Raw genomic sequence first — 111,390 nt, 5'->3', positions numbered from 1 at the left:
TAAGCATCCGGCTGACCGACCACAGCGGCGAAGCCGACCGCGGGATGCCTGAACATGATCTCCTCGACCGGCGCAGGATCGATGTTGTGGCCGCCGCGGATCACGAGATCCTTGGCGCGGCCGGTGATCCAGAGATAGCCGTCGGCATCGAGCCGGCCGAGATCGCCGGAATTGACCCAGATCCCGTCGACCAAGGCGCCCTTGTTGTGTTCGTCGTTGAGATAGCCGCCGAACACGCCAGGTCCCGCCATGATGACGACGCCGATCTCGTCCGGCTTGCAGTCCCGGATCAGGCGTCCTTCGGCATCGAGCTGCACGACCCGCACCCGCGCGTAGGGCATCGGCAGACCGACCGAGCCGAGCCGGATCGGCCGGCCCGGATAAGCGAGCGTGTGCACGCTCGAGGTCTCGGTCATGCCATAGACCTCGACCACCGGCAGCTTCAGTTTCTCCTGAATCGCCGAGCCGACCGCAACGGGGATCGCCGAGCCGCCGCCGGCCGCATATTTCAGGCTCGAGATATCCGCATTCCCCGGAGGCACCCCAAGCGTCGCGGCGAGCACGGTCGGCACGCTCGACAGGGCTTCGGGCTTGAAGCGCTCGACGAGCTGCCAGATGTTCTTCACCGCGTTCGGGTTGCGCCAGCCGCTCGGCGACAGCACCACCAGCGAGCCCCCGCCCGACAGCGTGGTCAGCACCTGGGTCAGCGATCCACCGACATGAAACAGCGGCATGCCGAACAGCAAGTTGGTGCCGGGCTTGCCCTTCAGCAGCAGATTGAGCGCCCAGGCCTGATAGACTTGGTTGGCATGGGTGTGCCGCACCAGCTTGGGCGTCCCCGTGGTGCCGCCGGTATGGAAATAGGCGGCGATGTCGCTGCCGCGGATCTGGCGTCCGCTGACGAGCCGGTCGGCCGGCTGCTGCTTGATCAGGTCGCTGAAGGCAAAGATGCCCTTGGCCGGATCCCCGCCCCCGAACACCTGCACGATCGCCTTGAGATGCTTCAATTGCGGTCTGATCTGCTCGACCTTCTGCCAGATGTCGGTGCCCGGCATCGGCCCGAGCGCGACCAGGATCTTGGTGTTCGCGGCCTCCAGGATCTCCGCGATCTGGTGCGGCTCGAGCAGCGGATTGACGGGGTTGGCGATGCCGGCAGCCTCCGCGCCGAACAGCGTGACGAACGCATCCGGCACCAGCGGCAACATGAAGCTGATGACGTCGCCCTTCTCGGCGCCGAGCGCGTGAAACATGTTGGCGGCCTGCGTGACGCGCGCGATGAAATCGCGATGCGTGACGACCAGTGGCGTGTCGGCGGGATCGGCGTTTTGCAGGAACCGGATCGCCGCCCCGTCGGGGTTGCGCTCGGCACCGAGCCTGATCGCGTCATAGGTGCTCTCGGCCGCGACGCGGTCGGCATAGGGGACCTGCTCGAACGCCCGGACCTCCTCGTCTGTCAAAAGCTCCGGATAGTCGTTGCCGATCAACCGATCGAGCGCGTGGATGCCCACCATGAAATTCCGTCCTCCCTCAGATGCATGTCCCCACCAATATCTTTTTGACATTTTGGTTCGGCGAGGCCTCGGCCGCTGACCGGCCGAGCACACATACAATGGTGGATGATTTGGCATTCGTCCATGGCCGGCAAGCACACCGACCGAGAGCGGCAGGCCTAAACTGTCACTCCCGCGCGGTCTTCATCCTTCCGATCAACAGGTCCGCAACCAGTTCGCACGAGGGCGACAAGATGCGGCCGCCGAGCTGCACCAAGGTCACTTGCGTCGCTTCCAGCCGCTTGTCCCGCAACGGAACGGCGACCAACCGGCCGGCTTCGATCGACGGCATGGCGGTATCGCGCGGCAGGAAAGTCGCGAGGTCCGTGCGCGCAGCCAGCGTCTGCGCAAACGCCAGCGAGTTCGTCTCGTTGCAGATCTCCAGCCGCACCTTGGCATTGGTGCAGGCACGATCGATCTCCTGACGGATGCCGAAGGATGGGTCGGGCACGACCACGCGCAGACCTGCGAGTTCCTGGACGGAGCAACTCTCGCGGTAGGCCAATGAGTGTTTCGGCGACACGATCAGGCACAGCGACTGCCGCATGCGCGCAAGCTCGATCAGCTCGCGGCGCGGCGCGCGTCCGAACACCATCCCGAGATCGACTTCGCCGCGGCTGACCATGTCGGCGACCGCGCGCGAGCCAACCACCGTCATCGAGGTCGAAATGCCGGGATAATCCACAGAAAGATCAATGACGAAGTTGGACAGGAAGTTCATCACCATGCCCTCGACGGCGGCGAACTTAACCTGGCCGCGACGCATCGTCTCGAATTCCTGCACCTTGACGCGGATGCTGTCGAGTTGCTGGCGGCTCTCCGCTGCATAGCGATAGAGCAGCCGGCCGGCGTCGGTCAGCACCATGCCCCGCGCTCCCCGTTCGAACAGCTTGACCGACAACTCCTCCTCGAGCGCCTGGACCTGCCGGCTGATCGCGCTCGGCGCGATCCGGAGAGCCATGGCGGCCCGCTTGATCGAGCCGCTCTCGGTGACTTCTCGGAAATATCGAATGGCGGCGGACTCGACCACAGGCGGGGCTCCCCTCTCCAGCCGGTGAAAAGCTTTGCCTAAAGGGACGGCAAGGGCTGACTAGTGTTCTAATTATTCGATTTAAGATCTCTAATTTCAATGCTTTTATTCGAACGGCAGATTTGTCATGCTCGATCCCAGAGAGACCGCCATGGAGAATTGCTGAGATGAATCAGTCGTGGGTTGCTCGCCGCATGCGTCATTACGCCCTTCTGGGCGCCGCCTCGCTTGCACTGGGGGCTCAGCTCTCGCCTGCATCGGCAGAGGACGTCATCCGCTTCGGCGCACCCCTGCCGATCACCGGCGCGTTGGCGCCCGAGGCGGTCAAGCAGCAGCAGGGCTATGATCTCTGGGCCGAGGAGGCCAACAAGGCCGGCGGCATCTCCGTCGGCGGCAAGAAGTACAAGGTGCAGATCGTCTACGCCGACTACCAGTCGAACACCCCCCGCGCGGTGCAGGCCACCGAGCAGATGATCGCCCAGGACAACGTGAACTTCATGTTCGGCCCGTTCGGCTCAGGCGCGGCGAAGGCTGCCTCCACCGTATCCGAGAAATACAAGATGCCGACGCTCGCCGCGACCGCGTCGTCATCGCAGGTCTACGACCAGGGTTACAAGTACCTGTTCGGGACCTTCACGCCGAATGACACCCTCACCACCCCGCTGTCCAAGATCATCAAGGCCAAGGTGCCTGATGTGAAGAAGGTCGCCATCCTCGCCCGCAACGACCTCTTCCCGCTCGCCATCGCGCAGGAGATGGAGAAATCGGCCAAGGCGGAAGGTTACGAGGTCGTCTACTTCGAGAAATACGCCATCGGCACGCTGGATCACTCTGCCACCCTGTCGCAGATCAAGTCGCGGAGCCCGCAATGGATCTTCGTCACCGGCTACATCAACGACCTGCTGCTCGTTCGCAAGCAGATGGTTGACCAGCAGATCAAGGCGCCTGTCGTGTCGATGATTGCCGGTCCCGCCTATCAGGAATTCATCGACGCGCTCGGACCTGCGGCCGAGAACGTCTCCAGCGCCGCCTGGTGGCATCCTGCCGAGCGATATGAAGGCAAGGACATCTTCGGCACGACGTCGAATTTCGTGAAGCTGTTCAAGGCCAAGTACAATAGCGAGCCGGATTACGGCCAGGCCTCCGCCGCGCTCTGCGGCGCGCTGTTCCAGATGGCGATCGAAAAGGCCGGCTCGCTCGATCGCGACAAGGTCCGCGACGAGCTCGCCAAGCTCGATGTCGTCACCTTCTTCGGCCCGGTGAAATTCGGCACCAACGGCCAGATCAACTCGCTCGAGCCGCCTGTCTTCCAGCTTCAGGGCGGCAAGCCGGTGGTGCTGTTTCCGCAGGCCATCCAGCAGGGCGACCTGAAGATCGGCGTGAACTGAGCCACGCCGCCACTCATGCAAGCAGCCCAGATCCTCATCAACGCGCTCGTACTGGGCTGCCTCTATGCCTGCATCGCGATCGGCTTCTCGCTGGTCTGGGGCGTCCTCAACGTCATTAACCTGATCCACGGCTCGTTCATCGTGCTCGGGGCCTATCTCGCGCTCGGGCTCTACAACAGCCTGCACGTCTCGCCCTGGTACGCCGTGCTCCTCGCAGCGCCGCTCTTCTTCGTGTTCGGCTATCTCCTGCAGCGGCTGATCCTCAACCGCGTGATCACGGCCCCCGTGCTGGTCACGCTGACGCTGACCTTTGGCCTCGACCTGATCCTCAACAACGCGATGATCTATTTCTTCAAGGCCGATTATCGCAAGCTGACGCTGACGCCGTCCCTGGGTTCAGTTTCGATTCTAGACGTCGTCGTGCCGGTCGACCGCCTGATCGCGACGGCGGCGGCGCTGGCACTCACCGGCCTGCTCTACATCCTGTTGCGTCGGTCGCGGATCGGCCGCGCCATCGTCGCAGTGCGTCTCGATCGCGACGCCGCCGTGCTGATGGGTGTGAACGTCCCCTCGATCTACGCCATCGCCTTCGGCCTCGGAGCAGCACTCGCAGGCTGCGCCGGCGTGCTGATGGCGCTGATCTTCCCGATCTCACCGTTGACGTCATCGGCCTATCTCGGCAAGGCCTTCGTGGTCTGCGTGCTCGGAGGCCTCGGCAGCGTCTCCGGCGCGCTCGCCGGCGGACTATTGCTGGCGCTGGTCGAGGGCGTGGGCTCGACCTTTTTCGGCCCGGCGCATGCGACCACGCTGTCGTTCGTCCTGCTCATCGTTTTCCTGATCGTGCGGCCTCAGGGACTGGTCGGCCGGAAGGGCTTTGAATGACGACCCGGACCAACATCGCGCTGCTGATCCTCGTTGCATGCATCGCCGCGCTGCCGCTGTTCGGAGGCGCCTATGCACTGCGGCTCGGCACCATCGCCTGCCTCTATGCGGTGCTGGCACTGTCCTGGAACATCGTCGGCGGGCTCGCCGGTTATCCGTCCTTCGCAACGGCCGCCTTCTTCGGTTACGGCGCCTATGCCGCCGGTGTCCTGCTCGGTCTTGGATGGCCGCTGTGGGCGGCGGTCGCGTTTGCCGCGCTGAGCGTGCTCGTCGCGGCCGGTATTCTCGGCGCCGTGCTGCTGCGTCTGCGCGGACACTATTTTGCGATCGCCAGCCTCTCGCTCGCCGAAGTGCTGCGCGAGCTCGTCAACAACGCCACCGATCTCACCGGCGGCGGCATGGGCCTCAATATCCCGCTCGCGGCCGGTGCCGGCATCCTGGCGGAGGCTACCTACTTCTTCTACGCGATGTGGGGCGTGCTGCTCGCAACCGCGGCGATGGCCATCATCGTCAGCGGCTCGAAACTTGGCTTCGCACTCGCCTGCATCAGGCAGAACGAGACCGCCTCCAGCATGGTCGGGCTCAACACGACGCTCTACAAGGCCGTGGCGTTTGGCCTGTCAGCCTGCTTCGTCAGCGCGGCCGGCGGCATCTATGCCGCCTGGGTCCATTACATCGATCCTTCCGACGTGTTCGACGTGCTCTACTCCGTCAAGCCGATCGTCATGGCGCTGATGGGAGGGCTCGGCTCGCCTCTCGGGGTCGCATGCGGCGCCTTCCTCTATCTCGGCCTCGAGGAGGTGGTGTGGCGCAACTACATCCAGATCCACACCGGTGTCCTCGGCCTGCTCATCGTGGTCCTGCTGCTGTTCCTGCCGCACGGGTTGAGTTCGCTAAGCGCCGCTCATCTGTGGCGGAAGGTGAAGCATGTCTGAGCTGCTCCGCCTCGAAGGCGTGTCGCGCCATTTCTCCGGCCTGCAGGCGCTGCGCGAGGTCACGTTGTCGGTCTCAAGAGGCGAGGTGCTCGGCCTGATCGGCCCAAACGGCGCCGGCAAGACCACGCTGGTGAACACGATATGCGGGGTCACACCCGCCAGTTCCGGCACCGTGACCTTCGACGGCCACGACATCACGCGCATCAAGACCTATCAGGCCGCCCGCTTCGGCCTGTCGCGGACCTTCCAGATCGTGCAACCCTTCTCCGAGTTCACCGCGCTCGACAATGTCGCGGCCGCCGCACTGTTCTCGCAGCCCGGCGCCAGCCTCAAGGGAGCACGCGATGCGGCGCGCGCGCATCTCGCCTTCGTCGGGCTCGAGGCGCAGGCTTCGCAGCCCGCCGCGACCCTGACCCTTGCGATGCGCAAGCGGCTCGAGCTCGCCAAGGCGCTCGCGATGAAGCCGAAGCTGCTGTTCCTCGATGAGGTCAACGCCGGCCTCAACAGCGCCGAGATCGAGCGCGCCACCAAGCTGATTCACGAACTCGCGGCCGGCGGCATCACTATCGTGATGATCGAGCATCTCATGAAGGTTGTGCTCAACGTCTGCACGCGAATCGTGGTGCTGCACAACGGGACGCCGATTGCCGACGGCGCGCCGCGCGAGGTAATCAGCAATCCGGCGGTGGTCGAAGCCTATCTCGGGCAGAAATATGCGCAGCGGAGCGCCGGCCATGGCTAGCTCGCTCATCCTGGAGACCACGGGGCTGTGCGCCGGCTATGGCGAAATCCAGGTGCTCTGGGGCATCGACATTGCCGTGCGTCGCGGCGAGATCACTGCGCTGATCGGCTCCAACGGCGCCGGCAAATCCACCCTGATGCGCGTGCTCTCCGGCCTGATCCCGATGGCCGCAGGCAACTGCTTCTCGGAAGGCCGCGACTTCACCGGCGACAGTGCGGCCGAGATTCTCGCTCATGGCATCGTGCACGTCCCGGAAGGACGGCGACTGTTCGGCGCCATGAGCGTCGAGGAAAACCTGCTGATGGGCGCGTACCTGCGCAAGGACGGCCGGGCTGCAGTCAGTCGCGATCTCGACCAGGTCTACGCCACCTTCCCGCGGCTCCACGAACGCCGCCGCCAGGCCGCCGCGACGCTGTCGGGCGGCGAGCAGCAGATGTGCGCGATCGGCCGCGGCCTGATGAGCGCACCTCTGCTGCTGATGATCGACGAACTGTCACTGGGGCTTTCGCCGCTGCTGGTCGAGCAACTCGTGGCAGCGCTCCGCGCCCTCAACGCCAACGGCACTTCGATCCTGCTGGTGGAGCAGGATGTCACCACCGCGCTCGATCTGTGTCACCATGCGTTCGTCATGGACATGGGGCGTATCGTTCGCGCGGGATCCGGCCCGGAGTTGCTCGCAGATCCCATCGTGCGCGACGCCTATCTCGGCGTGCTCCAGGAATAAGCGAGCGAGTCAGCGCGTCACCAAATCGTTCGATCCAGATCCGTCAAGAAGAGGCAACATGATCAACACCGTCGAAGCCCCCAACAGCGGCTACCGTTTCATGCCGGGCGTCAGTCAATATTCCTGCGGCATCGGTGCCCTGCCCGGCTTTTCGATCGAGCGCATCCGCTTCGCCGAGCCGGTGCCGCTGAAAGCGGGTTTTGCACGCATCGCCGACATTCTGAAGCAGGCGAGCCGGCCCTTGACGGCGTTCGGCGCCTGCGAACTGCGCTCGCCCGAGCCGTTCACCGAGGAAGGGTTCAAGGCGTTCAACGAGATCTACATCAAGACGTTGATCGAATGGGGTATCATGAAGGACGGCCTCAATCCGGTCGCGCGCAGCAACGTCTGTCCGGAGATCGACCCACCAGCTGAACCGAGCTTTCACGCGTTCTGCTTCACCGTACCGGCCAAGGATGCGCCCCCCTCCTTCGTCATCGCCGGTAGCGGCGAATCCGTCGAAGGCAAGGCCAATTATCGCGACCACACGGTTCGGCTCGGCGACACCAGCCCCGAAGGCATGCTCGAGAAGGCCAAGTTCGTGCTCGGCGAGATGGAGCGCCGGATGAGCGCCTTCGGCGGCACCTGGCGCGACACCACCGGCGTCCAGGTCTACACTGTCCACGACATTCACCCGTTCCTCTCCAGCGAACTCGGCCGGCGCGGCGCGGCACGCCACGGCGTGACCTGGCATTTGAATCGGCCGCCGGTCGTCGGCCTCGACTATGAAATGGACTGCCGCTGCGTTCACAACGAGCGGGTGATCTAGGGGACAGGCAGATTCCGGGGCTGCCGCCTCGCGGCAGGCGGATTGAACCTCCTCGTACGATCGCGGGACCAAAGACTGGCGGCAGGCGTGGCCGCCAGCTCCCGGCCGCGAGATGCGAGGATACCATGACCCAGCTCCTGCGGAGCAGGACCATACGACTGATGGCAGCGCTCGCCACGACCTGGGCGATCGCCATGCCCGACGCAACACTTGCCGACAGTCAGCTCGACAAGATGCGCGCCAAGATCGCGGCCCTTGTCGGCGACAAGATGGAAAAGCTCGGCGGCTCACGCATCGTCTACAAGGTGGACAGCGACGGTTTGCGCGAGAGCGTCGTCACGGATTTGCGCGACGACGTTTACAGGACGCTGCGCGAGGGCCGAATCGCGTTCTCCGGACTTGCCATCCGCGACGGCGGCGTCGACGTAAAGATCGCGGACGCCAAGGGCCGCGAACAGCTCACGCGCAAGCTCGCCGCGGCGGCGGAAGGATTGCCCGCCCATGCGCTCACCGTAACCGATGGCGGAGATGGGCTGCTCAGGCTCGCCCCGACCGATGCCGCCGCCGGCGCGCGGCTACGCGATCTCGTCGAGGATTCCATCGCGATGATCGAGCAGCGCCTCAAGGACGCCGGCGTCAAACTGGCCAGCGTTCAGCCCGAGGGGACGGACCGCATTCGCATCTTCCTGCCGGGCGTGATGGAGCCCGAGCCGATCACCGCGATCTTCGCCAGAAAGGTCAAGGTCGGCTTCCGCCTGATCGACCTCTCGATGCCCGCGGAGCAGGCGCAGTCGGGCACGCCGCCGGCGGGCACGGAAGTCCTGCTCGGCTTCAAGGACAAGGTTCCTTATCTCGTCGCCAAGGACAGCGCACTCGAGGGCTCCGACATCAGCTATGCCGGCCCGGGATTCAGCGCTGGCAGCAAGGAACCGATTGCCTCGTTCCGCTTCAACGGCCGTGGCACCCGGCGCTTCGCCCACATTACGGCAGAGAACGTCGGCAAGCCCTTTGCCATCGTGCTCGACGACAAGGTGATCTCCGCTCCCGTGATCCGCGAGCCCATCACCGGCGGATCGGGGCAGATTGCCGGCAACTTCACCCTGGAAGAGGCCAACAGCGTCGCCATGCTGCTGCGCGCCGGTTCGCTGCCGGGACGCCTTGGCCTGGTCGAACAGCAGGCCGTGCCGCCCTCCGCCAAGCCGTGAGCGACGGCCGCTCTCGTCGTCCGCGCCCGTCCGCGGCGCCGAAACCCGCAAGGCCGCCCCGAATCACGGCCGCTTCGGCCCGGCGCGCAACCATCGGGCAATTGCCGAAACGCCTGATCGGGCTAGAATTTGCCTCTTGCGGCACGATGGCCGGAAGCGTCATTCAAGCGGTCGTCATCCGATTTCGGCTATACGGGTGCCGACCAGGACTGAATGCCTTACGTGGGGTTAGTACCATGCCGTCCGGCAGCGCAGACGTTTCGTCGATCCTCGACCGCATCCTCGATGCGGCAACGGACAATCTCAGGATCGCGAAAATCCTGGTCCAGATGGGCCTCGACCCTGAAAACGTCACCTACGACGCGATCTTCAATCGGCTCTTGGAGATCTTCGTCCACAACATCACACTCGCCAATCTGTTCGCTGTGGTCGGGGCAGTCTTCTTCGTTGCCACCCTCTTGATGCGGACCATGGTGCCGCTGCGCGTCGCCAACATGATCGGCTGCGCGTTCTTTGCTCTTTTCGGCGCGCTCTCGGCCAACGTCGCGACGTTCCTGCTATATCTCCTGATGCTTCCGATCAACGCATTGCGCCTGCGGCAGATGCTCAAGCTGGTCAAGAAGGCGCGCCATGCGGCCGAAGGCGACATGTCGATGGAATGGCTCAAGCCGTTCATGACCGAGCGCAAATATCGGCGCGGCGACACCCTATTCAAGCTGCGCGATCCCGCCAAGGAGATGTTCCTTACGGTCACCGGCAAGTTCCTCGTCAAGGAGATCAACGTCGAGATCGGGCCCGGCGCGCTGATGGGCGAGCTCGGCTTCCTCACGCCGGACAACCGGCGCACGGGGACGGTCGAATGCATCGAAGACGGACAGGTGCTGACGATCACCTATGACCGGCTGCTCGAGATCTACTTTCAGGATCCGCAGTTCGGCTATTACTTCCTGGTGCTGACCAGCCAGCGCCTCCTGCAGAACATCGATCGCCTGCAGAAGCAGCTGGCAGCCGAGCGCGCAGCGACCACCAACCGGATCGCGTGAAGGTTGCACGGCCGCGTGACGCGGGCCTCCGTAGCTTCGCGGGGACCGCCGCAAAACCGCCCCAAAAACTGAATGGTAACCATGGCGGGCTAGGGTGACCGTGTGACCAACTCTCCGACGATCCTGGTATTCGATTCCGGCCTTGGCGGGCTCACCGTGCTCCGTGAGGTCGTAGCCGCGCGCCCGGATGCGCATTACGTCTATGTCGCCGACGACGCCTTCTTCCCCTATGGCCACCACAGCGAGGACGAGATCATCGCCCGCGTCGTGCCGCTGATGGGCGAGTTGATCGGAACGCATGATCCCGACCTCGCCGTCATCGCCTGCAACACCGCGTCCACCCTGGTCCTGTCGCACTTGCGTGCGGCCTATTCGCTGCCCTTCGTCGGCACGGTGCCGGCGATCAAGCCGGCCTGCGCGCAGTCGAAGACCCGCCGCGTGTCAGTGCTCGGCACCAAGGGCACGGTGAAACGCGAATACACCAAGGCGCTGATCCGCGATTTCGCGCAAGGATGCGAGGTGACGCTGGTCGGCTCGCCCGACCTCGCCTCGCTGGCCGAGGCCGCACTCCGCGGCGAGCCGATCAGCGACCGCGACATCCTCGCCGAGCTTGCCCCCTGCTTCGTCGGCGACGCCGGGGATGCGAGCACGCGCACCGACACCGTGGTGCTCGCCTGCACGCACTACCCGCTCCTGCTCGACCGGCTGAAGCAGCTCGCGCCCTGGCCGGTCGCCTGGATCGATCCGGCGCCCGCAATCGCTCGCCGCGTGTCCGACCTGCTCGGTGCTGCGACCAGCGGTATCGTGCAGTCCGGCGCCGAGATGATCTTCACCTCGAACCGCATCCATGGCCTTTCGGCCACGCTGACGCCGTTCTTCGGCGGGCGCGCCGTCGCCTGAGCTTGCGCCGCGACGGCGCGCTGCTAGGTTTTGCCGTCATCACCTAGCCGCAGGCCTCCCATGTCGGTCCCGTCCAAGCCGCTCAACCGCCTCCGCCAATTATGGCGTGAGGGCCGCCCCGCCTTCGGCGCCATCGCGACCATCCCGAGCGTGCAGATGGTGCAGATCATGGCGCGCTCGCTCGACTGGATTATCGTCGATCTCGAGCACGGACCGATCGGGCTGACCGAAGCGCATGCGATGATCGCGGCGACCACGGGCACGCCATGCACCCCCCTGGTGCGGATCGCGGCGAACGAGCCGTGGCTCGCAAAAGCTCCGATGGACATCGGCGCCTTCGGCATCAACTTCCCCATGATCACCACGCCCACGGAGGCCGAGAAGGCGGTCCGAAGCGTACGCTACCCGCCGCGCGGCGACCGGCTCTGGGGCCCGTTCCACGCGCCGTTCCGCTGGGGCCAGTCGATGCCTGATTACATGGCCTCTGCGGACGACGAGATGATCTGCATGATCACGATCGAGCATGTCGAGGCGGTCAATCGCATCGACGAGATCATGGCGATTCCGGGCATCGACGTTGCCGTGATCGGGCCCGGCGATCTCGCCACCTCCATCAACAAGCGCGGCCAGATGGACGACCCCGCGCTGCTGGAGCTGATTGCACGCGCCGAAGCCGGCATCCTCAGAAGCGGCGTGCCGATCGGCGGCGTGGCGCGCACCGCCGACCAGGCCAATCGGTTGATCGACCGCGGCTACCGCGCCATCGCCCTGGGCTTCGACTGGTCGCTGTTCCAGCGCGGCATCATGGCGGCGTTCGAGGGGATCAACCGTTGAATCGCGCTAACGCGGGGATCGGCGTTGCGGTCACCGCGGCGGTGCTGGAATGCCGGGTCCGGGAGAAATTTGCGCAGGGCGACTTGCGCATGGCGGCGAGAAGGGCCCAAACAAGCCATTGAAAATACTGATTATTACATCAACTGCAAGTTGTTGGCTTTCCAGGAGCTTGATGCGGCGAACCGACTGTCCCCAGGCGGGTTGGTTCATGCTAGAGCAAGCAGGCGGGGCCCACTTTCTGCACATATTTTAGTCATTGATTGGAACTGGAGACGATGCGCGGGACGCCCAAGACCATTTCACTGCGGCGCCGTCTGATCTGCGACCTCATGCACGCCTCGATGGGCGTGCCCTTCGTTTCGCTGGCCCGCTCGCTCAAGATCCGCCCCTTGCTGGAGGCCCGCGCCGGCGCAACAGCGCCGGTCGGCTGGGCCGCGATGTTCGTCAAGGCTTTCGCCCTCGTTGCGCAGGAGGAGCCGATCCTGCGCACGGTCTACGTGAAATGGCCCTGGCCGGCGCTCTATGAGCTGCCCAAGAGCGTGGCGACGGTTGCGATCGCGCGGGTCGACGACGGGGAGGAATGCGTGCTGCCGCAGCGAATCGCCGGTCCCGAGGCCCTTTCGCTGGCAGCCGTCGATGCGGAGATCCGACGCGGCAAGACGGCCCCGATCGAGGACGTCCCGATGTTCCGCAAGATCATGCGGGCGACACGCCTGCCGTTGCCATTGCGGCGCCTGTCCTGGGCCTTCGGTCTGAATTTCGGCCGCCAGCGCGGCAACTGGTTCGGCAGCTTCGGCGTGAGCTCGGTGGCGGCCTATGGAGGCGGCGAGCTCCACCCCATCACGCCAGGCCCCTATGTCCTGAGCTACGGGCTGGTCGAGCCGGACCAGACCATCCATGTCGTGATTCGCTGGGATCACCGCGTTACCGACGCCGCCCCGATCGCCCGGGTGCTGACCCGGCTGGAACAGGTCCTGAACACTGAAATCGCTGCCGAATTGCGGGCGACCGGGTCGAAGCCGGTCCGGGCGGTAAGGACGTAAAGATACAGTCTTCCGGGCCGGCTCGGAAGAGCCGAACCTCAGGTGCGCAATTGCGCACGGGGAACTTCAAGATTCTCGTGTGCGTCGGGCGCACCAGAGTTCGCTCGACGAGCGCCCGGGAATGACGGCTAAAGAATTGACAGCCAGCCCCAAACTCCCCTAAAAGCCGCCTGCTCGCGGGCCGATTTCGGCCCGCGAAGCGTTTCGCGACCCGTGGTCCTCTCCCTTCAGCTTTGGGGATCGGACCTGTCGGTGCCGGGATCATCCCGTCACACAGGAGGGCGCGTTTCCTCAAACCATGACCTGAAGAGGACGCGATGACTAAGCGCAGTGAGGCGAAGTACAAGATCGATCGCCGTATGGGCCAGAACATCTGGGGCCGCCCGAAGAGCCCCGTGAATCGCCGCGAATATGGCCCTGGCCAGCACGGCCAGCGCCGCAAGGGCAAGCTCTCGGACTTCGGCGTGCAGCTGCGCGCCAAGCAGAAGCTCAAGGGCTATTACGCCAACATCAGCGAGCGTCAGTTCCACGGCATCTACGTCGAGGCGAGCCGCCTCAAGGGCGACACCGGCGAGAACCTGATCGGCCTCTTGGAGCGTCGTCTCGACGCGGTCGTGTACCGCGCCAAGTTCGTCTCCACGATCTTCGCTGCCCGCCAGTTCATCAACCACGGCCACGTCAAGGTGAACGGCCGCAAGGTCAACATCTCGAGCTACCAGCTCAAGGTCGGCGACGTGGTCGAGGTCAAGGAAGCCTCCAAGCAGCTCGCCCACGTGCTCGAAGCCAGCCAGCTTCCCGAGCGTGACGTGCCTGACTATCTCGAAGTCGACCACGGCAAGATGACCGCGAAATACACGCGCGTCCCCAACCTCTCCGACGTGCCGTTCCCGGTGCAGATGGAGCCCCATCTGGTCGTCGAATTCTATTCGCGCTGATCGTTCGGCATATCGACGTTCAAAGGCCCCGGTTCTCCGGGGCCTTTTTTGTGTGAACGGGCCATTCCCATGTCGCAGCCCATCTGTGCTAAGGTCGCCACATCGCGGAGTTGAGCATGACTCGTCTTCTGGAAGAGGCCTTCAGCAAGGTTTCCAGCCTGCCTGATTCAGAGCAGGACGATCTGGCGCGGGCCCTGCTCGAGCTTGCCGGGATCGATCAGCCACCGATCCAGCTGACGGCGGCGGAAGAGGCGGATCTCGCCGAGGCCGAAGCAGAAATCGCGCGCGGTGAGTTAGCCAGCGCCGACGAGGTCCGCGCAATGTGGGCCAAGCACGGGCTGTGAAGGTCCGTTATACGAAGCGGGCGCTCGCCCAAATCGACCAAGTTCTAACTTACATCGAGGTGCGTTCACCCCAAGGCGCAGGCCATGTGCGCGACCGAATTGTCGCTCTCATAGCATTGCTAGAGAACTACCCCTACGCGGGGCGAACAACAACGCGTGCACACGTCCGTCGCTTGCCGGTCAACCCTTATCCCTATCTGTTCGATTATCGTGTGACCGCGACGGAAATCGTTATTATGCGGTTTCGTCACGCCGCCCGGCGTCCACCCAAAGCTCGCTGACCCGCGAGAGAGTGCCATTCCATTTCGAGGAGCAAGTTGATGCTCTACGCCCCTCCCCCGATCGATCCCAAGGCGCCGCCGGTGCGCATCAATCTGCTCTCGGACACGCAGACCAGGCCGACGGCGGGGATGCGCGAGGCGATGGCGCGGGCGGAGGTCGGCGACGAGCAGGTCGGCGACGATCCGACCGTGAACGCGCTGTGCGAGCGCGTCGCGGATCTGCTCGGCAAGGAAGCGGCGGTCTACATGCCCTCCGGCACGATGTGCAACGTCACCGCGACGCTGGTGCATTGCCGGCCCGGCGACGAGATCCTCGCGCATGAGACCGCGCACATCATCGCCCGCGAAGGCGGCGCGCATGCCGCGATCGGCGGCTTCCAGGTGACGCAGTTGAAGGGTCCCGACGGGCAGTTCACGCCGGAAACTCTTCGCAAGGCGCTGCATCCGCGCACGCGCTACCAGCCGCCGCAGACCTTGGTCAGCGTCGAGCAGACCGCCAATATCGGCGGCGGCACGATCTGGAAGAAAAACGATCTAGACGAGATCGTCGAAATCGCCAGAGCCAACGGCCTTGCCACTCATATGGATGGGGCGCGGCTGTTGAACGCTACAGTAGAACACGGCATCCCTGCACCCGAGATGGCTGCCGGCTGGGATTCGGTATGGATTGACTTCTCCAAGGGGCTCGGCGCTCCGGTCGGTGCAGCACTTGCCGGCTCGCGCGCCTTCATCGACGCGGTCTGGCAATGGAAGCAGCGCCTCGGCGGCTCGATGCGGCAGGCCGGCATCTGCGCGGCGGCCTGCATCTACGCGCTCGACCACCACGTCGAGCGCCTCGCCGACGATCACGCCAATGCGCGGGCGCTCGCCCGCGGACTGTCGCAGATCTCAGGCATCGAGGTGCAGGAGCCCGAGACCAATCTCGTGTTTTTCAAGCCCGACGGCGCCGGCATCCCGGGCGACAAGATGGTCTCAGCGCTCCGCCAGCGCGGCGTCACGCTTGCGATGATGGACGGCCGCATCCGCGCCTGCACCCATCTCGACGTCAATGCGAGCCAGATCGAGGAGACGATCGGATACGTCCGCGAGATCGTGCGCGGTGCGTGATTAGAGCGTTTCCGAGCGAAGTAGGTACCGGTTCGCAAAAAGAAAACGTGTCAAAACGCGAATCTACCGCCCCATCGCCTGATAGATCAGCGTCTTCAGCGCGAGCTGAATCCGGCCGCGCTGCGAGGGGGTCTGCACCATGAAGATTCCGAACAGGTCGTCTTCGGGATCGATGAAGAAGAAGGTGCCGCCAACGCCGTCCCAGCGATATTCGCCAAGCGGCCACTTCGTGCCCGGCGGCACCGCAGTGCGTATGGCGAAGCCGAGGCCGTAGCCGCTGGTCTCACCCGGATAGTAGTTCTTGTCGCGCTCGACGCGGGTTTCGGGACCGATACGATCCGACACCATCAAGGCGATGGTCTCCGGCTTCAAATAGCGTCGACCTTCAAGCGTGCCGCCGTTGAGCAGCATTTGCGAGAAGCGCGCATAATCGCCGACCGTGCCGACGAGGCCGCCGCCGCCCGACTCCCATTGCAATGGCTTCCTGATGTCCCGAACCTGCGTCACCGGGCTGATCGCCCGGTCCTGCGGCATCGGCTCGGCGATGCTCGGCCATTTGGCGGGATCGGCGACGTAAAACGCCGTGTCCTTCATCCCGAGCGGGTCGAGCAGCCGCGTCTTCGCGAACTCGAGCAGCGATTCCCCCGAGATCACCTCGATGATGCGCCCGAGCACGTCGGTGGAGTGCCCGTAGTCCCAGATCGTGCCGGGCTGTTCGGCGAGCGGCAGCGCCGTGATCTTCGCGACGAATTCGGCATTGGTCGAATTCCTGTCGAACAATCCGGCGTCGGCATAGAGCTTGTTCACCAGGTCCCCGCCATAATAGCCGTAAGGGATCCCGGCGGTATGCCGCATCAAATCCTCGATCGTCACCGGACGGTTGAGCGGCTCCAGCTCCAGCGAGACCTTGTTGTCCTCGGCCTTCTTCGCGACCCCGACCTTCATGCCGGCAAAGGCCGAAATGTATTTCGAGACGGGATCGCTGATCGCAAGCTTGCCCTCCTCGATCAGCATCATCGCCAGGACCGAGGTGATCGGCTTGGTCATCGAATACAGGCGGAAGATCGTATCCGAGCTCATCGAAAGTTGGGTTGCGACGTCGCGGACGCCGAAATTCTCGTAATAGACCGGCTTGCCGTGTTGCTGGAGCAGCAATATCGCCCCTGGAAATTTGCCGGTCGCGATCTCGTTCCTGATGTAGTCGGAGACTTTTGCGAGGCCTTCGGGCGTGAAGCTGTGTGCGCGGCCCTCCGAGCCCGCCCTCGCACTTACAGCGCCGAACAAAAGAACGAGCGCCGCGAACAGCGCGCGGCGCCCGTTCATGTCACTTCTCCATGGCTTCATAGACCAGCTGCTTCAAGGTCCGCTGCACGCGCTGCCGCTCGCTCGGGGTCTGCTCCAGCAGCAGGAAGAACATGTCCTGCTTGCGATCAACCACCAAATAGCAACCGCTGGCGCCGTCCCATTTCAATTCCCCGAGATCGCCGGGCGGCGGAGGTTTGGCATTACCCGGATCGGTGCGCACTGCAAACCCAAGTCCCATGCCAAAGCCGTCACCGGGAAAATAGAAGTAGTCCCGTTCAACGCCGGAATCCTTGCCGGCATGGTCCGATGCCATCAGCTCAAACGTCTGCGGGCTGAGATAGGTCTTGCCCTCGAACGTTCCTCCATTGACCAGCATCTGCGCAAAGCGGGAAAAGTCCGCCATGGTCGAAACCATGCCGCCGCTGGCGGATTCCCACTTCTGGCGAACCTCAGTCCTGTACTCGCGGCCGACCCGGAAATTGCTGTCGTTCGGCAGCGGCTGGGCGAGCCGTTTCAGCCTCTCCGGTTCGGTGACGAAAAAGCCTGTATCGGTCATACCGAGCGGATCCAGCAGCTTTTCCTTCTCGAGTTCGAACAATGTCTTTCCGGACACGATTTCCATGATCCGCGCCAGAATGTCAGTGGAATGGCCGTACTGCCAGACTGCGCCGGGTTGATTGTGCAGCGGCAGCTTGGCGATCCGCTCGGCGAACTCGGCGAGATCGAATTCGCCCGCGTAGATGTTAGCGTCGCGATAGGCCTTGCGAACCAGACTATCGCCGTAGAAGCCGTAGGTTATCCCGGAGGTATGGCGCATCAGGTCGAGAATGGTAATGGGCCGGGCCAGTGGTACCAGCTCGAGCGTCTTGGTGCCGTCCTCGGCCTTCTTCTCCTCACCGACCTTAACATTTGCAAAGGAGGGAATGTATTTCGAAACGGGATCGTCCAGCTTGATCTTTCCGTCCTGGATCAGTTGCATCGCTACAACGGAGGTGATCACCTTGGTTAGCGACGACAGGCGGAAGATCGTCTTGTCGGTGATCGGGGCCTTGCTGACGACGTCCTGCACGCCGAAGACCTCGTGATAGACCGGCTTGCCATGCTGCTGGATCAGCACGTTCGCACCGGCGATCTTGCCGGTCGCGACCTCGTTCTTGAAGAACTCGGTGATCCTGCCGAGCTTCTCCTGATTGAAACGCGCGCCGGCTGGAATCTCGTAGGTACCCTCCGCGCGCGCCAGCGACATCGCGGCAAGCGAGAACAGCGCGCCGCAGGCGAACACACGCACTCCAAATCGTGAAATCATATCCCCTCCCCGGAACATGGCGCCTCGGAGTGTACTGACCGCGTGATCAGGCACAAGGGCCGCTGTGTCGCTCCAGCGCCTCGGCATGCAGGCTGGCGCTCGGCTCGGAGAAGCAGCAGAACACCACGCGGACGAGGGTTGGCGCCGAAAAGAGCCCTTCGATCGTCGTGCGCATGGCAATGTCGGCGGCCCGGTCGGCGGGGAAGCGGTAGATGCCGGTTGAAATCGCGGGGAATGCCACCGAGCTCAGCTTGTGCTTGCCGCACAGCTCCATCGAGCGACGATAGCAGGAGGCGAGGAGATTGTCCTCGCCGAGGGTGCCGCCGTTCCAGACCGGTCCGACGGTATGGATGACATGCGCGGCCTTGAGCCGATAACCCCTGGTGATCTTGGCGTCGCCCGTCTTGCAGCCGTGCAGCATGCGGCATTCGGCGACGAGCTCGGGCCCCGCAGCCCGATGGATCGCCCCATCGACGCCGCCCCCGCCGAGGAGCGACGAATTGGCGGCGTTGACGATGGCATCAACGCCGAGGGTTGTGATGTTGGCGACGACGACCTCGAGCTCCGCGCCGCCAATCCGGCGCGTCAGCACGGTCACGTGTCAGGCCGCGACGACGACGCCCTTCTCCGAGAGCAGCTGCTGCAGCTCGCCGGCCTGGAACATCTCGCGGACGATGTCGCAGCCGCCGATGAACTCACCCTTCACGTACAGCTGCGGAATGGTCGGCCAGTTCGAAAACTCCTTGATGCCGTTGCGAAGCTCGGCTGATTCGAGCACGTTGAGGCCCTTATAGCCGACGCCGATATGGTCAAGGATCTGGACGACCTGACCGGAGAAACCGCACTGCGGAAATTGCGGCGTACCCTTCATGAACAGAACCACGTCGTTCGACTTCACTTCGTTGTCGATGAATTCCGCGATGCTCATATCCGTGTCCTTCTGGGGCAGAGCCCTCACCAATTGCTTCGGGCCGGCTCGGCCGATTTAACCCGATACCTGCCTATATATGTAGCCCAAACCGTTGTGCATCCAAAGTAAAATGGCGGCGACGAGTCCTCGGCGGCGGGTTTGCCCCCGTCCCGGTCCATAGTCTGATGACATCAATATCATGGCCGGAGAGGACTTTCATACCGTAACGCAGCCCCTATCTAGGACGAACCCTGTTCATGGAACCGGGTAACGCCAACAACGTTCTCTTGTCCTGTCTGGAGAAAAACGTGACGAAACAAGCCTCAGCCACGGCGACCGCCCCGCTTTCGTCACCGTCCGCTCAGGGCGGCCTCGCGCAGAGGCTGGCCGACGCGTTTATTGCCGTCCGGAACGAGACCGAACGCCGGGCCGCGCCGCTCTCTCCGGAGGACCAGCAGATCCAGTCCATGCCGGACGCGAGCCCGACCAAATGGCACCGCGCCCATACCACCTGGTTCTGGGAGCAATTCCTGCTCGGCGAGCATGCGGCCGGCTATCGGCCCTTCCACCCCGATTTCGCGTTCCTGTTCAATTCCTATTACGTCAGCGCCGGCCCGCGCCATGCCCGCAATCATCGCGGCGACATCACCCGGCCAAGCGCCGGCGAGGTCGGGGCCTATCGCAGATATGTCGATGCCGCCGTCGTCGAGTTCTTCCGAGACGCTGGTGCGGACAAGTTGCGCGAGATCGCGCCGCTGGTCGAGGTCGGGCTGAACCACGAGCAGCAGCATCAAGAGTTGATGTTCACCGACATTCTGCACGCCTTCGCGCAGAATCCGGTCTACCCGGCCTACGACCCGAACTGGCGCTTTCCACCCGCGACACGCACCGGCGAGGAGTGGCTGACGCTGAACGAGGGCATCCACACCGTCGGTCATGCCGATGACAGCTTTCATTTCGACAACGAGCGGCCGGCGCATCGCGCCCTGGTCGGCCCCGTCAAGATTGCACGCAATCTGGTCACCAACGGCGAGTGGCTCGCCTTCATGCGCGACGGCGGCTATCGGACCGCGACCCTGTGGCTGATGGACGGCTTTGCCGCGGCCAGCAGGGAAGACTGGCAAGCGCCTGGTTACTGGCGCGAGGTCGATGGCGCCTGGCAGGTGATGACGCTCGCCGGCCTCAAGCCGATCGATCCGAACGCGCCGGTCTGCCACATCAGCTATTACGAGGCCGACGCCTATGCACGCTGGGCCGGCAGGCATCTTCCGACCGAAACGGAATGGGAGGTGGCGGCGCGCGCCGGCCAGCTCAACGACGCCTTCGGCCTCGTCTGGCAATGGACGCGCAGCTCTTACTCACCCTATCCCGGCTACCGCGCCGTCGAAGGCGCGCTCGGCGAGTACAACGGCAAGTTCATGATCAATCAGCTGGTGCTGCGCGGCTCCTCGCTTGCCACTCCGCAAGGCCACAGCCGTATCACCTATCGCAACTTCTTCTATCCGCACCACCGCTGGCAGTTCACGGGGTTGCGGCTCGCCAACTACGAATAATCCGACGAGACATGCGCGCCGGACAGCGCGTTCAGGAGAGTATCATGAATGTGCACGCCAGCGCTTTGGGCGCAGCCCATCTTCCCGACGAGCAGACCACCGCGTTCGCCCGCGAAGCGATCGCGGACCTCTCGCAGCAGCCGAAGAAGCTGTCGCCGAAATATTTCTACGACGCGACGGGATCGGAGCTGTTCGAGGCCATCACGCGACTGCCGGAATATTATCCGACGCGCACCGAGCTATCGATCCTGAAGGAGCGCGGCAGCGAGATCGCGAAGATCATTCCGGAACACGCGGCGCTGGTCGAGTTCGGCGCCGGCGCGACTACAAAAGTCCGCCTGTTGCTGAGCCACTGCAAGTTCGCGGCCTATGTTCCCGTCGACATCTCCGGCGACTTCCTGAAGGCACAGGCGAGCGGGCTGAAGCGGGATTTTCCCTCGCTCGGCATCTACCCGGTCGCGGCGGACTTCACCACGCCGTTCGAGCTGCCCAAGCAGGTCGCCACCATGCCCAAGGTCGGCTTCTTCCCCGGCTCGACCATCGGCAATTTCGAGCCGCAGGAAGCGCGGGCCTTCCTGAAGAGCGCCCGCAAGATCCTCGGCAAGGGCGCGCAGATGATCATCGGCGCCGACCTCGAGAAGGACGAACGCGTGCTCCTTGACGCCTACAACGATGCCGCCGGCGTCACCGCGCGTTTCAACCTCAATGTGCTGGTGCGCATCAACCGCGAGCTCGGCGGCAATTTCGATCTGTCCGCCTTCACCCATCGCGCCATCTACAATCGCGAGCGGCACCGCATCGAAATGCACCTGATCAGCAAGAAGGCCCAGACCGTGCGGCTGCTCGGCACCAGCTTCTCGTTCCGCCCCGGCGAGAGCATCCACACCGAGAACAGCTACAAATACAGCCTCGAACGCTTCGCCGCGCTGGCACAGGGCGCCGGCTGGCGCGTGCGCGAGAGCTGGACGGATGCGGCGAAGATGTTCTCGGTCCACGCACTGGAGGTCGCGGAGTAGGAGCCGCAGCCGTCGTTCGCTGGCGTCAATCAGGCTTGCACCGTTCTACCGACACCAGCCGTTCGTCCCGGATGACGGCGCGGAAGCTGTGGGTGCTCGGCTTCCCGCACGACCATGACAGATACTCACCGTCTCGCTGGAGCGGCTCCCCGAGCCAGAAAACGACCCTTGATACGGGGTCGCCCGGCTTGAGGCGGTCGAGCCATTGCGTTGGGTACGCCCACTGCCCGCAATCGCCCTGCCAATAACAAACCGGTGTTATGCAGCCCCCGATCGCAGGCTTTCCTCCGATGGCCCGACAGGCCGCCGGGACCCGGCCAAGCGCCCAGCCCTTGGTGGCTTCCTCGATGATCAATATCGCGGCTATAGCAACGCCGAAGATAATGACGCGCCGCATGCCGCGCTTACGCCTCTTCTACCTGCGATCCGAGCGACAGCGACTCCCATACCGCCACCACGATCATGATCACGGTCGTCGCGACCGACAACCACAGCGGTGAAAGGCCGGCGGCGAACCACCACAGCACCAGCAGGAGGACGATGCCGACGCCGTGCGAGAGCTGGAGGAAGCCGCGGATCGCCAGCTTGAATAGGATGGTGCCGACCAGAAACACCAGGGGACCACCGATCGTGCTGACGATCGTGCGGATGTCGGAATGGCCGGACGGATGCTTCAGCACCAATTCGTCCGAAACCGCGGTCAGGATGATGCCGGCGATGATCGGCATATGCAGATAGGTGTAGGCGAGTCGCGCCAGGCGGCCGGACTCGCTGGACTTCGAGATCCGCTCGGCGCCGGCCTCTGCGCCCTTATGGAAATAGATCCACCACATCACGACGGCGCAGGACAGCGCCGAGACGAAGGCGAGAATGTTGCTCGCGGTCCACTCCAGTTCGGCGAATGTCGCGCCGTTGACGACGATGGCCTCGCCGAGCGCGATGATGACGAACAGAGAGCAGCGCTCGGCCATATGGCCGCCTTCGACGGCCCACGCCTCGACGGACGAGAACCCCAGCATCGGCACCCAGAATCGCGCCGCCGGCGAGACGTACTCCCAGGCCACCGCCGCGATCCACAGCCATAGCCGCGTATTTCCCTCGGCCAGACCGCCTGCGATCCACAACACCGCTGAGATCGATAGCCAGGTCAGGATGCGAATCGCGTTGTGCCGCACGGCCGTTCGATGCGGCGGCGTTGCGAGCAGCCAGAACGCGGTACGTCCGACCTGCATCGTCGCATAGGCGATCGCGAACCACAGGCCCCGCCCCTCGAAGGCCGTCGGGATCGTGGTCGAAAGCACGAGGCCGCCCAGCATCATCGCAAATAGCAGGAGGCGGACCGGCGTCAGCTCGGGATTGAGCCAGTTGGTGACCCAGGCGGTGAAGACCCAGACCCACCACACCGCGAGAAACAGCACCGCGACGTGCAGCGCGCCGAGTGGCGTGAAGTGGTGCAGCAGCGTGTGCGAAATCTGCGTGACGGCGAAAACGAAGACGAGGTCGAAAAACAGCTCGACGAAGGTGACGCGGCTGTGCTGGTTCGGCACGATGACGCGGAACATCGCGCCGCGCGGGTTATCCGCAGCCATAGTCACCCCCTAAGCATGATCCGGAAAAGTGCGAGGCGGCTTTCCGGAAAGATCATGCGCAACAACGACCTAAAGCACGATGACGCTTCATCCAAATCTCATCGCTCGTTAGGCATGGTCAGGTCAGGCGCAGCTTCGTCACGTGCCGGGGACACCGGTTTGCAGCGCCAGCGCGTGCAGCACGCCCCCCATCTGGCCGCGCAGGGACTGGTAGACGATCTGGTGCTGCTGGACGCGGGACTTGCCGCGGAAGGATTCCGAGATCACGGTCGCGGCATAGTGATCGCCGTCGCCGGCGAGGTCACGGATGGTCACCTCGGCATCGGGGATCGCTGCCTTGATCATCGCCTCGATATCGTGGGCGTCCATGGGCATTCGGGTCTTGCTCCTTCTGGTCGGATCGTTCGAATCGCAGCCGGGGGTCCCCTCTCCGGCAGGGACCAAACTTAGCGTGAACGGGCTTCTAGGTCACGCCTTCCGGTACTATATCCGTGATCCCATCACGATAAAGGCACGACAAAGTGCCGCGCGCGGCAGATCGATCGAAAAGGCGTGACATCATGAAGCTTCCAGGGCCTGACCACCCCATCACCATCACCCCAAATCCCCGGCGCGTCCGGGTGACTGCGGGCGACATCGTGATTGCCGAGACCAGCAAGGCCCTGACCTTGAAAGAGGCGAGATATCCGGCGGTGCAATATGTGCCGCGGGAGGACACCAACATGGCCCTGCTCGAGCGTACCGAGCGCACCACCCATTGCCCGTACAAGGGCGACGCCAACTATTACAGCGTCAAGGCCGACGGCAAGACGCTCGACAACGCGATCTGGACCTACGAGACGCCCTTCCCCGCCATGGCCGAGATTGCGGGCCATCTGGCGTTCTATCCGGACAAGGTGAAGATCGAGGAAGTGGGGTAGTTTTTAAAACTGTCATTCCGGGGCGCGTCGCAGACGCGAACTACGGTGCGCAATTGCGCACTTGAGAATCTCGAGATTCCGGGTTCGGTCCTTCGGACCGCCCCGGAATGACTCGCGGAGCTACGCCCTGAAGATCGTGAGCCCCAGGACCAGCAGCACCAGGAAAATCACGACGAAGACGTAGAACAGGAGGCGGGCGATATCGGCCGAGGCCGCCGAGATGCCTGTGAAGCCGAGCACGCCGGCCACGATCGAGACAAGCAGGAAGATCAGCGCCCATTTCAGGATCGTCATCGAAAAACTCCGAACTGCCGCTTTTTCGCGGCTTCGCTTTCTTGCGAACGCTAACTTCGCTATGCGGAACTGGTTCCCAGAGGTCGTCGGGGCGGACCTTGCGAAACAAACTGCCCTTGCTGAATCGAGTTCCCGGCGGCACAGTCCGGCGGGACCAGGATCGGGGCGGCCCACGATGACGATGTCACATTCAGCGACGATCGACGCACAGGTGCATGCCGCGCCGCAGAGCAAGGTGCGCAATATGGCGATCGATCGCGCCCGCACCTTCCTCACGCTGGTGGTGCTGCTGCATCACGCCGTGATCCCCTATACCTATTTCGGTCATACCGATCCGAGCTATTTCTTCGGCTTCGACATGATCGTGCTCGCCACCGACAGTTTCTTCATGGCGATGTTCTTCTTCCTGTCGGGGCTGTTCGCCTGGTCCGGCATCGCCCGGAAGGGAGTGCGGGGCTATTTGGCAGATCGCCTGCTTCGGCTTGGCTTACCCTTCGCGATCTGCGCCCTAACGGTCATTCCGCTCGCCTACTACGCGATCTCCCTGCGGGAGCATCCCGAGATCGGTTTTGCGGAATTCTGGTGGAATATGGTCACCAAGGGCCCGTGGCCGAGCGGGCCGATCTGGTTCTTGTGGGTCTTGTTCGCCTTTGACCTCGTTGCCTGCGTTTTGTACCGGCTGTCACCCAACCTGCTCGATCCGATCAATCGCCTCTCGCTGTACGGTCGGCGTCGGCCCGCCGTGTTCTTCGCGGTCATGCTGGCCGTCACCGCCGCGTTCTACATTCCCGGGCGGGTTCACTTCGGACCGAGCAACTGGTTCGAGTTCGGACCCTTCTCGGTCCAGCACGGGCGCGTAATGCTCTACGCGACCTACTTCTTTTTCGGTGCCGGCGTGGGTGTTGCGCAAATGGATCGCGGGCTGCTCGCTGTCGACGGCCGCATGGCAAAGGTCAGCTGGGACTGGATGGTGCTGGCGATCGTTCCGTATTGCCTCCTATGGGGGCTGATCTTCATCAAGCGCGAAATACTGGGCAATCCGTCGCCTTTGCCGGACTGGTATGAAGCACTTTATGCCATTTGCTTCACCGTCTTCAGCGTGGCCATCATGTTTCTGATCCTGGCCATTTTCCAGAGGTTCAAACAATCAGGCTCGGCCAGGCTGCTCGATCCCATGCAGAGCGACGCGTTCGGCATGTTCCTGGTGCACTATCCGATCGCGCTGTGGCTGCAGTACTGGCTGTACGACTATGACCTGCCGGCGATCGTCAAGGCCACGATCGGGTTCGTACTGACAGTCGCAGCGAGCTGGGCGCTGACGCGCGCGTTGCGGCAGATCCCGGGCGCGTCAAAGGTGTTGTGAGGCATCACCTCGCGTCACGGCGAGGTCCGTAGCCCGGATGAGCGCAGCGATATCCGGGGTCCTGCCACAAGCGACAGCGGTCCCGGATGTCGCTTCGCTCATCCGGGCTACGGCACCGACGTTGAGGCAGCCGCTTACGCCGCCTTCCCGCCCATGTACTCCGGCAACCAGCGCTCGTGTGACGTCCGCAAGCTGTCGATCGCAACCGGCGCCTCGCCCGCGATCGCGATCGCATCGCCGCCGGTGGTGCCGATGCGTACGCAGGGCACCTCGCAGCCGCGCATCTTGGCGAGCACACGGCCGGCTTCGGTTTCCGGCACGGTGACGAGATAGCGCGCCTGGTCCTCGCCGAACCAGTAGGCGTGCGGCACCAGCGCGGTCGGCGCCGCCAGCAGCTTGGCCCCGATGCCACTCGCGATCGCCATCTCGGCGAGCGCGATCAGCAGGCCGCCATCGGAGAGGTCGTGGACGGCAGTTGCGGTGCCCGCATGGATCATGCCGCGCACGCAATCGCCGTTGCGCTTCTCGGCGGCGAGATCGACCGGCGGCGGCGCGCCCTCCTCGCGACCGCAGATGTCGCGCAGATAGACGGACTGGCCGAGCCAGCCATGGGTCTCGCCGACCAGCAGGATCGCCTCGCCCTCGGCCTTGAAGGCGAGCGACGCCGACTTGGTGAAATCGTCGAGCAGGCCGACGCCGCCGATCGAGGGCGTCGGCAGGATCGCGCGGCCGTTGGTCTCGTTGTAGAGCGAGACATTGCCGGAGACGACCGGAAAATCGAGCGTGCGGCAGGCCTCCGAGATGCCCTTCAGGCAGCCGACGAACTGGCCCATGATGTCCGGGCGCTCAGGATTGCCGAAATTGAGATTGTCGGTGATCGCAAGCGGCCTGCCGCCGACGGCGGTGATGTTGCGCCAGGCTTCGGCGACGGCCTGCATTCCGCCTTGATAAGGATCGGCCTCGCAATAGCGCGGCGTGACGTCGACGGTCAGTGCAAGACCCTTCGGCCCGTCCTCGACGCGCACCACCGCGGCATCGCCGCCGGGGCGCTGCATGGTGTTGCCGAGGATGACGTGGTCGTACTGCTCCCAGACCCAGCGCTTAGAGCACATGTCGGGCGTGCCGATCAGCTTCTCCAGCGCAGCTCCGAGGCCCATCGGCGCCGGCACGTCGCGGGCGTGCACCACCGGCAGCGCGGCCGAGGGGACATGCGGCCGGTCGTAGAGCGGCGCCTCGTCGCCGAGCTCCTTGATCGGCAGGTCGGCCATGACGTCGCCGCCATGCTTGACCACGAAGCGCTTGCTCGGCGTGGTGTAGCCGACCACCGCGAAGTCGAGGCCCCATTTCCTGAAGATCGCCTCGGCTTCCTTTTCCTTTTCCGGCTTGAGCACCATGAGCATGCGCTCCTGGCTTTCCGAGAGCATCATCTCGTAGGCGCTCATGCCGGTCTCGCGGGTCGGCACCGCGTCGAGATCAAGGTCGACGCCGAGATCGCCCTTGGCGCCCATCTCGACCGCCGAGCAGGTCAGGCCCGCCGCGCCCATGTCCTGGATCGCGATGACGCAGCCCTTCTCCATGATCTCGAGGCAGGCTTCCAGCAGCAGCTTCTCGGCGAAGGGATCGCCGACCTGCACGGTCGGGCGCTTCTCCTCGGACTTGTCGTCGAATTCGGCGGAGGCCATCGAGGCGCCGTGGATTCCGTCGCGCCCGGTCTTGGAGCCCAAATAGACGATCGGCATGTTCACGCCGGACGCGGCCGCATAGAAGATCTTGTCGGCATCGGCGAGGCCCACGGCCATCGCGTTGACGAGGATGTTGCCGTCATAGCGGGTGTGGAAGCGCACCTGCCCGCCCACGGTCGGCACGCCGAAGGAATTGCCGTAGCCGCCGACGCCCGCCACGACGCCGGAGACCAGATGCCGCGTCTTCGGATGCTCGGGCGCGCCGAAGCTCAGCGCATTGAGGCAGGCAATGGGACGCGCGCCCATGGTGAAGACGTCGCGCAGGATGCCGCCGACGCCGGTGGTCGCACCCTGATAGGGCTCGATATAGCTCGGATGGTTGTGGCTCTCCATCTTGAAGACCACCGCCTGGCCATCGCCGATGTCGATCACGCCCGCATTCTCGCCCGGGCCCTGGATCACCCAGGGCGCCTTGGTCGGCAGCCCGCGCAGATGGATGCGCGACGACTTGTACGAGCAGTGCTCGTTCCACATCGCCGAGAAGATGCCGAGCTCGGTGAAGCTCGGCTCCCGCCCGATCAGCTTCAGGATGCGCTCATACTCGTCGGGCTTGAGCCCGTGGGCGGCAACCAGTTCGGGGGTGATCTTGGGTTCGTTCTTCATGGCTTCAGAGGCTTTCGGCGGCGGTTTGGCCGTTCTAGGAACATCGGACGGCTTCGAAAAGCCCTTTATGGCGCATTTTCCCGCTGTCCCACGTTTTGCAGGCAGGGCCGGCGGGAACAGGAATTGCACGGCGCGGTCGGATCGGATTTAAGGGCTCGACACCCGCAATTGAAGGCCTATTTCCTTGCACGAATTGACCAAAGCACCCCCGCCCCGCCGCCCCGACCTCCACGTCGCCACCGAGGGCGAATTTGTGGGCTGGCGGACCTGGATTCGCGACAGTTTTGAAGTCCATGTCGGCCCGTTCTGGCACCGGATCGGGGCGGACGGCAACGTCCGCAGCGCCTTCCGGGTCGAGAAGAAGCACCTCAACGGCTCCGGGAACGTGCATGGCGGCTGCTACATGGCCTTCGCCGACTATTCCCTGTTCGCGATCGCTACCCATGTCCTGGACAGCCGGGCGGTGACGACCAACTTCGCCTGCGAATTCCTCGACGCGGCACAGGAGGGTGAGCTGATCGAATGCACCGGCGAGGTGACCCGCGCCGGCGGTTCGCTGATCTTCCTGCGCGGCAAGATGACCTCAGGGTCGCGCGTGCTGCTCACCTTTTCCGGCACGATCAAGCGGATGAAGCGGAAGGCGCTCCCTCAGCCAAACGCATAGCTCGGCGGCTTCCCTTTTCGCGCGCGCTCGCCCAGACTTTCGGGCAAGCGCGTTCGCGCCGGGGAGCAAGAACAAGGTGCCGCAGAGCACATCGCAGGCGGGTCGCAAAACGGCGTCCGCATCGACGCCGTTGCCGTCCATGCCCGCCACCGGCGCGCGCAACTGGCGCGACTATGCGCTGCTGCTCGCGCTCGCCTGCTGCTGGAGCTCGACCTATCCGCTGACCAAGCTGGCGCTTCCCAGCATCCCGCCCATCACCTTCATCTCGGCGCGCTCGCTGATCGCGTTCGTCTTTCTGTTCGCGATCCTGCGGATGCGCGGCGTCAAGCTGCCGACCGACGTGAAGGCCTGGAAGCTGTTCGCGACCCAGCAGCTGATCAACTCGACCTTCCCGTTCCTGGTCATCACCTGGTCGCAGCAATACGTGCCGGCGTCGAACACGGTGGTGCTGGCCTCGACGACGCCGATCTTCGCCTTCCTGATCACCTCGCTGATCACGCGGCACGAGCCGGCAACGCTCCTCAAGCTCGCGGGCGCGATCCTGGGATTGGCCGGCACTGTCGCGATCGTCGGGCTCGATGCTCTGCATGGCCTTGGCAGCGAGATCATCGCGGAGATCGCGATCCTGCTCGCCACCATTTCCTTTGCCTGCGCGACCATCTTCGGCCTCCGTCTCTCCGAGTACGATCCGATGGTGGTGGCAACCGGCTCGCTGCTGTTCGGCGGTCTCGTCCTGCTGCCGCCCGCGCTGATCATCGACCAACCCTGGACGCTGCACCCGACGCCGACGGCGATCGTCGCCACCATCGTCATGGGCATCGTCTCCAGTGCATTGGGCCTGCTGCTGTTCTATGTCTGCCTGGGCCGGCTCGGCACGCTGACGACCAACGCTCAAGGCTATCTGCGCATCCCGATCGGCGTCGGGCTGTCGGTTCTGCTGCTCGGCGAGAGCGTGCCGTCGAATCTGGCACTCGGATTGCTGCTGGTGATGGCGGGCGTCGCGGCGATGACGGTGCCTGCGGAAAAGCTCAAGCTGCGTTAGGGTCTGGACCCAGCCAAGCTATGGCCGTGGAATCGATCTGAACAGGAGAAACAGAACATGGTGAGCGACGCGAACGTTTGGGCCGGCCAGTGCCATTGCGGCGCGGTGCGCTTCGAGGCGACGCTCAGCGACGGCTTCAATTCGATCCGCCGCTGCACTTGCTCTTACTGCCGGATGCGAGGCGCCGTCATTGCCATGGCGGAACTGGGTGGGATCAAGTTCCTGCAGGGCGAGGATGCGCTCACAACCTACCGCTTCCATACCGGATCGGCGCAACACTTCTTCTGTTCTCGCTGCGGAATATACACGCATCATCAACGACGATCCGACCGGACATCATATGCCGTCAACGTGGCCTGCCTGGAGGGGGTAAGCCCATTCGACTTTGCCGAGGTGCCCGTCATGGATGGCGTCAATCACACCAACGATACCGGCAGGCCAACGCGTCGCGCAGGCACACTCCGGTTTATCCCGGCCGACTAGCATGATGGGATTAAGTTTGATTGCGCCACCGGCGGTGCACTCCCTCTCCCGCTTGCGGGAGAGGGCTGGGGAGAGGGTGTTTCCGCAATGGGATAACCCCCTAGATGAGAAAGCCCTCACCCGCGCCGGAGCCTGTCATCGGGCGCGCCTGCGGCGCGACCGGTGGGCGCGACCTCTCCCGCAAGCGGGAGAGGTTACACCGAGCCTGCGGCAATCGAGTCAACCTAAAGCCATCCCGCCTCAGCATCGCTCTGCGGCCGACGGCGGGGCTACTTGTTGGCGTCGTCCGCCAGCATCTTGCGGTACTTCTCGACGTCGCGCGTCACGAGCTTTTGCAGCACGTCCGGCGCGTGCTCGTCGGGGTCAGGCGCGACGGTCGACAGGTCGGCGAAGCGCTTCTTCACCGCGTCCGTCTCCACCGCCGTGCGCGCGGCGGCGTTCAGCTTGGCGATGACGGCCGGCGGCGTGCCCTTGGGCGCGAACAAGCCGTTCCAACCCTGCGCCTCGAATTCTGGCAGGCCTGCTTCCGCCGACGTCGGCAGGTCCGGGAGCGTGGCGAGCCGCACGGTCGAGCCGACCACCAGCCCCTTCACCAGTTTCTCGTTGATCGATTGCGAGACCGAGGCTGCCGCATCGCAGACGCCGTCGATCTGGCCGCCGACCGCGTCGGTGAGCGCGGGCGCGGCGCCGCGATAACCGATCAGGGTCGCGTCGATCCCGGCAGCCGTAACGAAGCTCTTGCAGATCAGATAGTTCGAGGAGCCCACGCCGGCATGGCCGAGATTGATCTTGCCGGGATTGGCCTTGGCGTAGGCGATGAACTCTTTCAGATCCTTCGCCGGAAAATCCTTGCGCAGCGCGATGATGCCGAACGTCTTCGCCACCATCGCGATCGGCACGAAGGACTCCGGCGTGAACGGCAGTTTTGGATAGATCGTGTAGGTCGCGGCATTGGTGCCGGCATTGCCGATCGCGATGGTGTAGCCGTCGGGTTCGGCCCGGGAGGCCCGCGCCAGCGCGGTCGAGCCGCCGGCCCCCGCAACGTTTTCGATCACGATGGTCTGGCCGAGCGCGATACCCATCTGCTCGGCGACCGCGCGCGCGATCACGTCCGAGGTGCCGCCGGCCGCGAACGGCACGATCATGGTGACGGGACGCTTGGGATAGTCCTGCGCGAAGGCAGAAGTTGCGAACACGACGACCGCGACAGCGGCTGACAGCCGCCTCAGCAGGGAGGAAATCACGCGGCCTTTTCCAGATGCTGGACGAGGCCAGCGAACAAGCCGCGGCCGTCGGTGCAGCCCATGATGTCTTCGACGTGGTTTTCCGGATGCGGCATCATGCCGAGCACGTTGCCCCTGTCGTTGACGATGCCTGCGATCGATTGCGCCGCGCCGTTGATGTTGCTGAGGTCACCGACGGTGCCGTCCGCCGCGCAGTAGCGATAGAGCACCCGCCCCTCGCCTTCGAGCCGCTTGATGGTCTCTTCATCCGCAGCGTAATTGCCCTCGCCATGGGCCACGGGCACACGGATCACCTGGCCGGCGTTATAGCCGCGGGTGAACGGCGTGTCGGAGCGCTCGACGCGCAGATGCACGTCGCGGCAGATGAATTTCAGCCGCGCGTTGCGCATCAGGACGCCCGGTAGCAGGCCGGATTCACAGAGGATCTGGAAACCGTTGCAGACACCCAGCACGAGACCGCCCTTGGCCGCATAGTCGCGCACCGCATCCATCACCGGCGCGCGAGCCGCGATGGCGCCGCAGCGCAGATAATCGCCATAGGAGAAGCCGCCGGGCACCACGACGAGATCGGTCCCCGCCGGCAGCGAGGTCTCGGCGTGCCAGACCATCGCGGGCTCGTGGCCCGAGATCAGCCTCAGCGCCCGCGCCATGTCGCGCTCGCGGTTGATTCCGGGGAACACGAGGATGGCGGCTTTCATGGCAAAGAATCCGACAAGGCTGGAATCGAGGCTGGCCAATGGGCCAATTCGTGAACAGACATAACCATTTGACGGGGATTTTACCAGTGCTAGCGTTGCGGAGCGCCCTTGTACACAGGCCATAGCCACCGCATTTGGCCGCTCGCTTTGCCGGGATCCATGCCATGAACGTCCCGTCGCCGCACACGTCCCTCTCCGAACCGGTATCCGCCGAGGGCGTGGTCGCCGCCGGCGCTTATGTCGATGGCCGCCGAGTCGCCAACATTGCCATCAGCGAAGCCTCCAGCTGGCGGGCCAAACCTGGACACGTGGTCTGGATCGGCCTGCACGAGCCGGACATGGCGCTTCTCGGCGCGGTGCAGACGCAGTTCGATTTGCACGACCTCGCGATCGAGGACGCCAACCACGCCCATCAGCGGCCGAAGATCGAGCAATATGGCGAAGCCCTGTTCATCGTCGCCCGCACCGCGCAACTGATCGAGGGACGCATTGCCTTCGGCGAGACCCACATCTTCGTCGGCGAAGGCTATCTGGTCTCGGTGCGCCACGGCGCGTCGACGTCCTACACGCCGGTGCGCGAGCGCTGCGAGAGCTGTCCGCGGGCGCTCGCCCGCGGCGAGGATTACATCCTCTATGCCATCCTCGATTTCATCGTCGACAATTACTCGCCCGTGCTCGAGAGCATCCACGACGAGGTCGAGAGCATCGAGGACGACGTGCTCTCCAAGCAGATCAGCAAGGCGCAGATCGAGCGGCTCTACATGCTGCGCCGCGACCTCTTGCGACTCAGGACTGCGATCGGCCCGCTGGTGGAGGTCTGCCGCCGGCTCGAGCACGACGACCTGTCGATGGTGCGGCGGGCCATGCAACCGCTGTTCCGCGACGTCACCGACCACGTCCGCAATATCCAGGAACGCATCGACTCCATGCGCGAGGTGCTGGCCTTCGCCTTCGAGGCGAGCCTGCTCGTCGGCCAAGCCCATGAGACGGCGGTGTCCAAGAAGCTCGCGTCCTGGCTCGCGATAATCGCGGTGCCCACGGCGCTGGCCGGCATCTACGGCATGAACTTCAAGCACATGCCGGAGCTGGAATGGGAGTACGGCTACTTCATGCTGCTCGGCGTGATGCTGACCGCCTGCGGCGCGCTGTACTGGCGGTTCCGGCGGGTCGGTTGGCTGTGAGCGCTGCGTTAAGGCGCAGCAACTCCGCTCAACTCGAGCCTGCGCTCGATGTGATCAAGCCTCACGTCAGAACGTCCGAGTATCCCATACACGTTCTGGAGATCCTGCTGCATTGAAATCTGAGGTCCTCGGAGCGCATTTAGCTCGGACTTGATCTCGTCGATCTTGTGATCAACCCGGTCGAGCCTCTGTTGCACTTGCTTGAGAACCTCAAAGATCAACTCGTTGCTGACCTCGGCCATCACTATCTCTCAGCCTTTCATCTCGATCGCATAATTCTCGATCACGGTGTTCGCCAAGAGCTTGTCCGCGGCCTCCTTCAGCGCGGCTTCCGCCTTGGCCTTGTCGGCGCCGGCGAGCTCGATATCGAACACCTTGCCCTGGCGGACGCTGGCGACGCCGTCGACGCCGAGCGACTTCAGCGCGCCTTCGATGGCCTTGCCTTGCGGATCGAGGATTCCCGTCTTCAGGGTCACGGTGACACGTGCCTTCACGTCACAATCCTCTCAGCTCTTCACCAGCACGGGGCCCGAGCCCGCCGGGCGCTCGTTCTCCATGAGGATGCCGAGGCGCTTGGCGACCTCGGTATAGGCCTCGAGCAGGCCGCCGAGATCCCTGCGGAAGCGATCCTTGTCGAGCTTCTCGTTCGACTTGATGTCCCACAGGCGGCAGCTGTCCGGCGAGATCTCGTCGGCGACGATGATGCGCATCATCTCGTTCTCGAACAGTCGGCCGCACTCCATCTTGAAGTCGACGAGGCGGATGCCGATGCCGAGGAAGAGGCCGGTGAGGAAATCGTTGACGCGGATGGCGAGCGCCATGATGTCGTCGATCTCCTGGGGCGTCGCCCAGCCGAAGGCGGTGATGTGCTCTTCCGACACCATGGGGTCGTTGAGCTGGTCGTTCTTGTAGTAGAATTCGATGATCGAGCGGGGCAGCTGCGTGCCCTCCTCGATGCCGAGGCGCTGCGACAGCGAGCCGGCGGCGACGTTGCGCACCACCACCTCGAGCGGCACGATCTCGACCTCGCGAATCAGCTGCTCGCGCATGTTGAGGCGGCGGATGAAATGGGTCGGCACCCCGATGTCGTTGAGGTGCTGAAACAGGTACTCCGAGATCCGGTTGTTGAGGACACCCTTGCCCTCGATCACCTGATGCTTCTTCGCATTGAACGCGGTCGCGTCGTCCTTGAAGTGCTGAATCAAGGTACCCGGCTCCGGACCTTCATAAAGAACCTTTGCCTTGCCTTCATAAATGCGACGCCGACGGCTCATGGGGATGTACCGTGTTTTGTTGAAATCCATGAATCTGGTGTGCTCCGGTTGACGAGGATTGAGACCCACAGCGGAGCTGCCGTGAACAGCCGGGAACCCATTCTTAACCATTGGAAACAGAACGGGAACCAAGCCTTCAGGCAACCTATCCGATTGGCTGTCCGAGCACAATCGATCCGGCCGTCCGGCACCAACTTATACCGCCTTGCCTGCGGCTTAACGGCCCGTTGTTTTGCCGATTCGTGCTATCTATGTAGGCATGCAGCCGGGCCGCCGCAACGGAAGGCGCCCGCGCCATTCAGCAGGGATTTGGAACAAGGTATGAGCCAGTTCGACAAGCGCCAGGAAGGCTTCGAGAAGAAGTTCGCCCTCGACGAGGAGCAGAAGTTCAAGGCGGAGGCCCGCCGCAACCGGTTGCTCGGCCTGTGGGCGGCCGAAAAGCTCGGCATCACCGGTGATGCCGCCACGGCCTATGCCAAGGAAGTGGTCGCGGCCGACTTCGAGGAAGCCGGCGATGCCGACGTCCTGCGCAAGATCACGGGCGATTTCGCCGCCAAAAACGTCGCCGTCACCGAGCAGGCGATCCGCGCCAAGATGAGCGAGCTGCTCGCGGTGGCCGCGGCCGAGGTGAAGGCGGGGAAGTAACGCCAAGTGTCATTCCGGGACGCGCGCCAGCGCGGACCCGGAATCTCGAGATTCCGGATCGCCGCTGTCGCGGCGTCCGGAATGACAGAAAACCAAATCAACCCTCCTTGAAACCATATTCCGGCACGTTGCCGCTGGCGCCGTAATACTTGTACGGCAGGAATTTGCCGCTCATGGTGATCTTGACCCGGTCGCCCTTGGGGTTGGCGACGCGCTCGATGCCCATGTCGAAGTCGATCGCCGACATGATTCCATCGCCGAACTCCTCCTCAATCAGCGCCTTCCAGGCCGGACCGTTCACCATCACCATCTCGTAGAAGCGGTAGATCAGGGGATCGGTCGGCGGCATCGGCGTGCCGGTGCCGCGCATCGGCACCTCGTTGAGCATCGCGACTTCCGCCTTCGACAGGCCGAACAGTTCGCCGGCATTGGCCGCCTGCGGCTTGGTCAGCTTCATCTGGCCCATGATCGCACCGACGATCAGAACCTCGGAATAGCCGCCGATCTTCTCGCAGATGTGCTTCCAGCTCCAGCCCTTCTCGCGCTTGATGTCGAGCAGCTTCTCGGTGAGGTCTTCGCGTTTCATGTCAGGGTCTCCTGTCAGGCGGTGAGTCCGGGACTGGGCCCGGGTATCCAGGTCTGTCTTTGCTCCTCGCCGTTCGCGGCGATCGAGAGGCCGGGCTTGCCGATCTGAACCACCGGCACGTTGCGCGGATCGTGACCGGGCGTCTCGGCGACAAACGTCTTGCTGCGCGTCACCAGGAAATCGATGATGTGGTTGCGCAGCGCGTAGTAGAGCGGGTGGCGGTGCAGGTCGGTGCGGCCGCGGTCGCGCGGCAGCGGGTTCTCGACCACCTCCGCCAGTACTGCGCCGGGACCGTTGGTCATCAGGAAGATCTTGTCGGCGAGATAGATCGCCTCGTCGACGTCATGGGTGATCATGAACGCGGTCTGTCCGGTCTCGAGGCAAATGCGACGGACCTCGTCCTGCAGCGTGCCACGCGTCAGCGCGTCCAGCGCCGAGAACGGCTCGTCCATCAGCATCATCTTCGGCGTGATCGACAGCGCCCGCGCGATGCCGACGCGCTGCTTCATGCCGCCCGACAGCTCCGACGGACGTTTGTGCTCGGAGCCGGACAGGCCGACGAGATCGATGAATTTCTGCGCATGCGCCCGCACCTTGGCGCGGTCCCAGCTGCGCCATTTCGAGCTGACGGCATAGGCGACGTTGCCGAGCACGGTGCGCCAGGGTAGCAGCGCGTGGCTCTGGAAGATCACGGCACGGTCGAGGCTGGTGCCCGAGATCGCCTGCCCGTCGACGATGACGGCCCCCTCGCTCGGCGCATCGAGCCCGGCGAGGATGTTGAGCACCGTGGTCTTGCCGCAGCCGGAATGCCCGATCACGCAGGCGAACTCGCCGCGCGCCATCGACAGCCACAGATCCTCGAAGATGGTGGTGGTCGCGCCGCCCGCTCCCGGATAGCGTTTCGCGATGCCCTCGATCGAGATGAATTTGTCGGACACCGCCGCTACTCCGGAAACGTGACCATGCGCGTGAAACGCGCCAGGATCTGGTCGAGCAGCATGCCGACGACCCCGATCAGGAGGATCGCGATGATGACGTTGGTGATCGACAAATTATTCCACTCGTTCCAGACGAAATAGCCGATGCCGGTGCCGCCAACGAGCATCTCGGCGGCGACGATCACGAGCCAGGCGATGCCGATCGAGATGCGCATGCCTGTCAGGATGGTCGGCGCAGCTGCCGGAAGGATCACGGTGAAGGCACGCCTGATGGTTCCGACCTCCAGCGTCCGCGCGACGTTGATCCATTCCTTGCGGACGCTCGCCACGCCGAACACGGTGTTGAGCAGCATCGGCCAGATCGAGCAGATGAAGATGACGAATATCGCGGAGACCGAGGAATCCTTGATGGTATAGAGCGCGAGCGGCATCCAGGCCAAAGGCGAGATCGGCTTGAGCACCTGGATGAACGGATCGAGCGCCTTGCTCAGCAGCGGCGACATGCCGATCAGGAAGCCGAGCGGAATCGCGACCAGCACCGCCAGCAGATAGCCGGTACCAACCCGCGCGATGGAATAGCCGAGCTGGATTCCGAGCCCCTTGTCGTTCGGCCCGTTGTCGTAGAACGGCCGCTTGAGATGCTCCCAGAGCTTGGCGCCGACATCGAGCGGCCCGGGCATCGCGGATTTGCCTTGTGTGGCCGTCAGCCCCATCAGCTTGGCGTATTCCGGGCTCATCGTCGTCGTCGTGCCGGTCGAGCGCGTGGCGATATGCCAGATGCCGAGGAAAGCGGCGAGCAGCACGATGGAGACGAGGCCGGCTCGAACGCGAAGGGAGGTGTTGTTCATCTCCCTCTCCCCGTTCTTACGGGGTGAGGGGCCTCTCTCCACGCGTGAGATCGTCGAGGGACCTGTACCCCCTCACCCGGATCGCAAGAGCGATCCGACCTCTCCCCGCAAGCGGGGAGAGGTGAAGATAGAGCGCGACCCATCCTCACGACGCCTTCTTGATCTTGAAGCTCGCCAGATAGTCCTCCGGCTTGGCCGGATCGAATGTCTTGCCCATCACCGCGAACGATTTGTAGGCGCTCGCCGGCGGCGACAGGCCCATCTCGGTCATCAGCTTCTTGGTGTCGGTGGCGAGATAGACCTGCTCGGCGACCGCCTTGTAATCGACGTCGCCCTTGATCTGGCCCCAGCGCTTCATCTGCGTCAGCATCCACACCGCGAAGGACTGCCAGGGGAACGGATCGAAATCGACGCGCTTGGCATCGGTCTTCACCCCGCCGAGTCCGTCGGCATAGGTGCCGGTCAGGACCTGCTCCAGCACCGTCACCGGCGCGTTGATGTAGTTCGCCGGCGCGATGGCCTCCGCAATCTGCTTACGGTTCTCCGCCTTCGAGGCATAGGCGGTGGCATCGACGATGGCCCGCGTCAGCGCCGCAAAGCTGTTCGGCGCCGTCGTGATGAACTCGCGGCTTGCAGCGAAGCTGCAGCAGGGATGACCGTCCCAGATCTCCTTCGACAGGATATGCATGAAGCCGACGCCGTCATAGATCGCGCGCTGGCAGATGTTGTCGGGGGCGAGGAAGCCATCGATGTTGTCGGCGCGCAGATTCGCCACCATTTCCGGCGGCGGCACCGAGCGCAGCTGCACGTCGGTATCGGGATCGAGTCCGTGCTCGGCGAGATAATAGCGCAACAGATAATTGTGCATGGAATAGTCGAAGGGGATGGCGAACTTCATTCCCTTCCAGTCCTTCGGGTCGCGCTTGTCCTTGTGCTTCATCGCGAGCGTGATGCCCTGCCCGTTGATATTCTCGATCGCAGGGACGGTGAACGGGATGGCGTTGGCGCCGAGGCCGAGCGAGATCGCGATCGGCATCGGGGCCAGCATGTGCGCGGCGTCGTATTCCTTGTTGATGGTCTTGTCGCGGATCACCGCCCAGCCGGCGGTCTTCACCACTTCGACGTTGAGACCGTGCTTGGCATAGAAGCCCATCGGCGCCGCCATGATGATCGGCGTCGCGCAGGTGATCGGGATGAAGCCGACCTTGAGGTCCTTCTTCTCGGGCGCGCCGGCCTGCGCAAAGACTTCGGTGGCCGTCTTGATCGGGAAGAATTGCGACAGTGCGGCGAGCGCGGTCGAGGCTCCGACCGATTTCAGGAACGCGCGGCGCGCCACGTCCTGCGGGAACATCGCGCGCATCACCGCGGATGCGACGACGCCTTCATAGCGCTTCTCCTCGCTCTCAATGGGCTCGCAGCGCAGGGCGGTCGCCTGCTCATGCTCCGCCGCCGAGCGGTGCTGGCCACAGGCGCAGCCGGCTTGAAGCTTGCGATCGGAATCAAACGGATTGTCGAACGTGGACATCGGCCCTCCTGCGCGTCGTTGCAGGAGCAATGACGCAAGGAGCATGCCACACCCTGCCTGCCGGCCACGGCGTTGATGACGCAGCACTTTCGTCAACGCTTGGCCACTACGAAAATTCGTGATACACGAAATTTCGTAGCTCAATGACGAGATTTCGTAATGGCGATGATGCCAATGACGTTCCCCGATGAGGTGGCGCCTGCCGACCCCCGCGTCGCAGCGTTTGAAGCCTCAGTCGAGGCGACACTGCTGATCGATCCCTTCAGCGACCAGATCGTCGATGCCAATCCCGCCGCCTGCACCCTGCTCGGCTACGACCGCGCCCTGCTGCGGCAGACCAGAGCGAGCACCCTGCACGCCGGCGAGCTGCCGGCCCTCACCGTCTTCACCCAAGCCGTGCTGCACAAAGGCGCCTATTGGACCACGGCGCTCAATCCTCGCCATGCGACCGGACAGGCTCTCCGGCTGGAATATGCCGGCTGCCTGCTGCCGCATGACGGCCGCTCGCTGCTGCTGCTCACGCTGACCGATCTCGAAGCGCGCCGGCGCCGCAATGTCGACGCCGCTGCCGAGGACCATATGCGCGGCGGCATCGCCACCTGGCAGCGGGTCGAGCGCGTGTTCCAGGACATCGAGCGCGAGAACCAGCTGATCCTGCGCGCCGCCGGCGAAGGCATCTATGGCGTGAACGCGGAAGGCAAGACCACCTTCGTGAACCCCGCGGCCGAGCGCATGCTTGGCTGGACCGCCGAGGAGCTGGTCGGCAAGGAAATCCATCCGATCGTGCACCACACCCATCACGACGGCCGGCACTATCACAACCATGACTGCCCGATCTATGCAGCGTTCCGCGACGGCGCCGTGCACCAGGTCGACGGCGAGGTGTTCTGGCGCAAGGACGGCTCGCCGGCCTGGGTCGAATACACCTCGACGCCGATCCGCGACCGCGGCATCGTGGTCGGCGCGGTCGTCGTATTCCGCGACGTCAGCCAGCGCCGCGAGGCCGACGAGAAGCTGCACGCGGCCCTTGCCGAGGTCGACCGGCTGCGCGAGCGGCTGGAGCTGGAGAACGCCTATCTCCAGGAGGAGATCCGCATCGAGACCAATCCCCGCGGCATCATCGGCGGAAGCGAAGCGATCCAGAAGACGCTGCGCCAGGTCAAGCTGGTGGCCCCGACCACCGCGGCGGTGATGATCACCGGCGAATCCGGCACCGGCAAGGAGCTGATCGCGCGCGCCATCCACGAGGATTCCACGCGCAGCGACCGGCCGCTGATCCGCGTCAACTGCGCCGCGATCCCGCGCGAATTGTTCGAGAGCGAGTTCTTCGGCCATGTCCGCGGCGCCTTCACCGGTGCAATGCGCGACCGCATCGGCCGCTTCGAGCTCGCCGACGGCGGCACGCTGTTCCTCGACGAGGTCGGCGAGATCCCGCTCGAACTGCAAGGCAAGCTGCTGCGCGTGTTGCAGGAAGGCAATTTCGAGCGCGTCGGCGAGGAGCGCACCCGCGCGGTCGACGTCCGCGTCATCGCAGCGACCAACCGCGACCTCAAGCAGGAGGTGCAGCGCGGCCGTTTCCGCGAGGACCTCTATTTCCGCCTCAACGTCTTCCCGATCGAGACCGTGCCCTTGCGCGAACGGCGCGAGGACATTCCCCTGCTCGCCCAGCATTTTCTGACGCGCGAGAGCAAGGCGCTGAAATCCAACCTGCGCCTGTCGGAGGGCGATGCGCGGCGGCTGACCCGCTACGACTGGCCCGGCAATGTCCGCGAATTGCAGAACGTGATCGAGCGCGCCGCGATCCTGTCGCAGAACGGCCGCCTGCGCATCGACTTGCCCGATGCCTCCAGCGCGCACGCACCGGCCGGCGCCGCGCGTCAAAAGGCCGACGCGCGTCCGGCAATCATGACCTCGGCGGAAATGCGCGAGCACGAGCGCGCCAACATTCTCGCCGCGCTCGAGGCCTGCGCCGGAAAAGTGTTCGGCCCCGGCGGCGCGGCCGAGATGCTCGACCTCAAGCCCACCACCTTGGCCTCACGGATCAAGGCGCTGGGAATTGCGCCTCGTCCGCGGGCCACTCAAGCAGGATGGTCTTGATTGGACCGATGTGAGACGGGGACCTCTCCCGAAGGGAGAGGTCGGATGGCATCGAAAGATGCGATCCGGGTGAGGGCTTACGGTCTCACCAAATTCAGCGCCCCCTCACCCGGATTGCTCAGGCGCGCACTGCGCGCCATAGCAACCCGACCTCTCCCCGTTGGGGAGAGGTGGACGAACACTGCGGCGGCTGGCGGCTCAAGCCGCCTTGGTCGTCACGTCAGACGCAATCGGCAAGCCCTGCTCGATCGGCAGCGAGGGATCGCGCGACCATTCGTTCCAGGAGCCGAAATACATCCGCACGTCCTTCACGCCCGCATTCTTGAGCGCGAGGAAGGTGTTCGAGGCGCGCGCGCCCTTGAAGCAATACAGGTACACCGGCGTGCTCGGCGTGATCCCGACGGTGGCGCATTCCGCCAGGATCTCGTCCTTGGACTTGAAGCGCGGGCCTTCCGCGGTCGGCTTCATCATGCGATACCATTCCAGCCAGACGGCACCGGGGATGCGGCCCTTGCGCGGGCAGAAATCCTTGCCGTAGGGCGAAGAGCTGTCGCCGATCCACTCGTCGACGTCGCGGACGTCGAGGATCGCGATGCCGGGCTTGCCCACGGCGGCGAGCATGGTCTTGGCATCGATCAGGATCTCGCCGGCTTCGGGCACGATCGAGAACGAGGCCTTGGCAGGCGTCGGCACCTCCTTGGTCACCGGGAATCCCGCGGCCGACCAGGCATCGAATCCGCCATGCAGCACCTTCACTTTGGGATAGCCGAGCATGGTCAGCAGGTAATAGCCACGGCAGGACTGGCCGAAGCCCGAGTTCATCGACTGCTCGTAGACCACGGCCGTTTCCTTGCCGGACAGGCCGGCGGCGCCGAACGCGTCGGCGAACTTGGTCTTGAGCTCGGCCATGCCCTCCGGCGTCGAGGTCGCGAGGAACGTGAAGATCTCATGCACGTTGACGGCGCCAGGCAGATGGCTGGCGGCGTAGGCGTCGGGATTGCGGGTGTCGATCACGACACACGGCTCGGTCTTCAAGAGATCGGCAAGTTCGACGGCAGTGATCAGGACGTCAGTCATGGCAGCCTCTCCGTTGAGGTTGGGGGTCTTTGGGTGGACTCGTAGAACTCAGGTGTCGGCGAGCATCTTGCGCAGCTGCTTGGTGGCCGGCGTGACGATCGCAACGAAATAGGCCTCGCGCAGCCGCCGCTGCGCGCGGTGGCCCTTGAGGTAGCCGCGCGCGCCACAATGCAGCATCGCCGCATGCGCCGCCGCGACGCTGGCCTCGCCCGCGCGCAGGCGGAGCGCGATCACCTTGCGCCAGTAGGTCTCCTCCTCGTTGTAGGGATCGCGCGCCAGCATCATCGTCTCGGCCTCGAGCTCGGCGGCGAGTTCGTTGAAATGCACCGGCTGCTGCGGCAGATAGCGGTTGATGTGCCCGAGGGGTGCATCGACCTCGCCCATGATGTTGATGCAATCCTTGATCACCCCGAGCGCCATACCGGCCTGCAGCAGGATGAAGCCGGCGCGGATCTTCTTGACGAAGGGCGCGGCGGGATCGGCCAGGATCAGCTCATCAGGCACGAACACGTCGCGGAACTGCACGCCATAGGTGCCGGTGCCATCCATGGCGAGGAACGGCTTGCAAGGCGTGAGCGTGATCGCGGGGTCCGAGCAGTCGGCGAGGAACATCACGGTGCCCGGCGCGCCACTTGCGCTGCCCGGCTCGTCCTCACGCTCGAAGATGGTGCCGAAATAATGGTCGGGGCCGAGATTGGAGACCCAGGGCAGCGCACCGCGCACGATGTAGCCGCCCTCGACCTTGCGGCCTTTCAGCTTCAACTTCTCGATGCCGAAAAAGCTCTTCATGGGATTGGAGAGCCCGGTGCCGCCAAGCACGCGACCGGTCGAGAAGGCATCGCCGAAGCGCTTTGCGAGCTTCGCGTTGGTCGAGTTCGCCGCGTACCAGACCAGCGTATTCTGGCACCAGGCCATGAAGGCCGTGGCCCCGCAGACCTCCCCGATCGCCGCCATCGCCTGGATCGCGCAGCGCAGATCGGCGGGGCCTTCGTGCGGCACGTGGCTGCCCCACGCCCCGACCGAGCCGAACTTGCGCAGCACCTCGGCCGGATAGACCGTGCCCTCGTCGATCCCGGCGGCGAGCGGCGCGAGCTCTTCGCGCGCGATCCGCGCCACCTCGCCCGCAATGGACGGTGCGGGTTGATCCAGAACGTCGGCCCGCGATAAAGCCAGTGAACTCATGATCGTCTCCCGCACCCTGTCCTGATTGCCGCCTGCTAGATGCCGACCTCGAGATTGACCGGCCGGGTGAAGGTGTTGGCGACCGGCGACCATTTCTTCACATGCGTCACCAGCGCGTTGATCTCCTCCGGCGAGATGCCCTCGCATTCCATGTCGACCTTGACGCGCACGTCCGTGAAGCCGACCGGCTTGTCGGAGGTGTCGCCGGTGCCCCAGACCGCGGTGATGTTGAGATCGCCCTCGAGCTCGAGCTCCAGCTTGTTGACGGTCCAGCCGCGATGCACGGCGTTGGCGTGCAGGCCGACCGCAAGGCACGAGCCGAGCGCGGCCAGCGAGGCCTCCGACGGATTTGGCGCGGTGTCGTCACCCAAAAGACCCGGCGGCTCGTCGACGATGTAGGGCGGCAGGTTGCGGATGTAGTTGGCGTGGCGGAACTTGCCTTCCGCGACCGTCTTGCACTTCAAGGTCTTGATGACCTTCGGATTCGCCTTGCCATTGGCGATCAGTTGCTCGAGGCCATTCTTGTCGATGGGTGCGAGGCAACCCGTCAGCACTGTCTTCTGAACGACGGCAGTCATCAATCTTCTCCCTGGCAGAAGTGGAATTCGGTAGGATACCGAACGGTCTGTTTCCTTGCATGGAGCGTGCCAGAGCCGGCGAAAAACAAAACACGAGGCTTTGGAGCCGCTTAAGCTTCCCTGCCTGCGGATTGATCGGCTGCTTCTTGCTCAAACGCGATGCAGCTAGGGCAGGCTTTGCGAATTTTTTCAGCGCCAAACAGATGCGGCTTGCTGATGCGGCACGGCTGCGGGTAAGTTCGAGTCCATGGCAAAGACGTCATCGAAGAAGAATTCGCCCCACGCCGCTGCCGGCGACGACGAATCCGCACGCGGCCGCCTTCTCAACGCCGCGACGCATCTGTTCTGCAAGAACGGCATCAACGCCACCGGCATCGATGCGATCATCGAGGAGGCCGGCACCGCGAAGACCACGCTCTACAAATTGTTCGGCTCCAAGACCAACCTCGTCAACGCCGTGCTGGAGAGCGAAGGCAAGCAGTGGCGCGAATGGTTCATCGGCGCCATGGAAGACGGCGGCGGCGATGCGCAGGCGAAGCTCACGCGCATCTTTCCCGCGCTGAAGAGCTGGTTCGCGGAGGAGCGCTTCTACGGCTGCCCCTTCATCAACGCCGTCGGCGAGCACGACAAGGATGCCAAGCAATTCCGCAATATCGCGCTCAAGCACAAGAAGATCGTGCTCGGCCATATCGAGAAGCTCGCCGGCGAGCTCGGCTCGGCCGAGCCCGCGGTGCTGGCGCACCAGCTCGGCCTCATCATCGACGGCGCCATCGTCGCCGCGATGATCTCGCGCGATCCGGGTGTCGCCGATACGGCGGCACTCACGGCAGGTCCCCTGCTCGGACAGTCGAAAAGCAAGAAAAAGCGCGCCGAGCAATTGGAGACCGCTTGACGTCCCCTGCCGTTCCCGAGCGTCGGGCCGCCGCTCGCGCGGCCGAAAACAGCCCGATTTAACTTTCCATCAAGTACGCTTGCGATCGTGGAACCGCCGTAAAGGCCGCTTTAGGACCCTTCGCCGTCTATCCGCGGGCGAAAGGGATTTCGGGAATGCTGTCCGACGCTGGACAATACAGCTTGCCACGCTGGCGCCTGATGCGGTGGTTGACTGACGTCGGACCGGACGTGCCGGCCGACATCCGTTCCGCACTGGTTGCCCAGCTGTTCGGCGCGGTCCCGATCTTTGCGGGCGGCGCCATCAATTCGGTCGCCATCGCGGCCATCGTCGCCTATCGCATGCAGACGCCGCTGCTGATCGCATGGTTCGTGCTCGAGCTCGTGATCTGCCTTGCGCGTCTGGCGATCTTGCTCGCGGCGCATCGAGCGATCCGGCTGCACCGGCCGACCCCGACCGATCTCCATCTCCTGTTCTCGATGGCCTGGAGCCTCAGCCTCGGCCTGGGCGCGGTGGCAAGCATTGCGAGCGGCGACTGGCTGGTGGCGATGCTGTCCTGCATGTCCACGGCCGCCATGATCGGCGGCATCAGCTTCCGCAACTTCGGCGCACCCCGATTTGCCGGGCTCATGATCCTGATCAGCCTCGGCCCCGTCGTCCCCTACATCGCTTTGCTCAACGAGCCGGTGCTCTACATCGTGATCTACCAGATCCCGATGTACCTCGCCGCGATGACTGGCGCGGCCTTCCGGCTCAACAGGATGCTGCTCACCACCATGCGGGCCGAGCGGGAGAACAGCCGCCGCGCGCACCACGATGCGCTCACGGGACTGCTGAACCGCGCCGGCCTGGTCGATGCGCTTGAAGCGAAGCTCGCAGCGTCCAGGCGCGATGGGCTCCCCTTTGCCTTGTTCTTCTCCGATCTGGACGCGTTCAAGCCGGTCAACGACACGTTCGGGCACGCCGCCGGCGACGCCGTACTCAAGACCGTCGCCGACCGACTGCGCGAAGCGGTGCCCGGGGCAACCGCCATCGCGCGGATGGGCGGCGACGAATTCGTCGTACTGGTGGATGGCGTCACGGCCGAGCAGGCACTGGCGACGGGCGAGCGCATCGTCGGCGAGATCGCCAAGCCGTGCCAGCTCGATAGCGAAACCTCCGTCCCCCTCGGTGCCAGCGTCGGCATTTCGATGTCGCCGGACCATGGTTTGGAGGTGGACGAGTTGCTTGCGGTCGCGGATGCCGCCCTCTACGAGGCCAAGTCGGGCGGCAAGTCGCGCTGCTGCCTGGCTTCGGTCGACATGGGGATTGCGGTGCTGCGCCGGCTTCGGCACACGGGCAAGCGCGTCGCCCAGGAGACGAGCGCCGCCGCCTGAGCGCCAGACGCTCTCTGCTTTTCCTGGACAAACGGTAGCAAGCCGCTCGACCGGCCCAGGACATCAAGGCGGGAATGACTCTCGTCGGCGGCAAGTTCGTGTTTCAGCGCTGAACCGGCGCCGAAGCATCTATTTCATCGGACGTGAATCGCTGCCGGGTTTGGTCTCGAGCTTGTGAAGCTCTGCCTGAGCTGCGGCCCATTCCACAAAGCGCTTTGGACATTCGTCCGCGGCGGCGCGCAACAGCCGTACGGCTTGATCAGCTTCCTGCTCCAGCCCCAGCTCGCCGACATAAAAATTTGCTTCGCAGAGCTGCTCCCTTGTTTTTTGCGCGGAGATGTCTTGCGCAGACTTGAGCAAGGCTTCAAAACTTATCTCGCCCAGGAAGAAACGAACGATGGGCGCGGGCCAACGCGACGCATCGATCAGCTTGGCGGCATCACCGAGCTCACGCCCGCTGCCGCTCTTTCGCTGCACGAGATCGAGCCACAGATGCGTATAGGCATCCTTCCGGTCCAGTTCGCTCGATCGACGGAGGTCGGCAAGTGCCTCTGGCAGATGGCCGGATTGGAAGTGGAGGGCCCCACGCAAGCGGTGGATTGCGGGGGTACCGGGATTGATCTCGATGGCCAGGTCGAGATTCGACAATGCCTTTCCGAGATCGCCTCGAACCTGAAAAACCCTGGCACGGCCGATATAGGGCCGCGGGTCCTTCGAGCTAAGCTCGACCGCGCGGTCGAAGTCGGCCAATGCGAGATCGACCTGGCCGCGTGCGAGATAGATGTCGCCCCGGCAGACTTGGCCCATCCAATGGTCTGGCCCGATCTCGATCGCCCGCCCACAATCGGCCAAGGCGCGATCCGGCTCGCCTTTCGTCTCATAGGCAAAGCTGCGGCCGATACGGGCATGGACATTGTCGGGATGGATCAGAAGGGCCCGGTCATAGTCGGCGATGGCACGATCGACATCGTCCTTCAGATAAAGCCGCGCACGCCCAAGATACGCATAGGTATTCCTGGGGTCGAGCTCGATGGCCTTGTCGTAATCCGCAAGCGCGGCTTCGCTGTCGCGTCTCTGGACGTATATGGAAGCTCGATAAAGGCGCGCGTTCACATTGCCCGGATCGCGCTCGATGATCTGGCTGTAGTCCGCAATCGCAAGGTCGACCTCACCCTTCTGGTGATAGAACATGGCGCGGCGGAAGCGGGCCATGACGACGCCTTGCTTTGTGCCCGTCGCCGCCTCGATAATGGCGGTGCAGCCCGCAATGCGGTCATCGATACTGAAATTTCCGACCGCGTTGCACTTGGAGGCCAATGGCATCTCGGCGCGGGCGCCTGATATGTCGAACAGGATACTCAGCGCCACGACACCGAAGCTTGCCGCACAAACTCGTGCGCGGCCCACGATTCCAACCATGTCGTCCCCACTCCATTCCCGGGGACTTCATAGCAACCTATCGTGTGCCTGCACAGCCCTCGGTTGCGGACTTGCAGGCGGCGGGTCCGTCTGGCCCAACGTTCGACTAAAAGCCGTGCCGCCTAGCTGCTCTTCACCTGACGCACCGGCGGCGGCTTCCAGGTCCCGTTGATGATCGAGGGCGACTTTTCGTTGGGCCAGTACATGCGCAGCATCAGCACGAACTTGCCCGCGGGCGCAGGAAGCCAGTTGCTCTCCCTGCCGGGCCCCGGGTTGTCCTTCTGGATGTAGAGATCGACCGAACCATCCGGATTGGCTTTGAGGTTCTGGCGGGCGCTGATGGACTGGCGATTGATCGGATTGGCGACGAAGAAATAGTTCTCGTCATACATCGTCAGTGACCAGAAGCCGCCGACCGGTGGAAGCTGACCCTTCGGAAACCGCATGACGTATTTGTTGCTGCCGACATACTCCTTCCCGTCGGCGTCCTTCTGGGATGTCGGATAGCACGCGTCCTGAATCCGGTTGGCGCCAAGGCCGATGGCGGTGACCAGGGCGCGGTTGAAATAATTGGTGCCGTAGACACCCGCTTCGGCGTCGAAGGCCCAGCCGTTGACGTTCCTGATCGCCTTGTTGACCTTGAACTGGAGCATGATGCGGTCGAATGCCACCTGGGGGACCCGCTTGGCGAAGGCAGCATCGAATTGGCCCGCGTCGAAATCCTTGCCGGGGATAAGACCGATCTTTGCGAATTTGGCGACCTCCGACGCATCCGCGGCGGCCGGCGGATTGCGCTTCATCAATTGCGCGAGAAGCGTGAAATAGGTGGCGGCGTCCATGCGGTTGACCTGGTCGCGAACGGCCGTCTTCATGTCGATCGACGCATCGGCCTTGCCTGCCGGGGGCGAGTAGGACTTGCCGTAGGCGCTGAGAGGAAAGAGCTTGAACTCGTCCTGCGCCGCATGCACGGCCGCGTAATCTTCCGGCGTGCCGGTGCAGTAAATCCGGCCCAAAATCCAAACCATGCTCGTGGGCGATTTGTATTCCTTGATGCCGGCGGGAAGCGTTCCTTTCCAGCCCGGGCCGGTGATCGCGTAGGTCTGCGCCTTGGTGCCGGTGGTGCGCTTGCCCGGCACCTGGAAGACGTTGGTCCAGCCGTCCAGCATCGGAAACAGGAAGTACCGGTCCTTCATGTCGGGCATGCTCAGGATCCAGGGCTCGTCTCCGACGTCGATCCAGGCGGTCGTGTAGAGGGTGTCGGCATTGGGCGCCGTGACATCCTTGAAGCTGGCATCCGGATATTTGCGCAGCTTGACGAACTGCCCCATCGGCCCGCGCGTGCCCTGCGGCGCCGCAACGTTGGTCATGACCCGCCGGGTCATCTCCATCGTCACAAGCGGATAGCCGTAGACATAGGCGTCCTGAGCGAGCCAGAAATCTTCGCCGCCTTCCAGGGCCCTGATGACGGGACCGTCGAACTCGGCGCGGGCGCTTCGGGACATCGCAAACGCCGACATGGCGGCGCTGAAGGCAGCAAGTGCTTGGCGACGGCTGATCGACATCTCGAACCCTCCCTGTTGCGCACAAAGCGTAGGCGGCGGAGTTTCCCGGTCTTTGATATGCATCAAGGAAGATGGATGGTGCGCGGGCGCCGTGTCCGGCGTTGCATCGGTGAGCGGGTAAGTGGGCGAAGGCGGGTTGATCGGCAGGTGAGCACGAACCAGCGAAAAAAGAAGAGCGACTGCGCCGTCATAATGCAGTGCCGTAGCCCGCATGAGCGCAGCGACATGCGGAAGCTTTCCAGGATATCGCTTCGCTCATCCGGGCTACGAATATCTCGTCGAATGGGCAAAGGCGCACAGCGCCGTGCCCATCTTCTCTTGATCATCAGCGAGAGACGGTGGGCACGCTTTCCGCTTCACTCACCCTACGAGACGGCGCGAAATCTACGCGCTCTGCTCGATCATCCCCTGCAGCCGCACCAGCTCCGCCTCCAGATCGCGCTCCACATCCACTGCCCGGATGTCGAGCACGCGATAGTCCCGCGCCTCAAGCCAGCTCCGCCGGCCCGCGCGGTCCGCCGCGATCGCCTCGCCCTCGCCCGGGTTGACCAGCTCGATCGCGATCCGGTGCGGGAAGGAGACGAAGTCCGGGATATGGCGCCCCACCGGCGTCTGCCGCTTGAACCCGCCTGCGAAGCGGCGGTCGCGGGTCAACGCCTGCCAGAGCAGGCGCTCGGCGTCGGTCGGGTTGCGGCGGAGCAGGCGGGCAAGGCCGCGCACGGTCGAGCCGCTGTCGGGCACGCCGCCGCCCTGCCCGTGTTCGGCCAGCAACGCGCGCAGGCGCGTGGCCTGCTCGCCGTCGAGCACGCCGCCCTTGGCCGGGCCCTTGCGCCCCTCCGCGATCGCCATGATCACGCCGTGCAGCGTGTGCATGTCCTGCTTGGTCGGCTCCATCCGGGTGAAGATGTTGCGCAGGTTCACCAGCATGGTGTCGCGCTTCTCGGCGGGCCGCAAAAATTCCACCTTGTCGAGCTCGCGCACGAGGTTGTCGAAGAACGCCTGCATCTGGTGCTGGGAGGCGCGCTCGGAGCGCTCCGGCATGGCGTGCGGCAGCGCGCCGGAGGTGGCGCGTTTGAACCATTCATAGCCGACCAGCAGCACGGCCTGGGCGAGGTTGAGAGAGGCAAAGCCCGGGTTGACCGGGAAGGTGATGATGCGGTTGGAGAGCCCGACTTCCTCGTTGGTCAGGCCCCAGCGCTCCCGGCCGAACAGGATGCCGGCCTTCCCTCCTGTGGCGACGTGACCGGCGATCTCGGCCGCCGCGGCCTCCGGCCCGACCACCGGCTTGGCCTGGTCGTGGGGGCGCGCGGTGGTGGCGAACAGGAGGTCGAGGTCGGCGACGGCCTCTTGCACCGTGCCGAACAATTCGACCCTTTCGAGGATGTGGTCGGCGCCGGCGGCGGCCCGCTGTGCCGCGACGTTGGGCCAGCCGTCCCTGGGATTGACGATGCGAAGCCGGCCTAGCGCAAAGTTGCCCATGGCGCGCGCGGCCATGCCGATGTTCTCGCCGAGCTGCGGCTCGACCAGGATGACGATGGGCCCGTCGAGGGAAAGGCCCGCCTTGCTCTTGTCAGTCCCCGACATCTCGCTTCGCTTTCACACTGTCTCTCAAGGCCCCGGCAAGGCCCTCTTCAGGAATTGATTCAAGCCGGCCATTCGAACCGGTCATTCGAAACGGTCATTCGAAACGGTCTTGGGCCGGCTCGGGCGCTGTCCGCCTGTCGTTTGCCTGTCCTGACGAAATTCTCAAGGGAAATAACGACTTGGATTCGACTTTTGAATCGCGCCGGGAACGCGACCCGAAGGGCTTGCCGAGCGCCGGCCCGCCGCTCCCCGCCTGCGCAAGCTGGATGAGCTAAAAGTGCATAATCCCTTGGCTTTCGCCCGCCGCGCGGTGGTGCTAAGAGGCGGCGGATATTCCAGCTGGCGCGCGACGAGCGCCGTTCCCAAGAGGCTTCCCCGATCATGGCAAAAATCAAGGTATCCAATCCCGTCGTCGAACTCGATGGCGACGAGATGACCCGGATCATCTGGCAGTACATCAAGGACAAGCTGATCAACCCGTTCCTGGATGTCGAGCTGCTCTATTTCGACCTGGGCATGGAATACCGCGACCACACCAATGATCAGGTCACGATCGACGCGGCCGAGGCGATCAAGAAGGTCGGCGTCGGCGTCAAGTGCGCCACCATCACCCCGGACGAGGCCCGGGTGAAGGAGTTCAATCTCAAGCAGATGTGGAAGTCGCCGAACGGCACCATCCGCAACATCCTCGGCGGCGTGATTTTCCGCGAGCCGATCATCTGCAAGAACGTGCCGCGCCTGGTTCCCGGCTGGACCAAGCCGATCATCATCGGCCGCCACGCCTATGGCGACCAGTACCGCGCCACCGATTTCAAGTTCCCCGGGAAGGGCACCCTGTCGATGAAGTTCGTCGGCGAGGACGGCACCGTGATCGAGAAGGAAGTGTTCAAGGCCCCCGATGCCGGCGTCGCGATGGGAATGTACAATCTCGACGACTCCATCATCGACTTCGCCCGCGCCTCATTCAATTACGGCCTGCTGCGCGGCTACCCGGTGTACCTGTCGACCAAGAACACGATCCTCAAGGTCTATGACGGCCGCTTCAAGGACATCTTCCAGGAGATCTTCGACAAGGAGTTCAAGAAGGACTTCGACGCCAAGGGCCTGACCTACGAGCACCGCCTGATCGACGACATGGTGGCCTCGGCGCTGAAATGGTCCGGCGGCTATGTCTGGGCCTGCAAGAACTACGACGGCGACGTGCAGTCCGACACCGTCGCGCAGGGCTACGGCTCGCTCGGCCTCATGACCTCCGTGCTGCTCACGCCCGACGGCAAGACCGTGGAAGCCGAAGCCGCTCATGGCACGGTGACCCGCCATTACCGCGAGCACCAGAAGGGCAAGGAGACCTCGACCAACTCGATCGCCTCGATCTTCGCCTGGACCCGTGGCCTCGCCCACCGCGCCAAGCTCGACAACAATGCCGAGCTGGCGAAGTTCGCCAACACGCTGGAGAAGGTCTGCGTCGACACCGTCGAGGCCGGCTACATGACCAAGGACCTCGCGCTCCTGGTCGGCGCCGACCAGCGCTGGCTCTCGACCACCGGCTTCCTCGACAAGGTCGCCGAGAACCTGACGAAAGAGCTGGCGGCCTGAGCCGTCCGCAATTTCGCCCGACTGGGCCAGGCATGATCAAGGGCCACGCCAAGCGTGGCCCTTTTTCTTTTCCATGGCCCTCGCGCGGAGAAGCGACCATGCCGATCAAGCCAGCCATCCCATGCCTGCTCTTGCTCGCCGCCATGGCGGGGCAAGCCAGAGCCGCAGACCGGCTTCCCGCGGCCATCGCCGCACCGGGTGAGACCGTCGTGCTCAGCGTCCACGCCGAGGGTGCGCAGGTTTATGAGTGCAAGGCCGGCGCCGACGGCAAGCTCGCCTGGGCCTTCCGCGAGCCGATCGCGACGCTTCTCTCGGACGGCAAGACCATCGGCCGCCACTATGCCGGGCCGAACTGGGAGCACGCCGACGGCAGCGCGGTGACCGGCAAAGCCGTCGGCAGCGCGCCGGGCGCGACCGCAGCCGACATTCCCTGGCTGAAGCTGGACGTCATCGCTCACCGCGGCAGCGGCGTGCTCACGCCCGTGACCACCGTCCAGCGCATCCACACCTATGGCGGCCAGCTCGCCGGCGCCTGCGACAAGGCCGGCGAGTTCAGAAGCGCGCCTTACGCAGCCGATTATGTGTTCCTGAAGAAAGGCTGACCGCTCACCGGTCGGCGCCTTGCTCTTCGGCCTGCGCCAGCTCGGCCAGCGCGAGATCGCCGGTGTCGGCGAGCCTTGCCTTGGCGGTTTCGTGAACGTGGTCGGCGAGTGTCGGCATGCGCTCGATCAAGGCGTGAAAATCCTGCGCGTCGAGCACGAGCAGGCGCGTCTTACGCGTCGCCGTCACCGTGCCGCTGCGCTTGGTCTTGTGCAAGAGCGCGATCTCTCCGAAGAAGGTGCCGTCGCCGAGGCGCACATGCTGGCTCGGCAGCGCGATCTCGACCTCGCCGGCGGTGATGAAATACATCGACGAGGCCGCGTCGCCCCGCCGGACCAGGACCTCGCCCTGCTCGATGGTGCGCGCGCGCAAGAGCCGCATGATGTCGGCGATCTCCGCGGCGGTGAGGTGCGAGAACAGCGGCACCCGCGCCAGCATGCCCCAGGTGACCACAAAATCGCGCCGCTTCACCTCTTCGGCGAAGGCGGTCGAGATGATCGCGACCGGCAGCGCGATCATGGCAAAGCCGGCGGTGATGGCGAAGGTCGAGACGAACTTGCCGAGCGGCGTCACCGGCACGACGTCGCCATAGCCGACGGTGCCGAGCGTCACGATCGCCCACCACATCGCCTGCGGGATGGTGCCGAGCTTGTCGGGCTGAACGTCGCGCTCGATGGCGTAGAGCAGCGAGGCGAAGGTCAGCACCGCGCCGATCAGGATGACCACGCAGCCGATCAGCGCGCGACGCTCGGCATGCACGGCCGCGAGCAGCGAGCGCATCGCCGGGGAATAGCGGATCAGCTTGAAGAACGGCAGCACGCCGAGCGCCGCCAGCGTCGCATGCTCGCCGGTGGCGAGCACGATCGCCGCAGGCAGGAACGCCATGAGGTCGATGATGCCGAGCGCCGAGCAGGCATAGCCGAGCCGGTCGGACAGCGCCGAGCCCTTGCGCTGGGTGTGGCCGGCGACGGTCCACAGCCGCGCCGCATATTCCAGCGCGAACACGATCACCGACAGGATGGTGATGCCCGCGAACAGCGCGCCGAACCGCGCGTCCAGCTCCGGCACCGAGGCGAGGATCATCGCGGCCACATTGAGCACGATGACCCCGATGATCAACTGGATGAAGCGCGACCCGGCCGAATAGGCCAGCGGATCGTGCTCCAGCAATTCGTAGAGGCGATCCCGCAGATCGGGATCGCGAAGCCCACGTCCGCGCGGAACGGGGCGCATGCCGGCTTACGCGCCCGCGATCGCTTTTTCGATCGCCGCGAGCGCCTCGGACGCCTTGGCACCGTCGGGGCCGCCGGCCTGCGCCATGTCGGGCCGGCCGCCGCCGCCCTTGCCGCCGAGCGCCTCGGAGGCGATGCGCACCAGATTCACGGCGTTGAATCGCGTGGTGAGGTCCGGCGTGACACCCACGACCACACCGGCCTTGCCATCCTCGGTGACGCCGACGATGGCAACGACGCCGGAGCCGATCTGCTTCTTGGCCTCGTCGGCGAGGCTCTTGAGATCCTTCATCTCGATGCCTTCCACGGCCCGCGCCATCAGCTTGACGCCACCGGCCTCGCGCACGCCGCTCGCCGCGCCGTTGCTCGCAGCTGCGCCGCCGCCCATCGCCAGCTTCTTGCGGGCGTCGGAGAGCTCGCGCTCGAGCTTCTTGCGCTCCTCCATCAGCGCGGCGATGCGCGCCGGCACGTCGTCCACGGAGGTGCGCAGCTCGCCCGCCGCGGTCTTCGCCAGCGCCATGGTCTCGTTGGCGTGCCGGCGGGCATAATTTCCGGTCAGCGCCTCGATGCGGCGCACGCCCGAGGCCACCGCGCTCTCGCCCGTCAGCGTGATCAGGCCGATGTCGCCGGTGCGCCGCACATGCGTGCCGCCGCAGAGCTCGACCGACCAGCCGAGCATATTGGCGCCGCGCTCACGCGCGGTCCTGCCCATCGAGACGACGCGGACCTCGTCGCCGTATTTCTCGCCGAACAGCGCGCGCGCCCCGGCCTCGCGGGCCTCGTCGACGCCCATGATGCGCGTGGTCACCTCGTCGTTCTCCAGCACCACGTCGTTGGCGATGTCCTCGACACGCGACAGCTCCTCGGCCGTGATCGGCTTCGGATGCACGAAGTCGAAGCGCAGGCGATCCGGCGCGACCATCGAGCCGCGCTGGGCGATGTGATCGCCGAGCACCTGGCGCAGCGCCTCGTGGATGATGTGGGTCGCCGAGTGATGCGCGCGGATGGTCGAGCGCCTGGAATGATCGACCTCGAGCTGCAGCGCGGTGCCGAGCCTGACTTCGCCGCTCTCGACCGTGCCGATATGGACGAAGAGATCGCCGAGCTTCTTCTGCGTATCGGTGACGCGGACCTTGATGCCGCCCTCGCCCGAGAGCACGCCGGTGTCGCCGACCTGGCCGCCGGACTCCGCATAGAACGGCGTCTGGTTCAGCACGATCGCGCCCGTCTCTCCGGCCTTCAGGCTCGTGACCTCGGCGCCGTCCTTGACCAGCGCGGAGACCACGCCCTCGGCGCTCTCGGTCTCGTAACCCAGGAATTCGGTGGCGCCGAGCTTCTCGCGCAGCGGAAACCAGATCGCCTCGGAAGCGGCCTCGCCCGAGCCCTTCCAGGATTCGCGCGCCTTGGCCTTCTGCCGCTCCATGGCGTCGGTGAACGAGGCCTGGTCGACGCCGATGCCGCGCGACTTCAGCGCGTCCTGGGTCAGGTCGAGCGGGAAGCCGTAGGTGTCGTACAGCGTGAAGGCGACGTCGCCGTCGAACATGTCGCCCTTCTTAAGGCCCGCGCTCTTCTCGTCGAGAATGGCAAGGCCCCGCGACAGCGTCTTGCGGAAGCGGGTCTCTTCCAGCCGCAGCGTTTCCTCGATCAGCTTTTCCGCGCGCATCAATTCGGGATAGGCCTGGCCCATCTCGCGGACCAGCGCCCAGACCAGCCGGTGCATCAGCGGCTCCTTGGCGCCCAGCAGCTGCGCATGACGCATCGCCCGGCGCATGATCCGGCGCAGCACGTAGCCGCGGCCCTCGTTCGAGGGCAGCACGCCGTCCGAGACCAGGAAGGCCGAGGAGCGTAAGTGGTCGGCAATGACGCGGAACGAGGCGACGGTCTGCTCGGTCGGGCCGCTGCCGAGCGCGGACGCGGTCGCGTCGATCAGGTTCTTGAACAGGTCGGTCTCGAATACGCTCTCGACGCCCTGGAGGATGCAGGCCATGCGCTCCAGGCCCATGCCGGTGTCGATCGAGGGACGCGGCAAGCCGACGCGCTCCTCCTTCGTCACCTGCTCGTATTGCATGAACACGAGATTCCAGAATTCGAGGAAGCGGTCGCCGTCCTCTTCCGGCGAGCCCGGAGGCCCGCCCCAGATGTGCTCGCCGCGGTCGATGAATATCTCCGAGCACGGGCCGCACGGACCGGTGTCGCCCATCGCCCAGAAATTGTCCGAGGTCGGGATGCGGATGATGCGATCGTCGGAGAAGCCGGCGATCTTCTTCCACAGCCCCGCCGCCTCGTCGTCGGTGTGATAGACCGTGACCAGCAGCTTGTCCTTCTTCAGGCCGAACTCGGTCGTGATCAGCTTCCAGGCGAGCTCGATCGCGCGCTCCTTAAAGTAATCGCCGAACGAGAAATTGCCGAGCATCTCGAAGAAGGTGAGATGGCGCGCGGTGTAGCCGACATTGTCGAGGTCATTGTGCTTGCCGCCGGCGCGCACGCATTTCTGCGAAGTGGTGGCGCGCTGATAGGGCCGCTTCTCGACGCCGGTGAAGACGTTCTTGAACTGCACCATGCCGGCATTGGTGAACATCAGCGTCGGGTCGTTGCGCGGCACGAGTGGCGAGGACGCCACGATCTCGTGGCCGTTCTCGGCAAAGAAGTTCAGAAAGGTCGACCTGATCTCGTTGACGCCGCTCATGTTCATCCAATCGGGTGTGCTTGGACCCGCTGTCCTGCCGTCCGAACCGGAACGTTAAGGCTGATATCTGCGGGCCAATGCGCTTTTAGACAAGGCCAGCTTTCCTGTCCAGAAACTGTGCAGACAGATCAGAGGGTTGCCGCAGCAGCGCAATCCCGTTGAAAGGCGCCAGTGCCGCGTTGACAGGCTTGGCTCCCCTGTGATCTGTACCCATCTGTATCGTACGGCCACGTCGGGAGAGACCGGCTTTAGGCAGCCGGCGCCGAAGGAGCAACCGCCCCGGAAACTCTCAGGCAAAAGGACCGCGTGGCTTTGACAGCATCTGGAAAGAGGCGCCGACGGGCTTAAGACCCGGACTGCGTCCGCCGACGGGATAATACTCTCAGGCACAGCGACAGATGGGGCTTCGACTGGTGTCCATCGGGGAATCGTCCCCGGGGAACCGCCGAGGGTCCCATGATGCCAGCGCACGACCAAGCCGCCCTGAAACGTACGCCGCTCTACGAGCTCCATGTATCCCTGGGCGGCAAGATGGTCCCGTTCGCGGGCTACGACATGCCCGTGCAGTACCCCGCGGGCGTGCTGAAGGAGCACCTCCATACCCGCTCCAAGGCCGGCCTGTTCGACGTCTCCCATATGGGCCAGCTCCGCTTGCTGCCGAAATCCGGCAAGTGCGAGGACGCCGCCCGCGCGCTGGAGCGGCTGGTGCCGCAGGACATCGTTGCGATCGCGCCGGGACGGCAGCGCTACGCCCAGTTCACCAATGCCGAGGGCGGCATTCTCGACGACCTCATGGTCGCCAATTTCGGCGATCACCTGTTCCTGGTCGTCAACGCCGCCTGCAAGGACGCTGACGAGGCGCATCTGCGCGCGAATCTGTCCGGCGACTGCATCATCGAGCCCCTCGCCGACCGCGCCCTGCTCGCGCTGCAGGGGCCGAAGGCGGAAGCCGTGCTGGCGAAATTCTGTGCAGAGGCCGCGGCCATGACGTTCATGGATGCCGGCCCGCACGAGGTCGCCGGTATCAAATGCTTCGTCTCGCGCTCCGGCTACACCGGCGAGGACGGGTTCGAGATCTCCGCTCCATCAGGCGACGCCACACACCTCGCCAAGCTGCTGCTGGACGATCCGGACGTGCTGCCGATCGGTCTCGGGGCTCGCGACAGCCTGCGGCTGGAAGCGGGGCTCTGCCTCTACGGCCACGACATCGACACCGCGACCACGCCGGTCGAGGCCGCGCTGGAATGGTCGGTGCAGAAGAGCCGCCGCTCCGGCGGGATGCGCGCCGGCGGCTTCCCCGGTGCCGAGAAGATCCTTGCCCATTTCGACGGCGGCGCGCCGCGCCGCCGCGTCGGCCTGCGCGCCGAGGGCCGCGCGCCGGTGCGCGAAGGCGCACCGCTGTTTGCGAACGAGACCGGCGGCGAGCCGATCGGACAGGTCACATCGGGCGGCTTCGGCCCCAGCCTGAACGCGCCGGTCGCGATGGGCTACGTGCCCACCGCATCGAGCGCGCTGGGCACCAAGCTGTTCGCCGAGGTGCGCGGCCAACGATTGCCGGTCGCGGTCGCCGCCATGCCCTTCGTGAAGAACACCTACAAACGCTGAGGACCCCACGATGACCACCACGCTGTACACCTCTGATCACGAATGGTTGGCGATCGACGGCGATGTCGCCACCGTCGGCATCACCGACTACGCCCAGCAGCAGCTCGGCGACGTCGTGTTCGTCGACCTGCCCAAGGTCGGCCGGAGCTTGAAGAAGGCCGAAGCCGCCGCGGTCGTCGAGTCCGTCAAGGCGGCGTCCGACGTCTACGCGCCCGTGACCGGCGAAGTGCTCGAGACCAATGCCGAGCTCGTGGCCGAGCCGGCGCTGGTGAACTCGGACGCGCAAGGCAAGGCCTGGTTCTTCAAGATCAGGATCGCCGACAAAAGCGAGCTCGGCGGCCTGATGGATGAGGCTGCGTACAAGGCACACACGGCGTGAGATGACGCGCGATCTTTCCACATCGTCATGGCCGGGCTTGTCCCTGCCATCCACGTCTCTCTCACGGCACGAAGAACGTGGATGCCCGGGACATAGGCGAGCGAAGCGACGCCGTCCTTCAGACGGCTACGCCCGGGCATGACGGCGAAGACATATGACTTTTAGCGAGGACCCAATGATGACCGCGCACCGCAAGACCAACGGCGACACCGCCGCCTCCTTCGTCCGCCGCCACATCGGCCCCTCCGCGCGCGATGTCACCGCGATGCTCGAGACCGTCGGCGCTAGAAGCGTGGACGCGCTCATGGCGGAGACGCTGCCGGCTTCGATCCGGCAGGCGGCCCCGCTCGACCTCGGCAAGCCGCTCAGCGAGACCGAGGCGATCGCGCACATGACCGAGCTTGCGCGTCAGAACCAGGTGTTCACCTCGCTGATCGGCCAAGGCTATTCCGGCACGATCCTGCCCGCGGTGATCCAGCGCAACATCCTGGAGAACCCGGCCTGGTACACCGCCTACACGCCCTATCAGCCCGAGATCAGCCAGGGCCGGCTGGAAGCGCTGCTCAACTTCCAGACCATGATCTGCGACCTCACCGGGCTCGACGTCGCCAATGCCTCGCTGCTCGATGAAGCCACCGCCGCCGCCGAAGCCATGGCGCTGGCCGAGCGCCACTCCCAGGTGAAGGCAAAGGCCTTCTTCGTCGACAAGGACGTGCATCCGCAGACGCTCGCGGTGATGCGCACCCGCGCCGAGCCGCTCGGCTGGACCCTGGTCGTCGGCGATCCCCTCACCGATCTCGACAAGGCCGACGTGCTCGGTGCGCTGCTGCAATATCCGGGTTCTTCCGGCGCGCTGCGCGACCTCAGGCCCGCCATCGCCGCGCTGAAGGCCAAGGGCGCGCTCGCGATTCTCGCCGCCGATCTGCTGGCGCTGACGCTGCTGGCATCGCCCGGCGAACTCGGCGCCGACATCGCAATCGGCTCGGCCCAGCGCTTCGGCGTGCCGATGGGCTATGGCGGGCCGCATGCGGCCTACATAGCGGTGCGCGATGCGCTGAAGCGTTCGCTGCCGGGCCGCATCGTCGGCCTCTCCGTCGATTCCCGTGGAGCGCCGGCCTATCGGCTTGCGCTGCAGACCCGCGAGCAGCACATCCGCCGCGAGAAGGCGACCTCCAACATCTGCACCGCGCAGGTGCTGCTCGCGGTGATCGCCTCGATGTATGCGGTCTATCACGGTCCCGAAGGCCTCACCCAGATCGCCCGCAACGTGCATCGCCGCACCGCCGTGCTCGCCAGCGGCCTGCGCAAGCTCGGCTTCGCGCCGCAATCAGACAGCTTCTTCGACACGCTCAGCGTCGATGCCGGCGGCAAGCGCGCCGAGATCGTCGCGCGCGCGGCAAGCGAGAAGATCAATCTCGGCATCAGCGACATGGCTCTTCGCATCGCGCTCGACGAGACCACGACGCCTGCGACGGTCGAGGCGGTCTGGCGCGCCTTCGGCGGCTCTCTTGCCTATGCCGAGATCGATGCCGAAACGCGCGAGGCGCTGCCGGACGATCTGAAGCGCACCACCGCTTTCCTCACCCATCCCGTGTTCCACGCGCATCGCTCGGAGACCGAGATGCTGCGCTACATGCGCAAGCTCAGCGATCGCGACCTTGCGCTCGACCGCGCCATGATCCCGCTGGGATCCTGTACCATGAAGCTGAACGCGACCACCGAGATGATGCCGCTGACCTGGCCGGAATTCGGCTCGCTGCATCCGTTCGTGCCGCGCGAGCAGGCGGCCGGCTACCACGCGCTGTTCGCGCGGCTCGAGAAGTGGCTGTGCGACATCACCGGCTATGACGCGATCTCGCTGCAGCCGAACTCCGGCGCGCAGGGCGAATATGCCGGGCTCCTCGCGATCCGCGGCTATCATGCATCGCGCGGCGAGAGCCACCGCAAGATCTGCCTGATCCCCTCCTCCGCCCACGGCACCAATCCGGCGTCGGCCGCGATGGTCGGCATGGACGTCGTGGTCGTGTCTTGCGAGAAGAACGGCGACGTCGACGTCAATGATCTTCGCGCCAAGGCGGAGAAGCATGCGAACAATCTCGCCGCGGTCATGATCACCTATCCCTCGACCCACGGCGTGTTCGAGGAGCACATCCGCGAGATCTGCGACATCGTCCACGGCCATGGCGGCCAGGTCTATCTGGACGGCGCCAACCTCAACGCGCAGGTCGGCCTGTCCAGGCCCGGCGATTACGGCGCCGATGTCAGCCATCTCAACCTGCACAAGACTTTCTGCATCCCGCATGGCGGCGGCGGCCCCGGCATGGGCCCGATCGGCGTCAAGGCGCATCTCGCGCCGTTCCTGCCGGGTCATCCCGTGACGAAGGCCGACGCTCCGGTCGGCCCGGTCTCGGCCGCGCCGTTCGGCTCGGCATCGATCCTGACCATCTCCTACATCTACATCCTGATGATGGGCGGCGAAGGCCTGAAGCGCGCCACCGAAATCGCCATCCTCAACGCCAACTACATCGCAGCGCGTCTCGATCCGCACTTCCCGGTGCTCTACAAGAACGAGAAGGGCCGCGTCGCGCATGAGTGCATCGTTGATCCCCGTCCGCTGAAGGCGACATCGGGCGTCACCGTCGACGACATCGCCAAGCGCCTGATCGATTACGGCTTCCATGCCCCGACCATGAGCTTCCCGGTGCCGGGCACGCTGATGATCGAGCCGACCGAGTCGGAATCGAGGGCCGAGCTCGACCGCTTTTGCGACGCCATGATCGCGATCCGCAAGGAGATCGCCGATGTCGAATCCGGCCGGTTCAAGATCGAGGCTTCGCCCTTGCGTCACGCCCCGCACACCGTGCACGACATTGCGGACGATGATTGGAATCGCGCCTATACCCGCGCCGAGGGTTGCTTCCCCCAGGGCGTCTCGCGCACCGACAAATACTGGAGCCCTGTGGGGCGCGTCGACAACGTCTACGGCGACCGCAACCTCGTATGCTCCTGCCCGCCGGTCAGCGATTACGCGCAAGCCGCGGAGTAGGACGCGACGAAGGTCGCGTAGGGTGGGTTAGCCGCGCGACTGCACAAAGCGCAGTTGCGCGGCGTAACCCACCTCTTCTGTGTCCGCAGATACGAACAGTGGTGGATTGCGCCTTTGGCGAATCCACCCTGCGAATCTGCCCTAAGGCGCCACCAACAGCCGGCTTTCGCGATCCCATCGCCAGAGCTTTTCGTTGGTGAGCTCCGTCCCGCCCCACCAGCGATGGATTCGGTTGTGCCACCACATGTCGTCTTCGCGGGCGAGCAGTGAACGCCCGAGTTCAGTCAGCGTGAGCATCCATTCGCTCCTGCCGAAGTAACGATCCTCATTGTCGAACGCCGGATCGCCCAACAAGAGCGGCGGCGCCGAATAGGCCCCCAATTCGAGCAAAGCGTCACGCGCGTCGTTCTCGTCGAATACATCGCGAATCCATCGCGCGTTCTCGACGAGCCTTGGGTCGGTTTGCCCATCGTTCACGTAATCCAGCAGATCCATTTCAGTTGCACCGAGGCCCGCAATGCTGTCCGGAAGCTCTTCGAGCAGCGCGATGAGCGCTGGTCGAAGTCTCGGCATGATCATCAGATCCGTCATCAGCAGATCAAAACAGGATTCCGGCGTTTCAGCCCGGTAGGCCCGCCAGACCCGGCTTGCCGTCACCAAATGGTTCTCCGTCACCTTGAAGGCCGGCAGCTTCCATTTTGCGACGGACTCCGGAGCATAGTTGCCAATAGTATCGTCCGCATGCACAAGGCTCAGCTTGGTCGTGATCTCCTTGTAAGGGCGAAGCAAGTCGAGCAGCCAGACGAGCACCAGCTGATCGTTGGGTTGTGGATCAACCCATATTTCGATCGAGTCGAACTTCGCGCACAGCTCGAAGAAACCGATATCGCGCGTGCCGAAATCGTCGAGCGATTCACGACAAACTTCATCGAGCCAATGATCGCCGGGATTGCAGTGCTTTTCCGATCGGCGCTCCAGCCCCCTCAAAAGCCGCTCGTCGGAAGGCAGTTTCCTCCAGACAAAACGCGGATAGAACCCGAGCGCGACGTTCGCCAGGCCCGACCGGCGTAGCACGTCTTCCGCACGATCGTTGGTGGTCAGGATCAGACCTGACATGATCGCCTCTCAAATTGATGAGCAATACGGGTGAACACGCGTCAGTCGGGAGCGATCAACAGCCGGCTTTCGCCGTCCCACCGCCACAGCCGTTCATGGGTGAGAAGCGTGCCGCCCCACCAGCGCCGAAGCGGATTATGGCTGCGGAAGTCCTGGTCTCCTGCGAGCACGGCCTTCCCGAAATCCGTGAGCGACAGCCGGGATTGCTTGTAACGCGTATGACGGAGGGCATCATCATGCATGGTCAGCGTGAACGGTCCGTCCTCCAAGCCGGATACGGCCGGCACCGGGCCGCGCGCAAGTTCATCAAGCAACGCGCCCACCTCCCAGTAATCGAAGACGCGCCGCTCGTTGGGCTTTTGATGTCCGGGGAAGACGTCAAAGGGCTGCACCTCGCCCGGTGCGATCAGTTGCAATATCCGTGTTTCCGTGGCCCCAAGGCCGCTGCTCACGTTCGGAAGCTCTTCGAGCAGCGCGACGACGCAAGGCTCGAGCTGCGGAAGCAAGCGCAAATCCGTAGCGAGAAGGTCGTTCCAGGCCAGCGGCGTCGGCGCACGATAAGCGCGCCACGCACGAGCGGCGAGTTCAAGATGGTCTTGCGTGAGCCTGACCATCGGCGGGTTCATCCTGGCCAATTGCTCTGGCGCGACATCGCCCACGGCAAGGTCCAGGCGACGTATCGCGAGCTTGGAAAATACCGCTTTCTCGACGCCGCAATGGTCGAGCAGCCAGAGCAGAAGTAATTGTGCGTTCGGCTCCGGCCCCATCCATAGTTCGGCCGAGTCGCATTCGGACAACAGATCGATCAGTCCGCGCCCCTTCGTGCCAGACCCTTTCAGGCGCCAAACCGGCGTATCGTCGAGCCAGTGCAGGCCATTTGGCTGAGCCGTGCGCGGGGAGAACAATGCCGCGCATTCCGTTTCGGTAGGCGACGGTCCCCGGACGAGGCGACGCTCCAACGCAATGACGCGGTCGGCGAGGCCGGCCCGTTGTATCGCGCTGGCGGCGGACGAGTCTGTCGTCACAATGAGCCGCGTCACGTCGGTCTCCTCACGGCTTCGTCAGGACAGTACCGTAGCGCCACAGCCGATCGTTGGTCAGATGCGTGCCGCCCCACCAGCGATCAATCGGATTATGGCGGCTGAAGTCTTCCTGGCCCGCCAAGACAGCCTTGCCGAACTCGGTCAGGGACAGCCGGCTGCGCAGATAGACTTCATGCCGAGCCCTCAAATTCTCAGGATCGATCGTGCGCAGCTCATCACCCAATCCGGCCACTGCCGGTCTCGGGCCAAGCGCGAGCCCCTCCAGCAACGAGCCCAGCTCGAACTCTCCGAACACATAGGTGCGCCGTTGCGAGCGCAGGTGAAACAATCCATTCGTGTTGGCAAACCCTCTGGCAAGCATCTCCAGAAATCGCATCTCTGTCGCACCAAGCCCGGTCCGGGGTGACGGCAGTTCCGCGAGCAGATCGAGCAGAGCCGGCCGCAGCATCAGCAGAGCACTCAGATCGCGGTGAAGCAAATCCATGCAAGCCTCGGGCGTTGGCGCGCGATAGGCCGACCACGCCGACGTGGCAGTCTCGAACTCCTCCGCAGCGACGCCTACGACAGGAATATGAGGCGCGCTCTTGGCGAAATCATAATCGGGGCTGAAAAACAGGTCGGAGCCCAGCAATCGCAGCCCGAGCTTCCGTGTCAGTGCGGGATAACTGCCGAGGTGATCGAGCAACCAGGCCAGTTGCAGCTGGTCGCGGGGAGCCGCTCCGAACCAGAGTTCGATCTTATCATACGGCTCGCAAAACTCAGCCAGCGACAATTTGCGACCCTGGGCGCCCCGGGGCCAGCTGACCCAATCCGACCAATGTTCGGCATGGCCAAGCTCTGGGGTGTAGGCAGCCAAATAAGCTGAGAGCTTCTCCGCGTACGGGAGCGGTCCCCATTCAAACTCAAAATGGAACGGGATGACGATCTCCGCCAAACCCGATCGAGCGAGATCACTCCCCCCGCCCCAGCCGGTCAAGATCAGCCGCCTCATCGCCCCACCTGATCGACGCAACGCAAAAACCAAACGGGCACCGAAGACGTCGGCAACTCAACGTCCTCAGTGCCCGCTCCTCGCGAAAAACTTTCGCGTTAAGGCTTACTCGTCCGCCGGCTCCTCGCCGTCGGCGTCACGCTCGGGGGTGCCGGCCAGGATCTGTTCGGCGATCAGGCCGGAGTTCTGGCGAATCGCGGTCTCGATCTTGGCGGTCATGTCGGGGTTGGCCTTCAGGAATGCCTTCGAGTTCTCGCGGCCCTGGCCGAGGCGCTGGCTGTCATAGGAGAACCAGGCGCCGGACTTCTCGACGATGCCGGCCTTGACGCCGAGATCGAGGATCTCGCCCATCTTGGAGACGCCCTCGCCGTACATGATGTCGAACTCGACCTGCTTGAAGGGCGGGGCCAGCTTGTTCTTGACCACCTTGACGCGCGTTGTGTTGCCGACCACCTCGTCGCGCTCCTTGATCGCACCGATGCGGCGGATGTCGAGGCGGACGGAGGCGTAGAATTTCAGCGCATTGCCGCCGGTCGTGGTTTCGGGCGAGCCGTACATCACACCGATCTTCATGCGGATCTGGTTGATGAAGATCACCATGGTGTTGGACTTGTTGATCGAGGCCGTCAGCTTGCGCAGCGCCTGGCTCATCAAACGCGCCTGCAGGCCCGGCAGCGCATCGCCCATCTCGCCCTCGAGCTCGGCCTTCGGCACCAGCGCCGCGACCGAATCGATCACCATCACGTCGACCGCACCCGAACGCACCAGCGTGTCGCAGATTTCCAGCGCCTGCTCGCCGGTATCGGGCTGCGAGATCAGGAGCTCGTCGATGTTGACGCCGAGCTTGCGGGCATAGACCGGGTCGAGCGCGTGCTCGGCGTCGATGAAGGCACAGATGCCGCCCTTCTTCTGCGCTTCCGCCACCGTGTGCAGCGCCAGCGTGGTCTTGCCCGAGGATTCCGGCCCGTAGATCTCGACGATGCGCCCCTTGGGCAGGCCGCCGATGCCGAGCGCGATATCGAGCCCGAGCGAGCCGGAGGACACCGCCTCGATGTCCATGGAGCGGTCGTTCTTGCCCAGCTTCATCACCGAGCCCTTGCCGAACTGGCGCTCGATCTGGGAGAGCGCGGCGGCCAGAGCTTTACTCTTGTCCATGGAGGATCCTTCGACGATACGCAGGGCAGTTGCGGACATTGGGTCGTGCTCCTTATGGCGAGGATTCGCGTGAGGGACAAACGGTTGCGAGGCAGCTCGGCGATAAAAGCAACGTACCCTATTTGTTCTAAGTTCGCAATATGTTCTTTTGCGGATTTCTCCTGCACCTATCTGGCTAAATCGTTCTGACCCGTGCCCTGGTTCGTTTTCTCAACTTCAGACCGCAACCTGTGCGAGCCTGTCGCATGTTATTGTTGGCTGCGTAATTTACGGGCACCGTCCTTCTCATCACCGGCAACGATTTATCGGGGCGTCGGTGGCTGAGAGAGTCGCGCGCTCCCGCCTGTCAACGAGGATCCGGGGCAATGGAAGTGGCGGAACACACCAGCACCGAGCGCACCCCTCGGTGCGACGATTGCCGAACACCGACAAGATTCCGCGCCCGTATTCTCGACGTTCGCAAGAACGGTCATGTCAACGTCTACGATTGCCCGACCTGCAAGCGCCTGTATTGGAGCGAGTAAGGCCGATTCAGCTGGCGGGCCCGATTTCAAGGGCCGTTTCCGCCCGTGTCAGCAACAGTCGCACCCAGGCTCACCGAGCTTCTGACAGCCGGCGTTTGGCGTGAGAATTCGGCATGGCTGCCCCAATGGGACACCACCCGGATGTCAGCGGCTCCCATTCGTGCGGCCGACGGCGGTTTGCCTGCAACACAGGCGGCCGAACATGACCTGCCTCAACGACGCGCGGCCGGCGCGCCGTCATGTTTCCGTAATCCTGCGGCACCGAACCTTTTCGCGGTCTTCGGCCTTCTGTGGGGTGGGACCGCAACACTGGGAAGCTCAGGTCATGACGGACAACAACAACACGCATCACGATACGATCGGGCGCAAGCCCCTGCTCGACGCAGCGCGCGAGGAGATGGTGAAGTTCGAGCGCAAGGAGAACGAGTTCCGCAGGAAGGACCGCGAAGAGCGCGCCGCCCAGCTCCATCTGCCCTTGGACGAGATCAGGATCAACTGAGCCCGTCAGGAGGAACCCAGGCGCGCAACCTCCTGGGATGGGCGCCTGGCTTCGACCGCAGACTGCGAGACGAAACCGCGGATAGGTATCTAAATACCAATATTAAGCTATTGGCTATGCAGGGAATTTTCCCGGCGGCCTACTGTGCATGGGGTTGTTTCCACCTTTTTGAAAAGGCGGGCGTGCGCCGCTCGTCCGGCGCGGTTGCATTGCCGCCAGGGCCGTCGCCTACAGCACCGCCAACAGCACCAGGCCGATCACCAGCACAAGGAAGCCAGCCGCCGTCGCGGCGGCGAATGACCGCTCTACGTTGTCCATGATGCCACCCCATTATCGGCGGGCCACGTTTCCCCCATGGCTGCGCCGAACGGATGAAATCTTGCCGACGGGTATGTCGGCAGTGGTGCGAGCGGATGTCCAAATTTGGACGGCCGCGGGGCCAGTCTGAGGCCTTCGATCGTCGCACCCGCGGGCGGCTGATGCCGCCGGCGGTCAGGCCGTCTCGGTCTCCGATAGCGATTCCTCATGCCTGCCGCCCGGCACGCGGGTCCCGCTCCTCCTGCGTCAGGCGCAGCGAGAAGGCGCGGATCGCGGGCGCCGCCAGCAGCACCACCGGCAGCATCGCAGCCCATGCGATCAGCCACGACACCATCCAGTGCCGGATGAAGAGCATCGGGCTGTCGGCGGGCAGGCTGGCAATTCCCGACGCGACCAGCGAGGTCAGTCCCGACTGGATGATGCCGAAGACGAAATGAGAGTAGCGGCGGGGAATGCCGAGCATATGGGTCCCACGGTTGCTTGCCCGCGATCAGGCAAGCAAGGCATATGCCGCCCCGCAACGGAACCAGGCTGCGGTGGCCTACGCGATGAATCCAGGAACTTTGTTCATGGTGGGAGAACCACGGAGCTCAGTCCTGATGGGCGGTCCGCGGCCGCGTCAGTCGGCGCTGGGCAGCCGCCGCATGGTGAACTCGATGTCGCCGCCGGGCAGCTCGCGCCAGGTCTCGACCGCACTCATATAGCCGGCCTTGGGGTAGCGCGCGAAGAAGGCCAGCGCCCTCTCCCGCGCCGCCGCACGCGGCAGCGTGAAGGTCTCGCGCAGATAGCCGTCGCCGGCGGTTTGGCCCGGCTTGCCGGCCTTGCGCCGGCGCGCCATCCGCTCGGCGAGATCCCGCGGACGATCGGCCATGTCCTGCCACTCCTTGACGCGCTACTCTTGGCAGAATGTAGGGCCTGGGCGGGCTCAAGAGGAGTCCCGGCCGAAGGGCGTTGGGCGCCCCCGGGACGGAGCTTGCGCTCAGTTGGCGGCCGTCCCGCTCTTGGTCTTCTTCGGCGCGCTGGTCGCGGCCGAGGCCTTCGGCGCGGCCGGCTGCTTCGGCGGATCGGCGCGCATGCCGCCCCAGGGATCGTTGGACCCCTTGGAATCCGGAATCTTCTTCAGCGTTTCCTTGTAGGCCCTGTCCCGCTCGGCTTCGGCGGCCTTCTCCTCCGGGGTCTTGCTCGGCGCGTCCTGCAGCAAATTCAGATTGGGCATTTGCGCGTAGGCAGGTCCCGCCAGCACGGCCAGCACCGCGGCCAAACGGAAAAGCTTCATCATCCACTCCTTAGATCATCCACGCGGCGCGGATCGCCCGCGCCATCTCGTCCCGCCACGAGCCGGACCGCTCAAGGCCGCGCGGGCCACTAAAGCCGATCCGATCGGCATGATTTGGGCGCATGCAGCCAGTCGTCCCAGATCGGACCGCATTTGGTGCACCCGCTCAGCGCAAAACCGAGCGCGACCATGCAAAAGACCAGGACACACCGACGCAACATCATCCACCCGCACCCGAGCGGGGCATCATACCGGGCCAAGTCAGGCATTTTCAAGCCGAGCCGGCCGTCGCGAGACCGGGTGACTTTGCCGCGCCGATGCGCGCACAATGAGGGCGGAAACATCCGGCAATAGAGGAGAGCGCGACAGCAATGCAAACGCAGCCAGAAGCCGAGTTCGGCCTCGCCGACGCCCGGCGTATCCTCGGCGAGGTCTTTGCGCCCTGGGTCCAGGATCTCGATCTCGCGGTCGAGCGCATCGAGCATGCCCAGCCGGCGGAGGTCGCGGACTGGCAGCCGGGCGCGATCCTGCGCATGCCGTTTTCGGAACGGTTGTGCCGGAACGGCGGCGTGGTCTGCGGCCAGGCCCTGATGGCGCTCGCCGACACCGCCATGGTGATCGCGATCCTCGCCGCCAATCGCGGCTACCGTCCCATGACGACGGTCGACCAGACCACGCATTTCATGCGCGCGGTGTCCTCATCGGACGTGCTGGCGGACGCGCGCGTGGTGCGGCTCGGGCGCACGATGAGCTTCGGCCGGGTCACGCTGCTCTCGGCCGCCGACAGCAAGCCGGTCGCGATGGTGTCGAGCGCCTTCGCAATGCTGCCGGGGTGAAGGCGGCCTTTGAAGAAAGAGAGCCACGTGGAGCGAAAGCTCGACGCGATCATGAAGGACAGGACAACGCCAACGCGGCTCGTCCCGTCGTCCATTTAGGTCAGCACGACCGCGATGTCGTCTTCGCCGCTGTCGAGGAACTGCTTGCAGCTTCATTTCGGCTTCTTGGCAGGTTCGCTCGTGCGGGCGCCGCCCCACGGGTCGTACTTGTCCTTGGGCTCGGGAATGCGCTCGAGCGCCGCCTTGTAGGCCTTTTCGTCGACCTTGGGCACATTGTCCGCAGGCTTGGCCCCGTCATTGGGCTAGCGCCGCCCCTGCGCCTCCGCCGACCCAGCCGTCAGCGCCAGCACCGCCGCCGCCATGACCAAAATCCTCATCGATGCAATCCCCTTCGTGTGGGGTACAAACTAGCCCGCTATCGCGAAATAGCAAAATGGCGCGGGTTCAGGACGGGGCGGTGCTTCAGCAAATCTTGATCGGCCGTGACTTCGTCGAATCGCATTCGTGCCTATCTGTTGGCCCGCAGGGGATCTTCACGGATGTTGCGGATTATTGCTCACGCGGCGCTGTCCGCCGGCGTGCTCGTACTCGCCGGCTGCGGCTTTGCCGACAGCCGCGCGCCGGTGCCTGAGTTCATGCGGATGAAGGAGACCGAGCAACCCCCGCCCGAAGCCGCCCCGGACGTCAAGCGCCTGGTGCGCGAGCAGATCGACGCCGTCTTTCTCGCAACGTCCTATCCGCGCGAGGTGCAGGTCGCCCCGCCCCACCGCGAGTTGCGAGGACCGGGCTGGACGGCGTGCGTCCGTGCGCAGCTCACCTCCGCGACAGGCACGCCGCTCGGCGCCCAGACCTACATCGTGACCATCAACGGCGGGAAAGTCGTGGACCGAAGGCGGGCGGAGGCCGACGACATCTGCGGCACGGAGACATACGAGCGGATTTAGGAACCCATTCTCCAACACGTTCCGGGAAAAACAAGCACTGCACCGGGAACGATCACGGCCTCCCTTTCTTGTTACCGCCGAGGGCAGCTTCGAGGAGGACATGATGAGGACGTTGACAATTGCGCTGCTGGCGGGCGTGGGGGCCTTGGCAGCCGCCTCGGGGGCGAAGGCTTCCGATATCTATACGAGCAGCGAATACGCCAATCCGGATCTCGTGCAGCAGGTCCGGCTCGTCTGCGACGATTCCGGCCGTTGCTATCGCACGCGCAGCGGTTCGCGCGTGATCGTGCGCGATTCCTATAACTCCATGCCGCGCGACCGCTACGAGCGCCGGACCTATCATCGCCACTACGATGACGGCCCCCGCACCGGCGTCGGCATTCGCGCCCCTGGCGTCAGCGTCGGCGTGGGCGTCGGTGACCGCTGGTAGTCATTGACGGAAGAGAAAACGGGTCCGGACGAGCAAATCGTCCGGTCCCGTTTGCAACATCGTATTCAGCAACCGCCGCTATACCGCGCTCGATTTCTGCTGGAACTGTTCGTAGGCGGCGATCGCATCGGCGGCGTACATCAAGGACGGTCCGCCGCCCATGTAGACGGCCATGCCGAGCGTCTCCTCGACCTCCTGCCGCGTCGCACCAAGCTTGACGAGCGCCTCGGTGTGAAAGCCGATGCAGCCGTCGCAATGCGCGGCGACGCCGAGCGCCAGCGCGATCAGCTCCTTGGTCTTCTTGTCCAGCGCGCCATCGCGGGTGGCGGCCTGCGCGAGCACGGCAAATCCCTTCATGGTGTCGGGAATGTCGCTCCTCAGCTTCTTCAGGTTGTCAGAGATGTTCCTAGTGATGTCGACGTAGTTCTTGTCCATCGATTCCTCGCTAGCTGGATTTGGTTGTGGTTGAGACCTCGCGCGGCGCGCGCAAGGCGATGTAGATCGCGGGTATCACCAACACGGTGAGCAGCGTCGAGGACGCGAGCCCGAACAGGAGCGAGATCGCCAATCCCTGGAAAATCGGATCGAGCAGGATGGTTGCGGCACCAATCATGGCCGCAAGCGCGGTGAGCAGGATCGGCTTGAAGCGGACGGCTCCGGCCTCCAGCACCACCTCGCGGAGCGATCTGCCCTCGCCGCCGCTGTGCCGGATGAAATCGACCAGCAGGATCGAATTACGCACGATGATGCCGGCCAGCGCGATGAAGCCGATCATCGAGGTCGCGGTGAACGGCGCACCCAGGAGCCAGTGCCCGATCAGGATGCCGATCAGCGTCAGCGGAATCGGCGTCAGGATCACGAGCGGCAGGCGGAAGCTCCTGAACTGGGCCACGACCAGCACGTAAATGCCGAGGATCGCCGCACCGAAAGCCGCGCCCATGTCGCGGAAGGTCACCCAGGTGATTTCCCATTCGCCGTCCCACAACAGCGTCGGGCGCGACTCGTCCGACGGCTGGCCGTGCAGACTGATCGCGGGCTTCGGCAGCTTGCCCCAATCGTGGGCCTCGACGCGATCGGCCACCGCGAGCATGCCGTAGAGCGGCGCCTCGAAACGTCCCGCGAGCTCGGCCATCACCATGTCGGCGAAGCGGCCGTCACGACGGAAGATCGTCGGCGAGCCCTCCTCCACGGTCGCCTTCACGACCTGGCCGAGCTCCACCACGGTCTTGCTGCCGGGCAGCGTATTGGCCGGCACCGGCGTGGAGGCCAGAGCCTCGTCCCAAACCAGAGCGCGCTTTCCGAGGCGCACCGCGATCTCGATCGGGTTGCGGTCCTCGCCCCGATGCGAATAGCCGACCGAAGTGCCGCCGAACAGCGTCTGGATCGTGTCGTAAACGTCGCGCTGCTCGACGCCGAAGAATTCGAGCCGGTCCTGGTCGATCGAGAGCCGCAACCGCGGCCGCTTCTCGCCGATCGAATCATCGATGTCGACGATGAACGGCACCTCCGCGAAGATTTTCTTGAGCTCTGCAGTGACCGCCCGGCGCGTGGTCGCATCCGGACCATAGACCTCGGCGAGCAGCGTCGATAGCACCGGCGGGCCGGGCGGCACTTCGACCACCTTGATGCTGGTCCCCGGGGGCGGGCCAAGCGCCTTCAGCTTCTCGCGTAGCTCGAGCGCGATCTCATGGCTCGCGCGCTTGCGCTGGCCGCGCGCAGCCAGGTTGACCTGCACCTCGCCGAGCTCTGGCCTTTCCCGCAAGTAGTAGTGCCGCACCAGGCCGTTGAAATTGAAGGGAGCGGGGGTGCCGGCATAGGATTGCAGCGAGGTGACCTCCGGCAATTGCCGCGCAATCTCGGCCGCGCCGAACAGGGTGCGCTCGGTCGCCTCCAGGCTCGCCCCTTCCGGCAGGTCGACGACCACGGCGATCTCGGACTTGTTGTCGAACGGCAGCAGCTTGACCGTCACCGACTTGGTCGCGAACAGCGTCATCGAGAGCAACGTCGCGATGCCGACGCCGAGCAGGAACAGCCAGGCCGAGCGCTTGCTCCGCACGATCGGCGCGGCGAAGCGCCGGTACAGCCGGCCGAGCCGACCTTCATCGTGGCCCGCATGCGCCGAAGCGATGTCGCCCTTCGGCGCGAGCTTGAGCATCAGCCACGGCGCCACCACCATGGCGACGAAGAACGAGAACAGCATGGCAGCCGACGCATTGGCCGGGATCGGCGCCATATAGGGCCCCATCAGGCCCGACACGAACAGCATCGGCAACAGTGCGGCGACCACGGTCAACGTCGCGACGATGGTGGGGTTGCCGACCTCGGCCACGGCCTCGATCGTCGCCTGCAAGCGCGGGCGGCCGTCACGCATGGCCCAGTGCCGCGCGATGTTCTCGACGACGACGATGGCGTCGTCGACGAGAATGCCGATCGAGAAGATCAGCGCGAACAGGCTGACGCGGTTGATGGTGTAGCCCATCAAATTGGCGGCGAACATCGTGAGCAGGATCGTCGTCGGAATCACGACGAAGGTCACCAGCGCTTCGCGCCAGCCGATCGCGATCGCGATCAGAACGACGATCGAGACGGTCGCGAGGGCAAGGTGGAACAGCAGCTCGTTGGCCTTCTCGTTGGCCGTCTCGCCGTAGTCGCGCGTCACCGTCACCTGGATATCTTCGGGAAGAAGGCGCGACTTCAGTCCTTCGAGGCGTTCGGCGATGCTCTCGGACACGACAACCGCGTTGGCGCCGGCCCGCTTGGCCAGCGCCAGGCTGACGGCAGGCGTGCGCGTCCACTGTCCGGCGCTGTCACGTGATTCGGTCCAGACCCGATGCTCGACGGTGCTCGGGCCGACGATGACGGAGGCGACGTCCTTGACGTAGACCGGCCGGCCGTCGCGGCTGGTGATCAGCAATAGTCCGATATCGGGAATGCCGGACAGCGTCTGGCCCGCCGCGACGCTCCGCACGATGCCGGCATCGCGGACCTGGCCCGCCAGGAACGAGCGGTTGGCGTCCTTGACCTTGGCCACGAGCTGCTGGAGCGTGATGCCGAACAGCGACAGCTTCTCGGGATCCGGCTCGACCCGGATCTGTTGCGCCGCGCCGCCGGATATGTAGGTCAGCCCGATATTGTCGACCTTCATCAGTTCCGCACGCAACTTGTCTGCGAGCTCGTAGAGGTCCTTGTCGGTCCAAAGGCTGGCAGCTTCCGGCTTCGGCGATAGCGTCAATACAGTGACCGCGACGTCATTGATGCCCCGGCCGACGATCAGCGGCTCGGGAATGCCGACGGGAATGCGGTCGAGATTGGCGCGGATCTTCTCGTGCACCCGCAGGATGGCGTCCTCGGACTTGGTGCCGACCAGGAAACGCGCGGTGACCATGACGCGGTCGTCCTCCGTCTGGCTGTAGACGTGCTCGACGCCGTCGATGCCCTTGACGATCGACTCCAGCGGCTTGCTCACCAGCTCCACCGCGTCCGGCCCGCGCAGGCCGTCGGCGTTGACGCGGATGTCCACCATGGGAACGCTGATTTGCGGCTCCTCTTCCCGCGGGATCGCGACCACGGCGATCAACCCCACGACCAGCGAAGCGAGCAGGAACAGCGGCGTCAGCGGCGATGCGATCGTCGCCCTGGTCAAGCGTCCCGACAGCCCGAGATTCACGGCCGCACCAATTGGTCGCCGGCCGAAATGCCGGACAGGATCTCGAGTCCATCGGGAAGCGCCGGCGTCGGCAATTCGCGGCCACGCTGCACCGGCACGTCGATCGTTCCGTTATTTTTTTGAAGCTGGACGTAGTCGATGCCGAACCGGGTCGTCACGTAGCTGGAGGGGATGACGAACGCTGTTCGCGTGCCGCCGGAGACCCAGACCCGCAGGCGGTCGCCGACGAAATATTCGCCGAGACCCTCGACCGTTGCATCCGCGATGACGCGCCCCTCCTCGATCTGCGGATAGACGAGATCGATGACGCCGGACTTTGCGGCCTCTCCGGCGAATTCCGCGCCGTCGACGCGGATCCTATCCCCCGCCTTGAGGAAGCGCGCATGCCGCTCCGGCACGCGAAGCCGCAGCTTGAAATTCTGTTGGGCGACGGTGACGATCGGATCGCCCGCGAGCACGACGGACCCCACGGTGATCAGTCGCTTCAGCACGCGGCCGTCCGCCGGTGCGAGCACCTGTCCCTGGTTGAGCTGCTCGTTGATCACCGCACGTTCGGCAGTCTTGGCGCGCAGTCCGTTCTCGGCGACGTTCAGCGCCGTGCGCTGCTCGTCCAGCTTGATGCGCGGCAGGATACCGCGCTCGACCAGGCCCTCGGTCCGGGTGAAGTCGAGCTGCGCCTGGTTCGCCTGCGCCTGCAGCGCCTCGATCTGCGCGTCGAGCGATTTCATCTGCAGAACGAGCTTTTCGTCGCCGATGGTCGCGATCGCCTGACCGGCGGCGACGCGATCTCCTTCCCTGACCTTGAGCTGAGCCACCGTGCCGCCGATCCGCCCGCGCGCCGGCACCACGCTGGTGCTTTCGACCGTGGCGAATACGGCCTTTTGATCGGCGACCGATTGCCGTGCGACCACGAGCGCCTCGGCCGCGGTCGCCGATGCTCCGGGCAGGCCGATGGCCGCAAAGGCGGCCATCAAGCCCAAATATCTCGCCAGACGTCGCATGTGATAGGTCCGTGTCATATAAAGCACCACCACGCTGCCTTGCAGCTCATGTCATCTGCATTGGAATGGGGCGTGTTGATCCTGCTCAAGGCGCCGCCTCCCGAACTCTCCTAGGATTCACTTGGTCCTTGCGGACTTCGGCGCGCAGAACGCTTGATAGAGCGTCTTGAGCACCTCGCGCGCCGGCTCGCTCGATATCGAATAGAAGATCGTCTGCGCCTCGCGCCGGGCGGACACCAAGCCATCCTTGCGAAGGAGCGCAAGATGTTGGGAGACCGTGGAGTCCCGCAGGCTCAGAAACTCGGCGAGTTCGCCGACCGACCGCTCACCATCGATCAGCTGGCAGATGATCAGCAGACGGTGCCGGTTGGCGAGTGCCTTCAGCAGCTCGCTCGCCTGATCCGCCGCCCGTTCCATGATTTCAGCATTAACCTTCATACTTGCGTATATACGCATTTACGAATATATCGTCAAGCGCCGCACGACGGCCGGAGCTCAACCGGCGGAGCGGTTTGATCCAACGGAGGAACCCATGGCGGAAGTCGTCGTAATTGGAGCCGGTCTGAGCGGAACGCTGATGGCCTATGAATTGCTGCCCCAGTTGAGAAAGGAAGATCGCCTCAGCGTCGTCTCGCAAGGCGCCGTCTATCACTTCGTCCCATCGAATCCCTGGGTCGCAGTCGGCTGGCGCAAGCGCGAAGAGATCGAGATCGATCTCGCTGACGTCATGAAGCGCAAGGGAGTGCGGCTGCTGACGCAGGGCGCGAGGCGCGTCCACCCGACCGAGAACCGTGTCGAGCTCGGCGACGGCACGTCGATCGATTATGACTATCTGGTCGTCGCGACCGGTCCTGAACTGGCGTTCGACGAGATCCCGGGTCTCGGTCCGCAAGGCCATACCCAGTCGATCTGCCACGTCGATCATGCCGCGCATGCCCGTCAAGCCTTCGAGCAACTCGCGGCGAATCCCGGCCCGGTCGTGATCGGCGCCGTGCAGGGCGCGTCCTGCTTCGGGCCCGCCTACGAGTTCCTCTTCATCCTGGAGACGGAGCTGCGCCGGCGAAAGCTGCGCGACCGCGTCCCGATGACGTTCGTCACGTCCGAGCCGTATATCGGACATCTCGGCCTCGACGGCGTCGGAGACACCAAGGGCCTCCTGGAAAGCGAGATGCGCGAGAAGCACATCAAGTGGATCACCAATGCCCGCGTCGATAGGGTCGCTCCCGGCCTGATGTCGGTGGAGGAGTTCGCCGACGACGGCACGTCCCGCAAGGTTCACGAGCTGCCATTCGCCTATTCCATGATGTTGCCGGCCTTTCGCGGCGTCGAGGCGTTGCGCGGCATCGAGAAACTGACCAACCCACGAGGCTTCGTCGTCGTCGACAAGCACCAGCAAAGTCCCGCTTATCCCAAAGTCTTCGCGGTCGGGGTCTGCGTCGCGATCGCGCCGGTCGGCGCGACGCCGGTACCGGTCGGCGTCCCCAAGACCGGCTTCATGATCGAATCCATGGTGACGGCGACCGCGATGAACATCGGCGCCCTGCTTCGCGGCAAGGCGCCCACGGCGCAGCCGACCTGGAACGCGATCTGCCTCGCGGACTTCGGCGACTCCGGCGTTGCGTTCTTGGCGCAGCCGCAGATCCCGCCGCGAAACGTCAATTGGTCCTCCAAGGGCGAGTGGGTGCACCTCGCCAAGGTCGCCTTCGAGAAATACTTCCTGCGCAAGATGCGGCGCGGTGAGAGCGAGCCGTTCTACGAACGCTTCGTTCTCGACAAGCTGAACATCGCCAAGCTCAAGGAGGTCCGAACCGGTACATGAGCAACACACGCCAGATCGTCTGCGGCAGTTGCGGACGCATCAACCGCCTCCCCGCCGAACGCGCACCGGAAGGTGCGCGTTGCGGCGCCTGTCACCAGCCCATGTTCACCAGTCATCCGATCGAGGTGGACGAGGAAGCGTTCGGCCGCCATGTCGCCAGCAACGACATTCCCGTGCTGGTCGACGTCTGGGCACCGTGGTGCGGTCCGTGCCGGGCCATGGCGCCGATGTTCGAGCGCGCCGCGCAGCAGCTGGAGCCGAAAGTCCGGCTCTTGAAGCTCAATTCGGATAACGCACCCGCATTGTCGTCGCGCCTCGGCATCAGCGGCATCCCGACCCTGCTGCTGATGCGCGGCGGCCGCGAGATCGCCCGCCATGCCGGCGCGATGGATGCCCGCAGCATCGTCGCCTGGACCGAAGCCGGCCTCACCCGTTCTTAACTCGCCAACAAAAGGAGCCTGCCATGAATGTCGATAAAGCCGTTTTCGCCTTCGCGGGATGCGTCGTCCTGCTCGGTCTCGCCCTCGGCACTTACGTCAATGCGTACTGGTACCTGCTGACGGCTTTTGCCGGGCTCAACATGCTGCAGGCCGCGTTCACCGGCTTCTGCCCCGCCGCGATCGTGTTCAAGAAGTTGGGCCTCGGCAGCGGCTGCGCGTTCTCCTGAACGCGCCTGAATGCAGCCTGTTATGCGGGGGAATTTGCCATGACCGACGACACCTTCATCGAGGGACCTCTCTACGAGAAGCGGAGGAAGGTCTATCCGCAATCGGTACACGGCACTTTCCGCCGCATCAAATGGGCGATCCTTTGCGTTACGCTCGGGGTCTACTATCTCTTGCCGTTCGTGCGCTGGAACCGCGGACCCGGCCTGCCCGACCAGGCCGTGTTGATCGACCTCCCGCATCGGCGCTTCTATTTCTTCTTCATCGAGCTGTGGCCGCAGGAGGTCTACTATTTCACCGGCCTCCTCATCCTCGCGGCCATGACGCTCTTCCTGATGAACGCGGTCGCGGGGCGGCTGTGGTGCGGCTACATGTGTCCGCAGACCGTGTGGACCGACCTGTTCTATGCGGTCGAGCGCTGGGTCGAAGGCGACCGGCGCGAGCGCATGCAGGGCGACAAGCACTATTGGACCCTCACCCATCTACGCAAGGTCGCGCTCAAGCACTTCCTCTGGATCATGATCGCATGGTGGACCGGCGGCGCCTGGGTGCTCTATTTCGCAGATGCGCCGACGCTCGTGAAGGAGCTTGCGACCTTCCAGGCGCCCTTCATCGCGTATCTCTGGATCGGCATTCTCACCGCGACGACCTACGTGTTCGCCGGCCACGCCCGCGAGCAGATGTGCATCTACATGTGTCCGTGGCCGCGGATCCAGGCGGCGCTGACCGACGAATGGGCGCTCAACGTCACCTATCGCCGCGACCGCGGCGAGCCGCGCATGTCGGTGAAGAAGGCGGATGCTGCCCGCGCACAGGGCAATCCCGCCGGCGATTGCGTCGACTGCCATCAGTGCATCAACGTCTGTCCGACCGGCGTCGACATTCGCCATGGCATCCAGCTCGGCTGCATCCAGTGCGGCCTGTGCATCGACGCCTGCGACAACGTGATGCGCGAGATCGGCCGGCCGCAAGGCCTGATCGGCTACGACACCGACATCAACATGCAGCGCCGGCGCGAAGGCAAGGCTCCGATCTACCGCATCATCCGCCCGCGCACCCTTATCTACGCGGCCGCGATCGCGATCGTCGGGAGCATCATGCTCTACACGCTCGCCACCCGCGCGACGATGGACGTCAACGTGCTGCACGACCGCAACCCCCTCTTCGTCCAGCTTTCGGACGGCGGTGTGCGCAACGACTACACCGTCCGCATCCTCAACAAGGGCCCGCAACGATCGTTCGCGATCGAAGTCTCGGGCCTGCCCGGCGCAACGCTTCGCGTTGCGGGCATCGCATCGAGCTTCGACGGCAAGCCCGTGGTCGAGGTTGGGCAGGATCAGACCAGCGAAGTCCGGCTGTCGGTGCAGGTCGGCCCGGCCGATCTGCCGAGGACTTCACGCGACGTCGATATCGCCATCACCGACATGGCCAGCGGCGAGCGCGCGGCTGCCCGCGACCATTTCGTCCCGGGTGACCAATAGCCACCCGGTAAGACATCGCCGGCACAGAAGAGGAATGGACGGTGTAGCCGCTCACGACCGGAACTGGAGGCGCCCACCGTCCGCCAACTCAAGCGAACAGCCGCTGCTCCCGCGTCATTGCAGGCCGGGTCGGAATGGCATCGCAGTCCCGTACCTCGTTCGTGATCACCTTGAATCGCACGAGTTCCGCCTGGCCAAAAGCGGTCGAAATAGCGACGTCGGCTGCATCCCTGCCGCGTGCGATCACAACGCGGCCGATGCGGGGATGATTGTGCCGCGCATCAAACGTGTACCAGCGTCCGCCGATATAGGCTTCGAACCAGGCGCTGAAATCCATCGGCGCCGGATCCGGCGGCACGCCGATATCGCCGAGGTAACCGGTGCAGTAGCGGGCCGGGATGTTCATGCAGCGGCACAAGGTGACGGCCAGGTGCGCGAAGTCCCTGCAAACTCCGATCCGCTCCTGGTGGCCTTCGGAAGCCGTGCGGTCGCTTCGCGCGAATTGATATCCAAACTTGATATGGCTGTGAACATAGTCGCAGATCGCCTGGACGCGCCGCCAGCCGCCGCTGATGCCGCCGAACGTCGACCAGGCCAGATCCGTCAGGCGCTGGGTGTCGCAATAGCGACTGCCCAGCAGATACACCAGCGCCTCGTCGGGAAGCCGGTCCAACGGGATCTGTTCGGCATGAGGCGCAACCTCGTCGGGCAACCCGCTATCCTCGATGATGAACTCGTTCTGAATATTGATTTGACCGACAGGAGCGACAAGCCGCGTGCAGACATTGCCGAACCCATCCTTGTAGTCCCTGAGCGCAACGTTGGGCGACACCCGGATGGCATGGTCGGTCAGAAGGTCTCCCTGCCTTGACGGATGAACGGTCAGCATCAGCACCATCGGCACGTCCTGAAAACAGTTGAACGCAATGTCGTAGCCTGCCCGGATCCTCAAGATCTTGTCCTCTCGCATCGCCATTGATGTTGATCGACAAGCCCAGCTGGGGTCATTGGTTCCGCGTGCGCTACCGCGAACCTGCTGAAATGCAAGGCACTTGTTCGGTGTGCACGCACAATTGGGCTCTTGGAACCGATACAGAAGCAGGCTCATATGGTGCGAGCCTGAGTACAACAGATGCCCCTCTATTCCGTCCACCACAGCACGACCTACCGCTACCGACAGCCCGTCAGACTCGGACAGCACCAATTGCTGTTTCGTCCGCGCGACAGCTTCGATCAGCGTCTGCTCGCATGCCGGCTCGCGGTGCGCCCTGAACCGTCGGAAATCCGCTGGATCCACGATGTGTTCGGCAATTGCATAACCCTCGTCGATTTTGCGGCCCCGACCGACGTGCTGGAATTCGAGACCACGATCCGGCTGGAGCATACACCCGAGAACGCGCCGGATTTCCGGATCGAGCCATACGCCCGCGAGCATCCGTTCGCCTATGACGAGACCGAGTTGCCGGATCTTGCACCGTACATGCTCCGGCATCATCCCGGCGACGTCGCCGTCGACGACTGGTTGTCGAAATTCATTGCGCCCTCGTCGAGCCGGCCGACGGGCCAACTGCTGATGACGCTCAACGAAGCGATTGCCGAAGGCTTCTCCTATCGGAGGAGAACATCGCACGGCACGCAAACGCCCGCCGAAACGCTCGAGCTGCAGCAGGGAACCTGTCGCGATTTTGCCCTGCTGATGATGGAGGCCGCCCGATCGCTCGGTTTTGCCGCCCGCTTCATCACCGGTTACGTCTACGTGCCCGACCGCGACGGCCCGGCAAGGCTGGGCGGAGGCTCGACCCACGCATGGTGCTCGATCTATGTGCCGGGTTCGGGCTGGGTCGAGTTCGATCCGACCAACGGGATTGTCGGAAACCGCGACCTGATCAGGGTCGGAGTTGCCCGCACGCCGGCGCAGGCGATCCCGCTTTCGGGGTCCTACTGGGGGGAGGCGGGCGACGAGCTCGGAATGGAGGTCGCGGTCAACGTGAAGACGGAGAGCGGGCCGGAGTCAGAGGAGACAGGCACGGCGACGCCGGATCGGGCTGCGGTATCCTCAACGGGACGTTAACGGGACAGCTCGAATTGATTCCGTGGCCCAACGCTATTTTTCCGATCTTTGCGGTAAGGACGATCTCCTGGGACGGGCTTGGCCCGCGTAGACGGGGACGACGGACGTGGTCGACATCGCGCATCAGACAGCGGTCAATCCGGCACCGATGAGGGATGCCGGCGCCGCGCGCGCGCTCGTTCCGCTCACGGCGATCGACCCCGGTCAGTGGCGCGCACTCGCGCAGCGCGCGATCGAGCCGAACGGATATTACCTGCCCGCCTGGGAGCTGGCTGTCAGTGCGAGCGCGCGCGGCCGTAGCAATGCCGCGGCACTGCCGGCATTCGATGGATCGTCGACGCGGCTGATCGGACTGATGCCGGTCATCTCGCTCTGGCGCGCCCTGAAGATTCCCCTGCCCGCGTTGGTGAGTGCGCATCCCTACGGCACGCTGTGCAGCCCGCTGCTCGACGGCGACGCGCCGATCGAGGCCGCCACGCGGCTGTTTCGGGAGGCCCGCGAGGCCGGTGCGCACGCGCTGGTGCTGACCGACGTCGCGCTCGACGGCGCGGCGATGAGTTCGCTGAAGCAGGTCCTGGATCGCGACGGCCTGCGGCCGCGTGTCCTCTCCTCCTACATCCGCGCCAGCCTCGATGCGACACAGGATGGTGAGACGCTGCTGCGCGAGGCGCTCGGCACGAAGAAGCTCAAGGAGCTGCGCCGTCAACGCCACCGCCTCGAAGAGCACGGTCCCGTGACGTTCGACGTTGCGCGCCGGATAGACGACATCAAGCCGGCGCTCGAGACATTCCTGCAGCTCGAAGCCGGCGGCTGGAAGGGCAAGCGCGGCACCGCGCTGGTCCAGCATGCGGGAGATGCGACCTTCATCCGCCGCGCCGTCCCCGCGCTGGCGGAGACCGCACAATGCGAAATCGTCACGCTGCGCGCCGGCGCGACGCCGGTCGCCGCCGGCATCGTGCTGCGCCACCAGAATCGCGCCTTCTTCTTCAAGCTCGGCATCGACGAGCGCTATGCCAAATATTCGCCGGGCGTGCAGCTCACGCTCGACCTCACCCGGCATCTCTGCGCCGATCCCGCCATCGCCAGCGCGGACTCCACCGCGAGCGCCGACCATCCCATGATCAATCCGATCTGGCGCGGGCGTTTTGCCGTCGGTGACGTCCTGATCCCGCTGCGGCGGCACGATCCCATAGTGGCGCTCATTCACGCCGCGGTTGCAGCCCACGGCGCCGCCTACGAGGCGGCGCGGCGCGCGGTCCATCTGCTCCGCAGATAGACCAGCTATTCTGCGGCCTGCGCGTTGATCTCCGCCGAGACCTGGCGGATGGCGCGGGCGAGCAAGTTGGGATCCTGTGCGCCGGAGACGGCGTATTTCTGCGCGAAGACGTAGGTCGGCACGCCGGAGATGCCTTTCTCTGCCGCCTCCTGCGCGTCGGCCGAGACGCGCGCGACGTCCTCGTCGGTGGCGAGGCGCTTGCGCACGTCCTCTGCATCGAGGCCGACATCAGCGGCCGCCTGCACCAGCACGTTGACGTCGGTGAGGTCGCCACCATCCCGGAAATACAGCTCCATCAGGCGCTGCTTCATCTCGGGCGCCTTGCCGATCGCCTCCGCCCAGAGGATGAGGCGGTGGCAGTCGGTTGTGTTGGGCTGGCGCGCCACGAGCTCCGGCTTGTAGACGAGACCTTCTTCGCTCGCTGCGGCAACGACGCGCCCCGCAATGCCCTTGTAGGCTTCGACCGAGCCGAACTTCTGGGTGAGATAATCGTCACGGCTGATGCCCTCGCGCGGCACCCAGGGATTGAGGAAGAAGGGACGGAAGTTGAGCTTGACGGGAACGTCGGGCACCAGCGCCAGCGCGCTCTCGATCCGGTGCTTGCCGATATAGCACCACGGGCACACCACGTCGGAGACGACGTCGATCTGGAGCGGTTTCAGCGTGCTCATGTCAGCGCCTCCTTCGGGCAGGTCACGGGTTCGCCCAAAGATAAGCAGAACCCGCCCCGAGGCAAGAGCGCTACTTCATGGCTGCCGCCATCTGCTTCAGCCGCTCGGCGGTGCGTTCGTCCGCCGGGAAGAACGTCTCGAGTGCCAGCTCCGACAGCGTGATGTCGACGGGCGTGCCGAACACCATGGTGGTGGAGAAGAAGCTGAGGATCTCTCCGCCCTGCCGGAGCTTGAAGGGAATGGCGACATTGTCGGCTGACAGCGGCGCCGAGCGCGCCGGGAGCGGATAGCTCTTCAGGTCGTTGTAGAGCCTGATCAATTCAGGATCGGCCGTCGCCTCGCATTGCCGGTGCAACCGCTCCAGCAGGTGCCCGCACCATTCGGCGAGATTGACCGTGCGCGGCGCCAGCGCCTCGGGATGGAAGGCGAGCCGCAGCACGTTGAGAGGCTGGCCGAGCAGATGCTGCGGAATGCCGTCGAGCAGCGGCGCCACCATGCGGTTGGCGGAGACCAGATTCCAGTGCCTGTCCACCGCAAGCGCAGGGTTGGGCTCATGCGCTTTCAGGACAAGGTCGATCGCCTGGCGGGCTGATTTCAAGGCGGGATCCTCCAGCGGGCGCTGCGGAAAGGCCGGCGCGAAACCGGCCGCGACCAGCAGCACGTTGCGTTCGCGCAGGGGGACGTCGAGCCGTTCGGCCAGTCTCAACACCATGTCGCGCGAAGGCGCAGCGCGGCCGGTCTCGACGAAGCTCAAATGCCGCGCCGAGATCTCGGCTTCGCCGGCGAGATCGAGCTGGCTCATGCGGCGGCGCTGCCGCCATTCGCGCAAATGATCGCCGACATGGAGCGGCTGGCTGCGTTCGGTCCGTGCGGTGGAGGCATGTGCGTTCATGGCCGGAAACCTACCATGCGGAATTCCGCGCTTCCATTACCGGCGAGGTAATCGAATTCGGACGCAGAGGCGAGCATCTTCGGTCGCAACAGGAGAGATGACCATGTTCGCGCTGTTGCTCTATCGGACCCTCGCAGACCACGTTTTGCCCTGGGTCATGGCGTTCGCAACCCGGATGCTGGCGCGCAGCCTCAACATGCCGGAGCCGCTGCTGCATTCCACCGGCGACTATGTCGTCGCGCAGGTTACCGCCTTCGAGCACAGCGTCGGGAGAAGCCTCTCCCCGTTCCGCCTCGCCCGCCTGCTGCGCGCCCGGTGGCGCGGTCGGCATTGAGTTCCACCCCGAGCCCACCCCAACCATGGAGACCCCTGATGATCGATGCATCCACCTTCCTGCGCCGCGCCCTCTTCGCCGACGCCGTCTTCAGCGGCGTTGCCGCGCTCGGCTTTACCTTTGGTGCAGGCGCGTTCGCGACACTGTTCAATCTGCCCGAAGCATTACTGCTCGAAGCCGGCCTGTTCCTGATCGCCTACACCGCGTTGGTCGGCTGGCTTGCCTCCCGTGCCACTCTGGCGAAACCGCTCGTCCTGCTGGTCGTGGTCGGCAATGCGGCCTGGACCGTCGGCAGCATCGCGCTGCTGCTCTCCGGCGCGGTGTCGCCGAACCTCGCCGGCATGCTCATGGTCGTCGCACAGGCGATCGCCACCGGCGTGTTCGCCGAGCTGCAATATGTGGGATTGAAGAAGAGCGGGCGCGCCGTGGCGGCGGCGTGACAGGTCGATCCCAGTCATTCCGGGCTGGTGCGTGAGCACCAGACCCGGAATCTCGAGATTCTCAGGCGCGCAGGAGCGCTCCTGAGTTCGATGCTGCGCATCGCGCCGGAATGACTTTCTTGAATTCCGCGGCTAGGCCCGCGCGCGACCGTTGGGCTTGCCGACGGCGTGGCCGTTGAGTTTCTTCTTTTTGGCGGCCTTGGTCTTCGAACTCTTGGCGCCCGCCTTCTGCGCCTTGCGCTCGGCGCGCGCCTTGACCTTGGCGGCTTCCGCCCGCGCTTCGGCGCGCTGCTTCTTGCGCTTCTTCTCGCAGGAATCGCACTTGCAGCCGATCGGCTTCAAGTAAGCTTTGAAATAGTCGGTGCCGTAATCGTAATTGATCTCGTCACCCGGCTCGATGTTCCTGATGGCGCGGATGTAGACTTTGCGCTCGCGCGGGCGGACGTCGGATTCGGCGTTCGGCCGGCAGGAATGGTTGATGTAGCGGGCGAGGTTCTTGCGCACCGAACCGTCGATGGTCCAGCGCCCGTTGAGCTCGAACAGATATTTGTTCTCGATCTCGTCCTGCTCGGGGATCTTGGAATCCAGGATCGGCCCGAAATAGCGGATGATCCGGGTCCCCTTCTTGATCGGCTTGGTGGCGAAGAGGCCAAGCCCGGTCTTGGAGCGGCCGACGCGATAGGGTTTGTTTGAGATGGCTGGCATGATCGAGAGGTTGAGGACGACGAGCTGGATGAGCTTGAGGCGAAGCCGCTCTTCTAGAACGATTCCGCGCCGGTGTCAGGACTATCCAGCCGCCGTTTGAACCTTGCCCACAATCAAGACGTCTGATGGGGACGGAGTTCCCACACCATTGAAGCCTCACATGAACCGGATCACTGCAACAGGCTTGGCCGTCTTGATGACCTGCCTCGGCCTGAACAGCGCCAACGCCCAATCCGTGGGCAGCAGCTACAGCTCGACGGCGCCGAAGGATTGCCGCCAAATCGGCAAGCCCAGCGACCTCGACGGCAGCACCACGCGGGTCTGCCCCGGCAAGGGTGGGCTCGTGGTGCTGATCGCCGAGGATGATCTGCGCGAAGTCGTCTCCGTCGGCCGCAATCGCAAGCAGGCGGCCGAGGAACCGGCCGCCAATGTCTGGTTCGCGCCGTTCAATTCATCGCAAACCACCATCGAATGGCGCAATGCCGGTGCAAGGCCGTTTGCGATGATCCAGCGCTGGCATATCGCCGACAATTCCGATCCCGACAGGCAGGGGCGGCCGAGCACCAAGGCCATGCTCGTGGTGACCCGGCTTCCGCCCGGCCCGGTCTGCCATGTCGCCTATGTCGACGCAATCGCCAACCCCACCGCCAATGAGATCGCCCGCAAGGCCGCAGACGAGTTCGCCCGCGGCTTCACCTGCGGCAAGGATCAGGTGAAGATCATCGGCGCACCCGGCCGCGCGGTCGAGCTGGCGACGATGCGCTAGCCTCCCGTCTTGGCGCGCCGATAGCGTGCCAGGAGCCGCTCGCCCTTCGCCGCAATACGCCGCGCAGCCGCCACCGTCTTTGGAACAGGCTCGCCCCAAGCATGGGCCGATAGCGCGTGGCGGGTCGGCTGCCCTTTCGCATCGACCAGCGGCGGCAGCTTCGCGCGGCCATAGAAGCGCACGGCCCAGCTGCCCTTCCGCCGCATCTCCTGCGGGGTCATCTCCGACTCGCTCTTGGTGACACCCGGGCGCAAATGAGCACCCTGCTTGCGCGCAAACGCCTTGCGGCCCGCCGCGGTCAGGCCGCCGCGCGGATCCTTTTCGCGCGCGGACGCGCTGCGCTTGCGTGACGACTTTGCCGTCTTCTTTGCAGTGCGCTTGCGGGTCTTCTTCGCAGATTTTTTCTTTGACGCTTTCGACTTCGGGGCTTTCTTGGAGGTCTTTTTCGAGGCCATGCGCATGTTGTCCACGAGGTTGGGATAGCGGCGGCCGGCGCGGCGGGCGCGGGCCTTCGCCGCCGATTTCTGCGCAGGGCTCAGATGCTTGGAGGTCTTGCCTGCCCGCTTGCGGGGATTTGAACGTTTCCAGGGAGCGCGCGGTGTTCTTGCCATGCGGCGTCAACGCCTGACCACGGCAAGGGTTGCTTGTCGTCCCGGCGATCAGATAGCGGGCGGCTTCGCCGCGACCGGTACCGTCAGCATCGCCTCGAGCAGCTGCTCCGCCGTCGTGCCCTCGGGCAGCCGCGCGAGGATGTCTTCGAGCCGACCGTCGAGCAGCAGCATGGTGAAGCCGTGCACCATGGCCCAGGCGCGCGCAATCACGGCGCCCTGGTTCATGGTCAGCGCATCCTCGCTGATCTGCTCCTGCCGTATCACTCCGATCGCATTCGCAAGTCCGGCGAAAGAGGCTTCGGCCGCCTCGTGCAGCGACGGCCGGGAATGGTCCAGGCGCTCGGTGCGAAACATGATGCCGTACATGCCGGGATGCGCCTGCGCATAGGCGACATAGGCCTTCGGCCGTGCCAATGCCTTCTCGAGCGGCGTCGCGGCCGCATCGCAGGCCGACGTCATCGCGGCGTTGAACTGGCGGAATCCGACGGCGGCGAGTTCGCTGAGCAGCCCCGTGAGATCGCCGAAATGATGGGTGGGCGCGGCATGCGAGACGCCCGCCTCGCGCGCAACCGCCCGCAAGGTCAGGCCGGCGAGCCCGTCTCGCTCCAGCACGCGTTCGGCGGCCTGGAGCAGCGCCTCGCGCAGGGCGCCGTGATGGTAGGGCGTCTCCGTCTTCGCACTTCTCGTGCGGCGCGGCGGTCGCGGTGCAGCAGCCGGCGTCGTGCTTCGGGGGCGTGAGCCTCGCGAGGTTTCGCTCTTGGTGTGGGTCTTGGCCATTTACAAGCTATATGACGCAATATTGACAGTGTAAAGATTTTGCTTGACCAAAGCGACGATCGGCGCTATCAGATCTTTACGATGTAAAGATGGGGAGGCTATACCGTGCAGCACGAGGCCATCACCGAACGCCGCAACAATCTCGGCCCGATTCCTTTCGAGGCCGATGCGCCTTCCCTCAAGATCATCGGCGAATTACCGCGCGAGCTGAACGGCACGCTCTATCGCAACGGACCTAATCCGCAATTCGAGTCTCCCGGCGCGCACTGGTTCGTCGGCGACGGCATGCTGCACGCCTTTCATCTCGAGAACGGCCGCGCCAGCTACCGCAACCGCTGGGTCCGTACGCCGAAATGGCTTGCCGAACACGACGCCGGCCGCGCGCTGTTCGGCGGCTTCGGCCGCAAGCTGCCGGATGCGCCGCAAGACCTCACCGACGGCGGCGTCGCCAATACCAACATCATCTTCCACGCCGGCAAGCTGCTCGCGCTGGAAGAAGCGCACCTGCCGACCGAGATCGAGCCGGGCACGCTGGCGACGCGCGGCTATCACAATTACCAGGGCCGCATCGCCGGCAGTTTCACCGCACATCCGAAGATCGACCCCGTCACCGGCGAATTGGTGTTCTTCGGCTACAACGCGGCGGGCCCGCTGACGCCCGCCCTCTCCTACGGATCCATCGACGCATCAGGCAAGGCGACGCGCTTCGAGCGCTTCGAGGCGCCCTATGCCAGCATGGTGCACGATTTCATCGTCACCGAAAACCATGTGCTGTTTCCGATCCTGCCGATCACCGGCAGCATGGAACGCGCGATGAGCGGACGGCCGCCCTATGCCTGGGAGCCGGACAAGGGCGCCTATGTCGGCGTGATGAAGCGCAGCGGGACCGCAAAGGACATCGTCTGGTTCCGTGCCGAGGCCTGCTATGTCTTCCACGTCATGAATGCATGGGAGCACGATCACCGCATCGTCGCGGACGTCATGCAGTTCGAAGAGGCGCCGTTGTTTCCGCATCCCGATGGCCGGCCGACCGATCCGGAAAAGTCGCGCGCCCGGCTCTGCCGCTGGACGTTCGATCTCTCGGGCAACACCGACCGCTTCCAGCAGACTTATCTCGACGATCTCACCGGCGAATTTCCGCGCATCGACGATCGTCGCGCCGGCCTGAAGAGCCGTCATGGATGGTACGCCTGCGCCAATCCGAGGCTGCCGATGTTCGGCGCGCTCGCCGGCATCGTCCATGTCGACGGCAACGGCAGACGGCTCGGCCAATACCTGCTGCCGGCCGGCGACACCATCTCCGAACCCGTGTTCGTCGAGCGCTCCAAGGATGCGGCCGAGGGCGAGGGCTGGCTGCTCGCGGTGGTCTGGCGCGCACGGGAGAATCGCAGCGACCTCGCTGTGTTCAATGCCACCGACATCGAGGACGGGCCCGCCGCATTGGTGCAGCTCGGGCACCGCGTGCCCGACGGATTCCACGGCAATTGGGTCGGGGCGGCGTAGCCGGCGGAACGACATCGCGAATGCAAAGAGATCTCCCATGTTCATCTCCCCGATCACCTCCCCGGCCACCGTGGGCTGCCTCGCGCTCCTCGCCCTGTCCGGGGCTGCGGGCGCATTTCAGATGATCCGGCTGCGGCGGAGCCGCCATACCGTCTTCAACGGCGGTATCTTGCTCAGTCTTGGTCTGTTAATCGCCGCCGCGATGCCACTCCTGACCTGGGACGAAATGGTCGAGATGGCATTGGACCAAACCGTTGCAGTTCTTCGTTTCCTGGAGGTCGCTTTCGTCGTCTTGACCTTGTAAGAGAAGGTTGACCCGGGGCTCCCTGTCTTGACCACCCCTGCTCTGCTTGTTGTGGCCCAAATCCCCTGCTGCAGGGTCTGAACCCAGCGTTCGGCCGCTTTTGGGGACGCCTGTGCCATCTCGCACCAGCGCCGTTGTCTTCACAAAGTGATATGCCGGGCATCGCCAGATCAAGTACGGTGCGCCGATCTGCGCCTTGCCCACGACCGCTAACCAGGAATGACGATGAAGGACGTATTCGCCCGCCTCGCCTCCGACCTCCTCTCCGTTATCATCTTCCTGGCCGTCTATCTCGTCACAGACAACGTGATCCTCGCAACGGCGGTGGCGATTGTCGGTGCGGTCGCGCAGGTGATCTATGCGCGCCTCAAGGGACAGCCGCTCCATTACATGACCTATGCGAGCCTCGCCTTGGTCATCGTGCTCGGCGGTATCACGCTGCTGACCAACGATCCGCGCTTCATGCTGGCAAAGCCCTCGATCGCGCATTTCGCGATCGGTGCGATCATGCTCAAGCGCGGCTGGATGCTGCGCTACATGCCGCCCGTCATCGCCGAGACCGTTCCGGAATATGTCACCGTTGCGGGCTATGCCTGGGCGGCGCTGATGTTCGTGATCGGCGCCGGCATGCTCGTGGTCGCCTCCACCGGCGATCTGAAGCTGTGGGCGTTCTATCTGATGGTGGTCGCAGGCGGCGCCAAGATCCTGGCCTTCGCCGTGCAGTACTTCGTTCTGCGACTGATCGTGACCAACCGCCGACGTGCCGCTGCCCGCGCCTAAATGCCCTACCGGAGGGTTAGGCAGGACATGCGAGTTGCGCTATAGGCTCGGCTAGGGACGGCCGCGGATCGTCGCGGGCCGCCGGAAATCTGCTCGGGAGACGGGAATGGCCGTAGACGGCAACTGGAATCTGACGATGACGACCCCGATGGGTGAGCGCCAGGCGACGCTGAGCCTGAAGGCCGCAGGGAGCACGCTCACGGGCACGCAGGGCGCGGAAGGCAATACCGCAGAGATCTTCGACGGCACCGTCTCCGGCGACAACGTCTCCTGGAAGGTCTCGATCGACAAGCCGATGCCGCTCACGCTCGAATTCACCGGCACGGTCTCGGGCGACAGCATCAGCGGCGAGATGGGCATCGGCCCGATGGGCAGCTTCCCGTTCACGGGCGCCCGCGCGTAAGGCCGCGCGCGGCACCGATGCGCGCGCTCCTCCTGATCGCGGCGGCGATCCTGTCCGTCGCGACACAGGCGGCGCGTGCGGACGACACCGAACCGGCGTGGCGCGCAAGCGCGCTCGCCTTGGTGCCGGCAGGCTATGTCGCCGGCCTCGCCTACCGCACCGACGGCTCGACCGGCTATCTCGCCATTAATCCCGCGCCATCGAACGATCCGAAGACTCCGGCGAGCGTGTACGCTGCGCGTCAGGCCCTCGTCGTCACGCTGACGCCGGACGCGACGCGCGCGGTGTCGGCCGAGATCAAGCCGCGCAACGATCCCGATGACGGTGACAGCGACTTCGCCAAGCTCCACACCGAGCTCGCCGGAAAACGCCCGTCGCTGCCTGATGGTACCGAGCCCTGCAGTCTCGGCGCCTGGTCCATCGACAAGGACCCGAACGGCCTCAACGTGCGCGCCGAGCCGTCGGTCAAGGCGCGCGTGCTCGGCACGCTGCCGCCGCCATACCGGCTGAAGCTCGGCGGGGCCGAGAACACGCCCGACGGCGGCTGGCTCACCGAATTCCGCATCATCGGCTTCAAGGATGGTTGGTTCCTGATCGAAGGCGCGAGACCGCCGGGCAAGGACTACGAGGACGAGAAGCGATATCCGCGTAATGCGCCAAAACCCTATGCAGGACGCGGCTGGGTCGCGTCCAACAAGGTCGGCGCGGCCTATGCCAATGGCGGCACGCGCATGGGCGGCCTGTTCCAGGCGCCCTTCGTCGACGCCAAATGGATGCCGGCCCAGCGCGAGCTCGGCGGAGCGCTCGACACCGACGGCGGCCCCAAGCGGCTCTTTGCCTGCAGTGGATATTGGGGCCTCGTCGAGAGCCACGACGGCATGCGCGGCTGGTGGCGCGCGCTGTGCTCGAACCAGGTCACGAATTGCAGCTGACGGGCATCGCGACCTCGCGCGCGCTCAAATCGTCATACGCGGGCTTGACCCGCGTATCCATCTTCTGACGAGCGATGGATGGCCGGGTCAAGCCCGGCCACGACGGCCTCAGCCGAGATTCAACTCCTTGAAGAAGTCGTTGCCTTTGTCGTCGATGATGATGAAGGCGGGGAAGTCGACGACCTCGATGCGCCAGATCGCTTCCATGCCGAGCTCGGGATATTCGAGCACCTCGACCTTCTTGATGCAGTGCTCGGCGAGGTTCGCCGCGGCACCGCCGATCGAGCCGAGATAGAAGCCGCCGTACTTCTTGCAGGCCTCGCGCACGGCCGGGGCGCGGTTGCCCTTCGCCACCATCACCATCGAGCCGCCGGCGGCCTGGAACTGGTCGACGAAGGAATCCATGCGGCCCGCGGTGGTCGGACCGAACGCGCCGGAGGCGTAGCCTTCGGGCGTCTTGGCGGGGCCTGCGTAATAGACCGGATGGTTCTTGAAATAGTCCGGCAGCGGCTCGCCCTTCTCCAGCCGCTCGCGCAGCTTGGCATGGGCGCTGTCGCGCGCGACGATCATGGTGCCGGTCATCGAGACCCGCGTCTTGATCGGATATTGCGAGAACGTTGCCAGGATGTCCTTCATCGGCTGGTTGAGGTCGATCTTGACGACTTCGCCGCCGAGCGACTGTTCAACCTGCGGCAGGTATTGCGCGGGGTTGTGCTCGAGCTCCTCGAGATAGACGCCGTCCTTGGTGATCTTGCCGAGCACCTGGCGGTCGGCCGAGCAGGACACGCCGAGCCCGATGGGGAGCGAGGCACCGTGGCGCGGCATGCGGATCACGCGCACGTCGTGGCAGAAATACTTTCCGCCGAACTGCGCGCCGACGCCGAGGCTTTGCGTCATCTTGTGAATCTCTTTCTCCATCTCGACATCGCGAAACGCGTTGCCGTCGGGCGAGCCGTGGGTCGGCAGCGCATCGAGATAGCGGGCGGAGGCGAGCTTCACCGTCTTCATGCAGAGCTCGGCCGAGGTGCCGCCGATCACGATGGCGAGGTGATAGGGCGGGCAAGCCGCGGTGCCGAGCGTGAGGATCTTCTCCTTCAGGAACGCGAGCAGCCGGTCCTTGGTCAGCACCGAGGGCGTGGCTTGGAACAGGAAGCTCTTGTTGGCCGAGCCGCCGCCCTTCGCCATGAACATGAACTTGTAGGCGTCATCACCCTCGGCGTAAATCTCGCACTGCGCAGGCATGTTGTTGGCGGTGTTCTTCTCTTCGTACATCGAGAGCGGCGCGACCTGCGAGTAGCGCAGATTGCGGCGCAGGTAGGCATCGCGCGCGCCTTCCGACAGCGCCGCCTCATCGTCGCCGTCGGTGATGACGTTGCAGCCCTTCTTGCCCATGATGATCGCGGTGCCGGTGTCCTGGCACATCGGCAGCACGCCGCCGGCCGCGATGTTGGCGTTCTTGAGGAAATCCAGCGCGACGAACTTGTCGTTCGGGCTGGCCTCGCCGTCCTCCAGAATGGCACGGAGCTGCTTCAGATGGCCCGGCCGCAGGTAATGGTTGATGTCGCCAAAGGCCGCCTCCGACAGCGCCCGGAGCGCCTCGCGCGACACCACCAGCATGTCCTTGCCGAGCACCTTCTCGACCCGGACGCCCTCGGACGAAATCTTCTTGTAGGGCGTCTCGTCCTTGCCCAGCGGGAACAGCGGGGTGTGCTTGTAGGGCGGAACAGGCTTGGACTGGTCGGGAAAGGCGGTAGGAGCGTTCATGGAGCGGATCTCGGGGTTCTGGGCCCTGGCGGGCCTCGGCGTAGAAGCGTTCTAAGCCCATTTTGGGTGGAAAATAAAGGGAGCGTGCGCGTGGGAAAGGCTTCCCAGAGATCGGGAAAGCGTTGGTATGGCTCGTGGAAATGCCTCTTCCCACCCTTGCGATTTGCGCCCGCCGACGCTTGAATGCGCGCCCCAAGGGGCTTTTCATCATGACATTGAATTCGAACGTCCGCGGCGCGATCCTGGTCGCCGCCGCCTTCATCGGCCTTGTGGCCCTCGCCTCGCCTGCGCGCGCCGATCGCTGTGACGACAGCGTCAAGGAGCTGGCGAATCAGATCGACCGCCTGAAGGTGAATTTCCGCGCCCGCAACGTCGTCTATCTCACGCACCCCGCGGCGAAGGAGCTGTCGGTCGGTTGCCGCGGCGACAAATATTCGATCGAGCTCTTTGCCAAGGGCGATCGCAAGCCGAAGCCGGAGTTTTACGCGCTGGTGGGCTCGATGGCAGCAATCGTCTTCACCGTGACCAAGGACGACACCACGACGGGCGCGACGCGGTGCCTGAAGCGGATGGGTCTGCTTCGCGGCGACAAGGTCACCATGCGCTACCGCCGCCTCAACATGGAATGCACGCGCACCAAGACGGAATCCTCCATCGCCATCACGCGCGGCAAGGACGAATAGGGCGCGCCTCGCTCTTGCTGCCGGCGCGGTGCAGCCGTGCTGTGCCGCGACGCAGCTCACACGCACTCCGTCATTGCAAGCATGAGCGACTTGTCCGCCGAAGCCTTGGCGATGGCGGAAGCAATCCAGTCTGTCGCCGTGGAGAGACTCCGGTTTGCTTCATCGCAAGCGCTGCTCGAAATGACGAGAAGAGATTGTCTTGCCCTCACCCAGCGTGGATGAAGCGCGAGAACGCGTCGCTTCCCCGCAGCAATTCCCTCGCATTTTAACAATTGGCTTGAAGGAAATTTCGCTCCTCACAGGGCAGGCTTGATTGTTTCCACATGTGAGGGTTTGCGAATGAAGGTTTCCACCGTTGCGCCCCCGCCGATTGCGGTCGTGGTTCCGAACTACGACACGGTCAAGCCGCAGGACGATCAGACCAAGGCAAAGGACGAGAATCCGACCTTCAAGCCGCAGCCGCCTGCGCCGCTGCCGCCGGGTCAGGGCACGCGGATCGATCAGCTCGCCTGATCAGGCTCGGCCAGGCTGAAAGCGCGATCGGTCGATCGGGCTCTTCCTGCGTCCGCATTTTTGCCGGATAGCTGAACCCATCTCGTGCGCGCCCGAGGCCGGCTAACCATCCAGCTCGCGATAGCGGCGGAAAATGCCCTGCTCGTTGAACGGAATGCGGCGCTCGCTTGCGAGATAGGCCCTGATGTTCGGCCGCGCGGCGATGCGCTCGTGCAGGCCGACAAGGCCCGGGACATCCGCCTCGAACGCCTTCATGCGCTTCGGGAAGGCATAGCGCAGCCCGTCGACGATCTGGAACAGCGAGAGGTCGACATAGGTCAGGCGGCGACCCGTCACATAGGTGCCGCCGCTATCGGCGAGAAGCCGCTCGAAATAGCCGAGATATTTCGGCACGCGCTCGTCCCAGAAATCGGCCGTGCGCTTCTTCGCCGGCGCCTTCTGGTCCTCGTAATAGAGCGAGGGGCCGAGCGGATGATGTGTGTCGTGGATCTCGACGATGAGGTCCGTGATGGTGAGCTGAAGCTGGTGCACCCAGAGCCTGCCGGCTTCCGTCTTTGGCGCAAGCCCATGGCGGGCGCCGAGATAGAGCAGGATGTTGGCCGTCTGGCCGATGACCAGCCTGCCTGCTTTCAGGAACGGCGGCGCAAAGGGCGGCGTGCCCTTCGCGTCCATCATCTTCATCATCTCGGCCGTTCCGCGCGGACCACGTGCGACATCGACGTAATCGGCCCCTGCCTCCTCCAGCGCCAGCCGCACATATTCACCGCGGCCCTGGATCTCGGGCCAGTAGTAGAGCTCGTATTTCATGGGATGGGTCCGTGCACGTGGGCGACGGAACCAATGTATCACTCACCGCGAAGTTCCATCAGTGTCGCGCGACGCTGCCCGCGATTGATGTGAGGATTGCGCTCAAAGAAAAAGGGCGCCGTGCGGAAAGCACGACGCCCTGATTTCTGAGGTGACAGCGGATCAGTTGGTCTGCTGGATCGCCGACAATTCCCAGCCGCCGTTCGGGCGACGGGCGAAGGTCCAGACTTCGGTCGCCTCGCCCGGCTGCTCGCTGCCGGCGACGACGGCGCCGGTGTTACGGTCGACCGTCTTGTCGGTGAGCGCGAAGCGCAGCGCCACCGTGGCGTAGTCGGTCTCGCCTTCGCGCCAGGCTTCGGCGAGGTCGCCCTGCAACAGCTTCACATTGGTGACCTTGTTGACGACGTTGCGGGCGCGGTTCTGGGCGAGGTCCTGCTCGAAATAGGAGACCATTTCCGGCGTCGCGAGCGTGTGCAGCTTGGCCACGTCCTCGTTCGACCAGGCCGCCTGGACTTCGCCGAGCAGACGCTCGAACGCCTCGTAGTCATCAGGCTTGATCTCGAGCGGCGCGTTGTTGGCACCGCCGAAGCCGAAACCGCCAAGTCCGCCGCCAAGGCCACTGCCGAGACCGCCGCCAAGGCCACCAGCGAGCCCGCTGCGTTGGTTCGTCTGCGGTCCGGGCGCTGCGCCGGCATCAGCATTGGCGTAAGCCGCCCGGGGGGCGTGCCGGCGCTGCCACCAGGACATCGCCAGCCGGACCACGAGCACCACCAGTGCGATCTGGATGATCAGGCCGAGGATCGAGGACAGGCCGCCGAGGCCGCCGAACAGGCCGCCGCCGAACAGCATGCCGAGCAGGCCCGCACCGAGGAAGCCGGCCGCAAGGCCGCCCATGAAGCCGCCGGCGCGACCGAACATGCCGCCGCGCGCAGGCGCGGAAGCCGCCGAGTTCATCCCTGCACCGGGCTGGGTGTAGGTGCGGTTGAACTGCGAGGTCGAGCCCGGCGCCGTCGTGGTCGACGGCGGCGCCGAATAGGAGCGCGTACCGCGCGAACCGGACGACATGCCGCCACCCGCACGGGCGTCGGCGGACGAGATCGTCAACGCGGTCGGCAGCGCAAGCGCCAGCACGACGGCGATCGTGTTGAAGAATTTGCGGGAGCGAAGCGAGAAAGTCATGTGCGTTTCCCAAATCCCCGGCATGGGGACGTGCCCCTAAGATGGGCAGACTTCCCGAAAAGTGAAGCCGGTTTCGGAACTTGTGGCTGCGGCCCTCAGTCGCGGGGATGTGGCAAAAGCCCATATTTGGCGGGCGCTTGGCAGGGTGCGCGAAAGAACCATGGTCGCTCGTTACCGGTGGTTTTGCGACGGAATTTCCGCTTTTCCCCGAGGACTTCGCGGAGCCTGCCATCAGGCCGCGCTTCGCGCGGGCGCAGTGGCTCGCGATGAGGAAGGCTTAGAGCCTTTGCCCTCATCCCTGCTTGGTCATCGTCTCCTTCACCGCCGCCACCAGCTGGCTGAGCGTGAACGGCTTCGGCAGGAAGTCGAACTGCTGACCCTCGGGCAGGCTCTTCTCGAAGGCGTCCTCGGCGTAGCCCGACACGAAGATGAACTTGATGTCGGGGTTCTTCTCCCGCATCGCCTTCAGCAGCGTCGGGCCGTCCATCTCCGGCATGACGACGTCCGACACGACGAGGTCGATTGCGCCGCTCTGCTCCGCCAGCACGTCCATCGCCTCGACGCCGTTCTCGGCCTCGACCACGGTGTAGCCGCGCGAGCGCAGGCCACGCGCGTTGAGGGCGCGCAGGCCCTCCTCGTCCTCGACCAGGAGGATGGTGCCCTGTCCGGTGAGATCGGTGCGCGGCTTCGCTTCTGCCGGCGCGGCGGGCGTGGCCTCTTTCGCGGCGCCGTTGCTCGCGCCGACTGCCACGGTGGAGGGCTCGACCTGTGCCTCAGGCTCGGCGACGTGGCGCGGCAGGAAGATATGGAACGAGGTGCCCTGCCCCGGCTCGGAATCGACGTAGATGAAGCCGCCGGTCTGCTTGACGATGCCGTAGACGGTGGACAGCCCGAGGCCGGTGCCCTTGCCGACTTCCTTGGTCGAGAAGAACGGCTCGAAGATCTTGTCGCGGATGTCGGCAGGGATGCCGGTGCCGGTATCGGCGACCTCGATCCGCACATAGTCCGCCGCCGGCATGCCCTTGTAGGCGAGCTTGGCCGCTTCTTCTGCAGTGACGTTGGCGGTGCGGATGATCAGCTTGCCTCCATCCGGCATCGCGTCGCGCGCGTTCACCGCGAGGTTGACGATCACCTGCTCGAACTGGGAGACGTCGACTTTGACGGGCCAGAGATCGCGGCCGTGGATGGTCTCGTGCTTGACCTTCTCGCCGATCAGGCGGCGCAGCAGCATGGCGAGGTCGGAGAGCGCATCGCCGAGATCGAGCACCTGCGGCCGCAGCGTCTGCCGCCGCGAGAACGCCAGCAGCTGACGCACCAGGGTCGCAGCGCGCGTCGCGTTCTGCTTGATCTGCATGATGTCCTGGAACGACGGGTCGGTCGGCTTGTGCGCGTTCAGCAGGAAGTCGTTCGCCATCATGATGGCGGACAGCACGTTGTTGAAGTCGTGGGCGATGCCGCCGGCGAGCTGGCCGACCGTCTCCATCTTCTGCGACTGGTTGATCTGGTTCTCCAGCGCGCGCCGCTCTGTGGTCTCGAGCATGTGCACGATGGCGGCTTCGGCGTCGTTCTCGGCCGAATCGACCGGCGTGACGAAGAACTGGCCCCAGCGCTCCTTGGTCCCTTCCAGCGCGACCTCGACCGGCGCGACGTCGGCTTGGCCCTCGGCGGCCTGGTTGATGGCGGCGATCAGGAGGTGCCGGTCGCGCGCATTGACTGCGCGGAAGATCGACTTGGAAGCGGTGTCGAGCCCCAGTGCCTGACCCAGCTTGGCGTAGCGCGCGTTGGCGCGCACGACGTTACCGGCACGGTCGACCGTCGCGATCGCCATCGGCGTGTGGTCGAAGAAGCGCATGAAGCGCACTTCGGCCGCGCGGTCGGGGTCGCTGCGCTCATCGCGGGCGCGGCTGATCACGAGCGTGCGCGACGGCCCCGGCGCGCCGTCGGCGCCGAAGGCGAGCTTGTGATAGAGCCGTACCGGCATGGTCTTGCCGGAGCGCATGCGCAGGTCGATGTCGAAGACTTCCGTCTTGACCTCGCCCGGCACCGCCACGATCGAGGTCAGCAGCGAGGCGCCGTCGCCGGAGACGATGTCGGTGAGCTTCAAGCCGCCCGATCCGATCTCGGCGAGGTCGTAGTCGAGCCAGTTCGCCAGCGTCGCGTTGACATAGGCGAGCTCGCCGGCCGGATTGACCGAGAAGAAGCCGCAAGGCGCGTGATCGAGATATTCGATCGCGTGCTGGAGCTCCTGGAACACGTCCTCCTGGCGCTCGCGGTCGCGGGTGATGTCGGCAATCGACCAAACCGCGTATTTCGCCTCACGCTTGCCGGTGCCGAGCGGACGCACCCGCATGCGCAGCCAGCGGCCCTGGTTGCCGTCCTGGCCTGAGATGCGCACCTCTTCCTGCTGACGCTTGCCCTCGCGCGCGGCCTTCAGCAGCCGGAACACGGCCTCGGAGACGTCCGGGTTTCCGATGAAGACGCGCTCCACGGGACGCACGTCCTGCGGGCCGCTGGCGCCGGTCAGGGTCAGATAGGCGGCATTGGAATAGACCACGTGGCCGCGAGCATCCGTGACCGCGAGCCCGTCGAAGGCGTGATCGGAGATGCGGGCGATGATGGGATCGTCGAGATTGCGATCGGCAAAGCGGATGATGCCGGCAGCGAAGGCGAACAGGTTGAACAGGCCGACCATCGCGAGCACGGCGAGGATGCCGAGGATATAGGGCTGCGCCTGCGCGCGCCCGAGCGTCATCAGCCCCACGGCGACGGCGACGAGGCCGGCGGCCACCAGCAGCACCAGCGCAATGCTGCCCGAGCGCGGCGACGGCTCGTGCGCCGCAACGGGATCGCGTGTGAGGTCGTGGTCGGTCTCGGCGGTCATTCTCGAGCTGGCGCAGCCTGTCGGCAGAGAATCAACGCGCTACCGGGCGCGTGGGGTCCTCCCTGCCTCAATCGGACCCTAGGGTGCAAGGGCAGCGAGGGCGAAAGGTACGCTGATTCCCAATTTAGGGCCATTTCCGGTACTTTTCGGGTGTTTTATCCCTGCCCGGCGCTGAATCCGCGCTTCAGCCGCATGACGTAGCCGATGACCTCGGCGACGGCGTGATAGTGCTCGGTCGGGATTTCCTGGTCGATGTCGACGGTGGCGTAGAGCGCCCGGGCGAGCGGCACGTTCTCGACGATCGGGATGTCGTGCGCGCGCGCGATCTCCCGGATCTTGAAGGCGAGGTTGTCGACGCCCTTGGCGACGCAGATCGGCGCGGTCATGCCGCGCTCGTAGGACAGCGCCACAGAATAGTGGGTCGGGTTGGTGATGATCACCGACGCCTTGGGAACCGCGGCCATCATGCGCTTCTTGGCGCGCTGCTGCCGCAGCTGCCGGATCTTGCCCTTGATGTGCGGGTCGCCTTCGGACTGCTTGTACTCTTCCTTGATCTCCTGGAGCGACATCTTCTGGCGCTGGAACCAGCTTCGGTACTGGAAGAAGTAGTCCGCGATGGCGACGATCGCGAGCGCGGCGACCACCGCGCCGAGCAGCTGGATGGTCATGCTGGTGCTGGCACCGAGCATGGCGGCCGGATCGAGCCTGACCATCGCCTCCATACGATGCCGCTCCGGCCACAGGATCATGGTCATGACCACGGCCAAGGCAACGAGCTTGCCGATGCCCTTGAGAAAATTGGCGGCCGCCTGCTTGCCGAAGATGCGCTTGAAGCCGGCGCCGGGCGAGATCTTGTTGAATTTGGGCTTGAGGGACTCGGCCGACCACACCAGACGGTGCTGCAGCATGTTGCCGGCAATGGCGGCCAGCACCAGCATCAGCAAGGGCACACCGACCGCCGCGAAGATGGCGAATTCGATCTGCTGCATCAGGGCGAGCAGGGCCTTGCCGTCGGTCTTGATCATCCAGGAATTGGCGAGCAGGCCGCGCATCGGCGTCAGCAGCCCGCTGCCGACCGAGCCCGAGAAGGTCGCCACCACGAGCGTGCCGCCCGCCATCATGAACCAGGTGTTGATCTCCTGGCTCTTGGCGACGTCGCCGCGTTCGAGCGCATCGTCGAGCCGCTTTTGCGTCGGATCTTCTGTTTGACTTTCGGGATCGTTGTCTTCCGCCATCGTTCGCCCCCCGTCACTTGAGCGGCATCATCTGGTGCATCACACCGATGAAATAGTCGAGATAGGTGCCCATCATCGCAGTGAGCACCACGGCGAGCACCATGAAGCCCGCGAAGATCGACAGCGGCACGCCGACGAAATAGACCTGCATCTGCGGCATCAGCCGCGCTAGTATGCCGAGCCCGATGTTGAAGACGAGGCCGAACACCAGGAACGGCCCGGAAAGCTGCAAGCCGAGGCGGAACGCGGCGGAGAAGGCGCGCGTTGCCAGCGAGGCGACGTCGCCGCTCGACACGATCTCGCCCGGCGCGAAGATGGTGTAGCTGTCGTTCAGCGCCGCGATGACCAGATGATGGCTGTCGGTGGCAAACAGCAGCGTTATCCCCAGCATGGTCAGGAAATTGCCGATCAGCACGCCTTGCTGTCCCTGCGTCGGATCGACTGAGGTGACGAAGCCGAGCCCCATCTGCTGCGCGATCACGGATCCTGCGACCTGCAGCGCCGACAGGGTCACGCGCGCCGTCGCGCCCAGCACGATGCCGATCGCGATCTCATGCAGCATCAGCACCAGCAGCGGTGCCAGCGAGCCCATGTCGACCTGGTAGGCGTTGCGATGCAGCGGCAGGATGATCAGCGTGAGCAGCAGCGCGATCGAGAGCTTGATGCGCGTCGGAATGTTGGTCTCGCCCAGCCCCGGCAGCAGCATCACCATCGCGCCGACCCGGGCGAAGGCAAGCATGAAGGAAGCGGCGAGCGCCGGCAGCAGCGAGACGTCGATGCGCATAATCGAATGCCTCGGCTCCGACATTCGCATGCCATCGCGGCAGACACCTTTGCGAATGTTGGAGCCAAAGAGGCATTCGCAAATCTCGATAGTCGTGCGGCTATTGGATTTGACATTCGCCAACGCGACTCGCGGGGCCGCCAACGCGAATGTCAAATCCACCGCACGACGCATTGTGCCTCAGCCGCCGATGATTCGCGACGAGATCCGCATCATGTGAGCGTGCATCGAATCGGCCATGAACGGCAGCGCCAGCAGCATCGTGGCGAAGATGGCGAGGATCTTCGGCACGTAGATCAGCGTCTGCTCCTGGATTTGCGTCAGCGCCTGGAACAGCGACACGATGACGCCGACCACGAGGCCGACCACCATCAGCGGCGAGGACACGATCACGATGGTCCAGATCGCGTCGCGCGCGACGTCGAGGGTTTCGGGGCCGGTCATTTGGGCGTTCTCGCTTCCAACTATTGACGTCATTCCGGGGCTCGCGAAGCGAGAACCCGGAAGCTCGAGATTCCAGGTTCGGTGCTTCGCACCGCCCCGGAATGACAGCGGTGACTAAATCGGCATCTTCATGATGTCTTCGTACGCCGCGATGACGCGGTCGCGGACCGAGACCAGCGTCGACACCGCGACGTCGGTGTCGGCGACCGCCGTCACCACGTCCATCACGTTGGCCTTGCCGGCAGCCATCGCCACCGTCTGCGCATCGGATTTGCGGCCGGACTCCACGACGCTGCCGACGGCGTCCTTCAGCATCGAGGCGAAGGATTGCCCGTTCGGTTCGCTGCCCTTGCCGGGGGACGTGTTCTCCAGCACCCGGGCGAGGCTGGCGTAAGCATTTGCGGCGACTGTCGGCGATGCCATGGCTTATGATGTCCTGTTCAGCTCTTGAGGATGTCGAGCGTGCGCTGGATCATCCGGCGCGTCGCACTGATGATGTTGAGATTGGCCTCGTAGGACCGCTGCGCATCGCGCATGTCCGTCATTTCGACCACCGAGTTCACGTTCGGATATTTCACGTTGCCGCTGGCATCGGCGGCCGGATTGTTGGGCTCGTATCTGACGCGGAAATTGGACTGGTCGGGCTTGATCCTGCCGAGGGTGACGACCTGCGCGTCGAGCGTGCGGTCGAGCGCTGAGGAGAAGGTCGGCACCTTGCGCCGATAGGGATCTCCGCCGGCGGTCGGCGCAGTCGAATCTGCGTTCGCGATATTCTCGGAGATCACCCGCATACGCCCGGCCTGTGCGCGCAGGCCGGATGTCGCGATTGCCATCGAGCGGGCGAAATCGCTGCTGTCATTTGCCATGATGCACCCCTAGCTCCCCTTGTTGCCGGATCATGCCTAGGCCTTGCCGATCGCGGTCTTGAGCAGTCGCAGGCTCTTCGAATAGAGCGAGGTCACCGCCGCGTAGTCCATCTGGTTGCTGGCGGCCTTCATCATCTCCTCTTCGAGATTGACGGCATTGCCCGCGGGGCGGGTCTCGAAACCCGCGTTCCTGTTCTGGTCGAATGCGGAGGCCGCCCCTGATGGCGCCATGTGGGAGCCGCTGGTGCGGGTGAGCGTCAGTGGTCCCATCGAGCCCGCGACCGCGCCGGCCTTGTCGAACTTCGGCTCGACCAGGTCGCGCGGCCGGAACTTGGGCGTATCGGAATTGGAGACGTTCTCCGACAGGACGCGCTGGCGCTCCTGGTGCCATTGCATCTTGGTCCGAAGCACCGACAGTTCCGGAATGTCGTTGATGGACATCGTCGCGGCTCCTTCCGCCCGCTTTCGGCTCCAAGCCCGAAGCTAGGCAGAATTTGCCGCGTGTATGGTTAACAGCTGGTTAAGAAGCCGCGGGCCTATGTCCCCCGGCAGCGCACTGATGCGCCCACCCGTGTTTCTACGTCTCCCAAAACTGCCATTAACCCAACCATTTGGCGGCCCGTGCACAGGCCAAGAAGTCGTTTTGGATCGGGCGATTCATAGGTTATTAAGAGTTGGGGACGGCAAAACTTGCCGTGGAACGTTAAGAAATCGCAGTTTGGGGCATCGTCCGTCCGTTGGGGTTAAACCGACCCACGGGCACGAGAAAAGCGCCATTTGTCGGGGACAAGTATGCAAGGCAGCCCAATCACCTTCATCGTCGCGTTCATCGTCGTGCTGGCGTTGATCGGCGTCGCTGCCTGGCTGGTCCGCCGATTCGCCGGCAGCCGGATCGGCGCCAATACCCAGCGCGGCCGGATGCCGCGCCTTGCCGTGATCGACGCTGCCGCGGTCGATGGCCGGCGGCGCCTGGTGCTGGTCCGGCGCGACAATGTCGAACATCTGCTGATGATCGGCGGCCCGACCGACATCGTCGTCGAGCCCAATATCGTGCGTGCCGCGCCGAGCCGCGACCAGCTGCCACAACGGCCGAATGCGGCCGAACCGCCGCGACTTGCGCCCATGCCCGATGCCGGCAGCTGGGCCGATGAAGCGCCGCGACCCGAACTGCTCGACCATCCCGAGCCGCAAATGCCCGAGCCGCCGCCGCGGCCCGCGCGCCCGTCCTTTGCCGAGGAAATGCGACGGCCCGCGCCCACGCCGGCCGAACGGCGCAGCGAGCCGCCCCTCGCCAGCTTTCCGCCGGAGCCGATCGCACCGCGTCCCGAGCGCGAACCGCGGCCCGAGCCGCTGCCGCCGCGCGTCGCCCGCAGCGAGCCGCCGCTGATGCCGCGCCCCCCGCGCGGCAGCGAGCCGATGAAAATGCCGCCCGTGCGCGCCGAGCGTGCCGCTGCACCATCGCCGCCTCCGCCTCCGCCCGTACCGCAGGCTCCGCTCGTTCCGCCGCCGGCTGCTGCTGCGCCCTCGAGCGCCGAGCAGAATCTCGCCGAAATGGCGCAGCGGCTCGAGGCCGCCCTGCGCCGTCCGGCCGGGGAAACGGTCGCGCCTCCGGTTGCACCGGAGCCGCCGCCAGCTCCCCCGCGCGCCGCCCGCAGCGAGCCCCCCGCGCCGCTGGCTCCGCCTGCAAAGCCGGCCGCGGAAAAGACCAGTTTCGAAAATCTCGAAGACGAGATGGCCTCCCTGCTCGGCCGTCCGAAGCCGTCTTCGTGAGGTTGCCGGCCCTCCCGCGTAGAGTTCTTTTCCTTTCTGTCCTGGTCGGCGCGGCTTCGCTCGCGATGCCGGCGCATGCCCAGGACATCAGCATCAATCTCGGCGGCGGCGCCGGTGGTGGCGGCGTCACCGAGCGCGCGATCCAGCTGATCGCGCTGCTCACGGTGCTGTCAATTGCGCCGTCGATCCTGATCATGATGACGTCGTTCACGCGCATCGTGGTGGTGCTCTCGCTGCTGCGCACAGCGATGGGCACCGCGACCGCCCCGCCGAATTCGGTGATCATCGCGCTCGCGATGTTCCTCACCTTCTTCGTGATGGGGCCGGTCCTGCAGAAATCCTACGACGAGGGCATCCGCCCGCTCGTCGCCAACCAGATCGGCGTCGAGGATGCGTTTCAGCGCGCCTCCGTGCCCCTGCGCGGCTTCATGCAGAAGAACGTGCGTGAGAAGGACCTCAAGCTGTTCCTGGATCTCTCCGGCGAACCGCCGCCGGCCACGCCCGACGATCTCGCCCTCCGCATTCTCGTCCCCGCCTTCATGATCTCGGAACTGAAGCGCGCCTTCGAGATCGGCTTCCTGTTGTTCCTGCCCTTCCTCATCATCGACCTCGTCGTCGCCTCGGTGCTGATGTCGATGGGCATGATGATGCTGCCGCCGGCGACGATCTCGCTGCCGTTCAAGCTGATCTTCTTCGTGCTGGTCGACGGCTGGTCGTTGGTGGCTGGGAGTTTGGTGCAGAGTTACGGGGCATGAGGCTTCGTTCGCGACCGCGTCCTTTCCGCTCTCAGCGACAGCCCCCGCTCCCTCCTCGTCAATTGCGAGGAGCTCTTCGCGACGAAGCAATCCCTGACTGCCGCCGATGAGAGATGCCGGATTGCTTCGCTCCGCTCGCAATGACGGGGGATGGGGCGGTACCGTTCTCTACCGCGTCATCTTGATCTGCCGCACGACCGGAATCGTGGGCAGCGAGCCGGTGTGGTCGCTGTCGTCCTTGGCCTGCGGCGCGCCGGGGGCGCGGGCGGTGGCGTCGGGGAAGCGCTGCTTCATCTCGCGCAGGAAGCCGTCGAGCGTATCGACGCTGGCGGCGAGCTTGGCGATCTCGGCGAATTCGGCGCTGGAAGCGGCAGCCGGCTTGCTGGCGATGTCGAAGGCGAGGCGGTCGGCGCTCTCGCTCATCAGCGGCGCGTACTTCTCGCGGAAGCGCGAGAGGCCGATGGAATCGTCGGCGAGCGCGTAGCCGACGGCGGCGCGGATGATGTCGCTCTTCTCGACCGCATTGAGCGGCTTGAAGTCGCGGAAGCGCTCGCCGTAATAGAGCTCGATCTGCTCGGCGGACTCGCGCCAGCGCCGCGCCGCCCAGAAGATGTCGGAGCGGAGACGGAGCACCTCGCGCCCGGACACGTTCGAGACGATGTCGAGCGCGAGATCGTGACGGCCGACGTCGCTCTGCGCGCGCCCCTCCAGCAGCAGGCGCTGCTGCCGGAGTTCGCCCGAGAGATCGCTGATGCGGCTCGCGCGCAGCGCGGTGATCGCCATGTCGGGTCTGCGGTTGGCGAGATAGATCATGGCAAGGCGCGCAGCCACCTGGGCGCGCGCCGCGCCTTCGAGACGATGATCGACCTGGTATTGCAAGAGCTCGGCGGCCTGGTCGAGCAGATCGATCGAGGCGAGACGGTCGGCGAGCCGACGGATCAACTCGTCGCCACGCCGGCCGATCGGCGTCAGCTCGCGGAACTCGTAGAACATCCCGAGCGCCTCCACCGGCGGCAGCTCGTCACCCTTCGGTCCCAGGAAGAGCTGCGTGAACAGCTCGGAGGCGAGATCCTGCGCCTGACGCGAGGCTTCGGCGTTGGGCTGCAGCCGCGTCGCCGTGCGCGCCGCGGTGAGCGCGTCCCGGTAGCGTCCGGCCTCGGCATACATCCGCGACAGCATCTGGAGCGTCTTGACCTCGATCGCGTCGCCGCGCCAGGTCATCGACAGCGTCTCGAGTTCGCGCAGCGCCTCGTCCTTGCCGATCTCGTCGCGCCTCTGCCGCAGCGCGATCTCGAGTTGCTTGGCCTCGGCCGCAGCCTGGCGGTCGTTCGAGGCGGCGGCGAGCTTGTAGTCGTCGAGCGCATCCTTGTCGTGGCCGAGCGCCTCGGCGAGCCGGCCGCGCAGCACGGCGAAGGCGGGCGCAGCCTCGGGCGGGACACCGACCACCTCCAGCTCGCTGCGGCGCTTGGAGGCGCCGGCATAGTCCTTCACCTCGAGCGAGGCGCGCATCGCCTCCATCGTCACGATGCGCTGGATGTCGAGAGGCAGCGAGGCGATGGCGAATTCGACGTTCTTGAACTTCTCGCGCGCGTCCGCCCATTTGCCCTGGCGCGCATAGGCGAGCGCCTTCCAGAGCTGGGAATCGTGGCTGTTGCCGATCACGGGATTGGCAAGATCCTTCAGGCCCTGCGCGGGCCGGCCGATCAGGATGCTCGCGATCGCATGCATGATCAGCGCACCGCTCTCCTCCTTGTTGAGAGGATCGCCCAGCATCACGTCGGTCACGGCCTTGGCTTCGTGATACATGGCGCGCGACATGTAGAACTGCGCGAGATCGAGCCGCGGCAGCGAGCGCAGCGCCGGCTCGACGGCCGAAATCGCCGTCATCAGTTCGCTCTGCCGCGCCATGAAGCTTTCCGACTGGCCCTTGCGCCAGCCTTCGGGGCTGAAGACCGGGCGCACCGCGGTCGGCGCGCGCTCGGCCGAGATGTCGACCGGCGACAGCGTCAGTCCGCCCTTCTTGCCGAGGATCACCTTGTCCAGGCCGACCTCGACGCCGACCTCGTCGGAGTTCGGCCTGATCGCGATGCCGTGCGCGGATTCCAGCAGCGAGAGATCGACGAGGTCCTGCCGCTTGATGAAGCCGCGCACCGGCCGCTGGGCGGTGACGACGAAGAGCGTGTCGCCGGCATCGGGATCGGTGAGCTTGTGCAGGAGGCCCGGATTGGCGAAGGGAATTGCAATATTGGCCAGCGCAGGATCGGTGATGTTGCGCGACATCATCAGCGGAAGCGGCGTGGACTGGATCTTGTCGGCGAGCGTCAACATCCAGTTGGTTTCCTTGCCGACCTCCTCGCTCGTCAGCGAATAGACCAGCGGACGGGTGAGACGGATACGCACCGCCTGCCCCTTGTCGAGCGGGACGCGGCCGACCTCGCCGATCATCGCCCCGCCCCTGGTGCGGATCGCCTCGACATCGATCGGCTTCGGCGTATCGAACACCAGCCACACGGTGTCGCCGCGGCGGAACGCCGCCGCCGGCGTTGCGACCTGAAGCGGAAACGTCACGCGCAAGCCGTCGCTTTCGCGGCGCGCATCGACACTCGCAATCGCAGGCTGCGGCGCGGCCTGCGGTTCGGCAGAAGCAGCCTTGATCGGCTCGGCTTTGGCAGGCTCGGCTTTGGCGGCTTCCTTGAGCGGCTCCTTCGCCGTCTCTCGCGGCGCTTCAGCCGGCGCGGCCGCTGCTTCTCGCGCAGGCGGCGGATTTGCAGCTTCGACCGCGGCAGCAGGTGCCGGTTTCGATGCTTCCGCGGGCGGCAGCGCGGCGGGCGCCTCCGGCTTCACCTCGGGCTTGATGTCGATCTTGGCTTCACGCGCGATGGTCTCGGAGCTCGGCGGTGCGATCTCGCGCTGGACATCCTTCGCCTTCTCCGCCGCCCGCTTATCCGGCGCAGGCACAGGCGCCGGGGCTTGCCCCGCAGGCTTCATCTGCGCGATCGCCGCCTCGGGCCCCGCGGCCGACTTGCCCTTGTCCGGCTGGAACGAGACGTCGACGACATAGTTCTTCTCGTCGCGGAACGAATGCACGTCGGAATCGCCGATCAGCGCGATCTCGACATTGGTCTGGTCGATCTCGGATTTCTGCTTGATCGAGGCGACGTTCGGCGGCGCCGCGACGACGGCGTCCGCCAGGTCGAAATTGAGATTGGCGTTGAAGAGGAGCGTGAGCTTCTGCTCGTTGAGCACGGAGGAGACGCCGACGCCGTCGGGCATCTCGAACACGAAGCGTACGAAGGTCGGCTGCACCGAGGCACGCACACGGATCTGCGGACGCTTCTTGGCCTCGGCAGCGGCGCGCTGCGCCCGCAATGCGCGCTCGGCGGCGCGTGCGCGTTCGGCCAGTTCCTTGACGACGTCCATCGGCAGGCTCGGCGGCGGCCCCTTCCATCCCTCCGGCAGGAGGTCGATGAAGGTGCGCTCGCCCGCATTCATGGTGTTGACGGTGACGCGCCGTGCCAGCGACAGGCGGATGGCGCCGCCGTCGGGATCGCGGCGCGCGGAGTTGACGTAATCAGGCGCGCCTTCCGGAACGCGATCGACCGGAACGTCCACCGGACGGTCGAAGCGGATGATCAGGATCGAGCCCGCGGTCGACACCTCCGAGGGAACGTCCTCGCCGAGCTTGATGACGAGACGGGCAAAGCCGCCGCCCGCGGAAAACGTCGCCTCGCCCCTGATCGGATCGGCCGCCCGGGCGAGCGGCGTAAGACCAACCAGCACACAGGCCGCCAGCAAGGTCGCCGCGCAGGCATGGCGCGACAAGCCCCGCGCGAAAGCGCGGGCTCGCGACACAAATCCAGCGGCAGCCTCTCGCGCCATTGGCGGCATTTCTTCCGGTTCGACGGGTCCAGGCCGGGCCACTGATCTCGGCCCTGCCCTCGACTCTAAGGTTTTGCCAATTAAGGACTTCTTAACGCTATGTATTTGATGTCACAGGACCGGTGTGCGCCTTCAGACGACGTGTGCGCAGCCTCGTTCGCCCCTCGTTCCGCGTCAATGATGCTGGAGCGCTGCGGGGGCGTCTACGCGGCCCGCTACAATGTTTGCCGCGTCCATAAATCCTTGCGAACCACGCCGGCCGCGGCCATTGGAATTGTTGACCGAATCTGGACTATCGGTGATTTACTGGAAGCTGCACTATCCTTGGAACCCAACCAACGTGTGCGAATTAAGCGACACTTTACGGTAATCGACGGTGGAAAAAATTAATTCGTGTTAATGCGAGTAATTTCAAATACTTAGGCTGAAGGCAGCTTCAAATTTATGTTGACAAATTCCAGCCTATCCACTATATCCACAACCGTAATCGCTGAGCAGGTGACTGCCAGCCCCCCGTCGGTCACGGCCGACGGGGTTTCTATTTCTGAGCCCCCTCCGAAGGCACGCGCGGCCCTCTACGTAGACGGTTTCAACCTCTACCACGCCATTGATGCGCTGAAGCAGCCACATCTGAAGTGGCTAAACCTTTTTAGCCTTGGCTCTCGCATCCTCAATCGCAACAAAGAGCAACTCGTCAAGGTCCGCTATTGCACGGCCCTAAAACCGGGAGATAGCGACAAGAATAAGCGGCACCGCGAATATATTACCGCGCTGAAGTGGTTCAACGTGAAGGTCCAAGAAGGACACTTCATCGAAGATGCAATGGATTGCCGCGCATGCGGACACACTTGGGATGCTCCAAAGGAGAAGGAGACAGACGTCAATATTGCTCTCCTCCTCTTCGATGACGCTTATCAAGACGTGTTCGATATTGCCTATCTGCTAACGGCAGATTCTGATCAAGGCGCCACAGCGCGGATGCTGAAACGACGCTTTCCCAAAAAACGCTTAGTAAGTGTTGTGCCGCCCGGCATGGATGCCAGCAAAGCCATCATGACGAACGCCGATGGCCGATACACACTCAATGCGGATTTGATCGAAGAATGTCTTTTGCCGGGCGTGGAGATCGATGGTACGCATACGACGAAGGCCGCCAGATTGACGCACGCGCGTGGGCAAAGTGAGCTCTATGATCGGTTGGGTGAAGGT

Annotated in this window: 110 protein-coding genes, 1 pseudogene and 1 riboswitch (1 of these 112 only partly in view); of the genes and pseudogenes, 55 read left to right on the top strand and 56 right to left on the bottom strand. The window is 64.7% G+C overall.

Going from position 1 to position 111,390, the window contains the following annotated elements:
• Positions 1-1,511: the 5' portion of an acyl-CoA synthetase gene (locus tag AC3WLX_RS20840; RefSeq protein ID WP_492337404.1), read on the bottom strand. Its footprint begins 397 nt before the window's first position; only the first 1,511 of its 1,908 coding nucleotides appear in the window; the start codon lies at positions 1,509-1,511; its stop codon lies off the left edge, out of view.
• 166 nt (positions 1,512-1,677) lie between these two features.
• The gene (locus AC3WLX_RS20835; RefSeq protein WP_492337403.1) at positions 1,678-2,580 is read right to left on the bottom strand and encodes a LysR family transcriptional regulator; all 903 of its coding nucleotides are present in this window, start codon (positions 2,578-2,580) and stop codon (positions 1,678-1,680) included.
• 194 nt (positions 2,581-2,774) lie between these two features.
• Here AC3WLX_RS20835 and AC3WLX_RS20830 point away from each other — a divergent pair, with 194 nt between their 5' ends.
• From AC3WLX_RS20830 to AC3WLX_RS20760, 15 genes are all read left to right on the top strand, one after another.
• On the top strand, positions 2,775-3,968 hold the full coding sequence (locus AC3WLX_RS20830; RefSeq protein ID WP_492337402.1) for an amino acid ABC transporter substrate-binding protein: 1,194 nt from the start codon (positions 2,775-2,777) through the stop codon (positions 3,966-3,968).
• Positions 3,969-3,983: 15 nt separating this feature from the next.
• Positions 3,984-4,850 carry a branched-chain amino acid ABC transporter permease gene (locus AC3WLX_RS20825; protein ID WP_492337401.1) on the top strand — a complete coding sequence of 289 codons (867 nt, stop codon included), beginning with the start codon at positions 3,984-3,986 and terminating at the stop codon, positions 4,848-4,850.
• Positions 4,847-5,785 carry a branched-chain amino acid ABC transporter permease gene (locus tag AC3WLX_RS20820; RefSeq protein ID WP_492337400.1) on the top strand — a complete coding sequence of 313 codons (939 nt, stop codon included), beginning with the start codon at positions 4,847-4,849 and terminating at the stop codon, positions 5,783-5,785. Before AC3WLX_RS20825 ends, AC3WLX_RS20820 begins: the two co-directional genes overlap by 4 nt.
• Positions 5,778-6,527, top strand: a complete 750-nt coding sequence (locus AC3WLX_RS20815) for an ABC transporter ATP-binding protein (RefSeq protein WP_492337399.1) — start codon at positions 5,778-5,780, stop codon at positions 6,525-6,527. Before AC3WLX_RS20820 ends, AC3WLX_RS20815 begins: the two co-directional genes overlap by 8 nt.
• Positions 6,520-7,251: an ABC transporter ATP-binding protein gene (locus tag AC3WLX_RS20810; RefSeq protein WP_492337398.1), complete on the top strand. Its 732-nt coding sequence runs from the start codon at positions 6,520-6,522 to the stop codon at positions 7,249-7,251. Before AC3WLX_RS20815 ends, AC3WLX_RS20810 begins: the two co-directional genes overlap by 8 nt.
• Before the next feature lie 58 nt (positions 7,252-7,309).
• Positions 7,310-8,059: a 2-amino-5-chloromuconate deaminase CnbZ gene (gene cnbZ / locus AC3WLX_RS20805; RefSeq protein ID WP_492337397.1), complete on the top strand. Its 750-nt coding sequence runs from the start codon at positions 7,310-7,312 to the stop codon at positions 8,057-8,059.
• Positions 8,060-8,184: 125 nt separating this feature from the next.
• Entirely contained in the window at positions 8,185-9,264 is a 1,080-nt protein-coding gene (locus AC3WLX_RS20800) for a SecDF P1 head subdomain-containing protein (RefSeq protein ID WP_492337396.1), read from the top strand.
• 236 nt (positions 9,265-9,500) lie between these two features.
• Positions 9,501-10,307, top strand: coding sequence for a Crp/Fnr family transcriptional regulator (locus tag AC3WLX_RS20795; protein ID WP_492337395.1), 807 nt, complete (start codon positions 9,501-9,503; stop codon positions 10,305-10,307).
• Between the two features lie 102 nt (positions 10,308-10,409).
• On the top strand, positions 10,410-11,207 hold the full coding sequence (gene murI, locus AC3WLX_RS20790; RefSeq protein WP_291620447.1) for a glutamate racemase: 798 nt from the start codon (positions 10,410-10,412) through the stop codon (positions 11,205-11,207).
• A gap of 60 nt (positions 11,208-11,267) precedes the next feature.
• Positions 11,268-12,041, top strand: a complete 774-nt coding sequence (locus AC3WLX_RS20785) for an HpcH/HpaI aldolase family protein (RefSeq protein ID WP_492337394.1) — start codon at positions 11,268-11,270, stop codon at positions 12,039-12,041.
• A 275-nt stretch (positions 12,042-12,316) separates the two neighbouring features.
• Positions 12,317-13,084, top strand: a complete 768-nt coding sequence (locus tag AC3WLX_RS20780; protein WP_291620443.1) for an acyltransferase — start codon at positions 12,317-12,319, stop codon at positions 13,082-13,084.
• A 317-nt stretch (positions 13,085-13,401) separates the two neighbouring features.
• Positions 13,402-14,019, top strand: coding sequence for a 30S ribosomal protein S4 (rpsD, locus tag AC3WLX_RS20775; protein WP_291620440.1), 618 nt, complete (start codon positions 13,402-13,404; stop codon positions 14,017-14,019).
• 116 nt (positions 14,020-14,135) lie between these two features.
• The gene (locus tag AC3WLX_RS20770) at positions 14,136-14,363 is read left to right on the top strand and encodes a hypothetical protein (RefSeq protein WP_057029490.1); all 228 of its coding nucleotides are present in this window, start codon (positions 14,136-14,138) and stop codon (positions 14,361-14,363) included.
• Positions 14,342-14,644, top strand: a complete 303-nt coding sequence (locus AC3WLX_RS20765) for a type II toxin-antitoxin system RelE/ParE family toxin (protein WP_492337393.1) — start codon at positions 14,342-14,344, stop codon at positions 14,642-14,644. Before AC3WLX_RS20770 ends, AC3WLX_RS20765 begins: the two co-directional genes overlap by 22 nt.
• Positions 14,645-14,683: 39 nt before the next feature.
• On the top strand, positions 14,684-15,751 hold the full coding sequence (locus tag AC3WLX_RS20760) for a threonine aldolase family protein (protein ID WP_492337392.1): 1,068 nt from the start codon (positions 14,684-14,686) through the stop codon (positions 15,749-15,751).
• A gap of 63 nt (positions 15,752-15,814) precedes the next feature.
• On the opposite strand, the gene AC3WLX_RS20755 is transcribed toward AC3WLX_RS20760, so the two are convergent.
• Genes AC3WLX_RS20755 through grxD form a run of 4 tightly spaced genes read right to left on the bottom strand, consistent with a single transcriptional unit; the run spans position 15,815 to position 19,290 of the window.
• Entirely contained in the window at positions 15,815-17,074 is a 1,260-nt protein-coding gene (locus AC3WLX_RS20755) for a serine hydrolase domain-containing protein (RefSeq protein WP_492337391.1), read from the bottom strand.
• Position 17,075: 1 nt separating this feature from the next.
• Positions 17,076-18,362: a serine hydrolase domain-containing protein gene (locus AC3WLX_RS20750; protein WP_492337390.1), complete on the bottom strand. Its 1,287-nt coding sequence runs from the start codon at positions 18,360-18,362 to the stop codon at positions 17,076-17,078.
• A 46-nt stretch (positions 18,363-18,408) separates the two neighbouring features.
• Entirely contained in the window at positions 18,409-18,960 is a 552-nt protein-coding gene (locus AC3WLX_RS20745; protein WP_492337389.1) for an O-acetyl-ADP-ribose deacetylase, read from the bottom strand.
• 3 nt (positions 18,961-18,963) lie between these two features.
• Positions 18,964-19,290, bottom strand: coding sequence for a Grx4 family monothiol glutaredoxin (grxD, locus tag AC3WLX_RS20740; RefSeq protein WP_291620426.1), 327 nt, complete (start codon positions 19,288-19,290; stop codon positions 18,964-18,966).
• Positions 19,291-19,529: 239 nt separating this feature from the next.
• Here grxD and egtB point away from each other — a divergent pair, with 239 nt between their 5' ends.
• Positions 19,530-20,825: an ergothioneine biosynthesis protein EgtB gene (gene egtB, locus AC3WLX_RS20735; RefSeq protein ID WP_492337388.1), complete on the top strand. Its 1,296-nt coding sequence runs from the start codon at positions 19,530-19,532 to the stop codon at positions 20,823-20,825.
• A gap of 44 nt (positions 20,826-20,869) precedes the next feature.
• Complete coding sequence (gene egtD / locus AC3WLX_RS20730) at positions 20,870-21,841, top strand: L-histidine N(alpha)-methyltransferase (RefSeq protein WP_492337387.1); 972 nt, start codon at positions 20,870-20,872, stop codon at positions 21,839-21,841.
• A gap of 404 nt (positions 21,842-22,245) precedes the next feature.
• Here the strand turns inward: egtD and AC3WLX_RS20725 are convergent, their stop codons facing one another.
• Positions 22,246-23,430 carry a low temperature requirement protein A gene (locus AC3WLX_RS20725; RefSeq protein ID WP_492337386.1) on the bottom strand — a complete coding sequence of 395 codons (1,185 nt, stop codon included), beginning with the start codon at positions 23,428-23,430 and terminating at the stop codon, positions 22,246-22,248.
• 138 nt (positions 23,431-23,568) lie between these two features.
• On the bottom strand, positions 23,569-23,805 hold the full coding sequence (locus tag AC3WLX_RS20720) for a BolA family protein (protein ID WP_011088461.1): 237 nt from the start codon (positions 23,803-23,805) through the stop codon (positions 23,569-23,571).
• 185 nt (positions 23,806-23,990) lie between these two features.
• Between AC3WLX_RS20720 and AC3WLX_RS20715 the strand changes: the two genes are divergently transcribed.
• Positions 23,991-24,350: a DUF427 domain-containing protein gene (locus tag AC3WLX_RS20715; protein WP_291628313.1), complete on the top strand. Its 360-nt coding sequence runs from the start codon at positions 23,991-23,993 to the stop codon at positions 24,348-24,350.
• A 120-nt stretch (positions 24,351-24,470) separates the two neighbouring features.
• Here the strand turns inward: AC3WLX_RS20715 and AC3WLX_RS20710 are convergent, their stop codons facing one another.
• A complete protein-coding gene (locus tag AC3WLX_RS20710; protein ID WP_291628315.1) occupies positions 24,471-24,644 on the bottom strand; it encodes a DUF1328 domain-containing protein in 174 nt (57 codons plus the stop codon).
• A 175-nt stretch (positions 24,645-24,819) separates the two neighbouring features.
• Between AC3WLX_RS20710 and AC3WLX_RS20705 the strand changes: the two genes are divergently transcribed.
• Positions 24,820-26,007 (top strand): acyltransferase family protein, encoded by a 1,188-nt coding sequence (locus AC3WLX_RS20705; RefSeq protein WP_492337385.1) that lies wholly within the window; start codon positions 24,820-24,822, stop codon positions 26,005-26,007.
• Positions 26,008-26,141: 134 nt separating this feature from the next.
• On the opposite strand, the gene purL is transcribed toward AC3WLX_RS20705, so the two are convergent.
• A complete protein-coding gene (gene purL, locus AC3WLX_RS20700) occupies positions 26,142-28,352 on the bottom strand; it encodes a phosphoribosylformylglycinamidine synthase subunit PurL (protein ID WP_492337384.1) in 2,211 nt (736 codons plus the stop codon).
• Between the two features lie 184 nt (positions 28,353-28,536).
• Here purL and AC3WLX_RS20695 point away from each other — a divergent pair, with 184 nt between their 5' ends.
• The 3 genes from AC3WLX_RS20695 to AC3WLX_RS20685 all read left to right on the top strand — a co-directional run bounded on the left by AC3WLX_RS20695 (position 28,537) and on the right by AC3WLX_RS20685 (position 30,541).
• Positions 28,537-29,016 (top strand): PaaI family thioesterase, encoded by a 480-nt coding sequence (locus AC3WLX_RS20695; protein WP_492337383.1) that lies wholly within the window; start codon positions 28,537-28,539, stop codon positions 29,014-29,016.
• 76 nt (positions 29,017-29,092) lie between these two features.
• Positions 29,093-30,058, top strand: coding sequence for a DMT family transporter (locus AC3WLX_RS20690; protein ID WP_492337382.1), 966 nt, complete (start codon positions 29,093-29,095; stop codon positions 30,056-30,058).
• A 57-nt stretch (positions 30,059-30,115) separates the two neighbouring features.
• Positions 30,116-30,541, top strand: a complete 426-nt coding sequence (locus AC3WLX_RS20685; protein ID WP_492337381.1) for a GFA family protein — start codon at positions 30,116-30,118, stop codon at positions 30,539-30,541.
• A 269-nt stretch (positions 30,542-30,810) separates the two neighbouring features.
• On the opposite strand, the gene AC3WLX_RS20680 is transcribed toward AC3WLX_RS20685, so the two are convergent.
• Both AC3WLX_RS20680 and purQ read right to left on the bottom strand, forming a co-directional pair.
• Positions 30,811-31,785 (bottom strand): tripartite tricarboxylate transporter substrate binding protein BugD, encoded by a 975-nt coding sequence (locus tag AC3WLX_RS20680; protein ID WP_492337380.1) that lies wholly within the window; start codon positions 31,783-31,785, stop codon positions 30,811-30,813.
• Positions 31,782-32,483: a phosphoribosylformylglycinamidine synthase subunit PurQ gene (gene purQ / locus AC3WLX_RS20675; protein WP_492337379.1), complete on the bottom strand. Its 702-nt coding sequence runs from the start codon at positions 32,481-32,483 to the stop codon at positions 31,782-31,784. Before purQ ends, AC3WLX_RS20680 begins: the two co-directional genes overlap by 4 nt.
• 164 nt (positions 32,484-32,647) lie before the next feature.
• Between purQ and AC3WLX_RS20670 the strand changes: the two genes are divergently transcribed.
• A complete protein-coding gene (locus AC3WLX_RS20670) occupies positions 32,648-33,664 on the top strand; it encodes a magnesium and cobalt transport protein CorA (RefSeq protein ID WP_492337378.1) in 1,017 nt (338 codons plus the stop codon).
• Between the two features lie 8 nt (positions 33,665-33,672).
• Here AC3WLX_RS20670 and AC3WLX_RS20665 read toward each other — a convergent pair whose 3' ends face one another.
• From AC3WLX_RS20665 to purC, 3 genes are read right to left on the bottom strand one after another with little or no spacing between them, the layout of a single operon-like run.
• A complete protein-coding gene (locus tag AC3WLX_RS20665; protein WP_291628838.1) occupies positions 33,673-33,906 on the bottom strand; it encodes a hypothetical protein in 234 nt (77 codons plus the stop codon).
• 9 nt (positions 33,907-33,915) lie between these two features.
• The gene (gene purS, locus AC3WLX_RS20660; RefSeq protein WP_027548637.1) at positions 33,916-34,158 is read right to left on the bottom strand and encodes a phosphoribosylformylglycinamidine synthase subunit PurS; all 243 of its coding nucleotides are present in this window, start codon (positions 34,156-34,158) and stop codon (positions 33,916-33,918) included.
• 12 nt (positions 34,159-34,170) lie between these two features.
• Positions 34,171-34,938: a phosphoribosylaminoimidazolesuccinocarboxamide synthase gene (gene purC, locus AC3WLX_RS20655; protein ID WP_008974302.1), complete on the bottom strand. Its 768-nt coding sequence runs from the start codon at positions 34,936-34,938 to the stop codon at positions 34,171-34,173.
• A gap of 321 nt (positions 34,939-35,259) precedes the next feature.
• Between purC and AC3WLX_RS20650 the strand changes: the two genes are divergently transcribed.
• Positions 35,260-35,583 (top strand): DUF1476 domain-containing protein, encoded by a 324-nt coding sequence (locus AC3WLX_RS20650; RefSeq protein WP_291629951.1) that lies wholly within the window; start codon positions 35,260-35,262, stop codon positions 35,581-35,583.
• A 97-nt stretch (positions 35,584-35,680) separates the two neighbouring features.
• Here the strand turns inward: AC3WLX_RS20650 and cynS are convergent, their stop codons facing one another.
• The 4 genes from cynS to AC3WLX_RS20630 all read right to left on the bottom strand — a co-directional run bounded on the left by cynS (position 35,681) and on the right by AC3WLX_RS20630 (position 39,480).
• Positions 35,681-36,169: a cyanase gene (cynS, locus tag AC3WLX_RS20645; RefSeq protein WP_275514609.1), complete on the bottom strand. Its 489-nt coding sequence runs from the start codon at positions 36,167-36,169 to the stop codon at positions 35,681-35,683.
• A 14-nt stretch (positions 36,170-36,183) separates the two neighbouring features.
• Positions 36,184-37,107 (bottom strand): ABC transporter ATP-binding protein, encoded by a 924-nt coding sequence (locus AC3WLX_RS20640; protein ID WP_291629955.1) that lies wholly within the window; start codon positions 37,105-37,107, stop codon positions 36,184-36,186.
• Between the two features lie 5 nt (positions 37,108-37,112).
• Positions 37,113-37,955 (bottom strand): nitrate ABC transporter permease, encoded by an 843-nt coding sequence (gene ntrB, locus AC3WLX_RS20635; RefSeq protein ID WP_291629957.1) that lies wholly within the window; start codon positions 37,953-37,955, stop codon positions 37,113-37,115.
• Positions 37,956-38,100: 145 nt separating this feature from the next.
• A complete protein-coding gene (locus tag AC3WLX_RS20630; protein WP_492337377.1) occupies positions 38,101-39,480 on the bottom strand; it encodes a CmpA/NrtA family ABC transporter substrate-binding protein in 1,380 nt (459 codons plus the stop codon).
• A gap of 168 nt (positions 39,481-39,648) precedes the next feature.
• Here AC3WLX_RS20630 and AC3WLX_RS20625 point away from each other — a divergent pair, with 168 nt between their 5' ends.
• Positions 39,649-41,577, top strand: a complete 1,929-nt coding sequence (locus AC3WLX_RS20625; RefSeq protein ID WP_492337901.1) for a sigma-54 interaction domain-containing protein — start codon at positions 39,649-39,651, stop codon at positions 41,575-41,577.
• Positions 41,578-41,775: 198 nt separating this feature from the next.
• Here AC3WLX_RS20625 and AC3WLX_RS20620 read toward each other — a convergent pair whose 3' ends face one another.
• Genes AC3WLX_RS20620 through AC3WLX_RS20610 form a run of 3 tightly spaced genes read right to left on the bottom strand, consistent with a single transcriptional unit; the run spans position 41,776 to position 44,414 of the window.
• Positions 41,776-42,654, bottom strand: coding sequence for a sulfurtransferase (locus tag AC3WLX_RS20620; RefSeq protein ID WP_492337376.1), 879 nt, complete (start codon positions 42,652-42,654; stop codon positions 41,776-41,778).
• Positions 42,655-42,702: 48 nt separating this feature from the next.
• Positions 42,703-43,836 (bottom strand): acyl-CoA dehydrogenase family protein, encoded by a 1,134-nt coding sequence (locus AC3WLX_RS20615; RefSeq protein ID WP_492337375.1) that lies wholly within the window; start codon positions 43,834-43,836, stop codon positions 42,703-42,705.
• A gap of 35 nt (positions 43,837-43,871) precedes the next feature.
• Positions 43,872-44,414, bottom strand: coding sequence for an OsmC family protein (locus AC3WLX_RS20610; protein ID WP_291625018.1), 543 nt, complete (start codon positions 44,412-44,414; stop codon positions 43,872-43,874).
• A gap of 247 nt (positions 44,415-44,661) precedes the next feature.
• Between AC3WLX_RS20610 and AC3WLX_RS20605 the strand changes: the two genes are divergently transcribed.
• A complete protein-coding gene (locus AC3WLX_RS20605; protein ID WP_291625016.1) occupies positions 44,662-45,306 on the top strand; it encodes a TetR/AcrR family transcriptional regulator in 645 nt (214 codons plus the stop codon).
• A gap of 155 nt (positions 45,307-45,461) precedes the next feature.
• Entirely contained in the window at positions 45,462-46,682 is a 1,221-nt protein-coding gene (locus tag AC3WLX_RS20600; RefSeq protein WP_492337374.1) for a diguanylate cyclase, read from the top strand.
• A 129-nt stretch (positions 46,683-46,811) separates the two neighbouring features.
• Here the strand turns inward: AC3WLX_RS20600 and AC3WLX_RS20595 are convergent, their stop codons facing one another.
• The 3 genes from AC3WLX_RS20595 to AC3WLX_RS20585 all read right to left on the bottom strand — a co-directional run bounded on the left by AC3WLX_RS20595 (position 46,812) and on the right by AC3WLX_RS20585 (position 51,247).
• Positions 46,812-48,050: a tetratricopeptide repeat protein gene (locus AC3WLX_RS20595; RefSeq protein ID WP_492337373.1), complete on the bottom strand. Its 1,239-nt coding sequence runs from the start codon at positions 48,048-48,050 to the stop codon at positions 46,812-46,814.
• A gap of 173 nt (positions 48,051-48,223) precedes the next feature.
• Positions 48,224-49,663 (bottom strand): DUF1254 domain-containing protein, encoded by a 1,440-nt coding sequence (locus AC3WLX_RS20590; RefSeq protein ID WP_492337372.1) that lies wholly within the window; start codon positions 49,661-49,663, stop codon positions 48,224-48,226.
• Between the two features lie 384 nt (positions 49,664-50,047).
• Entirely contained in the window at positions 50,048-51,247 is a 1,200-nt protein-coding gene (locus AC3WLX_RS20585) for a TrmJ/YjtD family RNA methyltransferase (protein WP_492337371.1), read from the bottom strand.
• A 381-nt stretch (positions 51,248-51,628) separates the two neighbouring features.
• Between AC3WLX_RS20585 and AC3WLX_RS20580 the strand changes: the two genes are divergently transcribed.
• Together AC3WLX_RS20580 and AC3WLX_RS20575 are read left to right on the top strand one after the other, a co-directional pair.
• Entirely contained in the window at positions 51,629-52,843 is a 1,215-nt protein-coding gene (locus AC3WLX_RS20580; protein WP_454645910.1) for an NADP-dependent isocitrate dehydrogenase, read from the top strand.
• Positions 52,844-52,941: 98 nt separating this feature from the next.
• A complete protein-coding gene (locus AC3WLX_RS20575; RefSeq protein ID WP_492337370.1) occupies positions 52,942-53,445 on the top strand; it encodes a DUF3455 domain-containing protein in 504 nt (167 codons plus the stop codon).
• A 4-nt stretch (positions 53,446-53,449) separates the two neighbouring features.
• Here the strand turns inward: AC3WLX_RS20575 and AC3WLX_RS20570 are convergent, their stop codons facing one another.
• Together AC3WLX_RS20570 and alaS are read right to left on the bottom strand one after the other, a co-directional pair.
• Positions 53,450-54,676: a cyclic nucleotide-gated ion channel gene (locus AC3WLX_RS20570; protein WP_492337369.1), complete on the bottom strand. Its 1,227-nt coding sequence runs from the start codon at positions 54,674-54,676 to the stop codon at positions 53,450-53,452.
• Between the two features lie 6 nt (positions 54,677-54,682).
• Positions 54,683-57,361, bottom strand: coding sequence for an alanine--tRNA ligase (gene alaS / locus AC3WLX_RS20565; RefSeq protein ID WP_492337368.1), 2,679 nt, complete (start codon positions 57,359-57,361; stop codon positions 54,683-54,685).
• A gap of 223 nt (positions 57,362-57,584) precedes the next feature.
• Positions 57,585-57,675: riboswitch (glycine riboswitch) on the top strand.
• Between the two features lie 142 nt (positions 57,676-57,817).
• Here alaS and gcvT point away from each other — a divergent pair.
• The 3 genes from gcvT (at position 57,818) to gcvP (ending at position 62,391) form a co-directional block, all read left to right on the top strand.
• Positions 57,818-58,966 carry a glycine cleavage system aminomethyltransferase GcvT gene (gene gcvT, locus AC3WLX_RS20560; protein WP_492337367.1) on the top strand — a complete coding sequence of 383 codons (1,149 nt, stop codon included), beginning with the start codon at positions 57,818-57,820 and terminating at the stop codon, positions 58,964-58,966.
• Positions 58,967-58,976: 10 nt separating this feature from the next.
• Complete coding sequence (gene gcvH, locus AC3WLX_RS20555; RefSeq protein WP_492337366.1) at positions 58,977-59,345, top strand: glycine cleavage system protein GcvH; 369 nt, start codon at positions 58,977-58,979, stop codon at positions 59,343-59,345.
• Positions 59,346-59,523: 178 nt separating this feature from the next.
• Positions 59,524-62,391, top strand: coding sequence for an aminomethyl-transferring glycine dehydrogenase (gcvP, locus tag AC3WLX_RS20550; protein WP_492337900.1), 2,868 nt, complete (start codon positions 59,524-59,526; stop codon positions 62,389-62,391).
• Positions 62,392-62,532: 141 nt separating this feature from the next.
• Here gcvP and AC3WLX_RS20545 read toward each other — a convergent pair whose 3' ends face one another.
• The 4 genes from AC3WLX_RS20545 to recA form a co-directional block, all read right to left on the bottom strand.
• The gene (locus AC3WLX_RS20545; protein ID WP_492337365.1) at positions 62,533-63,507 is read right to left on the bottom strand and encodes a hypothetical protein; all 975 of its coding nucleotides are present in this window, start codon (positions 63,505-63,507) and stop codon (positions 62,533-62,535) included.
• A 41-nt stretch (positions 63,508-63,548) separates the two neighbouring features.
• Entirely contained in the window at positions 63,549-64,547 is a 999-nt protein-coding gene (locus tag AC3WLX_RS20540) for a hypothetical protein (protein ID WP_492337364.1), read from the bottom strand.
• A gap of 10 nt (positions 64,548-64,557) precedes the next feature.
• Complete coding sequence (locus tag AC3WLX_RS20535) at positions 64,558-65,541, bottom strand: hypothetical protein (RefSeq protein WP_492337363.1); 984 nt, start codon at positions 65,539-65,541, stop codon at positions 64,558-64,560.
• 105 nt (positions 65,542-65,646) lie between these two features.
• Positions 65,647-66,735: a recombinase RecA gene (gene recA / locus AC3WLX_RS20530; protein WP_061026216.1), complete on the bottom strand. Its 1,089-nt coding sequence runs from the start codon at positions 66,733-66,735 to the stop codon at positions 65,647-65,649.
• A gap of 810 nt (positions 66,736-67,545) precedes the next feature.
• Between recA and AC3WLX_RS20525 the strand changes: the two genes are divergently transcribed.
• Complete coding sequence (locus AC3WLX_RS20525) at positions 67,546-67,719, top strand: hypothetical protein (protein ID WP_492337362.1); 174 nt, start codon at positions 67,546-67,548, stop codon at positions 67,717-67,719.
• Positions 67,720-68,242: 523 nt separating this feature from the next.
• Here the strand turns inward: AC3WLX_RS20525 and AC3WLX_RS20520 are convergent.
• From AC3WLX_RS20520 to AC3WLX_RS20510, 3 genes are all read right to left on the bottom strand, one after another.
• The gene (locus tag AC3WLX_RS20520; RefSeq protein ID WP_291626039.1) at positions 68,243-68,500 is read right to left on the bottom strand and encodes a DUF2798 domain-containing protein; all 258 of its coding nucleotides are present in this window, start codon (positions 68,498-68,500) and stop codon (positions 68,243-68,245) included.
• A gap of 156 nt (positions 68,501-68,656) precedes the next feature.
• Positions 68,657-68,908: a hypothetical protein gene (locus AC3WLX_RS20515; protein ID WP_492337361.1), complete on the bottom strand. Its 252-nt coding sequence runs from the start codon at positions 68,906-68,908 to the stop codon at positions 68,657-68,659.
• Between the two features lie 108 nt (positions 68,909-69,016).
• Positions 69,017-69,313, bottom strand: a complete 297-nt coding sequence (locus AC3WLX_RS20510; protein ID WP_291626042.1) for a hypothetical protein — start codon at positions 69,311-69,313, stop codon at positions 69,017-69,019.
• A gap of 371 nt (positions 69,314-69,684) precedes the next feature.
• Here AC3WLX_RS20510 and AC3WLX_RS20505 point away from each other — a divergent pair, with 371 nt between their 5' ends.
• Complete coding sequence (locus AC3WLX_RS20505) at positions 69,685-70,149, top strand: PaaI family thioesterase (RefSeq protein ID WP_291626044.1); 465 nt, start codon at positions 69,685-69,687, stop codon at positions 70,147-70,149.
• 152 nt (positions 70,150-70,301) lie between these two features.
• Here AC3WLX_RS20505 and AC3WLX_RS20500 read toward each other — a convergent pair.
• A pseudogene (locus tag AC3WLX_RS20500) lies at positions 70,302-70,526 on the bottom strand (hypothetical protein).
• Between the two features lie 162 nt (positions 70,527-70,688).
• Here AC3WLX_RS20500 and AC3WLX_RS20495 point away from each other — a divergent pair.
• Entirely contained in the window at positions 70,689-71,093 is a 405-nt protein-coding gene (locus tag AC3WLX_RS20495) for a hypothetical protein (RefSeq protein ID WP_492337360.1), read from the top strand.
• A gap of 100 nt (positions 71,094-71,193) precedes the next feature.
• On the top strand, positions 71,194-71,523 hold the full coding sequence (locus AC3WLX_RS20490; RefSeq protein ID WP_492337359.1) for a hypothetical protein: 330 nt from the start codon (positions 71,194-71,196) through the stop codon (positions 71,521-71,523).
• 78 nt (positions 71,524-71,601) lie between these two features.
• Here the strand turns inward: AC3WLX_RS20490 and AC3WLX_RS20485 are convergent, their stop codons facing one another.
• The 4 genes from AC3WLX_RS20485 to AC3WLX_RS20470 form a co-directional block, all read right to left on the bottom strand.
• Positions 71,602-71,958: a carboxymuconolactone decarboxylase family protein gene (locus tag AC3WLX_RS20485; RefSeq protein ID WP_492337358.1), complete on the bottom strand. Its 357-nt coding sequence runs from the start codon at positions 71,956-71,958 to the stop codon at positions 71,602-71,604.
• Positions 71,959-71,968: 10 nt separating this feature from the next.
• Positions 71,969-75,190 carry an efflux RND transporter permease subunit gene (locus tag AC3WLX_RS20480; RefSeq protein ID WP_492337357.1) on the bottom strand — a complete coding sequence of 1,074 codons (3,222 nt, stop codon included), beginning with the start codon at positions 75,188-75,190 and terminating at the stop codon, positions 71,969-71,971.
• Positions 75,187-76,161: an efflux RND transporter periplasmic adaptor subunit gene (locus AC3WLX_RS20475; protein WP_492337356.1), complete on the bottom strand. Its 975-nt coding sequence runs from the start codon at positions 76,159-76,161 to the stop codon at positions 75,187-75,189. The genes AC3WLX_RS20480 and AC3WLX_RS20475 overlap by 4 nt, the downstream gene beginning before the upstream one ends.
• Before the next feature lie 147 nt (positions 76,162-76,308).
• Positions 76,309-76,608 carry an ArsR/SmtB family transcription factor gene (locus tag AC3WLX_RS20470; RefSeq protein WP_193760522.1) on the bottom strand — a complete coding sequence of 100 codons (300 nt, stop codon included), beginning with the start codon at positions 76,606-76,608 and terminating at the stop codon, positions 76,309-76,311.
• Between the two features lie 115 nt (positions 76,609-76,723).
• Between AC3WLX_RS20470 and AC3WLX_RS20465 the strand changes: the two genes are divergently transcribed.
• Genes AC3WLX_RS20465 through ccoG form a run of 4 tightly spaced genes read left to right on the top strand, consistent with a single transcriptional unit; the run spans position 76,724 to position 80,156 of the window.
• The gene (locus AC3WLX_RS20465; protein WP_291626703.1) at positions 76,724-78,010 is read left to right on the top strand and encodes an NAD(P)/FAD-dependent oxidoreductase; all 1,287 of its coding nucleotides are present in this window, start codon (positions 76,724-76,726) and stop codon (positions 78,008-78,010) included.
• Entirely contained in the window at positions 78,007-78,450 is a 444-nt protein-coding gene (gene trxC, locus AC3WLX_RS20460; protein ID WP_492337355.1) for a thioredoxin TrxC, read from the top strand. The genes AC3WLX_RS20465 and trxC overlap by 4 nt, the downstream gene beginning before the upstream one ends.
• Before the next feature lie 23 nt (positions 78,451-78,473).
• Positions 78,474-78,677 (top strand): YgaP family membrane protein, encoded by a 204-nt coding sequence (locus tag AC3WLX_RS20455; RefSeq protein ID WP_492337354.1) that lies wholly within the window; start codon positions 78,474-78,476, stop codon positions 78,675-78,677.
• Positions 78,678-78,716: 39 nt separating this feature from the next.
• A complete protein-coding gene (ccoG, locus tag AC3WLX_RS20450) occupies positions 78,717-80,156 on the top strand; it encodes a cytochrome c oxidase accessory protein CcoG (RefSeq protein WP_492337353.1) in 1,440 nt (479 codons plus the stop codon).
• Positions 80,157-80,244: 88 nt separating this feature from the next.
• Here the strand turns inward: ccoG and AC3WLX_RS20445 are convergent, their stop codons facing one another.
• On the bottom strand, positions 80,245-81,108 hold the full coding sequence (locus AC3WLX_RS20445; RefSeq protein ID WP_492337899.1) for a transglutaminase-like domain-containing protein: 864 nt from the start codon (positions 81,106-81,108) through the stop codon (positions 80,245-80,247).
• Between the two features lie 180 nt (positions 81,109-81,288).
• Between AC3WLX_RS20445 and AC3WLX_RS20440 the strand changes: the two genes are divergently transcribed.
• On the top strand, positions 81,289-82,227 hold the full coding sequence (locus AC3WLX_RS20440; protein WP_492337352.1) for a transglutaminase family protein: 939 nt from the start codon (positions 81,289-81,291) through the stop codon (positions 82,225-82,227).
• Between the two features lie 106 nt (positions 82,228-82,333).
• The gene (locus AC3WLX_RS20435; protein ID WP_492337351.1) at positions 82,334-83,503 is read left to right on the top strand and encodes a GNAT family N-acetyltransferase; all 1,170 of its coding nucleotides are present in this window, start codon (positions 82,334-82,336) and stop codon (positions 83,501-83,503) included.
• Between the two features lie 5 nt (positions 83,504-83,508).
• Here AC3WLX_RS20435 and AC3WLX_RS20430 read toward each other — a convergent pair whose 3' ends face one another.
• Positions 83,509-84,174: a DsbA family oxidoreductase gene (locus tag AC3WLX_RS20430; protein WP_492337350.1), complete on the bottom strand. Its 666-nt coding sequence runs from the start codon at positions 84,172-84,174 to the stop codon at positions 83,509-83,511.
• 70 nt (positions 84,175-84,244) lie between these two features.
• Positions 84,245-85,066 (bottom strand): helix-turn-helix domain-containing protein, encoded by an 822-nt coding sequence (locus tag AC3WLX_RS20425; protein ID WP_492337349.1) that lies wholly within the window; start codon positions 85,064-85,066, stop codon positions 84,245-84,247.
• A gap of 103 nt (positions 85,067-85,169) precedes the next feature.
• Between AC3WLX_RS20425 and AC3WLX_RS20420 the strand changes: the two genes are divergently transcribed.
• Positions 85,170-85,400: a hypothetical protein gene (locus AC3WLX_RS20420; RefSeq protein ID WP_492337348.1), complete on the top strand. Its 231-nt coding sequence runs from the start codon at positions 85,170-85,172 to the stop codon at positions 85,398-85,400.
• Between the two features lie 38 nt (positions 85,401-85,438).
• A complete protein-coding gene (locus AC3WLX_RS20415; RefSeq protein ID WP_492337347.1) occupies positions 85,439-85,840 on the top strand; it encodes a hypothetical protein in 402 nt (133 codons plus the stop codon).
• Positions 85,841-85,972: 132 nt separating this feature from the next.
• On the opposite strand, the gene AC3WLX_RS20410 is transcribed toward AC3WLX_RS20415, so the two are convergent.
• Positions 85,973-86,545, bottom strand: coding sequence for an SET domain-containing protein (locus AC3WLX_RS20410; protein WP_291627383.1), 573 nt, complete (start codon positions 86,543-86,545; stop codon positions 85,973-85,975).
• Between the two features lie 160 nt (positions 86,546-86,705).
• On the opposite strand from AC3WLX_RS20410, the gene AC3WLX_RS20405 reads away from it, so the two are divergent.
• Entirely contained in the window at positions 86,706-87,311 is a 606-nt protein-coding gene (locus tag AC3WLX_RS20405; protein ID WP_492337346.1) for a hypothetical protein, read from the top strand.
• Here the strand turns inward: AC3WLX_RS20405 and AC3WLX_RS20400 are convergent.
• Positions 87,308-87,922 carry a DUF6321 domain-containing protein gene (locus AC3WLX_RS20400; RefSeq protein ID WP_492337345.1) on the bottom strand — a complete coding sequence of 205 codons (615 nt, stop codon included), beginning with the start codon at positions 87,920-87,922 and terminating at the stop codon, positions 87,308-87,310. The genes AC3WLX_RS20405 and AC3WLX_RS20400 overlap by 4 nt on opposite strands.
• A gap of 48 nt (positions 87,923-87,970) precedes the next feature.
• Positions 87,971-88,699 (bottom strand): TetR/AcrR family transcriptional regulator, encoded by a 729-nt coding sequence (locus tag AC3WLX_RS20395; protein WP_291627377.1) that lies wholly within the window; start codon positions 88,697-88,699, stop codon positions 87,971-87,973.
• Positions 88,700-88,804: 105 nt separating this feature from the next.
• Here AC3WLX_RS20395 and AC3WLX_RS20390 point away from each other — a divergent pair, with 105 nt between their 5' ends.
• The 5 genes from AC3WLX_RS20390 (at position 88,805) to AC3WLX_RS20370 (ending at position 92,621) form a co-directional block, all read left to right on the top strand.
• Positions 88,805-90,202, top strand: coding sequence for a carotenoid oxygenase family protein (locus AC3WLX_RS20390; RefSeq protein ID WP_492337344.1), 1,398 nt, complete (start codon positions 88,805-88,807; stop codon positions 90,200-90,202).
• Positions 90,203-90,239: 37 nt separating this feature from the next.
• Positions 90,240-90,506 (top strand): hypothetical protein, encoded by a 267-nt coding sequence (locus AC3WLX_RS20385; RefSeq protein WP_492337343.1) that lies wholly within the window; start codon positions 90,240-90,242, stop codon positions 90,504-90,506.
• A gap of 225 nt (positions 90,507-90,731) precedes the next feature.
• Positions 90,732-91,286 (top strand): inner membrane-spanning protein YciB, encoded by a 555-nt coding sequence (locus AC3WLX_RS20380; RefSeq protein ID WP_291627371.1) that lies wholly within the window; start codon positions 90,732-90,734, stop codon positions 91,284-91,286.
• A gap of 106 nt (positions 91,287-91,392) precedes the next feature.
• A complete protein-coding gene (locus AC3WLX_RS20375; protein ID WP_492337342.1) occupies positions 91,393-91,689 on the top strand; it encodes a hypothetical protein in 297 nt (98 codons plus the stop codon).
• Between the two features lie 17 nt (positions 91,690-91,706).
• Positions 91,707-92,621, top strand: a complete 915-nt coding sequence (locus AC3WLX_RS20370) for an SH3 domain-containing protein (protein WP_492337341.1) — start codon at positions 91,707-91,709, stop codon at positions 92,619-92,621.
• A 108-nt stretch (positions 92,622-92,729) separates the two neighbouring features.
• On the opposite strand, the gene AC3WLX_RS20365 is transcribed toward AC3WLX_RS20370, so the two are convergent.
• The gene (locus AC3WLX_RS20365; protein ID WP_492337340.1) at positions 92,730-94,385 is read right to left on the bottom strand and encodes a fumarate hydratase; all 1,656 of its coding nucleotides are present in this window, start codon (positions 94,383-94,385) and stop codon (positions 92,730-92,732) included.
• Between the two features lie 209 nt (positions 94,386-94,594).
• Between AC3WLX_RS20365 and AC3WLX_RS20360 the strand changes: the two genes are divergently transcribed.
• Positions 94,595-95,068, top strand: a complete 474-nt coding sequence (locus AC3WLX_RS20360; protein ID WP_492337339.1) for a hypothetical protein — start codon at positions 94,595-94,597, stop codon at positions 95,066-95,068.
• A 339-nt stretch (positions 95,069-95,407) separates the two neighbouring features.
• Positions 95,408-95,581, top strand: coding sequence for a hypothetical protein (locus tag AC3WLX_RS20355; RefSeq protein ID WP_492337338.1), 174 nt, complete (start codon positions 95,408-95,410; stop codon positions 95,579-95,581).
• Between the two features lie 102 nt (positions 95,582-95,683).
• Here AC3WLX_RS20355 and AC3WLX_RS20350 read toward each other — a convergent pair whose 3' ends face one another.
• The 9 genes from AC3WLX_RS20350 to flgB form a co-directional block, all read right to left on the bottom strand.
• Positions 95,684-96,388, bottom strand: coding sequence for a glutathione S-transferase (locus tag AC3WLX_RS20350; RefSeq protein ID WP_492337337.1), 705 nt, complete (start codon positions 96,386-96,388; stop codon positions 95,684-95,686).
• Positions 96,389-96,550: 162 nt separating this feature from the next.
• Positions 96,551-97,591, bottom strand: a complete 1,041-nt coding sequence (locus AC3WLX_RS20345; protein WP_492337336.1) for a Tim44 domain-containing protein — start codon at positions 97,589-97,591, stop codon at positions 96,551-96,553.
• A 268-nt stretch (positions 97,592-97,859) separates the two neighbouring features.
• Positions 97,860-100,448, bottom strand: coding sequence for a cell cycle histidine kinase CckA (gene cckA / locus AC3WLX_RS20340; RefSeq protein ID WP_492337335.1), 2,589 nt, complete (start codon positions 100,446-100,448; stop codon positions 97,860-97,862).
• 155 nt (positions 100,449-100,603) lie between these two features.
• Complete coding sequence (flhB, locus tag AC3WLX_RS20335) at positions 100,604-101,683, bottom strand: flagellar biosynthesis protein FlhB (RefSeq protein ID WP_492337334.1); 1,080 nt, start codon at positions 101,681-101,683, stop codon at positions 100,604-100,606.
• Between the two features lie 13 nt (positions 101,684-101,696).
• Positions 101,697-102,467, bottom strand: coding sequence for a flagellar biosynthetic protein FliR (fliR, locus tag AC3WLX_RS20330; RefSeq protein ID WP_291626575.1), 771 nt, complete (start codon positions 102,465-102,467; stop codon positions 101,697-101,699).
• 180 nt (positions 102,468-102,647) lie between these two features.
• Positions 102,648-102,911 (bottom strand): flagellar biosynthesis protein FliQ, encoded by a 264-nt coding sequence (gene fliQ, locus AC3WLX_RS20325; RefSeq protein WP_024340947.1) that lies wholly within the window; start codon positions 102,909-102,911, stop codon positions 102,648-102,650.
• A 114-nt stretch (positions 102,912-103,025) separates the two neighbouring features.
• The gene (fliE, locus tag AC3WLX_RS20320) at positions 103,026-103,334 is read right to left on the bottom strand and encodes a flagellar hook-basal body complex protein FliE (RefSeq protein WP_291626571.1); all 309 of its coding nucleotides are present in this window, start codon (positions 103,332-103,334) and stop codon (positions 103,026-103,028) included.
• A gap of 17 nt (positions 103,335-103,351) precedes the next feature.
• Positions 103,352-103,777, bottom strand: a complete 426-nt coding sequence (gene flgC / locus AC3WLX_RS20315) for a flagellar basal body rod protein FlgC (protein ID WP_291626570.1) — start codon at positions 103,775-103,777, stop codon at positions 103,352-103,354.
• A 36-nt stretch (positions 103,778-103,813) separates the two neighbouring features.
• Positions 103,814-104,218 carry a flagellar basal body rod protein FlgB gene (gene flgB / locus AC3WLX_RS20310; protein ID WP_291626567.1) on the bottom strand — a complete coding sequence of 135 codons (405 nt, stop codon included), beginning with the start codon at positions 104,216-104,218 and terminating at the stop codon, positions 103,814-103,816.
• A gap of 351 nt (positions 104,219-104,569) precedes the next feature.
• Here flgB and AC3WLX_RS20305 point away from each other — a divergent pair, with 351 nt between their 5' ends.
• A complete protein-coding gene (locus AC3WLX_RS20305) occupies positions 104,570-105,547 on the top strand; it encodes a flagellar biosynthetic protein FliO (RefSeq protein WP_492337333.1) in 978 nt (325 codons plus the stop codon).
• Positions 105,544-106,302, top strand: coding sequence for a flagellar type III secretion system pore protein FliP (fliP, locus tag AC3WLX_RS20300; RefSeq protein ID WP_492337332.1), 759 nt, complete (start codon positions 105,544-105,546; stop codon positions 106,300-106,302). Before AC3WLX_RS20305 ends, fliP begins: the two co-directional genes overlap by 4 nt.
• A 168-nt stretch (positions 106,303-106,470) precedes the next feature.
• Here the strand turns inward: fliP and AC3WLX_RS20295 are convergent, their stop codons facing one another.
• A complete protein-coding gene (locus tag AC3WLX_RS20295) occupies positions 106,471-110,181 on the bottom strand; it encodes a tetratricopeptide repeat protein (protein WP_492337331.1) in 3,711 nt (1,236 codons plus the stop codon).
• Between the two features lie 498 nt (positions 110,182-110,679).
• Here AC3WLX_RS20295 and AC3WLX_RS20290 point away from each other — a divergent pair.
• A partial coding sequence (locus AC3WLX_RS20290; RefSeq protein ID WP_492337330.1) for an NYN domain-containing protein occupies positions 110,680-111,390 on the top strand: 711 nt, incomplete at its 3' end.

The sequence above is a fragment of the Bradyrhizobium sp. FW305-F6 genome, assembly GCF_058782905.1.
This window is presented reverse-complemented; position numbering and strand designations above follow the sequence as displayed.

What these genes read in the sequence shown, in the direction of transcription:
- AC3WLX_RS20830 (WP_492337402.1), top strand. Translation starts at nt 2,775, where the DNA reads ATGCGTCATTACGCCCTTCTGGGCGCCGCCTCGCTTGCACTGGGGGCT.
- AC3WLX_RS20825 (WP_492337401.1), top strand. Translation starts at nt 3,984, where the DNA reads ATGCAAGCAGCCCAGATCCTCATCAACGCGCTCGTACTGGGCTGCCTC.
- AC3WLX_RS20820 (WP_492337400.1), top strand. Translation starts at nt 4,847, where the DNA reads ATGACGACCCGGACCAACATCGCGCTGCTGATCCTCGTTGCATGCATC.
- AC3WLX_RS20815 (WP_492337399.1), top strand. Translation starts at nt 5,778, where the DNA reads ATGTCTGAGCTGCTCCGCCTCGAAGGCGTGTCGCGCCATTTCTCCGGC.
- AC3WLX_RS20810 (WP_492337398.1), top strand. Translation starts at nt 6,520, where the DNA reads ATGGCTAGCTCGCTCATCCTGGAGACCACGGGGCTGTGCGCCGGCTAT.
- cnbZ (WP_492337397.1), top strand. Translation starts at nt 7,310, where the DNA reads ATGATCAACACCGTCGAAGCCCCCAACAGCGGCTACCGTTTCATGCCG.
- AC3WLX_RS20800 (WP_492337396.1), top strand. Translation starts at nt 8,185, where the DNA reads ATGACCCAGCTCCTGCGGAGCAGGACCATACGACTGATGGCAGCGCTC.
- AC3WLX_RS20795 (WP_492337395.1), top strand. Translation starts at nt 9,501, where the DNA reads ATGCCGTCCGGCAGCGCAGACGTTTCGTCGATCCTCGACCGCATCCTC.
- AC3WLX_RS20785 (WP_492337394.1), top strand. Translation starts at nt 11,268, where the DNA reads ATGTCGGTCCCGTCCAAGCCGCTCAACCGCCTCCGCCAATTATGGCGT.
- AC3WLX_RS20780 (WP_291620443.1), top strand. Translation starts at nt 12,317, where the DNA reads ATGCGCGGGACGCCCAAGACCATTTCACTGCGGCGCCGTCTGATCTGC.
- rpsD (WP_291620440.1), top strand. Translation starts at nt 13,402, where the DNA reads ATGACTAAGCGCAGTGAGGCGAAGTACAAGATCGATCGCCGTATGGGC.
- AC3WLX_RS20770 (WP_057029490.1), top strand. Translation starts at nt 14,136, where the DNA reads ATGACTCGTCTTCTGGAAGAGGCCTTCAGCAAGGTTTCCAGCCTGCCT.
- AC3WLX_RS20760 (WP_492337392.1), top strand. Translation starts at nt 14,684, where the DNA reads ATGCTCTACGCCCCTCCCCCGATCGATCCCAAGGCGCCGCCGGTGCGC.
- AC3WLX_RS20755 (WP_492337391.1), bottom strand. Translation starts at nt 17,074, where the DNA reads ATGAACGGGCGCCGCGCGCTGTTCGCGGCGCTCGTTCTTTTGTTCGGC.
- AC3WLX_RS20750 (WP_492337390.1), bottom strand. Translation starts at nt 18,362, where the DNA reads ATGATTTCACGATTTGGAGTGCGTGTGTTCGCCTGCGGCGCGCTGTTC.
- grxD (WP_291620426.1), bottom strand. Translation starts at nt 19,290, where the DNA reads ATGAGCATCGCGGAATTCATCGACAACGAAGTGAAGTCGAACGACGTG.
- egtB (WP_492337388.1), top strand. Translation starts at nt 19,530, where the DNA reads ATGGAACCGGGTAACGCCAACAACGTTCTCTTGTCCTGTCTGGAGAAA.
- egtD (WP_492337387.1), top strand. Translation starts at nt 20,870, where the DNA reads ATGAATGTGCACGCCAGCGCTTTGGGCGCAGCCCATCTTCCCGACGAG.
- AC3WLX_RS20725 (WP_492337386.1), bottom strand. Translation starts at nt 23,430, where the DNA reads ATGGCTGCGGATAACCCGCGCGGCGCGATGTTCCGCGTCATCGTGCCG.
- AC3WLX_RS20720 (WP_011088461.1), bottom strand. Translation starts at nt 23,805, where the DNA reads ATGCCCATGGACGCCCACGATATCGAGGCGATGATCAAGGCAGCGATC.
- AC3WLX_RS20715 (WP_291628313.1), top strand. Translation starts at nt 23,991, where the DNA reads ATGAAGCTTCCAGGGCCTGACCACCCCATCACCATCACCCCAAATCCC.
- AC3WLX_RS20710 (WP_291628315.1), bottom strand. Translation starts at nt 24,644, where the DNA reads ATGACGATCCTGAAATGGGCGCTGATCTTCCTGCTTGTCTCGATCGTG.
- AC3WLX_RS20705 (WP_492337385.1), top strand. Translation starts at nt 24,820, where the DNA reads ATGACGATGTCACATTCAGCGACGATCGACGCACAGGTGCATGCCGCG.
- purL (WP_492337384.1), bottom strand. Translation starts at nt 28,352, where the DNA reads ATGAAGAACGAACCCAAGATCACCCCCGAACTGGTTGCCGCCCACGGG.
- AC3WLX_RS20685 (WP_492337381.1), top strand. Translation starts at nt 30,116, where the DNA reads ATGGTGAGCGACGCGAACGTTTGGGCCGGCCAGTGCCATTGCGGCGCG.
- purQ (WP_492337379.1), bottom strand. Translation starts at nt 32,483, where the DNA reads ATGAAAGCCGCCATCCTCGTGTTCCCCGGAATCAACCGCGAGCGCGAC.
- AC3WLX_RS20670 (WP_492337378.1), top strand. Translation starts at nt 32,648, where the DNA reads ATGAACGTCCCGTCGCCGCACACGTCCCTCTCCGAACCGGTATCCGCC.
- AC3WLX_RS20665 (WP_291628838.1), bottom strand. Translation starts at nt 33,906, where the DNA reads ATGGCCGAGGTCAGCAACGAGTTGATCTTTGAGGTTCTCAAGCAAGTG.
- purC (WP_008974302.1), bottom strand. Translation starts at nt 34,938, where the DNA reads ATGAGCCGTCGGCGTCGCATTTATGAAGGCAAGGCAAAGGTTCTTTAT.
- AC3WLX_RS20650 (WP_291629951.1), top strand. Translation starts at nt 35,260, where the DNA reads ATGAGCCAGTTCGACAAGCGCCAGGAAGGCTTCGAGAAGAAGTTCGCC.
- cynS (WP_275514609.1), bottom strand. Translation starts at nt 36,169, where the DNA reads ATGAAACGCGAAGACCTCACCGAGAAGCTGCTCGACATCAAGCGCGAG.
- ntrB (WP_291629957.1), bottom strand. Translation starts at nt 37,955, where the DNA reads ATGAACAACACCTCCCTTCGCGTTCGAGCCGGCCTCGTCTCCATCGTG.
- AC3WLX_RS20630 (WP_492337377.1), bottom strand. Translation starts at nt 39,480, where the DNA reads ATGTCCACGTTCGACAATCCGTTTGATTCCGATCGCAAGCTTCAAGCC.
- AC3WLX_RS20625 (WP_492337901.1), top strand. Translation starts at nt 39,649, where the DNA reads ATGCCAATGACGTTCCCCGATGAGGTGGCGCCTGCCGACCCCCGCGTC.
- AC3WLX_RS20620 (WP_492337376.1), bottom strand. Translation starts at nt 42,654, where the DNA reads ATGACTGACGTCCTGATCACTGCCGTCGAACTTGCCGATCTCTTGAAG.
- AC3WLX_RS20615 (WP_492337375.1), bottom strand. Translation starts at nt 43,836, where the DNA reads ATGAGTTCACTGGCTTTATCGCGGGCCGACGTTCTGGATCAACCCGCA.
- AC3WLX_RS20610 (WP_291625018.1), bottom strand. Translation starts at nt 44,414, where the DNA reads ATGACTGCCGTCGTTCAGAAGACAGTGCTGACGGGTTGCCTCGCACCC.
- AC3WLX_RS20605 (WP_291625016.1), top strand. Translation starts at nt 44,662, where the DNA reads ATGGCAAAGACGTCATCGAAGAAGAATTCGCCCCACGCCGCTGCCGGC.
- AC3WLX_RS20600 (WP_492337374.1), top strand. Translation starts at nt 45,462, where the DNA reads ATGCTGTCCGACGCTGGACAATACAGCTTGCCACGCTGGCGCCTGATG.
- AC3WLX_RS20590 (WP_492337372.1), bottom strand. Translation starts at nt 49,663, where the DNA reads ATGTCGATCAGCCGTCGCCAAGCACTTGCTGCCTTCAGCGCCGCCATG.
- AC3WLX_RS20585 (WP_492337371.1), bottom strand. Translation starts at nt 51,247, where the DNA reads ATGTCGGGGACTGACAAGAGCAAGGCGGGCCTTTCCCTCGACGGGCCC.
- AC3WLX_RS20580 (WP_454645910.1), top strand. Translation starts at nt 51,629, where the DNA reads ATGGCAAAAATCAAGGTATCCAATCCCGTCGTCGAACTCGATGGCGAC.
- AC3WLX_RS20575 (WP_492337370.1), top strand. Translation starts at nt 52,942, where the DNA reads ATGCCGATCAAGCCAGCCATCCCATGCCTGCTCTTGCTCGCCGCCATG.
- AC3WLX_RS20570 (WP_492337369.1), bottom strand. Translation starts at nt 54,676, where the DNA reads ATGCGCCCCGTTCCGCGCGGACGTGGGCTTCGCGATCCCGATCTGCGG.
- alaS (WP_492337368.1), bottom strand. Translation starts at nt 57,361, where the DNA reads ATGAGCGGCGTCAACGAGATCAGGTCGACCTTTCTGAACTTCTTTGCC.
- gcvT (WP_492337367.1), top strand. Translation starts at nt 57,818, where the DNA reads ATGATGCCAGCGCACGACCAAGCCGCCCTGAAACGTACGCCGCTCTAC.
- gcvH (WP_492337366.1), top strand. Translation starts at nt 58,977, where the DNA reads ATGACCACCACGCTGTACACCTCTGATCACGAATGGTTGGCGATCGAC.
- gcvP (WP_492337900.1), top strand. Translation starts at nt 59,524, where the DNA reads ATGACCGCGCACCGCAAGACCAACGGCGACACCGCCGCCTCCTTCGTC.
- AC3WLX_RS20545 (WP_492337365.1), bottom strand. Translation starts at nt 63,507, where the DNA reads ATGTCAGGTCTGATCCTGACCACCAACGATCGTGCGGAAGACGTGCTA.
- AC3WLX_RS20535 (WP_492337363.1), bottom strand. Translation starts at nt 65,541, where the DNA reads ATGAGGCGGCTGATCTTGACCGGCTGGGGCGGGGGGAGTGATCTCGCT.
- recA (WP_061026216.1), bottom strand. Translation starts at nt 66,735, where the DNA reads ATGTCCGCAACTGCCCTGCGTATCGTCGAAGGATCCTCCATGGACAAG.
- AC3WLX_RS20525 (WP_492337362.1), top strand. Translation starts at nt 67,546, where the DNA reads ATGACGGACAACAACAACACGCATCACGATACGATCGGGCGCAAGCCC.
- AC3WLX_RS20520 (WP_291626039.1), bottom strand. Translation starts at nt 68,500, where the DNA reads ATGCTCGGCATTCCCCGCCGCTACTCTCATTTCGTCTTCGGCATCATC.
- AC3WLX_RS20515 (WP_492337361.1), bottom strand. Translation starts at nt 68,908, where the DNA reads ATGGCCGATCGTCCGCGGGATCTCGCCGAGCGGATGGCGCGCCGGCGC.
- AC3WLX_RS20510 (WP_291626042.1), bottom strand. Translation starts at nt 69,313, where the DNA reads ATGAAGCTTTTCCGTTTGGCCGCGGTGCTGGCCGTGCTGGCGGGACCT.
- AC3WLX_RS20505 (WP_291626044.1), top strand. Translation starts at nt 69,685, where the DNA reads ATGCAAACGCAGCCAGAAGCCGAGTTCGGCCTCGCCGACGCCCGGCGT.
- AC3WLX_RS20495 (WP_492337360.1), top strand. Translation starts at nt 70,689, where the DNA reads ATGTTGCGGATTATTGCTCACGCGGCGCTGTCCGCCGGCGTGCTCGTA.
- AC3WLX_RS20490 (WP_492337359.1), top strand. Translation starts at nt 71,194, where the DNA reads ATGATGAGGACGTTGACAATTGCGCTGCTGGCGGGCGTGGGGGCCTTG.
- AC3WLX_RS20485 (WP_492337358.1), bottom strand. Translation starts at nt 71,958, where the DNA reads ATGGACAAGAACTACGTCGACATCACTAGGAACATCTCTGACAACCTG.
- AC3WLX_RS20475 (WP_492337356.1), bottom strand. Translation starts at nt 76,161, where the DNA reads ATGGCCGCCTTTGCGGCCATCGGCCTGCCCGGAGCATCGGCGACCGCG.
- AC3WLX_RS20470 (WP_193760522.1), bottom strand. Translation starts at nt 76,608, where the DNA reads ATGGAACGGGCGGCGGATCAGGCGAGCGAGCTGCTGAAGGCACTCGCC.
- AC3WLX_RS20465 (WP_291626703.1), top strand. Translation starts at nt 76,724, where the DNA reads ATGGCGGAAGTCGTCGTAATTGGAGCCGGTCTGAGCGGAACGCTGATG.
- trxC (WP_492337355.1), top strand. Translation starts at nt 78,007, where the DNA reads ATGAGCAACACACGCCAGATCGTCTGCGGCAGTTGCGGACGCATCAAC.
- AC3WLX_RS20455 (WP_492337354.1), top strand. Translation starts at nt 78,474, where the DNA reads ATGAATGTCGATAAAGCCGTTTTCGCCTTCGCGGGATGCGTCGTCCTG.
- ccoG (WP_492337353.1), top strand. Translation starts at nt 78,717, where the DNA reads ATGACCGACGACACCTTCATCGAGGGACCTCTCTACGAGAAGCGGAGG.
- AC3WLX_RS20440 (WP_492337352.1), top strand. Translation starts at nt 81,289, where the DNA reads ATGCCCCTCTATTCCGTCCACCACAGCACGACCTACCGCTACCGACAG.
- AC3WLX_RS20430 (WP_492337350.1), bottom strand. Translation starts at nt 84,174, where the DNA reads ATGAGCACGCTGAAACCGCTCCAGATCGACGTCGTCTCCGACGTGGTG.
- AC3WLX_RS20425 (WP_492337349.1), bottom strand. Translation starts at nt 85,066, where the DNA reads ATGAACGCACATGCCTCCACCGCACGGACCGAACGCAGCCAGCCGCTC.
- AC3WLX_RS20420 (WP_492337348.1), top strand. Translation starts at nt 85,170, where the DNA reads ATGTTCGCGCTGTTGCTCTATCGGACCCTCGCAGACCACGTTTTGCCC.
- AC3WLX_RS20415 (WP_492337347.1), top strand. Translation starts at nt 85,439, where the DNA reads ATGATCGATGCATCCACCTTCCTGCGCCGCGCCCTCTTCGCCGACGCC.
- AC3WLX_RS20410 (WP_291627383.1), bottom strand. Translation starts at nt 86,545, where the DNA reads ATGCCAGCCATCTCAAACAAACCCTATCGCGTCGGCCGCTCCAAGACC.
- AC3WLX_RS20405 (WP_492337346.1), top strand. Translation starts at nt 86,706, where the DNA reads ATGAACCGGATCACTGCAACAGGCTTGGCCGTCTTGATGACCTGCCTC.
- AC3WLX_RS20400 (WP_492337345.1), bottom strand. Translation starts at nt 87,922, where the DNA reads ATGGCAAGAACACCGCGCGCTCCCTGGAAACGTTCAAATCCCCGCAAG.
- AC3WLX_RS20395 (WP_291627377.1), bottom strand. Translation starts at nt 88,699, where the DNA reads ATGGCCAAGACCCACACCAAGAGCGAAACCTCGCGAGGCTCACGCCCC.
- AC3WLX_RS20385 (WP_492337343.1), top strand. Translation starts at nt 90,240, where the DNA reads ATGTTCATCTCCCCGATCACCTCCCCGGCCACCGTGGGCTGCCTCGCG.
- AC3WLX_RS20380 (WP_291627371.1), top strand. Translation starts at nt 90,732, where the DNA reads ATGAAGGACGTATTCGCCCGCCTCGCCTCCGACCTCCTCTCCGTTATC.
- AC3WLX_RS20375 (WP_492337342.1), top strand. Translation starts at nt 91,393, where the DNA reads ATGGCCGTAGACGGCAACTGGAATCTGACGATGACGACCCCGATGGGT.
- AC3WLX_RS20370 (WP_492337341.1), top strand. Translation starts at nt 91,707, where the DNA reads ATGCGCGCGCTCCTCCTGATCGCGGCGGCGATCCTGTCCGTCGCGACA.
- AC3WLX_RS20365 (WP_492337340.1), bottom strand. Translation starts at nt 94,385, where the DNA reads ATGAACGCTCCTACCGCCTTTCCCGACCAGTCCAAGCCTGTTCCGCCC.
- AC3WLX_RS20360 (WP_492337339.1), top strand. Translation starts at nt 94,595, where the DNA reads ATGACATTGAATTCGAACGTCCGCGGCGCGATCCTGGTCGCCGCCGCC.
- AC3WLX_RS20355 (WP_492337338.1), top strand. Translation starts at nt 95,408, where the DNA reads ATGAAGGTTTCCACCGTTGCGCCCCCGCCGATTGCGGTCGTGGTTCCG.
- AC3WLX_RS20350 (WP_492337337.1), bottom strand. Translation starts at nt 96,388, where the DNA reads ATGAAATACGAGCTCTACTACTGGCCCGAGATCCAGGGCCGCGGTGAA.
- AC3WLX_RS20345 (WP_492337336.1), bottom strand. Translation starts at nt 97,591, where the DNA reads ATGCCGGGGATTTGGGAAACGCACATGACTTTCTCGCTTCGCTCCCGC.
- cckA (WP_492337335.1), bottom strand. Translation starts at nt 100,448, where the DNA reads ATGACCGCCGAGACCGACCACGACCTCACACGCGATCCCGTTGCGGCG.
- flhB (WP_492337334.1), bottom strand. Translation starts at nt 101,683, where the DNA reads ATGGCGGAAGACAACGATCCCGAAAGTCAAACAGAAGATCCGACGCAA.
- fliR (WP_291626575.1), bottom strand. Translation starts at nt 102,467, where the DNA reads ATGCGCATCGACGTCTCGCTGCTGCCGGCGCTCGCCGCTTCCTTCATG.
- fliQ (WP_024340947.1), bottom strand. Translation starts at nt 102,911, where the DNA reads ATGACCGGCCCCGAAACCCTCGACGTCGCGCGCGACGCGATCTGGACC.
- fliE (WP_291626571.1), bottom strand. Translation starts at nt 103,334, where the DNA reads ATGGCATCGCCGACAGTCGCCGCAAATGCTTACGCCAGCCTCGCCCGG.
- flgC (WP_291626570.1), bottom strand. Translation starts at nt 103,777, where the DNA reads ATGGCAAATGACAGCAGCGATTTCGCCCGCTCGATGGCAATCGCGACA.
- flgB (WP_291626567.1), bottom strand. Translation starts at nt 104,218, where the DNA reads ATGTCCATCAACGACATTCCGGAACTGTCGGTGCTTCGGACCAAGATG.
- AC3WLX_RS20305 (WP_492337333.1), top strand. Translation starts at nt 104,570, where the DNA reads ATGCAAGGCAGCCCAATCACCTTCATCGTCGCGTTCATCGTCGTGCTG.
- AC3WLX_RS20295 (WP_492337331.1), bottom strand. Translation starts at nt 110,181, where the DNA reads ATGGCGCGAGAGGCTGCCGCTGGATTTGTGTCGCGAGCCCGCGCTTTC.